Consider the following 115,343-nt stretch of genomic DNA (forward strand, 5'->3'; position numbering starts at 1 on the left):
CATTGAAACGCGCGCAGGCCGTCGAAGAAAATGCGGCATCGGTGGCCGCGCGTTTCCAGCCGCTGGTTGCCCGCCAGGCGGTCAGCGCACAGGAATATGAGGCTGCACTCGCCACGCTCCAGCAATCGCGCGCAAACGTGTCCGACGCCGCCGCTGCCGTCACGCTCGCCCAGTTGAGACTCGACCGCTGCACGGTCCGCACGCCGATTGCCGGCCGCGTCGGACGCGCGCTGGTCACCGAGGGCGCACTCGTTAGCGCAGGCGCGGCGACGCTGCTCACGCAGGTCAATCAACTGTCACCGGTCAACGCGGTATTCACGCAGTCGAACACGTCGCTGCTCGATTTCCGGCAGCAGATCGAGTCCGGCGCGCTGAAGATGCCGAACGCGAAACATATTGAGGTCCACCTGATACTCGCAAACGGCCAGGCGTATGGTGAGGCCGGCGTCCTCGACTTCACCGATCTTGTCGTCGATCCCTCCACGGGTGCGCAGACCGTACGCGCCCAGTTCGCGAATCCATCGCGCGTGCTGTTGCCCGGGCAATTCGTGCGCGGAGAAGTCGTCACAGGGACGATCCCGAACGGCATACTCGTGCCCGAACGGGCCGTGCAGATCGACCGCGGGACAGCCAGTGTCGCAATCGTCGCCGAAGACAACACCGTCGTTCGCCGCGACGTCCAGCTTGGCGAACAGGAAGGCGGCCTGTGGGTTGTGCGCGATGGTTTGAAGTCCGGTGAGCGCGTCATCGTCGACGGCTGGAGCCGCGTCCAGCCGGGGCAACGCGTCAACGCCCAGCCCGCGCCCGACGCCGGGCATTGACCAGCCGGCGTCCATGAACCGCTTCTTCGCCTACCGACCGGTCTTCGCGTGGGTCATTGCGTTGTTCATCCTGTTGTTCGGCATGATCGCGATCGCGCTGCTGCCGGTCGAGCAGTATCCGGACGTTGCGCCACCCTCGCTCACTATTTCGGCCAGTTTCAACGGCGCCGACGCCACGACGCTCGACAGGACCGTCACCTCGATCATCGAGAACGAGATGAACGGGATCGACAATTTCCTGTACATGTCCGCGATCAGCCGCGCGAACGGCACGGCCCAGATCACCGTGACGCTCAAGCCTGGAACGGATCTCGACGTCGCACGCTCACAGGTACAGGATCGCCTGAGCCGCATTGAACCGCGCCTTCCGCAGGAGGTTCGCCAACTGGGTGTCACCGTCACGAAGGCATCATCTGGATTCCTGATGATGATCGCTCTGCAGTCAAAGGACAGCGCGACAAGTGCCCTCGAAATGGGCAATTTCGCCTCAACGAACATCGTCAACGAACTGCGCCGCATCGATGGCGTCGGTGACGTCCAGTTGTTCGGCTCGTCGTACGCGATGCGGATCTGGCTCGATCAGCGCAAGCTCAGTGGCTTCGGACTATCGGCGAGCGAAGTGGTCGCCGCCGTGCAGGAGCAGAACAGTCAGACCGCCGGCGGCGGCCTCGGCGACCAGCCAATTGCGATCGGCTCTGAATTCAACGCGCAGATCATTACGCAAAGCCGTTTCTCGACACCCGAGCAGTTCCGCCAGATCATCGTGCACGCAAACCCGGACGGGTCCACCGTGCGCCTCGGCGATGTCGCCCGCGTAGAACTCGGCAATGAAAGCTACGGCTTCAGGCTGACGGTAAACGGTAAGGAATCCGCAGGACTTGCCGTTCAGCTCGCGAGCGGTGCAAACGCACTTGCAGTCGCGAACAACGTACGCAAGCGCATGACCGAGTTGCAGTCCATCTTCCCGCGCGGCGTGGTTTGGACCGTTCCGTTCGACACGACACCCTTCATCACCACGTCGGTTCAGGGCGTATTGCGCACGATGGTGGAGGCCCTACTGCTCGTAACCGTCGTGGTGTTCCTGTTCCTGCAGACCTGGCGCGCTACGCTGATTCCCACGCTCGTTGTCCCGGTCGCACTGATCGGCACCTGCGTCGGGCTTTTGCTGTTCGGCCTTTCCATCAATATCCTTTCGCTGTTCGGCATGGTCGTGGCGATCGGCATTCTGAACGACGACGCGATCGTGGTCGTCGAGAACGTCGAGCGCATCCGGCGCGAGGAAGGTCTCAGCGCGCGCCAGGCTACGGTCAAGGCGATCGGTCAAATCTCGGGCGCGGTCATCGCGAGCACGCTCGTGCTGGTCGCGGTGTTCATTCCGATGGCGTTCTTCCCCGGGTCGACCGGCGGCATCTACCGGCAGTTTTCAGTCACGCTGACCGTCTCCGTCTTTCTCTCGACGGTGCTCGCGCTCACACTCGGCGCCGCATTGTGCTCTACGCTGCTCGACGCCGAAGCGAGGCCCGGACCCGACGCCGCGCAGCCCGCCAGGCGCGGTCCTGCGAAAGTGCTCCACTGGATATTCGACTGGTTCAACCGGGGCATGGAAGCCGGAACCGAGAAGTACGTCCGCGGCGTCGCCGCGATGTTGCGCGCACCCGTGCGCTGGCTGCTTGTCTTCGCGGTGGCGTGCGTGGCCATCGGTTTCCTGTTCGTGCAGTTACCGGGCGGGTTCCTGCCCACCGAGGACCAGGGATACATCTTCGTTTCGTACACGGGCCCGCCCGGATCCACCGTGGCACGCACGCAGCAGGCCGTAGATCAGGCCGAGGCATTCTTGCGCCAACAACCGCAGGTGCGCAATATCGCATCGGTGACGGGATTCAGCTTCTTCGGCCAGGGGCAGTCGGCCGCGCTTTCGTTCGTGGATCTGAAGCCCTGGAACGAGCGGCCAGGTGAGGCGAATTCGGCGAGCGCACTCGTGCGGCGCGCCAATGGGGCCTTCTGGCAAATCCCGCAGGCGCTGATTTTCGCGCTCGATCCTCCGGCGATCCCGTCGCTCGGCAATGCCACCGGCTTCACGATGAAGATCCAGGACCGCAGCGGCACAGGCGGTGCAGCACTGCAGCAGGCCGCGCAGAAGATCATGGCGGAAGCGGCGCAAAGCAACGTGCTCACCGGCGTGCGCAGCGAGGGGCTGCCGCCGGCGCCGCAGTTGTACGTCGAGATCGACCGCGTGAAGGCGCGTGCGCTCGGCCTGCAGATCGGTCAGGTAAACCAGGCACTTTCGCTCGCATTCGGCGCGAACTATGTCAACGACTTCGTCTTCGAAGGCAACGTGCTGCGCGTGTTCGTTCAGGCCGACGCGACACAGCGCATGCGGGCCGAAGACGTAAGTGCGCTGAGATTGCGCAACAACCGCAACGAGATGGTGCCGTTCTCCGCCTTCACGACCGTGCGCTGGATTTCGGGCCCTCAGCAACTCGAGCGGTACAACGGCTTCCCGTCCGCCACCGTGTCGGGTCAGGCCGCGGCGGGCCGGTCGAGCGGCGCCGCCATTGCCGAAATGGAGCGCATCGCCAACCGCGTGCTGAGCGGCAGCCTGAGCCACGAATGGACCGGCACCGCGTTCGAGGAGCAACAGGCGGCCGGACAGATCGGCGCACTTCTCGGCCTGTCACTGGTCGTCGTTTTCCTGCTGCTCGCCGCGCTCTATGAAAGCTGGGCGATTCCCGTGGCGGTGCTGCTCATCATTCCGTTTGGGGTTGCTGGAGCGGTGCTGTTCACGATGGCACGCGGACTCTCCGCCGACGTCTACTTCAACATCGGCCTCGTGACGATCATCGGGCTCGCGGCAAAGAACGCGATCCTGATCGTCGAATTCGCGATCAAGGAAGAGGCTGCCGGCGCTGACCCGATCACCGCCGCGGTGAACGGCGCACAGCAACGCCTGCGCCCCATCCTGATGACGAGCGTGACCTTCGTGCTCGGCATGGCGCCGCTCGTCCTCGCGACGGGCGCGGGTGCCGCGAGCCGGCGCGCTGTGGGCACCGGGGTCATGGGCAGCATGCTCACGGCGACGATCTTCGGCATCTACTTCACGCCGCTGTTCTACGTGGCCGCACGCAAGTGGTTGAGCCGCAAGAAGCGCATCAGCGAAGAGGACGACCAGGAAAACCGCCCGTCGATGCAAGCGAAACCGCCGCAGCAAAGCGGAGGCCCCGACGATGCGTAATGCGCTCGCCTTCGGTGTCTGCTGCGCACTCTGCGCATGCAACCTCGCCCCGCCCTGGCGTCAGCCGGACCTGCCGGTGGCCAGCACGTTCGAAGGGCCCGACGTCATCCGGCCCGGCGGAGACCGGCTTGCCACCGAAATCGGTTGGCAGGATTTTTTTGGCGATCCGCAGCTCAAGTACCTGATCGCCGAGGCGCTCGAACGCAACCGCGACCTCGCCGCGTCCATCGCTCGCATCGAGCAGGCGCGTGCGCTCTACCGGATCCAGAACGCGCAGCGCCTGCCACAGGTCAACGCAGGCGCAAGCGCTACGCGAACCCGCACGCCGCTCGGCGCGGTCGATCCGGAGTTTGCCGACAGCAACACGTCGCTGCAATTTAACCAGTACAACGTTCAGGTCGCCGTCACGTCGTTCGAGCTGGATTTCTGGGGGCGCGTCGCCAATCTGGCGGAATCGGCACGACGCAGCTACCTGGCAAGCGTGGAAGCGCAGCACGCGTTCCGCCTGTCGTTGATCAGCAACGTCGCGGCCACTTACTACGCGATCCGCGCGGGCGAAGAAGGCATCGCGCTGGCCGAGCGTACCGTCACGAGCCGCGAATACGCGCTTGAAGTCGCAAAGCTTCGCCTTGATGCCGGCGTGACTTCATCGGTCGACTACGAGCAGGCGGCCATTCTCGTCACGCAGGCCGAAACGCAGCTCGCGGATCTGCGCCGGACCACCGGAGAGCAGCGCAACCGGCTGATGATTCTTGTCGGTGGCCCGCTCGAAGGACCGGTGCCTGAAGCGCGCCCGATCGACGATCCCGGCCAGTTCGGCGAACTCGATGCGGGATTGCCTTCGTCACTGCTCACGAACCGCCCCGACATTCAGCAAGCCGAACAACAACTGCGTGCCGCCGACGCCAACATCGGCGCCGCGCGCGCGGACTTTTTCCCGCGTATTGCGTTGACCGCCAATTACGGCTACGTGTCGTCCGAATTGAGCGACCTGTTCGTGCCGGCAAAACAGATGTGGTCGCTGGCTGGGGCGATCAGCCTGCCTATCTTCGACGCGGGACAACGTCGCGCGCATCTCGGCTTCGCACAGGCGCAACGTGACGAACTCGTCGCAACCTATCAGCGCACGGTGCAGACCGCGTTCGCCGAAGTATCCGATGCGCTGATCGGACGACAACGCTACAAGGAGCAGATCGCGGCGCAGGAAGTAGCGGTCGATGCGCAAAAGCGGCTTGCCGAGGCCGCCGAGCTTCGCTACCTGAACGGCATCTCGATCTACCTCGAGGTCGTGGATGCGCAACGCAACCTGTTCGCCGCCGAGCAGCAGTTGATCGTGCTTCGGTCGACTGCGCTGCAGAATGGCGTGTCGCTTTACGTCGCCTTGGGTGGTGGGCGGGACGCGACGACTGGCGATCGCGCAAAGCCAGCCGATTCACCGAATTGAGCCGCGCGTCTTATTGCAGCTCGTGCGCGGACAGTCACGCGTTCATTTTCATTGCGGGGTCAAGCGTGCAAGCACAACGGCCGAGGTTTTCTCCGGCTCTCAATCCCACATTGGATCCTGTTAGTTAAAGGAGATATTTACGAATCTTTCGAATGTGTCTTCGCGAACAGATTGACAGCCTGTAGAAAGCCGCGCGCCATTGAGTGGTCATCAAACGCCGCTAGATTCAGACGGCTTTGCTCCGCCGTTCCGCCAAATCAGGTTTTGTCAGATCCCCCTCCGGAGACGCAAATGAAAACAGAAAATCTTCGCCCGCTGGTCCGCAATCTGATATCTGCAGCAAGCATTTCCCTCGTCCCGGTCACGCTCATCGCCGCGAGTACGGCAGCACTGGCGCAGCCGTCCGATCGTGGCGACGACACCCATTTTCAACCCGGTCTGCTGGTTGTCAGCCGCAGCGTGTATGACAATCTCCCGAGCAATGTGCAGGTTGGCACTGTCCTGCCGCCCAACTGCGCTAACACGCAGGGCGGCTGCAGCGCATCAACGGGCGCGCCGTCCGATGGCCGCTACCCGTACGTCTGGAATAACGATGGTTACGATGCCAGCTTCGGCATCACGTCGCGAATCTTTCTCGACCAGACGACGCCAGGCGGTGCAGTAGTTGGAACGCTCGAAGTGCCGAACAGCTTGCAGCACGGCTTTGCACACGATCAACTGGTGACGAGCTTCAGTTCGAAATCGGAGCTTGCGCTGAATCTGTCCACCGATGGCCAATATTTGACGTTCATGGGCTATGTTGCGCCCGTCAATACGGTTGACGTCTCCAACTCCAACACGCCAGGCGTCACCGATCCAACCAATCCTGTCGGCCAGAACGTCTATCGCGCAATCGCCCGCGTCGATCGCAACGGACACTTCCGCTTCACGGAAACCAATGCATATAGCGGCAACAACGGCCGCGCTGCGATTCTCAACGACAGCAACGGCCAGGACATCATCTATACCGCGGGTAACGCGGGCAACGGGGCAAACCCGCAGCCGGATGGCGTCATTCTCGGTGCGGGCGCGCAAATCGTCGACGCCTCGAAACTGCATGAAGGCCAGCAAAATCCGGGCACGCCTGCACCGGTGGCGAGTTTCTCCGTCACGCAACTGGGCGCGAAAGCCGACAAGCTCGGCAAGGACGACAATTTCCGCGGCATGACCGTCTTCAACAACGTGCTGTACTTCACGAAGGGAAGCGGTAGCAACGGCGTCAATACCGTCTACTTCGTCGATACGACCGGCACGGCGTGTCCCAATGGTGTCGGTGTGCCGGCTGCGCACGCAACGTTGCCGACCACCCCGCTTGCGTACAACGCAGCGACGCTTCAGACCAGCGGCCTTCCGAACAACATGTGTATCCTGGCTGGCTTCCCGACTACGCCGAACAAGTCGGCGACCACGCTCTCGTACCCGTTCGGACTCTGGTTTGCCGACGCGAATACGTTGTACGTGGCCGATGAAGGCGACGGCTACACGGGCGGTGCCGATCTTTACACGCACGCCGCTGCGCAACCGCACGCCGGACTGCAGAAGTGGATCTACAACGCGGGGACGAAAACCTGGACGCTCGCCTATACGTTGCAGGCCAGCTTGGGCCTTGGCACGCAATACACGGTCAAGGACTATCCGTCGGGTGCCAATCCGGCAACGGGACTGCCATGGGCGCCCGCCACCGATGGCCTGCGCAACCTGACCGGTCGCGTCGACAACGACGGCACGGCGACGATCTGGGCGATCACGTCGACGGTCAGCGGCAACGGCGATGTCGGCGCAGACCCGAACAAGCTTGTTGCGATTCGCGATATTGTCAAGAACGCAACGGCTGCAGGTGCGTCGCAGGAAAAGTTCGTCACGCTGCGCACCGCGGGTTATGCGGAAGTGCTTAGAGGCGTTTCCTTCGCGCCGGGCACCGATCTCAACGGACGCTTCTGATCCGGCCGAGTGACTGAACGATCGCTTGCGCGAGAGCGCAAGCGATCGGCGTGCTCAAGCCACGCCACCCGCTTCAGTCGCCGCGGTCACCCGAGCCTCGCACATTCGCCAGCGAGCTTACCAGTGACCCGCACGCATACTGCCGCCCACGGCGCCCGCCGTGCCGCCGATGAGCGCGCCCGTCCACGCATTACCGCCTGCGATCGCCGCGATGCCCGCACCGCCGGCCGCGCCTAGTCCCGCGCCGCTCACCGTTCCCTGCTGCTGTGGTGTCATGTTCGTGCAGCCGATCACGGCAACCAGAGCGCCAATGCTAATGATCCATCCAAGTCGCTTCATGATCGTTTTCCTCACGGGTTCTTTTTCAGACCGGGCACGACCATCTGAAACCAGAGAGTCTCAATCACCGGATGCCGGACCATCGTGGGATTGGCTGCGTAATAGCTATCCAGCCCCTGACGCACGCTGTCGAGCGTTTGGCCCTGCATGCCCTTACCGAAACGCTGCGCGATATCCTCGCTGCCCGCCGTGGTGCCGGCATAGGCACGCTCGACGTCGAGCAGATTTGCAATGCCGACGAGATACGCTTTCTTCTCTGCATCGGACGACGCTATCCATTGCTCGCCTGTGACAATCGGAATGCCTTCCGCGCGCGCGACATTGCCCATCACCGCCAGCGACAAGAAAGTCATAGACAAGAGCATTCGCCATTGTGGTTTGATTGCCATCGCATACTCCGTGGAAAGTCGTGTTCTTCAACTGCGTGCCGCCGGCTGCTTCCGACGGTTTCGATTGAGCCATGTGGAAAAGTAGACTCTGCGACTCGTGGAATTTACCTCCCGGTTCGCCGGATCGGCGTAGCTCATCGGCCAGATGATTCGCGCCCGAATAACGCCCTCGATGACGAAAATCCTTGATGGATTGAGCGGAATGACTGAAGCGAATTCCATGTTCAAACAAAGATGCTGCGTTGGCTTCGCCGCCTTTGCCAACGCTTCGAGTCTACTGCGTTTTTTGTGATTTCCAAGCCCGTGTGTCCTCACGTACGGCATGCGAGCACGTTGAATCGGAAAACAATCAGGGCATGAACGGCATCGATGCAGTGCGCTTAAAAATGCGTCGTCATGTTTATAAATATCTGCAATTACCCTGCTTGTCTAAAGTGAACTCTCTCCACCAATATTCTGGTCTACATCCAACGGCCTCGAAAATATTTCACCCAGGATCTTCGGTCAGCTCGCGCCAATCCGGTTGAAATCGATCGTATGACGCTCACGATCGCTGCCGCGTCCAACGGACAGCCCGAAGCTCATTTTCGTTCGTCGATCCGCGACACTGGCGCAAGCGAAGCGGCCATATCCACCCAGCCGCCGCCCATCGCCTGATACACGCTGATCACCTGGTTATAGCGCGAGGCCTGCAGATTCGCGAGCGAAAGCTCAGCGGAGAACAGATCGTTTTCGGACACCAGCACTTCGAGATAGCCGATCAACCCATCTTCGAATTTGAGCCGCGACAGCCTCGCATATTCACGTAGCGCATTGACACGCTCCTGCTGAAGATCAGTCTGCTCGACAGTTTTCTGTGAGCTGATCAGCGCATTGTTGGTGTCGTTGAACGCTCCCAGAACGGTCTGCACATAGATCAGTTCTGCCTGGCGCTTTAGCGCCTCTGCCGACTGCACCTGGCCGCCAATTGCGCCTGATGTGAATATCGGCCCGGCTACACCGGCTGCGAGCGACCACGCCTGGGCCGGTCCAGAAAGGAAATCGCCGAAGGCAGTGCTGATGGAGCCCAGCGCGCCGGTCAGCGAAATGGTGGGATAGTAGAGCGCGCGCGTGGCGCCGACATTCGCATTGGCGGCGATCAGGTTCTGTTCGGCTTGCAAGATGTCGGGGCGCCGCTCCAGTAACGTCGAAGGTAGATCCGCCGGAACGAGGGGAAGCACCAGTTCGCTGACCGACTTGCCTCGCGGTATCGGCCCGGGATTACGCCCCAGCAGAACCGACATGCCATTTTCCACGATGGCAATCTGCTGGTCGATGACAGGTATCGTGGTTTGCGCCAGCTTGTACTGCGAGCGCACCTGCGAAAGCTCCGTTTCGGACACGAGGCCATCCCTTTCGCGCAACTCGAAAATGCGTAGCGTTTCGCGGAAATTATTCGCGGTGCCCTGCGCGATCTCGAGCTGCCTGTCGAGTCCGCGCAATGTTATGTAGCTCGTTGCCACGCCCGTCACCAGCGATAGCACGACGCCACGCTGCGCCTGAACGCTTGCATAGACCTGCGCCTGCGCGGCTTCGTTCAGGCGTCTAACCCGACCAAACAGATCGATTTGCCAGGAAGCGGACAACAGACCCTGATAGAGATCGAATACAGGATCGAGCGCGGGCGGCAGCGGTGGCATCCCGACCTGGCTCGTGCGATTGCGGCTCACGTTGGCGCCATAGTTGATCTGCGGCAGCGCCTGTGAACGCGAAGCGCGCAGCACGCCGAGGAACTGGTCGACGCGCGCTGCCGCGATGCGCACGTCGCGATTATCGTGTAGTGCCGTTTGAATCAGATTGGTCAACACTGGATCGTCGAACTGCTCCCACCATGCCGTATCGACGACCCCTTCTGCCTCGCGCAAATCGATTCGCCACGTTGCCGGCACCTGCACGTCGGGGCGATGGTAATCGGGTCCCACCGTCATGCAGCCGGCAAGGCAAACGGTCGCGGCGGCAAGTGTCGCAAGCGTCAGCGTTCTCATGACGTACTCCATGTTCTCCAATCCGCCATGCACGACAGCAAGCGCGATCGTTGCGTCGCGCACATCAGCCCGCCACCGTCAGCAGACCACCAAATAGCAGCACCGCCAGCAGCAAGGTCAGACACGACACGGACCATCGCCGCACAAGCGCATCGGTGATCCCAGTGACCCGCCCTGCCGCCCTGCAGACGCGTTGCAGTCCCTGCAAGAGGCCACCCACGTCGCCCGCTGCCACGGAGGGCAGCGACGTGCCCCATCGGTTCCAGCCGATGAAGAGCGCCACGCCCGCAATAACAGGCCAAAGCGCGGACCATAAAGCTGCGGGCGCCAGTGCGTCGGATAGCGTGCCAATCGGGATCTCCAGATACAGCACCCATGGTGCGATCAGCGAGGTCAGCACCATCGCCAGCCATGCACCTGTGAGCGGTGCCAGAGTGCGTACATCGGAATCGGCAATCGACATTGCGTTCAGGCGGCGCACGAAATGAAGCATCAGCAGTGTGGTCGCGGCTGAAGACGCCAAAGCCAACGCCCCGACCAGACCACTATCCAGCAAGTCCTTGGTCGCGTATTTCGCCAGTGCGCCGCCCGTGAGTGGCAGTCCACCCAGTGCGAGGGCGACGAGAGCCGTGGGCACCTGCACAAGTCGCAGCACGCGAGCGCCCGAAAGCGCGACCACGCCCACGGCCAGAAATAGCGTGCCCTTTACCAGCAGATGGTGTGCGGCGTAGTAAGCCGCCGCAACGACGGCGCCAGGATCGCCAGCGGCCAGCCCCATGCCGATCACCGCGATCAGGAAGCCCATCTGGCTGACGCTCGAGTACGCGAGGACGATCTTCGGCGTGGATTGGGTGATGCCGATCGCCACACCGTAAAACGCGCCGAACATGCCCAGCGCCGCCAGTGGGATGCCGATGTGCGGCCACGCGTCGTTGAACGGCAGCAAGCGCAGCAATGCAATGACGCTGGCTTTGATCACCGCGCCGCTCAGCACGGCAGCCGCGGGAGTCGGCGCTGCGCCATAGGCATACGGCATCCAGAAATGCATCGGCACGAGCCCGGCCTTCATGCCGAGGCCAACCAGCAGCAAAAGGAGCGTCGTATCGCGCGAGGGCGAATGCGGCAAAGCGGCAGCTGCATCGCGTATCAGGAGGCTGCCGCCTGGCGTGGCCTGTGCCAGCAGGATCAAGCCTGCGAGCAGGAACGCCTCGGCAAGCAACGCGACGCCGAGATAAAGCGCGCTCGCATAGCGTGCATCGGGGCCGCCGCCCTGCAGCACCAGGCCGCTCGCGCCGACGCTCAAGACGGCGAGCAGAAGATAAAACCCGATCAGATCCGCTGCCAGAAATACGCCCATGCAACCGGTCATGGCCATGAACCAGCAGATGACAAACCCATCGATATTCCGGCGGCCCCGCAGATAGTGAAAGGCGAAGATCCCGCCGAAGATCCATAACAGCGCCGCCGTGCCGAGCAACAACGCGCCCGGTAAATCGAGTGCGAAATACAAGGCGAAACGGCTCTGTCCCAGCACCAGCGGCTCGCCCCGGTGAGCGCCGATCGCCGTCGCCAACGCGGGCATCGGAGCGAACGCGAACCATGAAGGCAACCGTCGGCGAACACGCGCCGACGCGCAAGCCAGCAACATCAGCAACGGCAAGCCAACGGCTGTGGCCATCAGAACCTGGGTGGTATTCACGGCATCCCCGTCATCGGCATCGCCGTGCGGCCGATCTGCACCACGTTGACCGGCAGCAGCACCGCCAACCCTAACAGGAAGGAACACAGTGCGAGCGCCAGCACCGCCATCTGCTGATAACGGCGCACCTGCATTTTCGGCGACCAGCGGGGTGCCGCGGGCTCCATTGCGCGCACTACCACGATGAATACGTAAATGCTGGTGAGCAAGCCACCAAGCAACATCACCAGCGCCCACCACCATTGCCCCGTCGAAAACGCGCTCGACAGCAGCAGCCACTTCGCAAGAAAGCCCCCCGACGGCGGCAAGCCGATAAGCGTGGCGCCGGCCAGCGCGAAGGCCGTCACTGTCATCGGCAAGGCCTGCCCTGCGCCACGCAGGTCGGCCATGCGGTCATGACCCAGCGTGCCATAGATCAGCCCCGCAGCGAGAAACATGGCAGCCTTGGCGGTAGCGTGCGAGATGGCCTGCAACAAGCCGCCCGTGACCGCCTGGGTGCTGCCGTGCTGAGCCGCAGCGAGCGGAAACATCAGGAACAGATAGCCGATCTGGGCGACCGTCGAGTAAGCGATCAAAAGCTTCAGGCGCGCCTGGCGCAGCGCCACCACATTGCCGACTACGATCGCCATGGCACCGAGACCGGCAAGCAGTTGCGCGAAGGGGCTGCTCATGATGCCAGCGAATACATCGAACCAAAGCCGCACGACGACAAACCACGATCCTTTGATGACCAGCGCCGAAAGTAGCGCGCTCGCGGCGGCGGGCGCGCCAGCGTGCGCAGGCGGCAACCACAGGTGCAGCGGAAACAGTGCGGTTTTGGCGAGCATGCCGGCTGTCGTCAGCGCCACCGCAGCAAAGGCGACTGGCTGAGCATTAATGCGCATGGCCAGCAACGCGATGTCCAGGGTGCCATAAGCGCCATAGAGCAGAAATACGCCCAGCAAATAAAGCATCGAACCGATCAACGCGAAGAGCAGATAACGTAACGCTGCCTGCAATGTTTCGGCCCGTCCATCGAGAGACACGAGCGGAACACCCGCGAATGTCAGCAGTTCGAGCGCGACATAAAGCGTAAAGATGTCCCCGCTTACGAACACCAGATTGAGCGCCCCCCAGACCGCGAGCAGCAACAGCCAGAAAGAGAACGGACCGCGCGCTTCGGTCTTGCCGGCCGGCGTGCCGAAATTGCCGTTGGCGTAGATCGCCACCGCGCCGATCACCACGGCAACCACCAGCATCATGCAGACCGACAATCCGTCTGCGCGAAGCATGACACCCAGCGGCGGAGACCATCCACCGAGCCGATACTGCAATGCGTCGCCTGACACGACCAGCCTTCGCGCTATCGCCAGCACGACGCCAAAACCGCAGACGATCGTCACCCACGATGCGCGTTGCGCACGGCGACCACCGAAGGTCAACCCGAACAGCATGCCGGCAACGGGCAACAACACGGCGAGCACCAATAGCAGGCCGCCTGGTGTTGCCCGCTCAGTGAGCGCCAGCACGCTCACCTGGCCCCCACATCGGCGGCGTCTTGCCCGGACGTGGCATCGCCATCGCTGGACAGAGAGATCGAGCCGGTCTGCGCGAACCAGCGCAGTATGAGCGCGACCGCCAACGCGGAAGCGGCGAACGACACGACAATCGCCGTGATCAACAGCGCCTGCGGCACCGGATCGCCGGGCATGCCGGCAGCCGCCCCTCGCTGTGCGATAACGCCACAGACCAGGAAAACGCCGTTGCCCGTGAGGTTAAAGGCAAGCACCTTGCGCAAGGGCTGCGGGTTGACGATCAGGCCATACAGGCCAAGACCCACCAGAGCGGCGGCGGTCAAGGCGAACCACTGGGATACGTTCATGTGCGAACCTCCGGTCGTTGGGGCGGCCCGATCAGCAGGAGTACCAGGGTTACGGCGAGCGATGGCAGCAGCGCGGCTTCGATGACGATGATCCACGGTTTCGCCCAACCTTCCGGATACGCAAGAAATGCCCCCGCCATGACGGCACCGAGCAGGCCAATCGCGATGAAGACTGCCGGTCCGGCAATCAACACCACACGCAGCCGGCGACGACTGATGGCAGGCGCATCGCGCAAACCGGACATCATGACGAGCAGCCACATCGCCGCGATCACCGTGGCGCCCTGGAATTTGCCGCCGGGATGATCGGCGCCTACCCAGAAAATGTAGATGCCGATCACGACGCCAACGGGTGGCAAGACGCGCGCCAGATACACCAGAATGTCGTTCGGACCGACCACCTGCGCGGGTCGTGGCCTGCCGCCCCAGCAGTGGTCCGGCGTCAGCGACCAGACACCGACCACACCGAACAGCAGCGCGATCGCTTCGAGCAACGTATCGATCGCGCGAAACGACATCAGGACCGCGGTGATCGGGTTACCGACGCCAATCGATCCGATGTGCTGTGCCACTTCGGGCGCCAGCGTCGGAGCCGGTTCCGGCAAATGCAGAAGGCACGCGGCGATGACAACGGCGACAGCCGTGGCGGCGATGGCCGCCGCAACACGCATCGCGAGGCCTGGCGCTTCGGCGCGGGCCGCCGCTTCCGTCGGGTGCAAACGAGGCGCCGCGTCGATCAGCAACGCGCCGGTCAAGCCTGCACCGATGGCTGCTTCGGTCAACGCTACGTCGACTGCATGAAGCACCAGCCAGGCCAGCGTAAGCAGCAAGCCATAAGGAATGAACCCGGCTACCGCGGCGAAGGTGTCGCGCACGACAACGGTCCATGTCGCGAGCACGAGTAACAGGATGCCAATGCCCACCGAGATTGCGAAAGTCACGGACGTGTCTCCTGCCGGCGCGCGGCGCGCGCAATGAGCTGCGACACCTCGGACGACGTCAGCAGTACCAGCAGCCAGACCACGATCAGCTTGAGGGCGACCGTGACATGACCGGCCTGCGGCAACAGCCCTAACACCACCATTCCCAGCCCGAGATTATCGGCCTTGGTTAGCGCGTGCAGCCGGGTATAGGTATCAGGAAACCGCAACAACCCGACCGTGCCCGCCACCAGGAAGAAAATGCCCGCAAGCATGGCCACGATCGTGAAGACATCGGCGAAGGTTTTCATTTCCGGTCCTCGTTCTGCGTGACGCCTTCTGCCGGCCGGTCGGACTTGACGAAGGCAACTGACGCAAACGCCGCGAGCAGGGCCAACGTCAATGCGACGTCGACAACGGCGTCCACGCCACTCGCGGTGCCTACCAGCAGCAGGACCGCAATGCCGCCCGTACCGAACAGCTGGGCGGCCATCATGCGGTCGGCTCGCGTTGGACCGCGCAGTACGCTCAACAACCCCACGGCAACCATTAACAGCACCACGCCGGACACGGCTATCAGCACGTCAGCCATCTCGCTCCCCCTTGGTCAATGCGCCAGTCAGGCGCCGCTCTTCGTCCGCCATCTGTTCGGCAATGGGTTGCTCAACGTCCAGGCAGTGGTAAACGAGCCCATCCGCAGTGTCGTCAACGGGAAGGGAGCCCGGCAAGAGACTGGTGATGATGGCAAACACATTGCGCGCCATGCCCGGCGGAAAACCGGTTCGATAAACGACGGTGCCCGCCTGCAAAGGCAGGCGTGGGTGCAATGCACGTCGTGCCACGTCGATTCCCGCCAGCAGCGACTGCGCGAGGAAATGCGGCGCAAAGACCAGCAACGCGCCGAGGCGCAACTGCCCTTCGCGCGGCGGGAGAAGACGCAGGCTCATATGCGTCGCGACGAGGGTCGCGATCAGGCCACACGCGAGATCGGCTGGATTCACGCTTGGCATCAAGATGATCCAGAGCGTCAGAAAGCACAGCGCGCGGGACAGCACGATGCGCCATCGCGAACGCAAATCGAGCAGGAACGCCCGGAGCGATGTTGTCCACATGAGAGACGCACGCCTCCTCTATCGAATACCCGGCGACCGTAACCACTTCGGTCGTCGCCAGGGCAGCGCGCCGGCCACAGCGCTTACGTCGATCCGCCAGCCGCACCAGAAACCGGCAACGCCGGTCGATCACTCTTGCCGAACACCACCATGTACAGCGCCGGCAGAAACACCAGCGTCAACAGCGTCGCGACCAGCAGTCCACCCATGATCGCAAAGGCCATCGCACCCCAGAACACGGTCGGCGCGATTGGGATCAGTCCGAGCACGGTCGAGATCGACGTCAGCATCATCGGCCGAATGCGCGAAGTGCCTGAGGCAACAACGGCCTCAAGCACGCCCATGCCCTCACGGCGATTGGTGTCGATCTGCACGATCAGGATCAGCCCGTTCTTGGCGATCATGCCGATCAACGCGAGAATGCCCAGAATCGCGACGAAGCCAAGCGGCCGGTTCGAGACCAGCAGCGCCAGCACGACGCCGATCAGCCCCAATGGCAACACCGAAACCACCATGGCCAAGCGCTTGAAGCTCACCAGCAGCACCATCATGCTCGTCAGCATCAGCACGATCATTAGTGGCACGACGGCAAACACCGATGCCTGGGATGCCGAACTTTCCTCGTACAGACCACCGGTTTCTATCTTGTAGCCCTTGGGCAGCTTCGCCTTGAACCCGGCGATCTTCGGCGCGAGTTTCGCGACGACTTCGTCAGGAAGCACGCCATGTGTCACGTCCGCGCGCACAGTGAGTGTCGGTATGCGGTTGCGCCGCCATATCAGGGGTGACTCCTGGTCCTCGGTAAACGTCGCGAACTGGCTGAGCGGAACCATTCGGCCGCTCGGCGTCGGCACCTGCAACGTGCCCAGCGTCTGTACTGTGAGGGGACTCTCTTGCGCAGCCCGCGCTACGACATTGACCAGATAGATGTCGTCACGGATCTGCGTGATCGGCGTGCCGGTAATGATGGTGTTCATAACCGTCGCGAGCGCCGCAGTGCTGACGCCGAGCTGGCGCGCTTCATCCTGGTTGATGTGAATCCGGATCTGCCGGGCCGGCTCCATCCAGTCGAAGTTGACGTAGCGACTCCGCTCGTCGGAACCCACGATACCGGCGAGATCGAGCGCGATGCCACGCACTCGCGCGGGATCGGGACCCGACACGCGATACTGAAGCGGCCATCCCACTGGCGGCCCCAGTTCCAGCGGGGACACGCGAGCAATCACGCCGGGAAACCGTTCGCTCAGTATCTTCTCCAGCTTCAGTTGCAGCCGGTCGCGTGCGGCCACATCCTTGGCGACTACGATGATCTGCGCGAAAAACGGATTGGGCAGTTGGACATTCAGCGTGAGGATGAAGCGAATGGCGCCGCGACCCACATAACTGCTGAAGTGATCGACATCGGGATCGCCCTTCAAAATAGCTTCGATCTGCGCGACCTGCGCCTCGGTGGCATGGATCGATGCGTTCTGGCGCAACGTGAGGTCCACCGTCAATTCAGAGCGGTCGGACGCGGGAAAGAACTGCTGAGGCACGAACCGAAGCAGGAAGATCGATACAACGAACGCCGCCAGCGTGACGGCAATCGTCAGCCACCTCATCCGCAGCGCCGCGCGCAGGAACCGGTTATAGGCCCTGAGTACCTTGCCGGGCTTCGCCGGCTCCTTGCTTGCCTTGGGCGCCTTCAGGATGGCCTGACCGACGAGCGGCGAGAAAACCACCGCGCCAAACCACGACACGAGCAGCGCAATCGCGACCACGGCGAAGATCGAGAACGTGTACTCGCCCGCCGAACTCTTCGCGAAGCCAATCGGCACGAAGCTGGAAATCGTGACGAGCGTGCCGACGAGCATCGGCGCCGCCAGTGTCCGGTAAGCGAAAGTCGCAGCCTGGTCCTTGCTGTCGCCAGCCGCGAGGCGGTTGATCATGGCGTCGACCGTCGTCATGGCGTCGTCGACCAGCAGCGTCAACGCGATGATCAGCGCACCCAGCGACACCCGGTGCAGGTCGATGTGCACCAGGTCCATGATCGCAAATACGATAGCCAGCGTGAGCGGGATCGACAGCGCCACCACCATCCCCGGCCGTATGCCCAGACTCACGAAACTGCACACCAGGATAATCGCAATGGCCTGCCAGAGCGAGGCCATGAAGTCGTTGATTGCGACATCGACGGTATCGGCCTGATTGGCGACCAGGGACGGCTCGATGCCCACGGGCAGGTTCGCGGTAATGTCGGCCATTTCGGCCTTCAGGTTGCGGCCGAGCGCCAGGATGTCGCCCGAATCGCGCATGGCGATTGCAAGTCCGATCGCCGGCTTGCCGTTGACACGGAACATCGGTTGCGGCGGATCCGAGAAACCGCGCCTCACAGTCGCGATATCGCCAAGGCGAACGATGCGGCCCGCCAAAACAAGATTCACATTTTCGATGTCGCGTTCGGAATCGAAAGCACCGCTCACCCTGAAGAACGCCCGCTCCTGCCCGGTTTGCAGTACGCCGGCCGGCCTGATGACATTTTGCGCGGTCAATGCCCCGACGATGGTCGGGTAGTCCAGACGCAGCCCGGCCAGACGGCTGGTCGAGAATTCGATGTAAATCTGTTCGTCCTGCGCGCCGAGGACCTCGATCTTCGAAACGTCCGGCACCAGCAGCAAACGTGAGCGAATGGCTTCGACGTGATCGCGCAACTCGCGCATGCTGTAGCCGTCTGCCGTGAACGCGTAGATGATGCCGTAGGTGTTGCCGAAGTCGTCATTGAAGAACGGGCCAACGGTCCCCGCCGGCAGCGATTGCTGCATATCGCCAACGTTCTTGCGAACCTGATACCAGATGTCGGGGACTTCGCGAGGTGGCGTCGATTGCAGCAGATCGACGAAGATCGTTGTTTGGCCCGCCGTCGTGAAGCTGCGAATGCGGTCTACGTGGCGAGTCTCCTGCAACGTGCGCTCGAGCCGCTCGGTTAGCTGGGAAAGCGTGTCGTCGATCGTGGCTCCCGGCCATACCGCTGACACCACCATCGTGCGGATGGTGAAGACCGGATCTTCGGCACGCCCTAACCGGATAAACGACAGGGTCCCCGCGGCAAGTGCGCCGATCATCAGGAACACGACGAGTGGGCGCTTCGATAGCGCCCATTCCGATAGATTCGGGCCAATCACCTCGGTGCCTCGGTCCAGTTGATCTTCTGTCCTGGTCGCAATGCCTGCGCGCCGGCAGTCACGACCACGTCGCCTGGGGCCAACCCGCGCGATACCTGTACGCGGTCCTCGGCGTAGGCTTGAAGCTCCACGTCACGCACCGAAACCGTTCCGGTCTTCGTATCGACCACCCAGACCGACGATGTCTGGCCGGGCTGGATCAGGGCACTGGAGGGTATCTCGATGGCCGGCGGGCGCTGGAGTTTCATCTGGCCAACCACCGTACTGCCGAGGCGCATGGTGGCCGGTGGATTGAGCACCCGGACCCTGACCGCAAACGTCCCTGTAACGGGATCTGCGCGGGGCGATACTTCGCGAACCTTGCCGTTGGCGGTAATCGCCGGATTGCTGGCCAGCGCGACGACAATGTCGGGATTTGACGGCGCGATGTCCTTGATCGCCGCGGGCACATCGAAGACGGCGTCCACTGCCCCTTCGCGCGCGATCTGGACGATCATGCGGCCCGCCGCGACGACCTCGCCCGGCTCGGCACCTCGCGCCGTCACCACGCCAGCGACGTCCGACACCAGATCGGTATAGCTCAGCCTGTTCTGTGCAATTTTGACCAGCGACTGCGCCGAATCGACTTGCGACTGCGTGATCTTTGCCATCGCCTCGGACTGCTCGTAAGAAGCGCGCGACACGGCACGCTCCGCCAGCAAATTGCGCATGCGGTTGAACATGGTGTTCGCCTCGAGAGCCTGAGCCTGGGCAGCAGCCAGCTGGGCCCGGGCGGACTGCAGGTTGCTCTCTTCGTTCATCCGGTCGAGCCGTGCCAGCACCTGGCCCGCAGTGACCCGGTCCCCGACATCGACATTACGGGAGATCATTCTTCCGTCGATACGGAACGATTGATTGATCTCGGCCTGCGCCTGCAACCTTCCGGTCAAAGCGATGGTTGTCCCTGCAGCCTGCTTTTCTATCGTGACGACGCGTACCGGCCGGACTTCGGTCGCCGGTGCCTCCTCGCCTTTGCGGCAACCCGCCAGCACTGCGCCTGCCGCCAACGCACACAGCGTCACGATCAAAGAGAGAGAAAAAGCTCGCCCCGTTTCATGGTTGGCAAACACTGGAACTTTCCTCTGGATTCCTGACCAGCCTTCCTTTCTCCGAACCTGCGGCGAAAGCTTCCGAACACTACTACGCCCGCAGCACTAAAAGTCCACCGCATCACGAATGATCGGACATGTCATGCAATGGCCACCGCCGCGCCCGCGCCCAAGCTCTGCACCGTCAATGGTCACGACTTCGATTCCGGCCTTGCGCAACAGCGTATTCGTGTACGTGTTGCGGTCGTAGGCGAATACAACGCCTGGCGACGTGCAAACCAGATTCGCGCCGCTGTCCCACTGCGTGCGCTCGCGCTGATAGTCGTTGCCGCCCGCCTCGACAACGCGCATCTTTTTGACGCCAAGCGCCTCGCTCACCACATCGACGAAGGCCTTTTTCTCCGGATGGAGTTCCAGGCCCGCCGGATGATCGCTGGGCCGGTACGAGAACGTCCGCGTGCGCGCGAGGAAATCCGGTGCAATCAGCACGCAATCACGGTCGGCAAAGGTAAACACCGTATCGAGGTGCATGGCCGCGCGGATTTTCGGAATCGCAGCGACGATCACGCGTTCGGCCACACCCTGCTGGAACAGCGTCGCGGCAAGCTGGCTGATCGCCTGACGCGACGTACGCTCGCTCATGCCGATGAGCACCGTCTTGTTGCCGATCGGCATGACGTCGCCGCCCTCGAGCGTCGCGAGCCCGTGATCCTGCGTTGCGTCTCCCCACCAGACGTTCACCTTGCCGGCAAAGTCCGGATGAAACCGGTAGATCGCCTGGGCAAGGATCGTTTCCTCGTGCCGCGCGGGCCAGTAAAGCGCATTGAGCGTCACGCCGCCGTAGATCCAGCACGTGGTGTCGCGTGTATACAAGGTGTTCGGCAGCGGCGGCAGCAGATATTCGGTGGCCCCGGCCGCTTCGCGCACGACCTTGAGCGCGGCTCCGCCATGCTTTTCCGGGAAGTCGTAGATCGAGAGGCCGCCAAGCAATGTCTCGGCGAGCGCGCGATTGTCGAGGCCTTCCAGATAGCTTCGCAGTTCGTCGATGAAACCCAGTCCGACCTGGTTCGGGACAATCTGGTTATCGAGAATCCACTTCTTGCCGTCAGGGACCGCTACCGTTTCGGCGAGCAGGTTATGCATCTCGACCACGTCGACGCCACGATCGCGCATCTTCGCCACGAAGTCGAAATGGTCGCGCTTCGCGTTGTCGACCCATAACACGTCGTCGAAGAGCAACTCATCGCAATTGCTCGGCGTGAGACGCGAATGTGCCATGCCCGGCGCACAGACCATCACCTTCCGGAGTTTCCCGACTTCCGAATAAACGCCGTATGGATTTTCGGCCGCCGCCTGCTTTTCACCGCCCTTTTCCTTTTCCTTAGACTTTCCCTTTGCCATATCGAGCTCCGATCGTTTTGTCTAGATCGCCATGAGCCCCATTGCGAGAGCGATGACGCCCACGACGGCGGCTATGGTGGCCACGACGAAAATCACCCAGTCGCGCACGCTTTCGAAGACTTTCAGCTTGCGCTCGCGTCGGGCGATGAAGTACAGCACCGTGCCCGGTGCATACAGGATTGCCGAAAGCAGGATGAACTTCAGACCGCCGGCAATGATCATGAAAAGCGTGTAGATGACGGCAACCGACGCGAGCGCGAGATCCCGCTTGCGTTCTTCGGGCCGTACCTCGTAGCTCTCGCCGCGATTCGAGACCATCCACCCGTAGGCCGCGACGAGCAGATACGGGATCAGCGACATCGCGCTGGTGAGATTGAGCATCAGGGCGAATGCGTCATACGAGAAATACGTGCTCGCAACGAGCAACTGGACGACGATGTTGGTGATCCACAGCGCGTTGGCCGGAACGTTGTTGGCGTTTTCGCGCGCAAACACCGCGGGCATGTCTTCATTGCGCGCCGCAGCGAACATCACCTCCGCGCAGATGAGCGACCACGCCAGATAAGCGCCGAGCACCGATATGATCAGACCGATGCTCACGAAGACCGCGCCCCATGGACCGACCACGCTCTCCAGCACGCCCGCCATCGAGGGTTGGCGTATGTCCGCGACGTCCCCGCGCGGCAGCACGGCGAACGGCAGCATCGACACGAGCACCATCAGTGCCGTCACGCCGCCGAAGCCAAGAATCGTCGCGCGCCCTACGTCCGCGCGCTCCTTCGCGTAGCGCGAATACACGCTCGCGCCTTCTATGCCGATAAAGACAAACACGGTCACGAGCATCGTCGCGCGCACCTGCCCGATGATGCCCCCTTCCTCCGCCGCGGACTCGATATTCAGCCGAAAGGTACCGTACTCGAACACGAAAATCAGAATGACGATGAACACCACGATCGGGATGATCTTGGCGAACGTCACGATGGTGTTGATGAACGCCGCCTGCTTGACGCCGCGAAGAATGAGGAAATGAAACAGCCAGATGCCGACGGAAGCGACGGCGATGGCCGTCACCGTGTTGCCGTCTCCGAAGACCGGGAAAAATGCGCCCAGCGTGGACTTGATCAGCACCCAGTACGAGACGTTACCGATGCAACTGCCGATCCAGTATCCGAAGGCTGAAAGAAAGCCGGGGTAGTTGCCGAAGCCCTCCTTTGCGTAGACAAACACACCGGCGTCGAGCTCGGGCTTGCGTTCCGCCAATGACTGGAACACCCGTGCCAGCGTGTACATGCCAACCCCCGCCACGAGCCAGGCAATGGCCGCACCGATTGGCCCCGTTGCATGGGCGAAGGTCCGCGGTAGCGAAAATATCCCGGCGCCGACCATGCTTCCGACTACCATCGCTGTCAGTTGCAGGCGACTCATCTTCTGCTCGGTATCGGCCATCGGTTTCCTCGTTTTGTCTGAACTTCGCTTTGTCGAGAGACCAACCTCACCGGCGTCGGGCATCGCACGTCGTCATCCTGGCCGGAGACGCCAACGCTTCGGCGTGGCTGCGCGCTTCAGCTTCATCGCATCACGCTAGCCGGATTGTTCCCGTGCAGCTCCCGCACGCCGTCGCACGGAATGAACTGCTGATCCGCATACTGCGTTACTGAAATCGGTTGCCCCGAGGTCCGAATCCTCGCGTGGGGCGAGAAACTGCGCTACGCGCCTAAAAAGAGACTAGTCGATTTTGAAGAACATCGTCCGCGGATGGGGCCGCAACCGGCGACGTTGCGGCCATGGGTAAGGATGTATGCAAATATCACGCGCCCTGATCTTTCTTTCCGAGCGTCTCCAGATGTTTTCTCGCCTCGGCCTCGCTTTCGAAAATATGTGGCGACACGCCACGTTCCTGTAGCGCATCCCGCAGCTTCGCTCGCAGAAAAGCACTCGTCGTATAGCGCGTGACACTCGAGTAGTAGCGCGAGACAACGTCGCGCACCATATCGGTATACGCATCGAGCACATCGGGCAGCACGCCGAAGTTGTCGTAATCGACTAGCGCTGGCACCTTGCCTTGCACCCCCGCAAGCCTTTCTTCAATCGCCGCCCGAATCGCCGCAATATCGTCGACGTTACGTACCGTCAAGCCGGCGAAGTTCGCGAAGAAGATGTTCTGCACAGTGTCCAGCATGAAGCGCTCCTCAAGCGGCATCCGCAGCATGGTCTCGCGCAACCCCATCGGCGCGGGCGAGAAGATGGCCGCATCCATGGTCTTGACCTGTGCAGCGATAGCAGGCCGGAACGCCATTTTCGACAGCACATCGCGCTCGAGATCGACGCCTGGCGCAAGTTCGATCAACTCAAGCCCGTGATCCGTGAGACGAAACACACAGCGCTCGGTGATGTAGAGCGTCGTCTGTCCGCGCTGCAACGCCACCGCGCCGCTGTACGTGACGTGTTCGACCTGCTCGACGAACTTGCACACGGCCCCCTCGCGGCGAATCGCGATCTTTCCGTCCAGAACTTCCACGTCGAGTCCGCTCGCGTTGAACGTGCCGACGAAAACGACCTTCCGTGCGCTCTGACTGATGTTGATGAAACCGCCCGCGCCTGCCACGCGTGTCCCGAACTTGCTGACGTTGAGGTTGCCGTGGCGATCGGCCTGGGCTAGCCCGAGAAAGGCGACATCCAGCCCCCCGCCGTCGTAGAAGTCGAACTGGTACGGCTGGTCGATGACGGCTTGCGAGTTGATGGCTGCGCCGAAGTCCAGCCCGCTAGCCGGAATACCGCCGATTACACCGGGTTCGGCCGTCAGCGTCAGCAAACTGTCAATCCGTTCCTCCGCAGCGACGACCGCAACACCTTCGGGCATGCCGATGCCGAGATTGACGATGCTGTTCGCTTTCAATTCCATTGCTGCGCGGCGCGCGATTATCTTGCGCTCGTCTAGCGGCATCGTTTTCCGGGCGCCCGACGGTACCCGGATCTCGCCTGTGAACGCCGGGCTATATGACGTGCTGAAGGTTTGCCAGTGATTTTCCGGGCGCGCGTGCACGATGCAGTCGACCAGAATCCCGGGCACTTTCACCTGCCGTGGATGCAACGATCCGCGGTCCGTAATGCGCTCGACCTGTGCGATCACAATGCCGCCGCTGTTGCGCGCAGCCATTGCGATCGATAGTGACTCCAGCGTCAGCGCCTCGCGCTCCATGGTGAGGTTTCCGTCGAGGTCGGCCGTGGTCGCCCGGATGATCGCGACGTCGATCGGAAACGCTTTGTAGAAGAGGCTTTCCTCGCCACCGAGATGGCACAGCTCCACGAGGTCCTCGGTCGTCCGGGCGTTCATCTTGCCACCGCCGTTTCGCGGATCGACAAAGGTACCGAGTCCAATGCGGCTCAGGTGCCCGGGCCGCCCCCCGGCGATGTCACGGAACAGGCATGAAATCACGCCTTGCGGAAGGTTGTACGCCTCGACACGATTCTCAATCGCTAGCCGTCCGAGTTGCGGCACAAGCCCCCAGTGGCCGCCGATCACGCGGCGCAACATGCCGTCGTGTGCCAGGTGGTTCAGGCCTCGCTGCTTGCCATCCCCTTGCCCCGCCGCGTAAACGAGCGTCAGATCGAGCGGATCGTGCTGCGACAGGAACCGTTCCTCCAGCGCCAGCGCAACCTCTTCTGCAAATCCGATGCCGACGAATCCGGAGGTGGCAACCGTGTCACGGCTTCTGATCAGACGGACCGCATCGGCCGCCGTGACGACTTTCCCCACTTCGACTGGGACAGTTCGCAATGAGCTATATGCCATGTTGAATCCCTCCGGCGACGTTTGCGTGCTTTCCTCGCCAACCGAAAGACGGCGAGACGGACGCTCCGGCCTTGATCAGATCCGCAGACACGCCGAGCCAGATTACAGCTTTCGTGTTTCGCGTGCGTGGATGAAGCATGCTGCGGACAACGTTGTGAATCGCGTGCCGAACACCGCACCTTGATTCGCTCGCTATTCATATCCCCGAGGATTATTTTCCTGCCAGCGCCAGTGATCGACACACATGCGCTCAATGCCGTATTGTGCTGCCCAGCCAATGAGCGACTGCGCCGCGGCTGGATTGGCGTAGCACTCGCCGACATCGCCGGGGCGGCGGGCCACGATCTCATACGGGACAGGTCGTCCGGAAGCCTGCTCGAACGCCTTCACAACTTCCAGCACGCTGTAGCCACGCCCGGTACCCAGATTCACGGTAAAACCCGCGTCACGGGCAATCAGCGCGTCGAGCGCCTTCAGGTGTCCGCGCGCCAGATCGACCACGTGAATGTAATCGCGCACGCCCGTGCCGTCCGGCGTGGAGTAATCACCGCCGAACACGCGCAGTTGCTTCAGCTTGCCCACCGCGACTTGAGCGACGAAGGGCATTAGATTGTTCGGAATGCAAATCGGATCTTCGCCAATCAACCCGCTTTCGTGCGCGCCCACAGGATTGAAATAGCGCAGTACTGCGATGCGCCACGACGGATCGCCGATCACAACGTCGCGCAGAATTTGCTCGGAAATCAGTTTGGACTGGCCGTACGGGTTGGTGGCGGAGAGCGGGAAGCTCTCGTCGATGGGCGAGTGATCCGGCGTGCCGTACACCGTCGCCGACGAGCTGAACACGAACTGCCTGCATCCGAACTGCCGCATCACGTCCAGCACCGTGAGCAGGCCACCTAGGTTGTTGCGGTAGTACTGGATCGGCATGGCCACCGATTGGCCTACGGACTTGAGCGCCGCGAAGTGGATCACGCCCGCGATCTTGTGCGCCTCGAAAATGCGCGCGAGCGCCTGATCGTCGCGCACGTCGGCCTCGTAGAAGGCCAACTGTTTGCCGGTGATCCGCTGAACGCGTGCGAGCGATTCCTGGCGGCTGTTGGTGAGATTGTCGACAACGACCACGTCAACGCCTGCATTGAGAAGCACCACACACGTATGCGATCCAATGAAGCCCGCGCCGCCCGTGACAAGAATCGTGCCCCGGATGTTCGTCGCTGCGCTGCTGTCTTCCTGAGTCATCTCGAGTCCCTCCGAAAATTAAGCCGGTAAATCCCCGATTCGTTCTTCAAGAACCGCAAATCGCGCCATGCCGCAGGCACCAGATTACTGGAGCATGAACGTCTCGTACTCGAGCACTTCGAGTTTGCGGTCGAGCAGATAAAGGCTCGCCACCACCACCACCAGCAACGAAGCGGCGAAACCGTAGCCGTACCATGCGGGATTCTGCGCGAGCGTGAACGCGGTGAACGTAATGTTGAGCACCACGAACGCGCTGACGCAGCCTGTCACGATCACGCGCCTATCCAGATAGAAGAAGACGTTCAGCACGCCCATAAAGACGACCTGCAGGCTCGCGGCAATCACATCGACGTAAAGCAGCGGCAGATACAGCGTCGAAATGCGCAGCCACGACAGTAAGGCCGGTCCGGCGGCGAACAGCATCATCGCTGCGATCGTCTGCACCTTGATGATTTCCCACAGTCCGTTGCGCAGCGCCTCGACCATCGCGTTGCGCATCCGCTCGATATGCTGCAGCGATCCGCCCTCGCGCACCGCGTTGTAGAACGCGTCGTAATACTCGACGAAATCGGTTTCGATGCGCAGCAGAAACACCGCCATGCCCGGAATGATCGCGAGGTACGCGAGGAACACCGGAATGTCGTAAATGATCGATGCGCGCAGCGGCCCGATCACCTGCTGGCCGGTGCCGGGCGTGTACCAGAACATGAACTTGTCGACCCAGATGCCGAAGTTGTACAGGAAGCCGGTGATCATCAACAGCGGATACCGGTAGCGCTTGTCGAACACCTCGAACGAGATGAAATGATCGCTGCGGAAGTCGCGATAGATCAGCAGCAGAAGCCCCGCAAGCAGCACGGTCTGGCCGACCACGAAACCCGTCAACAGGCCGTTGAGTCCGTGATGGCTGAGCGCGATCGAGATGCCGGTAGTCAGCGAGTAACCCACCGCGAACGTCACGAGAATCGCCACGTACTGCTTCATGCCGGACAGGAAAATCGTCGCGATCCACACGTTCGACACCACCACAAAACCAGCCAGCATCAGCAACCGGTAGCCGGGCGTCTGTCCGGGAAAAAGCAGCCATACGGAGACACCGCCCAACAGCGTCGCCGCGACGGTTACGACCAGCGCAACCGCATGGAAATTCGGCAGCACGAGTTCGTCGCGCTTTTCAAATAGACGGTCTGACGTGAAGCGCGTGTACGCGAGTTGCAGCGGCCCGGTCAGCACGAGCGACAGCGCAATGAGCCAGGTCACCGACACCTGGAACTGCGTGATCAGTTCGTTGGGCAACACGAGCGGCAGGCTCAGTGCACCGATCATCAGGATGCCGACGATCGACAGAATCCACGGCCCCGCGCTGATCAGCCCCGCGTACGTATACGCCTGCATGAGGCCGAGCAGCGTGTCACGGCGAAGCATCTTGCGCAGTTCGAAACCGATTCCGGCCACGTCGTTCTCCTTACGCGCTTGTGCTGGCTGTTGCGGGCTGCGCTGGCGCGCGGTCGGGCATCGCGGTCAGCTTCGTGTACAGATTGCGGTACGAGCCGATCATCTGGTCCTGCGTGTAATAGCGCTCGACACGCTCGATTCCCGCACGCTGCGCCGCGTGCCAGTTCTGCTCGTCGAGCAGATCGAGCGCGGCCTGAGCAAGCGCACGCGGATCGGCAATCTGCACGACGCGGCCGGCGGCGCCGATCGCCGCGTCGTCGCCATCGAGGCCGTAGATCAACTGACGGCACGAGCCGACGTCGGTCGTCACCGAAGGCACGCCCGCCGCGAAGCCTTCCAGCACGACGAGCGGCAACGCTTCGGAAATCGAACTCAGCACCACCACGCCGCACTTCGGCAGTAATTCGTCGATCTTCTGGAACCCCAGAAATTTCACCTTGTCATGCAGACCGAGGCTCTCGACGAGCGCATGGCATTCGGACGCGTACTCCTGGTCTTCTTCCTCGGGGCCTGCGATCCACGCCTCCGCCTCAGGCATTGCGCGCACCACGGTCAGCATCGCGCGGATGAAGGTCTTGATGTCCTTGATCGGCACGACGCGGCCAATCAGGCACAGCGTCTTCGGCACACCCGGCGCGCGTTTCTCGCGCAGCGGCGTGAGTCGCCCGAGATTGACACCGTTAGGAATGCTAGACGTTTTTTCCTCCGGTGCACCATCGATCACCTGACGTAGCCGGTTGCCTTCGTAGAGCGCAGTGATGTCGTCTGCCGCCTCGTAGCACACGCGGCCAAGCGTCTCGAAGAAGCGCACCCACAACTCGCGGAAGTAACCGACTTGCGATACGTCGCGTTCGAAAATGGTCCGGTTGTCGCGAATCCACTGGCTCTGGAACAGGTCGATCTTGCGCTCCTTCGTGTAGATCCCGTGCTCCGAAACGAGCAACGGCCGACCGTGACGATAATGCGCAAGCGCGCCGAGAAAGCCCGCAAAACCGGTCGATACCGTGTGAAGCACGCGCGCCCTGGGCAGCCCTTCGGCGACTCGCGCGAGCTGCCACAACGGCTTGTGCATGATCCGCACGGTCCAGAAGTAATCGACGAACGACGGATCGGTGCAGAACTGCCGGAACTGCGCGCTCACGTAGCGCCACGCTTCCTTCGAATACAGGAACGCGTCTTCGGCCAGCGCGCCGCCGGGGCGCAGATCGTCCAGCATGCCCTTGAGCACCAGGCCTGCCTCGGCGCGCTGCGCGGGATCGCGCAGGTGATCGTGCAGCTGCGCCGCACGCGCGAAAGCGTCGGGGTCGCCATGCTGGGCCGCGATCGCAGGCGGCGGCGGAAACTCGTATAGATAGTGCGCTTCCAGATGCACGACGTTGTCGGGCAGCGCATAGGACATCTTCGGATAGTCCTCCGGCCGGCTGCCGAGAAAGCACAGCGCGAACGTGTATTCCGGAAACGCGCGGATCATCTGGTTAACCCAGCTCGAAACGCCGCCGCTAACGTAAGGAAACGTGCCTTCGAGCAATAGCAGGATGTCCGCCGATTCGGCCTGCGGGAATTTGGCTGGAGACGTCATGGCATCGTGGCTAAAGGGTCGGGGTTTCGTACGGCGCGTGCCAATAGTCGAGCACCGCCTGCAATGTGGGCAGCGAACCGTGCTGTTCGACTTCTGCGAGCAACTCGCGCACGCGCGCATAGTCGCGGCGCTGGTACGCGACCTCGGCGAGATACGGCAGCATCCGCTCGCGCGGAAAACCACAATCGATCGCACGCTGCAGCATGTCGGCGGCGGCATCGAGGTTGCGCTGGTCCAGCGCGAGCCGGCCGCGAAGGCGCCACAGCGACGCATCGGACGGATCGGCTTCCAGTGCGGTGCTCGCGTACGCGTCGGCCTGGTCGGCCGCATTGCGATACACATCGCCCTTCACGAGGTGCTCGTAGATCAGCTCGCTGTACAGCGCGGCAAGCGATTTGTTCGCGAGACGCAGCTCGTCTCCGGTCGCGGCCGGCTGCGACTTGCCATCGATCCGCGCGCGCTCGGCAAGGATGCGCTGCGTGAGCCCCTTTTCGCGGTTGTCGAGAATGCCGTATGCGAGCAGCCGGATGTCGTCGAGCGGATCGGCCAGCATGCTTTGCAGCAGCGGTGACACCGTGCGCGCGGGCATCGACTGCATCGCGATCAGCGCGGTCATCCGGAACGACGTGTCGAGGTCCGCGTTCTGCAGTTCCGCCTTCAGCCGCGCGCCGCGGCCGTACGACACTGTGCCCCTGATGTTCGCCGTAAACTCCGGCTCGAAGACTTGCTGAATCGGCAGATAACGCTCGCGGCGCGGCAGCTTCGTCCCCACGGCGATTGCGCAAAGCGTGCAGACCAGGCCGCCGAACGGCACCGCGAAGTTGAATACCCAAAGATAGCCGAACAGCGTGATGCGTGGCCTGCGGTAACGCGCCAGCATGAGGCGCGCGCTGCCCGCGGCGATCAGCAGCGCCGCGACGGCCTGCAGGCCAAGGCACACGAGCACCAGTTGCGTGTTCGTCTTCGCGGCGAGTGCGCCCGACTGCGTGACCAGTTGCCCGGCGAGCACGTTTGCAGACGTATCGGCGGCGCCGTGTGCTGCGACCACGACAGCGACGATCTGCACGGCGAGGCCCGCCGCGATAGCAAGACCCGCAAGCACTGCCGTCACGACACGCAGCACGCCGCGTTCGGTTTCGTCAGGCGCGGACATTGCACAACTCCAGCAGACGCCGCAGCGCGGCGACCGGTTGCTCGCCAGGAACGGCGATCGCGTGCTCGGCCACCTGCGCCGACTCGAAATCGATGCCAAAGCGCGCGCGCATGTTCTCTTCGATCCGCAGCAGATAGCCGTCGACCGCACCTTCACCGGAAAGCGGCATCAGCGTCAGCATCGCCAGATGCTGACCATCGCGAATCGCCCATTGGGAATCAAGCGCACGCCGCGTGCGCAGCACGTGCTCGAACAGCGCCTCGCTGCGCTCGCCGGTAGGAAAGACCAGCGCGACCAGCGACGACGGCATCCGCGTTTCGCGCACGAGATGCGCGAGCCTCACATAGTCGAGCGCGAACGCGTAAGGACAGCCCGGAAACGCTTGCAGGATCTCCTGAGTAACGGCCGCATGACGCACGCCGTCCGAATAGTGATGGCACAGCACCAGCAGGAACTGCAGGTTGTCGATCGTCAGCGCGAGAAACGGCATGCTGTGCACGACGACGACTCCGACCGGCGTCTTCTGCGTATCGACGAGCGGCACACACGCAACATACGCCGAACGCGCCGCCTGCTGCTGCTCGATCGAGCCGACGTGCACCAGCGTGCCCGTGCTGAGCGCCTCGCGGATCAGCGGATCGTCCGGATCGAGCGCGAACGGCGCGCCGATCGACGCCGCGGGCTGCGCCACCGGCGCATGACCGCGCCATCCGTACACGCTTGCGCGCTCTAGCTGGCAGGCCTGCGCGGCCGTGTCGAGAAACAACTGCGCGCCGCGCAGCGGCACATCCCCCTGGTCGGCAGGCGGGTCCTGCGCCAGCGCGACCTCGCGCAGTTTCAGCAGCGCGTCGCGCAGCGTCGCGGGCCGGCTCATCAGATCCTGTTCGAGCCGCTCGTGCGACAGCCGCAGCATGAACTGATTGCGCGTGAGGATGGAAAGCTGCTCGGCGAGATACTCGTTCGCCGCTCGCCCTTGACGCAGCCGCGTGATCCAGATGTCGCCGAATTGCCCGCACAGCATCGTCAGCACGAAGCCGCCGAAGAAGAAGCCGATCGGAAAGGCCCCTTGAGCCACCGCGGCCACGGAAATATGCAGCCGCCCGACGAGTTGCGTGGAGATGCCGCCCGGATACAGCGCGTACCACGACGCGAGCACGATCATGCCCGAGAACGCGCCGAAGATCGTGCCGTAACGCAGCGCGATCACGATCGGCACGATCCAGATCCACGGGCCGCCCGTGCCGATCAACAACGGATCATGCGGAGCAAACGCGGCGCATAGCGCGATCGACGCGAGAGTCGCGACGACCGTTTCCGCGAGCGCCACCGCAACGCGCCGCGCACCGCCGCGCGGCGGCGCAACAAAACGCGCCCAGCGCGGCCCAGCGCCCGCGCCTTGCGAAGGACGGCGCTTGCGTCCTGCGCGCGAAGGGGTCTTGTTCTGTGCCTGCGTGCTCATCGTCCACACCTGGCCGGTAATGCGCGTACCCGTGTACTGCGGCGCTCTGCGCTCATGGTCGCCACCTCACCGCGCAAGCGGCCCGAGCAGCTCGCGTTCGAGCTTCTGTCCGACGCCCGACACCGATTCGCGGCTCCATCCCGTCCGGCTGCCGCTGGTGCTCCAGACCACCTTGCCGCTGTCCACCTCGACGACATTGAATGTGAGCCCGACGGCCGGCTCGCCGTCCACGCCCACCTTGTAGCGCCATTCGTTGACCGCACCGGTCAGCACGTAATGCGCGTGCTGCTGCCGCGCCCAGTCTAGCCCTGACTGCTGCTGGTCCGGCTTCGCCGGATCGAACAGCGTTTCGTCATCGGCCGACGATGGATAACGCGTAACGTTCGTGTAGCCGTACGACACCATCAGGCTGTGCGCGATCGACGCGGCGCGCTGGCCGGCTTGCGGCGTTTCGGTGTTGTTCGCGAGCGGCAGCACTACCCAGTTGTCTTCTTTCGTGAAGGCCGCCTTGCCGCCGCGGTCCGTCACCGAGCAACCGCCGAGCACACCAGCGGCGATCAACAGCGCGCCGGCCACGGAGGCGGCGCGCATCCTCGTACGGCAACCGATCAGATCACTCATTTTTTCTCTCCGTGCTGGCAGTTTCTGGCAATTCATGGCAATTCGCCTTCGCTAGTAGAACCATTGATACCGGATACCCACTTCCTTGACCGAGGTGGCGTTGGTCGCCGACACGCCCTCGTACGAGCCGTAAATGACCGCCTGATCGCCGCCGAACACGCTGCCGGCGGCGCCGACCAGGACCTGCCCCGACCACCCCTGGCGCGAATCGTGCAGCGGTCCCGCCGAAAAGAATGGCCGCCAGCCCTTCGAGTAGTGGTACGGCTCCCGCAGGTCGTCGCCGAACGAAAACAACAGGCCGGCCTGGGTGAAGGTCTGCGGCATGAACGCCGCCGCATTGAAGGGGACGGTGGGCGGTATCAGCGGGCGCAGCGCGTCGCCCGGCGTGCCGTTCGCGTTGTACTGGCCGTGCGCGAACACGACGCGCACCGTGTAGTCGGGATAATCGACCTTGATCTTGTAGCCGCCCTCCAGCTCGACCAGATGACCGTCGCCGAGCGTCGACCGGTCCTGTCCGTGAAAGCGCGCGTACTCGTAGCGGCCGCCGGCAAACCAGTACGAGTTGTAGCGGTAATTAAAGCCTAGCGATGCGATGTCTTTCGTGCCGCCTACCTGCAATTGCGTCGTCTCGGTTGCGGCCTGGTTGTAGCCGAGCGCCCAGTTGAGCGTGAGGGACTGCGACCACGTGTACTCGCCTTCGACGCGCGCAGTCACGAAATCCTTGAACGCCTGGCGTCCCCCGAGCGTGATCCGCTCTTCGTCGTACTGACCCTGATGGCGATAGATCCCCTCGAACAGCCGGTCTGACTTCGGCACGTTCGGCATCTCGAGCGCATCGGCCCACTGGTCGCGCTGCATGTAGCGCAATTGCAGCGACTGCGAGGGCGTGAGACGCAGGCTGCCCGTCACCGATTCCTCGGTGAACCGCAGCGGGCCTTGATCCACGTAGCGCAACGCCGCACCGACCGCCTGCGCGCTGCGCATCACCTGGTCGCTCAACTGGCTTTGCATGACCTCGTCGTCGGGAAGACGCGTCAGCGAATCGAACGCGTTGCTTTGCGCGTAGGTGTAGCGGCCGGTCAGCGCTTCGGCATCGACCTTGTTTTGCCGCGGCACCTGGTCGGGCACAGAGTCGAGCAGGCGTTCGAGCGTATTCACGTCGCCCTCCTCGATTGCCAGTTGCGCCTCGGCATACACCGGCCGCGCGCTTTTCACTAGATACTGCCGCGTGAGCCATGCGCGCTCCATGTCGCTTTCACCCAGATCCTGCGCCCACGAAATCGCCGCCTCGCGCGCGATCGACGAATACAGCATGCGTTCACGACGCAACGCCTGTTGCTTCGCAGGCGGCAGCTTGCTGAATTCGCTCATATCGCCGAGTTCGGACGCGGCCTCGGTCGGGGAAGCCGTACCGGTGATGTGCTTGCGGTCCGCGCGCAGCAACTCGATCAGCAGCGCGCGCGAGTGATCGCCCGTCGAAAACAGCTGCGCGAGCGACACCATATGGCTCATGCGTTCTTCCGGGTCGGTCCCGGACGTGTCGTCGTCTGACGCCGTCGACAGCGGTGCGTCGCGATGCAGGGCCATCTCGATCCACACGCCACGGCGCACGCGCCACGCGTCGTCGGTGCGGCCGTTCAGTTCGAGCGCATCGGCCCACGTGAGCCGCCACAGCGGGTCCTTGATCGACGTCGGCGCCTGCTTGTGCAGGTAGTACAGCACATGTCGACCGTCACCCAGACGCTGGTACGCCGCCGCATACGCACCCCACAGCGACGGATTGCCGTCCGCCTCCGACGCATACCTGCGCAGCGCGCGGCGCAGTTCGACCGAGGTGCCGCGATCGTTGAGGTCCCAGATGTACGCGGCTGCCGCTTCGATATTGTCGGGTTCGAGCGCCACCGCGCGGCGCACGTCGCGGGCCGCCCCCGGCATGTCGCCCAACTGGCGACGGTACTCGGCGCGCGCGAGCAGGAACGCCGCCGATTTTTCAGCCGCCGCGCGCTGCTCTGGCGTCAGCGCATCAAGCATCGCCGCAATCCGCCCCCATGCGCGCGCACGCTGGTAGTAGTACATCGCCTGCTGCAGCATCCGCGGGTCGCCGCTTTGCCGGTAAGCCAGTTCCGCGATGCGTCCGGCGTCGATCGGCGAGTTGTCGAAGAAGCTGATCATCGCGTCGTAGTCCCCGGCGGCGAGATTGCCCGAATCGATCAGCGTCCGGTAAGCCGCCCTCGCAGCGTCGCGTTGCTGGACGATCATCGCGAGCTTCGCATTGAAGCGCCAGAATTCGCCGTCGTCTTTCGCCGCGCCGCGCTGCGCTTCCTGCATCGCTGCCAGCGCAGCTTCGAACTGGGTGCGTGTGTACAGAATCAGTGCGATTTTCCGGCCATACTCCGCCTTCGGGCCGTAGTCATGTTCGAGCGTGCGCCACGTGCCCAATGCGAGATCGTCGTCGCCCTTGCGCTCGGCGAGCACCGCATAGCGTACGAGCAGCGGCTCGCGCATCGTCCCTCGCGCGTGGGCCATCAGGAAGCGCAAGCCGCCGTCCGGGTCGGCGAGACGCTCATACGCGGCGACGACCTGATCCACGAGCTTCAGATCGGTCGGCGAAAGCTCCGATTGATGCAGCATCGCCGCGAGCGTCGCGGCGTCGTCGTTGAGGCCGGGTGCAAGGCGCGCAACCTGTTTCCACGCGTCTTCGTCGCCGCTCGACTGCGCGAGCGCGAGCCAGTTGCTCAGCGCAACACCCGGATCCTGATTCCACTCCGCGACTTGCGCGAGGCGCTTGCGCCAGAGGTTGGACTGCGGGTCCTTGTCGAGCGCGCGCTTCGCGACGCGCTCGGCGTTGGCCACATCGCCATTCGCGAGGAACACGCTGTAGGCGAGGTCTTCGTCGGCAGTATTGGGCGGCGCAGTTGGGGCAGCACCCGGCGCCGACGCCGCTACGACCCGCAACAGACGCCCCACGTACCCGGCCCTGAACGACGCAAGCATGACGCGCGGCGCTTCGATGTCGTCGTCCTCGCGACGACGGCGGCGCAACGATATTTTCAGAAGGCGCTTGACGTAAATCTCGGCCACGTCGGGACGGCCCGCCGCCATCGCGAGGCGCGTGAGATAGCGGAGCGTGTCGGGGTCGTCGGCGAGATCGCCGATATGGCGATTCGCGGCTTCGAGCGCCTGCGGCAGCAGGTTCCCCGACTGCAGCGCACGCAGGCCCGCAAGAAAGAGCGTCCGGCGCTCACCGAGCGTAGGCGCATCGGCTTGCGCGGAAAACCACGCGTCGGCCGCTTCCTGATACTGGCCATTCCCGAGCAGCACTTCGGCATCGGCCACGCGCCACGCTTTCGCATTCGCGGGATCGGCCGAAACAAGCTGTTCATAGAACTTCGCCGCGAGCGTCCCGTCGTTCAACGAGCGCGCCTGGCCGGCCAGCGTCGCCAGTTGCTCGTTGCTCCACTTGAAGCCCGCGGCGTTGCGCAATAGCGTGTCGAACGCGTCGATGCGCGCCGCGCGCTTCGGATCGTCCTGCGCCAGTTCATACACCTGGCGCTGCGCGATCGACAGCCGGATCGCGAGCGCCATCTGCGGCGCACCCGGCGCCTTCGAGCGCGCAAGCCTCTCTAACGTGCGCTGTGCGTCCGCGATGCGCGAGCCTTTCAGATACTGATTGGTCAGTTCGGCGAGTACGTCTGCGTTGTCGGGATCGGCGCGCAGCCATGCTTCGAGATACGCGATCGTGAGGCTGCCCGCATCGTTCCCGCCGAGCAGCCGCGCTTCGAGCTTTTCGCGCGGAAACGCGAGGACGAGCATCAGCGCGACCAGCGCGCCGAACACGGCGATCACGGTCGGCGAAAAGAGCCGTTGACGGTCAGGATCCGCAGGCGACGTCGACATGCAGACTATCCATGGCGGAAAGGGCATGCTGCGTCACGCGGCATGCCCCCACGTTGGCCAGCCAGAACCGCGGCGCGACGCGCGCACGCAGGTCGAACGAAAATCCGTTGCCGGTACGGGAGAAATGTTCGATGCGGCCGTTCGCTTGCGCAACATACGGGACGTGAGGCGCCGCGCTCGCATCCAGCACCGCGAAGCGTGCTTCGCTGCCCGCCAGATGCACATACGTGCCGCCAGGCCCCGGCAAATAGCCGACGACGCCACTGGCCGTCGTCATGTCGGGCACCTTGCCCACCGGCAGCCGCACCGTGCGCAGTTGCCCGCCGTTGCGGACCACCCAGAAGCGGCCATCGCGCGTCACGCTGGTGTCGAGCCAGTCGAGCACGTTATGCGAATAGTCGGAGACGAACACCGGCGTCACCGGCTGCGCGAGCACCGCGTGCAGCACCTCCCTGAGCGCCTTCATCGATGCATACTTAGTACCGCTGAACATGTGGTAGTACACATCGATCGGCTTGAAGCGGATCGGCTTGTCGGTCATCTCGAACGTTTCGAGCACGCGCCTGAAACCGTAGAACGGCCCTAGCCACAATTGCGTATAAAGCTCTTCGTTCTGGTTCGCCGCAAACACCTGGTAGTAGCGGCCCTTGCGCACGCCGATCGGCGCGATCGCGGTCCAGCTCGGATTGGACTTCGTGATCAGCGTGTCGCCGCCGTTCAGGTTCATCACGCCAGCTTCATATGCCGCTTTCAGCACCGGTTCGGGCACCTGGCAATCGCCGCTCCACAACACGACGCGCACCGGCTTGCCCGGCGGCGCGACCTGCGTGTCGATGAACTTGATCGAGCCGGCAATTTCGCGGTCGATGCTGAACTGGTAGCCGGGAATCGGGATCGACAGGCCATGATAGTTGGCCACCCCGCCGCCTTCTGTGGTGGCTTCCTTGCTGGGTGCATCGCCGAGCCCGGTCACCCACATCCATTGCAGCGGGTGCGTAAACGTGTGAGTGGCAACTTCGACGTTCGGCAATTCGAAGATCTTTCTGCCGATCGCGCGCAGATGCGGCGCAAACGCACGATAAGGTCCTTCGTCGCTGACTTCGCCTTCAATCAGCGATGCGGTGGTCGGGATGCCGATATCGCGCAGCATTCGGTACAGCGGGTCGCCCGCATACTCCGGCGACTGCGGCGTAGCCGTGCCCCCGCTGTCGCGGAACTCCACGCGCGACGCGAAACCGTCGCCGTCGATGTGCGTCATCAGGATGCGCCGGCCGTTTTCGGTGGTGGTGTCGGGCACAGGCACATCAGTCGGCAGCCGCAGCGCGGCGCGCAGAAACGCCATCGGCTGCACGACCCAGCGCGCCTGCTCCACCTCGGGAAGCTCGAACACCGCGAACGGGCGCATCACATAGCCGCCCCATGGCGTAAGCGCCGCCGCGTCGATCGTGAAGTTGCCCGAATGCAGACGCAACAGCGAGCGGCTGTCCGGCCCTACGCGCACGCCAACGTAGTTGCCCGGGTCCGGACGCGGTGCCATTTCGAAGCCCATCAGTTGCGGATCGGACGACTCGACCGCGAGCATGCCATTCGCCGGCTTGCCCGCCACCGCCTGCAGCCCCAGCTTCTGCGCAAACTGCCCGTCAATCTCCGTGCCGAACGACGTAAAGATCGCGACATGCATGCCCGAGTCGATCTGCCTCGCGAGCCACGCCCGATATTCGCCCACGCGCGGCACCTGGTCGTTCAGCCAGATGACGATGCCCGCGTAGCGATCGCGCAGGTCACCCTGCGGCAGCGGCTGGCGCACGTCCTGGTAATCGATCGTGTAGCCGAGATAATTGAGCGGCGTCGCCACATAGCGCACGCCGTCCGACGTGGTCAGATCGCTGCGCGGCTGCGGGTCCTGAACCACGAGAATGCGGCGCAATTGCGGCTCGATGGCGCTGATGCCCATGGTCTGCAACTGGCCGTCGGTCACGAACGGAACGATGCCGAGCGCGCGGATCCTCGCGGCCGTCTCGACCGCGCACGCACGATCCGCCGGCGCGCAGTAATCGATCGACACGACCGGCAGACCGTATTGCTCGCGGATTGTGCGCGCCTGACCGAGTAGCCAGTCACGATCGGCGTCTTTCACTTCGACGTAGCGGTTGCCGCCGGCATCCCAGCCGCGAAACAGCGACTCGAACGCCACCGCATACGCGATATCGTGCACCTGGGGCAGGATCTCGAAGCCGCGGTTGAAGATCAGCTTCGCGTCCGGATGGCGCGCCTTGATCGCACGGATGACGGCGACGAGCCCCGCCTCCTGCTGTGCGCGCTGGGCGTCGGTTTTGGCTGCGAGCTGAAACGAGTCGAGCGTGTCGAGAAAGAAGCCGCGATAGCCTTTGTCCCAGAGCGGGTCGATGACGTGCTCGACGAAGAACGCAGGCCAACCCGGCTGGCTCTGATCGACCACGCGCGACGCCCATGCCTCGTTCTGGCCGAGGAGCCAGGACTTCGGCAACGCCGTGTAGTACGAACGCGACGGCTGCACTTCGCCCACGCTCGCATAGGCAAACCACGTAGTGTGAGGCAGCGCATGCGCGCGCGGATCGAAGCCGCTCTCCGGTTCGATGACTGCGGCGTCGTAGGCGGAAAGCAGCTCGACGGGTGGATCGTTGCCGTAATAAAACGCGAACGACGGCTGCGGCTGAGACTGCGGCACCGGATCGGCGCCGGTCGCCGACGCCAAGGGCGCGAGGAGCGCAAGCAACACGAGCAGAACGACGAAGACGACACGCGGCATCACCCGCAGTACCGACGCGAAAAACCGTTGCGCATAACGCCCGGCCATCCTCGAGTCTCCTCGCGGGGCACGCGCGTTGCGCAAGCGGCTCGCTTCCGACTGCATAGCCAGCTGCATCGTCGGTTTCCTCGCTGTTCCGCCACTGGCGGCTCGGGCCGCATGCGCGCCGGCTCATGCGTGCCCTCTCGCGGGCGAGGCCGAGACAAAGGGCCGCCCGCATCGAACTCAGGAAATCTGCGTTACGACTGCTGCATCAGGCTGGAGGTGCGGCCAGCTTTGCGCTGCGGGCTCCAGGTGCCTGATTTGATTGCCAATTTTGAGACCGGCTTCGATCCTATCACGCATCGGAATTCGGCCCTGATAAGCCGTGCATTCGGCGTAACGTCGCGAGCGCGCCACGTCGATGCCGGGACGGGGATAGCCGGTATCTGTCTTTGCGCTAGCGATCGAGCGCCTGAGTGCACGACATCCAGCTGATGCCGTTAGTACAGGCCATCCACGCGATGCATATCCGATTCCTCGATCTGAAGCTGCCTGTTGTTTTTGATGCGCTGCCGCGTAAGCGGAGCCGCTGCGGCGGCCTGGTTCGTGTCGATTTGATGCCGGGTCCTTGATTCAGGTGAAACAGTTGTGATCGCCCCGCCGATTTGCGCCTCTACGCTGCTTTCCCCGGGGAGCGTACGCATTCAAGTGACGTTGCACGCTGCCTGATTCGACAGGATCAACTGCGCAGGACCAAACGCGCGACCCGCTTCCGGATTTTCACGTACGTGATTACGGTGCTTGTCGCGGTAGCGCATGCTTCAGAGCCTCCTTCCCCACAAGGCTTTCGTGCTACCGGCGTTGGTTAAGATTCATTTAAGAGACGCTACGTACTCTTCAATTGAAACGTTGAGAGGACAACGCCCCAGCGGCGTGCGACTTCTCCACTGCGATAGCACGCCCAGTCCGTCGAGCTATCCACACGCAGGACCACTCAGGGAATCTGCGGACAGAATGAGGTTGAGATGGTGTACGTGATTACCGACCTGAAGATGGTCGAAAGTTACGGCCGCATCACGGCTGTGAGTGGCAAGGATGCGCTGGAAGAGTTTGCGGCCAGCTGGGGCTTCCTCAACCTGATGGAGTTCGCCTCTGCCCTACCCACGCTCGCCGACGACTTGATCGCTGTTCAACTGCAATAAGGAGACCGACGTGTCCATGACTTTGGGACAGGCCCTGGTGCACGCGGAGCAACTGGAAGTCAATGGCGTGATTTCCACGACGGCGCAGGCGCTTATCCGGATGAAGCAGGAGTTCCGCAACTTAGTCGGCGTGGAAAAATACGAGCAGATTATCGAGGAAGCGGGCCTGGTTCATCCGGCCCCGCAGTAACCCGCTCCATTCATCCTGCACTTCTGATTTGACTGCTGCGATACGAGTGCCGACGACGTCATCGCGCAACGCCGGACACTGGTCGGGCGAAACAAGTGCCGCGCGGCGTGGCGAAGAGACTTTCGCGGCACCGCTGTCTGCGGTGCGTTGATGGGGGAACGGTTATAGGCCTGTCAACGTTCAAGCGTGAACGTGCGGAACAGGCCAGCCATCGCCGTGAATTCTGCGTCGCGTTTAGCTGGCTGCCCAATCGGGTTGAGGGTCACGAAGCGCGCACACTGGGCTTCAGATCCAATGCAGCCACCCCGCAAATAAGCCGAGCCCTGCCAGCACGAATGCACCGAGCGTACTGACCACGCCAATCTGCCGCTTGAGCGAGGGCATGTCGTGCACCCAGTAGGCCACCATAAAGAACGGCATATATCCGATCAACCAGATTAGCCACGGTGCGTTGAGGTTCCACCAACGCCACTCCCAGGTCAGCGCGCCGATACGATTAAGAACAACCTCCACAAGCACGCACAACACCGAATTCACACTGGCAAAAATCCAGCGATTGTTGATGCCGAAGATGCGCCACGCACGATCGCGCGGCAGTGTTCGCACCGCAAAGAGACCCATCAGCAGGAACATCAGACTGATCTCGATGTTGAGGCCGATCAGGATTACATAGGCCGAGCCCCCGGGCGTTCCCCACGCCGGCGCAAATCCGGAAAAGTGAAATAGCAGCGCATTCCAGATTTCATTGACCCAGTCCATTAGCCAGAAAGCGATACCGGCTAGCACAACGTTCCAACGCCGCTCTGCGACTTGTTCGCCATAGGCATAGAGCACAACCAGCAACAGGGTAATGACGTACCACTGAAAGTGACTGGGGTCGCGTACCAGCGCCTGGGCCTGAGCCGCGGATTGGGCAATGTTCATAGGTCTTTTTATTTTTGTCTATTTGCAGGAAGTCCAGTACCTGGACCGGTTGATTCTATTCCTTCAATAAGCCCATCGAACCCTCGTATTTCCTGATAGCCAGGCGCGACATTCTGGTGCGCGCCATGATCCTGCCGTAGTGACGGCGAAAGTGTTCGCGCGCAAACGGCCCAGATCAGCATCCGGCATTCAGCGCGGAAAATATGGCTGCGCGGTGTGACGTGTGAGAGATGGTGCTCAAAAAGGCCTTCTATAAATGCAAAAAACGCCAATCTCAGGGAGGAATGTAAGGGGCATGCGTGTCGATCGGATCAACGGCTGCAACTGATTATTTAGGTAGGGGTTCATTTCTCATACGTCGTGCCGTAAACGCCGACATGAGCGTCTTTACGCCAGCATGCCGCGCTGTCAAGCACCTCCGACGTTTTGTTAAGGCTCCTTCCCGATGAAACTGACTATCAAGCTACCTCTGGCCTTTGGCGCCGCACTTCTGCTGATGTTCATCGGCGCAATGTATGGGCTTTATTCGTTGAACCACTCGATTACGGAATACAACACGGTGGTTAGCGACAACGTCGCAAAAGAGCGGGCAGTGTCCAGCGTGCTGGTGACCTTCAAGCTACAGGTTCAGGAGTGGAAGGACATCCTGTTGCGCGGCAAGGACCCGGCGAAACTCGAACACGGATGGGCCGCTTTCGAGAAGCAGGAGCGCTCCGTCGACGACCAGACCCGCACGCTGCTAACGACGCTCGACCCAGGCAAAAGCCGCGCGTTGGTGGAGCAGTTCGCGGCTGCACATTCGACGATGGGCGTCGGCTATCGAAAGGGTTTTGAAGCCTTCAAGGCGGCGGCTTTCGATCCCACCGTCGGCGACACCGCTGTCGCTGGCGTCGATCGCGAACCAGCGCGCTTGCTGGCCCAGGCCGCGCAGGAAATCGCGGCGACAAGCGCGGCCGTATCGGCGAAAGCGGCTGCCGACGCGAGGCAGGCGTCGGTGATCAGCATCGTGCTGATGCTGGTCGCGTTTATTGCGGGGTCGGGTCGAGCGGTCATCTTCAGTCGCTCGATCACGCGGCCGCTCAATCAGGCGCTGGACGTCGCGCGCACCGTCGCGCACGGCAACCTGACGACTGAGTTTCACGTGGCGGGATCGGATGAGATCGGAGACCTGCTCGCCGCACTAAAGGAAATGCAGTCGAGTCTGTCGAGTGTGGTCAGCAATGTGCGGCGCAACGCGGAAGGGGTGGCGACAGCGAGTTCCGAAATCGCGGCGGGCAATCTGAGCCTGTCGGCACGGACCGAAGAGCAAGCGGCGTCGCTCGAAGAAACCGCAGCCAGCATGGAGGAACTGACCAGCACGGTCCGGCAGAACGCGGGCAACGCCCGCCACGCATCGACGCTCGCGGGCACCGCCTCCGAAACGGCCGCGCGCGGTGGCGATGTGATGCGACGCGTGATCGAAACGATGGCAGGTATTTCGGAAAGCTCGTCGAAGGTCGGCGAGATTATCGGCGTCATCGAAGGCATCGCGTTTCAGACCAACATCCTCGCGCTCAACGCCGCAGTCGAAGCCGCGCGTGCAGGCGAACAGGGGCGCGGCTTTGCCGTCGTCGCGAGCGAGGTGCGGACGCTCGCGCAGCGCAGCGCCGCCGCCGCGAAGGAAATCAAGGCGTTGATCGAGCAGTCGGCGAGCCGCGTCGATACCGGCAATGAGCTCGTGCGCGGCGCAGGCGGCATCATCGCGGATATCGTTCAGTCGGTGCAGAAGGTAACGGCGATCGTGGAGGAAATTACCTCAGCCTCCGACGAGCAGACCACCGGCATCGAACAGGTCAACATGGCGGTCAGTCAGATGGACGAAGTGACGCAGCAGAATGCGGCGCTCGTCGAGCAGGCGTCGGCGGCTGCGCAGTCGATGGCCGAGCAGGCGACGGCGCTGCGGGAAGCGGTCGCGGTGTTTCGCATCAACGACACCGCTGACAACGCGGCCATGACGCACAGCACGCGCAACCCAATGAGGCGCGCGGCAACGCCGTCCAACCGTGCGGCTACCATGTTGAGCTAAAGTCGCGGCACAGACAATGAGGCAGGCGACCCAGGTCGGCCTGCGCTTAAGTGCGAGCCTGCAGGCAGTGCGTGGCTGTGAGCCAAATAGCCGAAGACACGGGACGCGACTCCGATTTGAAGGAAACGTCCGTGGCTCTGTTCAATTTGGCGAAGGATGCCCGCATCCGCGTGGACCGGCTCTGCGCGCAGAAAATGACATCGCCCTACTTTCGGCGCGAACTTCCACGTGATCGACTTTCTCGTCGCGTATCTGCGGCGGTGACGATATGGTCGCGACCGTCATCAAGAATCTCATCAGCGAGCGCGGGGTCAACGTCTGCAATAGCCCGGGAAAGCAGCAACGTTCCGACCATCTGACTGAACAAAGTGATTGCCTTCCTGCGGCTGCCTTCGCTGATCCCCTCCGCCTCTTCGATGACCTTGGCGAATTGTTTGAGGTTCGCCGCGAGACCTTCCGCGTAAGAGCCGCGCGCCACGTCGCCGAGCCGTCGGGCGTCGCCCGCAAACCCCGACAGCGGACACCCCGCATCGATATTCGCGCGATGCTCGGGTGAGAGATACCACTCGATCCATTGCATGACTGGGTCGACGTTAGCTGACCTGGCGTGCTCGATTGTGGAGGCAAAAGTCTTCCCGCCCTCTTCTATCGCCTTTTCCATCACTGCGGCAACCAGCGCGTCTTTGGATTTGAAGTGGTTGTAGAACCCCCCCTGTGTAAATCCCGCCGCCTTCATCAGTTCCGCGAGCCCCACCGCATCCACACCGCGCTCGCGGAACAGCTTCTCGGCGGCTGCCACGATCGCGACCCGGTTTTCAGCCGCCTGTTGTCTGGAAACACCCACTACGCCCCCTTCGGCCAATAACGGCCCAATCAGCCCCATTGATAAATACAATGGTGATCACCATTGACATGGCCTTGGGCGGCGACCAGAATCCACCTCAATGACAATGTCACTCAACATTGTCTTAAGTATAACCCGACGTTTCCAGATGTCGAGGCGCAAGGGCTATCTGACGCGCCACGTCGTAACCCGAATCCTGAAAGAGGCTTGAACATGACGAAGACAACCCCTGAACAGAACAAGGCGCTGGTGCTCGAAGCGTTCGATACGCTGTTCAACAAGCGCGACTACGCCGCAGCCGAGCGCTTCTGGTCCGACCGCTACATTCAGCACAGCGCCCACATTGCACCAGGACGCGCTGGCCTGTTCGATCTCGTCCGCACGCTGCCCGACACGTTGCGCTACGAGAACCAGTTGATCCTCGCCGAAGGTGACTACGTCATTGCACATGGGCGCTTCTCGGGACACGGACGGCCTGCTGCGTGGATTGCAGCCGACGTCGTCCGCTTTGAAAACGGCAAGCTCGCCGAGCACTGGGACGTCCTTCAGGACGAAGCGAAAAAAGCGGAATCCGCGAGCGGCCTGCCGATGTTCGGCGACACCTTCCCTGCCTGACAGAGGTGGCCGCGCAAATTCGGACAGTCGGATAAGTGGTTTGGCCGGGGCCTGAGCCAGCGATAATGCTGGCAAAGGAACCGAGGAAATGACGAAGAGAACCCGACGGACGCACTCAGCGGCGTTCAAAGCGAAAGTGGCACTGGCAGCGGTCAAAGGTGAGCGCACGCTGGCCGAACTGGCACAGCAGTTTGATGTACATCCGAACCAGATCACGGAATGGAAGCGGCAGTTGCAGGAGCGTGCGGCAGACGTGTTTGGTGCGACAGGTGCACCGTCGAGCGATCCGCCGGTGGACGTGAAAACGCTGCACGCGAAGATCGGGCAGTTGACGCTGGAGAACGATTTTTTGTCAGGAGCGCTCGGCAAAGCCGGACTGCTGAGCGCAAAGCGATGATTGACTGTACGCATGCGCTGCCGGTTTCGCGACAGACGCGACTGGTTGGCATCGCGAGATCGAGCGCATATTACCGGGCGCAGCCGGTCAGCGAGGTCGATCAGTTGCTGATGCGGCGAATCGACGAACTGCACATGGAGTTCCCATTTGCAGGGGCGCGGATGCTGGCGCGCCTGTTGCGCCGGGAAGGCCATGAGGTGGGTCGCCGTCGCGTACGCACGCTGATGAAGCGCATGGGCGTCGAGGCGCTGTACTGCAAGCCGAACACGAGCCGCCGCAACGCGCAGCACAAGATCTGGCCGTACCTGCTGCGCGGCATGAAGATCGAGCGTGCCAATCAGGTGTTCGCCCTCGACACGACGTACATTCCGATGGCGCGCGGCTTCGTGTACCTGACGGCAGTGGTGGACTGGGCGAGCCGCAAGATTCTCGCGTACCGGGTCGCCATCACGCTGGAAGCCACGCACGCCGTCGAGGCGCTGGAAGAGGCGTTCGCCCGCTACGGACTGCCCGACATCGTGAACACCGATCAGGGTAGCCAGTTCACGGCGGGCGCGTTCACCGAGGCGGTGCTGAGCCGGGGCGTGCGGCTGTCGATGGACGGCAAAGGGGCCTGGCGCGACAACGTGTTCGTCGAACGGGTGTGGCGCAGCATCAAGTACGAAGAGGTCTACCTGAAAGCGTACGAGTCGGTCAGCCATGCCCGGCGCTCCATCGGCGAATACGTCGAGCTGTACAACCGGAAACGGCCCCATTCGAGCCTGGCGGATCAGACCCCGGATGAGGCATACTTCGCGACGCTGCCTGCGATCAAATCGGCAGCATGATTGCCTCGGACGTTCCACTTAAAAATCTCAGATGACTGTCCGAACGAGTGAGGCCACCTCTGACCACCGCAGTACAAGTACAGCAACTTCAACTGGAAAACGATCATGAAACTCACCGGAAACACGGTCTTTATCACGGGCGGCACTTCGGGCATTGGCCGCGCGCTCGCCGAGGCACTCCACAAGCGCGGCAACAAGGTCATCATTAGCGGCCGCCGCCGTAGCTTTCTCAACGAGGTCGTGGCGGCGAACCCCGGTATGGCGGCAATCGAGCTCGACATTGAAGACCCAGCCAGCATTGCCAGAGTAGCGGCCCAATTGATCGCGGACTATCCCGATCTGAACGTGCTGATCAACAACGCGGGAATCATGCTGCCTGACGACGCGGGCGGGCACATCGACGACGCGCAGATGGTCGCCCATTTAACGACTAACGTCATGGGGCCGATCCGCATGACGTCGGCGCTGATCGACCACCTCAAGACCCGGGACAATGCTGTCGTCGCCTATACCAGCTCGATCCTGGCCTTCGTTCCGCTGGCCCCGACGGCAGTGTATTCGTCGACCAAGGCGGCACTGCATTCGTACGTTCTGTCACAACGATTTGCGCTGCGCAACACGAAGGTTCGCGTACTGGAGATTGCACCGCCCTGGGTGCGCACGGACCTCATGAACAGCCGTGAGGCCGAACAGGCGATGCCGCTTGACGCGTTCATCGACGAAACGATCGCTGCTCTCGGAACGGACGCGAATGAGGTTCTGGTTGAGCGTGCAAAGCAGTTTCGCGAAAACCCCGGACCCCGTGAACACGCTTTCGTCAATGGCTTTAATGCACAGATGGCGGCAGTGTTCGGCGGATGAAGGATCGCCGGCCGAAATAGTGAGCGGGCCAGCACGTCGCTTCTGTACGGTGACTTCGTTACATGTCTGGACTGCTTCAGACGAAACACCTCATCCATTCGGACTCCGTATAAAAACGAACCGTTCGCCACAGGGAAAATGGATGAGGTCCCGTCTACCGGTCCGGTTACAGCTTGAAGATCGCCGTCTCGCGCGACGGAGCAGACCCGCTCCCCGAATACCGCGTAACGCCATTGTCGAAGTCGAACAGCATCGCCGGCTCCTTCTTCTCGCCGCTGGCACGTGAGCCGATCCGTTTGACGACCGGATGTAAAGGGTATCGGTTCATTGACAGGCATCGCAACGGTTGGCGTGACAGGGCCGCACAACAAGTTTCGCTCTGAACGATCCTCGCTGCCGAAAACTCGCGTTCAGCCAGCGCCATTCAGTGGCTTTTTTCGTTGACGGGTGCGATCAGTCCTGGCTTCGCCTACCGGCGCCCTGGCGCCATCGGTACGATTGCGAGCAGTCCCTTGGGCCCTGGTCACGCCGCCGCGCGCGCCACTGCCGCGTTGCCGCGCGAAGGAAAGGATGGTGTCGTAGAACTGTTGCGCGGCCGGTGACAAGACCAGCCCGCGCCGGCGGATCAGCCCGATGGTGCGCGTCACCGCCGGCTCCACCAGCGGCACGCTCGCCAGTACAGGATGCTCGCCCGGCGGCATGGCGAGGCTTGGCACCGCTGCGATGCCAACGCCCGCTTCCACCAGGCTCACGATACTCATCACGTGCCGCACCTCGCAGAACGAGCGAGGAAGATCAGGGGCGTCCGCCAGCGCCAGGTCCAGCAGAAAACGATTACCGCTGGCCTTGGCGACCGTCATGTAGTCATAGGCGCGCAGCTCGGCCCAGCTCACCTGCCGACGCCGCGCGAGCGGATGGTCGCGGCGGCAGGCCAGCACAAAGCGCTCCTTCAGGATGGGCTGGAAGGCAATGTTCTCCTCCTGGGCGCCGATGTAGTTCAGGCCGAAATCCACCTCAGCACGCGCCACGCTGGAGAGCACCTCGCTCGCGCCTTCGTCGGACAGGCGGATATGGATGCCCGGAAACCTTTCGTGGTAATCGCGCAGCACCTCGGGCATGAAGTGGCGAACCGCGGACGGCACGCACGCGATGCTCACCTCGCCGCTCATTCGCGTGGCCACCTCGGTGAGCCCCAGCAGCGACTCCTCGAAGTTGTTGAGCACGTCGCGCGCCTTGCGGGCGAAATCGCGTCCGAAGGCCGTCAGGTCCACGCGCCGGGTGGTACGTTCCAGCAGACGCACGCCCAGATTGCTTTCAAGCTTGGAGATGCGACGCGACAAGGCCGGCTGCGAGAGGTGGATATCCTCCGCAGCGGCACGGAAGTTGCCACGCTCGGCCACGGCGACAAAAGCGCGAAGATCGCTGATTTCCAGATTCATGCGTCCGGTGCATCAATAAGTGTGATATCTGCAATTCTAACGCAGCCGATTCCCGTGCATTATCACGGCCAGTAGAGCCTGAACATCCGTTTCCGGAAGAAAGGCCGCACGACAACAATCACAATCCACGGAGGAGAATCGCATGACCTCGTTCAACCGCCGCGCCGTCCTGAAGGCGGGTGCCCTTGCATCGCTTGCCGCCACGACGGCAGGCATCTCGCGTATCGCTATGGCCGCTACAGACACTGCAAGCCAACCCGCCAGCGGCGCATCCGCCGGCGCTTCGTCCTCCGGACAGGGCGTGACCCGCACCCTGGCGCGCTATATCGTCGGCGCACGCTATGAGGATCTCCCCGAGAACGTGCGCCGCGAAGGCACCCGCACGCTGCTCAACTGGATCGGCGTGGCCGTGGGCGGCTCGCATCACGAGACCGTCGATCGCGCGGTATCCGCCCTCACGCCTTTCTCGGGTCCGGCACAGGCTGGCCTGCTGGGCCGCCGCGAACGCTTCGACATCCTGAATGCGGCATTCATCAACGGCGTGTCGAGCCATATCTTCGACTTCGACGACACGCACCTGAAGACCATCATCCACCCCGCCGCTCCGGTGACCGCAGCGCTGCTGGCCTTGTCGGAATATCACCCGGTGTCGGGCACGGACTTCCTGAATGCCCTGGTGCTCGGCGTGGAAACCGAATGCCGTATCGGCAATGCGGTCTACCCGAATCACTATGACGTGGGCTGGCACATCACCGGAACGGCCGGTGTGTTCGGCGCGGCCGCTGCGACCGGCAAGGTGCTGGGGCTGAACGAACAGCAGATGGTGTGGGCGCTGGGCCTCGCGGCATCACAGCCCGTGGGGTTGCGCGAGTCGTTCGGCTCGATGAACAAGAGCTTCAACCCGGGCCGGGCAGCCAGCAACGGCCTTTTCGCTGCCATTCTCGCGAGCAAGGGCTACACCAGTTCGGACGCCATGATCGAAGCGAAGCGCGGTTGGGCGAACACCATCAGCACCAAGCAGGACTACAACGAAATCACCAGTGGTCTCGGCCAGCGCTATGAAGCCGCGCTGAACACCTACAAGCCGTTTGCCTGCGGCATCGTCATCCACCCGGCCATCGATGCAGCCATCCAGCTGCGCAATGAATATGGGCTGAAGGCTGACCAGATCGCGAGCATCGACCTCAAGGTGCATCCGCTGGTGATCGAACTGACCGGCAAGAAGACGCCGCGCATCGGCCTCGAAGGCAAGTTCAGCGTCTATCACTCGGTCGCCGTGGCCATCATCGAAGGCGCGGCCGGCGAGCGCCAGTACAGCGACCGTGCGGTGCAGGACCCGGCCGTCATCGCCCTGCGCGACCGCGTAAGCACCACCATCGATCCGAAGATCAAGCCCGAGCAGGTCGATATGACCATCACGATGAAGGATGGCCGCAAGTACCACAAGTTCATCGAGCACGCCATTGGCAGCCTTGAAGTGCCGATGAGCAACCAGCAGCTGGAGGCCAAGTTCCTCGATCTGGTGGCAGGCATTCTTCCCGACAGCCAGGCGCACGAGTTGATCAATGCGTGCTGGAACGTGGAAAAGCTGGCCAACGCCGCTCAGATCGCCAGGCTGGGTGTGGCACACGCCTGAGTGTGATCGGGACTTCCTGGGGTGCGTAGCGCTATGCCCCAGGGAGTCGTTTCGTCCTCGCGACCGTATGACCGTATCGCCAGAGAGGGTGACCCACGCCGTTCGTCTTCGGCGCGCTTGGGTGCGAACCCGTGACGTGGTCTCGTTATGACTGAATGGCCGGTACGAGCCAGAGCCGACACCTGAACCTTCGACCGACGACGGACGTGAACAGCGGTTCATGGACGTCTACTGCAGGATGGCGGTAGCGCGACACAGCGGTCACTCGATTCGCGACGACAGGCGTTGCTTCATCGACCCGCCAGGGTCGGCCGCCAGTCTGTACCTGCGCACGCAGCGGATCACGCCTTTGCACTCGCGAGTCGATAGATATCGGCTGGCTTCAGAACGGCTTGAGGCACGCCGCGGCGCACAGCATTGAGCATCGCTTCGCCAACGATCCTGGTGGTCAACACACTCTCTGGTGAGATCCATCGGAGCAATGAAAGCAGCGGCTTGAGTCCGACGTACATCCAGCGATACGCAGCAGTGCGTGACTGGATGCCGTCCTCCGGAATTATGGCGGACGGCCGGAAAATAGCCACCTGTCGAAATGGCAGGCGCTGCAAAGCGTTCTCGGTCTGTCCACGAACGCGAGCCCACATACTCCTGCCTTGCTCACTGCTGTCAGCACCGGCGCCGGATACATAAACCATCGTCATATCAGGGCTCACGCGGAGCAATTCCCTGGCTACATTCAGCGTGAGGTCGTATGTAATCGCCCGATACGCGGCCTCGGACATCCCGAACGATGAAACGCCCGCACAGAAAAAACATGCGTCGACGTCGGAGAATGTGCGGTCCCCAGCCTGAAAACGAGCAAGATCCGGCACGACGAAGACTTTGAGTCGCGGATCCTCGCGTTCCTCCAACGCGCGCCGGCCGACAACGATGATTTCCGTGACGTCCTTCGCCGCGAGACATGCAAGCAAGACACCCTGTCCGACCATGCCGGTCGCGCCGATCAGTACTACTCGCATGATTTCACTCCGACGGCCACACGGGTGACGCCGAGTCGAAGTCGGCCGCGAGGGTCACGCCTTTCCAGCGCTGCATCGTCTCGCGGCGGGCCTGCTCCTCGGCCTCAACGACTTGCCAGGCGTCCGAACCAAGCACCAGCCTCGCAGGCACCGCGTCACGCGAGGCGAGTGACACGATCGTGTTCGCAATGCGCTCGGGATCTCCCACCTCATGTCCCACGTACGAGTCCATGAGCGCCTTGAATCCGGCCATCGATGCCTGATAGTCCTGAGGAAGGGCATGTAGCGTCGTGCGAGCCTCGTTTCCCCATTCGGTGCGCATGCCGCCGGGTTCCAGCGTGCAGACGCGGTTGCCGAACGGCGCGACTTCCTTGCCCACGACATCACTGAATCCGCCGACGGCCCATTTGGCTGCCTGATAAGCGGAAAGTCCCGGGCTGCTGATGCGCCCGCCGACCGATGAAACCTGAAAGATGTAGCCGCCGCCCTGGGCACGCATCACGGGGATGGCCGCGCGTGTGAGATTCACCACGCCAAAGAGATTGGTTTCGACTTGCGCGCGGAAATCCTCGGCTGGCATGTACTCGAATGGCTGGATGTGCCCGTAGCCTGCGTTGTTGACCAGAATATCAAGGCGTCCGAATCTGTGTACCGCCTCGGCCACGGCCTGCTTTGCCTGCTGCTCGCTGGTGACGTCGAGTTCGAACGTCGCGAGGCGCTCACCGTGGCGCGCCTTCAGATCGGCGAGTCGCGAAGTGTCGCGCGCGGTCGCCAGCGCCTTTCCGCCGTCCTGCAAAGCGGCTTCGAGAATGGAGCGGCCCAAACCTCGGGACGCGCCGGTGATCAACCAGACTTTTGACATGATCGTTTCAACCTGCGTTGTGCGCCGGCATTGGCGCGGTGGGGATTGGCGGACTACTGTGCGTCGCCTGCGAATTCAGGTACTCGTAGAACCAGACTTTCAATGTTCACTGGGGATTGAATCCTGCCTTGCCTTCGAACATCACTGAACCGGCGAGATCCTTTTGAGCCTGCAGCGCGGCGAGACTCCGGGTGTAACTGGCTTCGAGCACCGCGTAGGCGTCCCCACCGAGAACGGTACGCAGCGGCGGTTCCGCCAACTGGCTGATGGCATAGATGGCGCTGGCCATTTTCACAGGATCGCCCGAAGCATATTCATCACCGACTGCCTTGATCTGTTGGCGCAACTTGCCGACTACGCCGTCCTTGTAGTCGTCGAGTTCCTCGGTCCAGCGGATATTGGCCACGAAGTCCGTCTTGATCGAGCCTGGCTCGATGACGATGGTCTTGATTCCGAACTCGGCCACTTCCTGGCTCACCGCTTCAGCAAAACCTTCAAGGCCGAACTTCGCCGCGTGATACATCGAGCCACTCGGAAAGGCTGCGCGTCCACCGACGCTCGTGACATGGATGAACGTGCCGTGTTTTCTCGCACGCATCGCGCCGAGGAAGGCGCGTGTGACGTGGATGGGCGCGAGCAGATTCAGCGCAATTTGCTGCTGGATGTCGGCTTCGCTCAACTCCTCCATCGCGCCGATGATTGCGCCGCCTGCATTGTTGACGACCACATCGACATCGAGATGGCGTGCCGCGACGGCCGTCACCTGCTCGGGACTGGTTACATCGACCGACTCCACTTCCAGGAGATCCGGACATGACTCCTGCAGCGATTGCAGTGCCGCGACGCGGCGCACCGCTGCAACCACGTGATGCCCTTCGGCCAGCACTTTCTCTGTGAGGGCAAGCCCCAGACCGCCGGACGCTCCTGTGATGAACCACTTCTGCTTCGACATGATGTGTTTTCCTCCAAATATTGAGTGAGTGCGCGCTCAATTTTTAAGTAAAAAATTACGGCGTGATTGCCCGCCATGCAGCGTGAAACCCCAGCTGGCGGTGACGTTCTGCATCGGCGGGTTGCTTGTCGATGTACTCGATCGTGGTATCGGCAATACGCTCGATAATGGAATAAAGAAACGCGATCGGTGCATTCAACAGTACGCCCTCCTGGACCGCGTCCTCCATCATGCGGGACACAGCCTGGAACGGCTCAGTGCCTCGTGCCCGGGTTCCATCCAGCAACTGTCCCGACGCTGCGAGTCTGGAAATGGCGAGCCGCCCAGCTGTATTGGTCAGCCCCCAACTCACATAGCGCTGGAAGATGTGTGCCATGCGAAGCCGGTAGTCCGCCTGGTAAGGATAGTCAGGCATCACCGTTTCAGCCAGTTCGTGCTTGAGGTGCAGGTACAACTCCTGGAAGAGCACGTCCTTGTTCTCGAAGTAGGTGAACAACGTCCCTTCGGCGACCCCTGCGCGCCGGGCAATGCTCGCCGTGGTGGCCAGCACACCCTGCTCTGCAACGGCGTGCGTTGCAGAAAGCAATAGGGCATTACGTTTTTCCGGGCTTAGGGGACGTGCCATCGCGCCTGAATCGATATAGAGTGAGTACGCGCTCAATTATAGGCGCTTAGCTGGACTATGGCAACTGCCCTAGTCTCCCGAGATAATCAGCCTATGTCTGGACTGGCGGGGACCCTTATCGCGTCGCCGGTCACTTCTTCTTGTCGAGCGGCGCAAGCATCGCTTGCATGTCGGGATCCTTCTGGACCTTCTTGTATTCTGCCGGGGTCAGTGCCTCGATCAATATCCGCCCGCTCACGTCCGCCTTGATGTATTCGACCGCCAGCAGGGCAATGACCGGATTGGTCGTCAAGGTCGCCTGATCAGGAGAGTGGTCACCAAATTCAGCCACTACGGCATCGGTGTCGTCCGCGACCACGACCGCAAGCCGGCGTCCCGATAGCCTGAGCCTCGCGCTGGCGCCGCACTTGGCCATGTCGTAGGTTCGCGGCCCGTTAAGGACGCGTTTTCCATAAATCGCAACGTGTGTATCCACACCGCGCGCTGCGGCGGCTTCGAGCAAGCTCCCCAGATCGTCGAGTTCCTCATCCCAGATGCCGGCAAAAATCTGCCGCTTCGCATTCAGGATGGTGCGTGCGAACGCGCCATTGATCGCATCCCTCCCCCCCAGCGACCACACCAACCCCGGCTCTTGCTGCGCCGGCAGCCGATCGAGCGCAGTCGCCGCCAGCTCGAGATCAGCATTGAATCGCGTGCGCAGTTCGTCCAGCAACGACCGGTGAGGCACGGCCGCGTAGCGGACAGGTTCGGACCGGTTGACGAGCACAACGCCGCGAGTTTCCAGGCGGTTCAACGTTTCATAGATTTTTGACGGCGGCATTCCTGCGCGCCGACCAACCTCGGCACCCGTCAGCGGGGCTTGTCCGACGAGGGCCGCGTACGCCTGCGCTTCGTATTGGGTAAATCCAAGACGGATCAACGACGTGATCAGTTCCGCGTCTTCGTTCATGTGTGCTCGCCCTTGTGTCCAACGCGATCCGTAATTGGATAGCTTGATTAACTACTTGAGTAGTATACAATCCACGACACTTACTACCCAAGTAGTAAGTGTCGCCAACCACCTTATCGAAAAGGACTTACACCATGCATCATCGAATCAGCACGGGCTCGCCGTGGGAACCGAAAGTTGGCTACTCGCGCGCAGTGGTGGCCGACAACACCATCTACATTTCGGGAACGGCTGGTAAAGGAGAAGACGTGTACGCACAAACGCGCGACGCGCTGGCGACGATCGAAAAAGTTCTCGTGGACAGCGGTTTCGCGTTGGCCGATGTTGTCCAGAGCCGGCTGGTGGTTGCGGACTTTGAAAACTGGGAAGCTGCCGCGCGCGCGCACGGCGAGATCTACGGCGATATTCGTCCAGCGTTTTCGCTGGTGCATTCGCTGCCCTTCGTCGATCCATCGATACTCGTGGAGGTCGAGGCGGTCGCAGTCAGGCCGGGAGCATGATCGTCGCCGACAACAGCGCGCGGCTGTCTGGTGCCGCGGTCGCCACGCTTGCTCTTGCATCCGGTGTGGCGATCGCCAACGGCTACGCGTTACAGCCTTCGTTGTCGGACATCGCGAGAGACTTCGGCGTTTCGGCGTCGCGAATGACGACACTTGCGTCGATGACGATGCTCGGTTATCTGGCCGGCCTTGCGCTGCTCGTTCCGCTGGTTGACCGGTTCAGTCCGCGCGGGCTCATTCCCGCGCAGATGGGTGCGCTCGCCCTGCTGCTCGTGTGCGCGTCCGTTGCGGCCGGACCGGTCGCACTCGATATAGGTTTCTTTCTCGTTGGCGCGGCGACGACAGTCGCGGCGCAATGCAGTGCTGTCGTCGGAAAATATGCGGATCCACAGACACGTGCGCGCGGTATGGGGACGGTATCTGCCGGCATTTCTGCGGGGATCCTGCTGAGTCGATTCGTTGGCGGTCTCGTGTCGCACTGGTGTGGATGGAGAGGCGCGCTGCTCGTACTGGCCGGATTTGTTGCTCTCGCGGCCATCGCGGTGCGTGCGTTTTTACCAGGCGGCGGTGCCGGGATACATCGAGGCTATTCGACAACCGTCGGTGCCATCCCTTCATTGTTGCGCGAGTACGTCCAGTTAAGGCGCCGCACCTGCACCGGCATGCTCTGGTTTTTCGCGTTCAACCTGGTGTGGGTCGGCCTCGCCATCCGTCTCGCTCAACCGCCGTACGGCATGAATGCCGCGGCAATTGGCTCATATAGCCTCGCCGGTGTGCTCGGTCTTGCTGTGACGCGCATCGCGGGACGACTCACCGATCGATACGGCGGCCGTGCTGTCATCTGCTGCGGGCTGGCTGTGTCGGCAATTTCAGCCCTGGTACTCGGCGTTTCGCTCGGTCGCCCGATCTGGTTAGTGGTTGCGCTCGCAACCTTTGATGCGGGCTGCTTTGCCGCTCAGGTCGCGAATCAGGCGAGTGTCGTCGCGATTCAGCCAGCTCGCGCCGGTGCGTTGAACGCGGCATACCTGACGCTCTATTACGCGGCCGGAGCTTGTGGCGCCGTGGTGGCCGGGATACTCGTCGAAGTTGCGGAATGGGGCGTGATGATGGTCGTGGCCGCCATCGCGATTACTGCGGCAGCATTGGTCAGCATGACGTCAGCGATGATCAACGTGTCAGTTGATTCAACGCGAACCGGTTGAGCGCGCATGTCCCTGACGACGCTACCGTACGCTGGGTAAACCGGTCGGCGAAAGAGAACAACCAGCGACCGGTTTTCTACAAAAGCCGTCAGGTGATGACGTCCGAAAGTGGTCGACCTCTGCCCGATATGGTCGTCTGGATGCGATGTTCAGGCGTTGATCCAGGCTCGCGCCTGTTCCAGCTCGCTAACGTGGAACGCCTTGATTTCAGCCTTTGTGAAGAACCGCGCCAGATGCATCGAGGCGTGAATCCAGGCCGCGTCGGCCACCACGGCGGCGCGCGTGACCTTGCGGGCGACGGAGACGCCGAGCGTCAGATCCGTCCACAGCGCCTTCGGCTCGATACCGGTGAAATGCTCAATGCGTTCGAGGACACGGGTCTTTCCGTTCAGTTCAAGATCACCACGCATGCGCTCAATGGCTTCGCGCAGTTCGAGGTCGGTGATTTTGCCTTCGACGGATATTTCGATGACCGACGAATCAGGGGTGGTGTGATACAGGATCATGGTGGGAATCCTAACCAGGGAGACGTTACACGCTCAGGCGTGGATGAGTCTGGCGTTCGGTGACTTCTCATGGTACCCCTTTCGAGGCGCCCGGTTAGCTTACAAGCACTGCGTTCCGTTCTGGTGCCTGGCGGCGCTCGTGTGCCGCGAACGCCTCCTTCATACGAGGCTACGGACGTTTGGTTCCGCACGCCGAGCGTCGCGTCATGGCCGATGACGGTCGGACGCTTGTGCCCCTGCTCGACACGAAGCTGTCATCGAGGGCGCACTGCGGCTACGACTGCTCTCGAGATTCAGCAGACATTCTGCTACGCATAGTCGTCTGCTGCTTGTCGACCGTTTCGGTCATCCAGGCTAAGCGCGGCCGCGATGGCCGGCCACTGTTCGGGACAACGGTGCAGCTTGCGCAGGCAACTTCATGCTCCAATGAGGAAGTCTGACTTGACGTTCACCAATCAGCGCGGCCAATACCATCGCTCGCTGCGCACGGACCGACGGACAACGCGATCAATCAAGGTTTCTCTAGTGCATCCCGGGACTTCAGCGTGCCTAAAGCGAACAACTGCAACTGCGATTGTGTCCGCAGAACATAGAGGTCGCAGGCGCATGCGGTGTCGATGGCATAACCTCGCTCACCCGCCGCTTCCGTAAGGCCGGGTGATCACTTCGAGGTAGTGGCCATCAGGATCGTGAAAATAGACACCGCGCCCGCCATCGTTGTGGTTAATCTCGCCCGGCCGGCTACCCCTCGGATCGGCCCAGAATTCCAGTCCGCGATCCTTGATGCGGGTGAAGACAGCGTCGAAATCAGCTTCGCTGATCAGGAAGGCGTAGTGCTGCGGCTGGATCTGGCCCTCAGTTTTGGCGAAGTCGAGCGAGACACCGTTGTCCAGTTCGACGACGTCGAAGTGGCCGAAGCGTTTCGGCGCTGCCCGGCCCAGCATGTCGGCCAGAAATTTGGCTGAGGCGCTCTGGTTCGAGCACCAGACAATGGTGTGATTGAGCTGGGCGACCATATCGTGAGCTCCGGCGAATTGGGAATTGAGTGATTTGAGTGTGGTGACGGTCCGTTGAATACGCCTTGCCCGCCTTGATCGGAGTGGAACAGCAGCCCTTGTGGTCGGCCACGCTGCACATGGGCCATGTCCAATGCCTGCACGACCAGATCCGCATTCGGACGTGTCGAGAACGCCCAGCCAACAACTCGCCGCGTGAACAGGTCGAGCACCACCGCCAGATAATGCCAACGGCCTCGCGCCCAGACGTACGTGTATCACCGGAGCAGACCTGATAAGACCACTACACCAGGATCCTGGCTGCTTCTGGTTATCAACGAGAGAGGTCTGAGAATGAACACAATCACCCTCGCGCAGGCGGCCACCATGCTCGTTGTCCACCCCGAAACGTTGTGTCTGAAGGTGGATCCAGAGAACCAGGCACCGCTCGACGCTGCACCTCGAACGATGTAGTTAGCCAGGTGCTACCTGTAATGCGTCGTAGAGCTCGGACATGGGCAGATCACCAACCTCACTGTGCACGTACGCCGTGAAAGCTCGGCCATATAGCGCGCGGCCTTCTGCGGTGTCCATCGTCAGGTTGAAGCCGTGCATCACGAGGTCGGCCACTTCGTCAGCCTCAATCAAAACGTGCTCAGCTTTTTTCAGGTCCATGTTCATTCTCCGGCAACAGCATAAACGACAATTTTAGGCGATCCGCGTGATTATTGAAGAGAACGGTAACCGCTCTCTCCTGGACGGAGACCTGGATTGGCCGGAGCAACGATGATCGGAGCAGCACTACGCATAGCAGATCGCACGAGAGAACACAGGGGCATCACATGGAATTCGCAAAAGGAAAACGGGTGAGCGCCACCGAGGCCGCGCAAATTCCCGGCGTGCCTCGATAAGCGATCAGCCGCATCGACCGGGCCGGCGAGATCATTCAGCGCTATAAGCTCGTTCACAAAATCCACGTCTACGAATTGGTTTTTCAATCGTGCACACCCTCGATGACACATTCGAACGTCCCTGTGTCATCGATGCTCCTTTGCGACATCCAGCCGGTTGCGCACGATCGTGACGGAGCACGGCACATATGCGATCACTTGCCTCGCGACGGAACCGATCAGCCAACGATCGAAGGCAGTATGTCCTCGATGTCCTACTACTACGTGGTCGATATTATGTCGCTCGGCATACAGCACCAGTTCCTTGGCCGGCTGCCCGACAACCATTTCATATTGGACAGCTACTCCGGCTAACCCGAGTTCTCCCTTGAGCTCGGTGATGAGGTCCTGGCAGTGGCGTTTTTCGATCTCAATCAGTTCAGGCCGCTCATGGGCCAGTTTTCCCCAGTCGGGCGGACGAGCAACCGTGAGAATGTGCAGCCGTGCCCCCTCCTTTTCAGCAAGATTTTTCGCGAAGCGGACTGCCTCCTGTGCGGAAACCGAGCCATCGTAACCCGCGAGAATGTCGTGCATGATTACCTCCAAACACCCATCCGGATCTCTTGCGACCATTCCGAAACACCCTGCAATGTTCGCATCCGAAGCCGAGTGCGCGTGAACTACAGGTGCGGCCAACATCAGGAAACACTACGGTAGAAGCGGTCGATCATCGCGCCCCGCACCAAACTTCATCCAGGTCGGTCCGCCGTCCTTGGCGTCGCTCTCGAATCCATGGCACCGCAGCAATGAAGACTGCCAACGAATGCGACCTCCAGACCGCCCCATTGGCATAAATAACCCGTCTCACGCGTGAAGATGCTATCGGTGGTGTGACACCGCCGCGTTGAAGTCTTCGTTAACTGACGGTCGTAAACAAGCATAGCCCAGTCGATTCCGGCTGTCTTCCCGGCCTGGGGGCATCCATCCCTTTGCTCAGGATCGCAACGACGTCCGCGCAGCATTTTCCGCCGCGGATGAGCGCCTAAAGTGGCCGTGTGTTCCATCCTCCCGTCGGCGGAAGATGCGGATCCGAAAGCCGAGGTGCCCGCCAGGCGCAAAGTCTGCGGAAGCGAAGTTCCTGGTCGCAGCTTTCTCAGGGAAGTAAATAAAACACTCCTGCCTGATGGTGACTCCTACGAACACGATCCGACACGCGACGTTGAGAAGCAGCATAAACCCGGCGGTTTTCGTCGCATCGTGCCCGATCCGTCGATCTGCGCTACAGGGCCGCGATGAACTCGTTCCACGGCTTGGCCTGCAGTGTTTCGGTGGCAGCGTGTCCGTAGCCGCGGATGATTAAAGCCGCCAACTCGACCTGCTTCAGATCGTTCGACTCGACAATATCCAGGACATCGAAGCGCCCGAGGGTCAGATAGCTGTCCTTCCAGGTGACGGCAGGGCATTCGGTCCTGATCTTTTCGGCCACTGTGGCGGCGAGTTGCTTCAGTTCGCCTGGATCCGTGAATGCGTCAGGAGCGAGACGGCTCAGGATGACGTACGTAGCCATGGCATACCTCCGGGCGAAGAATTGCCCCGCTATTGGGCACGGCAGTCGCACGGAAGCAGGCAGCCGCGCGTCAAGCAGAAGCGTTGCGGTGCGTCCTGACGCGCCGATGTGTAAATACCCCCGGCCGATTGGACTGGGGCTCTCAGCCAGGTCAATGCAGTTGTCGCTTCAGGTTGGAAAGTTCTGAATGCATTGAACTGACGGTGTCCACGATTCCGGCGGCGAGGCCGCTGGCGTTTTGGCAAGCGCGCTCCGTACGATCACCGATCCGTTCGAGATCGTCAACGCACTGCCGAATGCGATCCTCGTCCTTGGACGACATGATCTTCTTTGCCGATTTGCACTCCTTTTCGAGCTCATTCATCCAGTTCATCAAGTGCTTCGGAATCGTCGCGTCGGCGTGCATGGCACGTGATACCTCGCTGACGGTTTGCTGAAGATGAGTAAAGCGCTTTTGGAGATCGCTCGTTTGCAACATGATGTCCCCCTTCTTGAACATCAGTTCCCTATGTATTCAGGCAGCAGATGACGGTGTGTCGCCCGTGCCGTCGCCATCCGCCTGCTTCAGTCGACGGCCAGCGACGTTGCATTGCGTCAAGGCAGCCCCCTTGCACGCGAAAGACGCATCTCCAGTGTAGGTCACAATCGCTCGCCTGCACCGGTCCGCACCGGGCCCGACGAAATCAGTGCCACAGCCGACGAGCAGCGCCCCGGCATCACCCTGGCGCTTGCTACGTGAAGAGCCAGCAGGTGTGACACAGGCTCGACGAAACGAGTGCTGCGATTTGCGACTGCGAGTAAAGTGCCGCTGCGCAGTCAGAGCATGAAGGATGCGGCCACGTAAGCGGAAAATGCAGCTGCAGACTGTACCGTGTCGCGTCCAAAAATCACCGCTAGCCACGGGGCACTGATTTAATCGTGGAATACGTCGCCGGCATTTACAAAGCAGTCCTTTGCATTTAGACGGGCTGAAAGCGTCGCAACCCCGTTGCGGGGATTGGTCACACTTGCCGAAATGCTCGGTGAAGCCGCTGGTATTGGCGGGATAGCGCAAACCAGCAAGCGTCCGTAGTGCCTGGCAGGCTAACAATTGCGCACCGATCACCGCCCGGTCAGCATTTGAAGGATTTTCTGCACGATGCACTCGTGCCGCTCGAGCGCCTCATCGAGCGTGCTTGTGCCAAAGCTCTCGTTGTCATCTCGCGCTTTCATTCCGGTGATGCGCGTCACGAAAAGCGCTGGTTCTCCAGCCCTCGCGTCGGCCACCCCGCGAAAGCGCGTCGTGACCGTCACGCCAGACTCGTCGAGCAGCGTGCGGCGAAAGACCAATTCGTTCTCCGCCATCCAGCGCGACCACTCGTTGCGGTTGAACACCTCGACAGGCGTGTTCTTCGCATCGAGTACGTAGAAGCGTTCACCCCGGGGCGGGATAGAGCGGGATTTCATTGTTGTGAAGGCGCGAGCAGGAAGTCGATCGCCTCCCGCCACCAGCTATTGTCGACGTGGCTAGTCCAGTCGTTATGCTCCGCCGTCTCCACGATCGTCAGTTGCTTCGGACTGTTCAGCGCGTTATAAAGCGCCTCGCCGAAGCGCGCGGGGACGATGCTGTCGCGTTCAGCAACCACGACGAGTACCGGGCGGCCGAACGCTGCCAGGTGGGTCACGCTGTCGTATCGGTCATGCACCAGCCATTTCACGGGCACCCACGGGTAGTGGAAAGCGGCGACGTGCTCGAGCCTGTCCCACGGCGTAATGAGCAGCAAACCGGCAATCTTTCTGCGTTCGCGCGCGCCGGCCGCGGCGACCACGCCGGCCCCGAGCGATTCCCCGATGAGCAGCACAGGAGCGCCGTAGAGACGATACGCAAGCGCGATGGTCTCTTGCGCGTCGGCGACCAGACTTTGTTCATCTGGCGCGCCCCCGCGAGGCCCATAGCCCGGATATTCGGCGAGAATCACGCGCAGTTGCAGCCGGTTGAGTGCCGCGGCGTAGAAGGAACGGTGTCCTGCGTGCCCGGCATTGCCATGAAAGACAATGGCTGTGCCGCGCACGCTTCCGGTCGGTTCGGCGATAAGCCCCAGGAACGCGTCCATAGTCGGCCAGGCCGCAAGTCGATCGGAAACGACGTCCTCGATTGCAGCCTTCTCAGGAAAGTAGATAAAACGTTCCTGCAACATGGCAACGCCCGTCAGAAGGATCGACTCGCGAAGGCGCATCGCAGTCGCATTCCCGCGAATATCCCCGGAACTTTCATCGCCTCGAACCCGATTCATCAAGTTCTCGCCAGAGCAACACGCCTGGACCATTGCTGTACCGACGCCTGGCAGAACAGTTCCCAGTATGAAGCCCGCAAGATGCGAAATCGAGGCCGGAGTGGCAACGCCGGCTGCCTGGCCCCACATTTGCGCAATGCGGGCAACAGCAGCCTTGGTGCTTCTTCGCTGTAGAACTTCGTCCTTGCACAACGGGGATACTGGCAGAGAAAGCGCCGCGCCCGGCAATCCGCCAGCGTGCGCCAGTCACGGTCCGAGTGACGGCGCGCGGCTTTGTCCTTTCATCATTGGACCGGAATCAGCCAGATTGAGGCGATTGGACGGATAGCGCCTATCGCGTGCGGTGAACACCCGACTCACCGTACGAGCCCGTTTGACCTCGTCACAGTGCAATTAGATTGAAGTCGCTGGGACAAAAAATGGTGTTGGTCGTCGCGTTACGTTACCTGCCTTGCCGGTACGCCGTTCCTGAAGTAGATTTTTCTAGTGAGGTTCGAGGCGGGAGGGACGGCCATGGAACTGAGCGTGGAACGTGTCGATGTTTGGGCAGCTACCATCGACGACAAACCGGGTGGCCTTGCGAAGGTATTAAGCGTCTTGCGGGATGCTGGTGTCGACTTGCAGTTCGTCGTGGCACGTCGCACGCCGGAGGCATTGGGTAAAGGGGTCGTGTTTGTCGCTCCGCTTCAGGGAGACAGTGCAATCCGTGCCGCCACCCAAGTGGGGTTCAGCGTCACGCCGAGCCTTCACTCCATCCGTGTAATGGGTCTGGACCAACTGGGCATCATCGCACTATTGACCCAGATGCTGGCGGATGGGGGGATCAACCTCCGCGGCGTCTCGGCCGCTGTACTTGGCACGCAGTTCATTGCGTATCTTGCGGTCGACTCGTTGGGCGATGCCGAAAAGGCAATTGACATTCTACAAAGGGGATGAAGCGCTCATACCGGATTGCGAACCTGCCTTGCTCTTTCCGGCGAGGCAGGCGGGCCACTCTGTCTGACACGACTACCGTAGACGCTATCAAATTCATTGCGACAAGTTAGACGGTCGCTCAAACGGCCGTGTGCTAACGCAGCAGATCGCTGGAGCTGGCCGGGATCAGTCCGACATTGCCAAGCTTCGACATCCGAATATCAGACCGCCGGTTAAAGAGTCGCGAGCACCTCGGCAGCCGCGGTAGTGTCGCGAAAATGATGCTTCCACAGGGAAATACCTGGCTGCGCTGATCGGTCCAGGCTCGAACCCACCGCGCGGTCGGTCACAAGCGTCGGACTCAGCCCTGCGTCAAACAAAGCAAAGCCCGCAGCCAGTACACAAGTCTCCGTCTGTGCGCCGCTGACAAGCACGCGTTCGGGCTTTTGCTGACGGGGATATTGAATGGTCTCGGCAGAAGGAGCGTAGCTGTACTTCACAAAGACTCGGTCAACGGTCACCAGGCACTCATCTGTCGCTGCGGGCGTCCACCCGAGCTGCCTGAGAAACGGAGTACGGGACTCGTCGCGGCCAGTTCGCCAGCGGCAATCGGTCCGAGAAACCCGCACGCTCGCGTTCTCCGGGTGTCGGCACACGAGCCCGTTATCGTCTTGTTCTGGCCACCAGATCACGATGCCGCGTGTTTCGTTCGCCGTGTCACCCCTTGGCTTTGCCCTCTCGATGGGCGACCCGGAATATCCCAGTTTCGAACGGGACGGGTTTCTGGGCTAGCGTCTTTCGCGGTCGCCCCGCGCCCAGATACCGGCACCGGGATCGGCGTGGAGGCGGCGCCAGCCCTGTCGATCGCGCAACTGGCACAACGTCCGCTGGTGACGCCCAGCCGCCCGACTGCGCTGCGGATGCTGCTCGAACGACATATGGTCGATGCAAGCTGCCGGCCCCTCATCGCCATGGAGGTCGTTGGTGTGTCGTCAATCCTCGAACTGGTCTCCGAAGGGATCGGCCTCGCGGTGCTGCCGGAGCACGTGGTGCGCAGCGCGCCGCAGCCCGGGCGCTATATGCTGCATCGCATCGGCGCGGGGCCGACGGAGCAGGGCTGGCTGGTGCCTTCGGCAAGGCGCGCGACGACGCCGACGCAACAGGTGCTGATGGATCTGTTGCGCACGCAGATGGCCCTGCTGCGTGCTTCGACTCGAATCAGAGCGTGAAGTACGCGCCACCGGCGTCCCGACGACGTTCGTTGGGCAAAAGCGGGTTATCACCGCCTGCAATCAGACTGGCGGAGATGCAATCTCCAGGTAGCAGTGAAAAAGCCCGACATGGACCTCGGCGTCATCGCAGCAGTCCGGCCAGAGATCAGCACTTCTGAAGCGCACGTCGAACGTACGTTGCGCCGCCGGTTCCAGGCCGTGAGCCGCTGCGTCCGCAAAGGGATACGCCGGCGAGATATCCACGATCTGGCCGCGTTTGCCTCGAACATACGCGGGAACTCGGGTATGACCGCCGACGAACTCATTCTTTACCGTAACCCAATCACCGATCCTCAGTTCCGGGAGGTCCGCGGGCGCTATTCTGCCGGGCCTCGCGGGCGAGGCGAGCGGCACCATCTCGCCACTGAGCGCGTTGAGTTCCGCGTGGCTGATCACCCCCTTCTCGACGCACAGCGTTGCCGCCGCGGTGAAAGTCCGCTCGAAATACGATGCACATATATAGTGCCGCGGAGCCATACGCTCAATCGCATGACGAAACTCATCCATGTTGTACACGTGCTGACCGATGAGCCGAGCGCTGATAGCCGCCGCGCGGACCTCCCACTCATCATGGAATGGCTCTCGCCTGCCGCTCATCACCACCAGGCCAAATCCTTGTCGCCCGCCCATGTCGTGAAGGCCATCCATATCGATCCCCTCTATCCATGCAACGTGTCCTGGTCCTGAACGGCGAGGAAAGGCGGTTCGAGCCGCTGCACACCGATCAAGGACTCTTTGGTAACGAGACGCACCAGCCGTTCCTCGCTCCAGCCCGCGGTATAGGGCGGCTGCAACGGCAATATCATGTAACGCGTATCGGTTGTCGTGTCCCAGACGCGAATGTGTATTTCATCGGGCAGGACCAATCCCATCTCCGCCAGTACGGTCCGCGCTTCCCGCACAATCCGGGCACGATATTCGAAGTCCTTGTACCAGCCAGGCGCCATGCCGATGATCGTGAAAGCGGTGCAGGAGCACAATGTGCAGCAGATGACATTGTGAATCGACGGCGTGTTTTCCTTGACCGCGAGCTTGCGGTGATGCTCAGGCATCGTGAAGCCCATCGACGCCGCTGCGGCCTTGCCATCACTCAGCAAAAAGCGCTTGAACCCGGAGTCGCACCACGCCCTCGCGCACAGCCTTGCTCCGTTAACTGGCAGCCACTCTTCGCTCGTCCGATGCGCGTAAGTGGGGATGCTGTCCTCCGCCAGTGCGCCTTTTTCCTTTAGCAGTGCTTCGAGGGCAGCAACACGCGTTTCCATCGATGAGCTATTCATTGAGTCCCTCACATGTCAGTTCCGCAATGACGAAGAACCGATCTGCGCTCTGTATTCGTTCGAGCACGTCGGCCTTATCGTGAGTGTGTGCTTATGTGATGGCCGCCATCTGCGCGGGGTCGAATTCAAGCCAGAGCACCTCGCCAACGTCATAACGGTCCGATGGCGGCGCGTTCACATGAAGGCTCGTTGAGCCCTCCACTGGCGCTGCCGAATAGTCCCAGTACTCGCCGAGGTAGGCACGCTGAACAATTCTGACCGCAACACGCGGACCTCCCCCGCTGGATTGCCAGGCGTCCCTCGAGAGCCGCATGCTTTGCGGCCGCACGGAGAAGGTGACAGCGCCGGCCAGCGCCGTGCCGCCCGGCAGTGCCTGACGCGCAACGCTGAAGCGCTCGAACAGGATCTCATCGCCACGACATGCCCCTTCGAGAAAGTTGGTTCGCCCGACAAAACTTGCAACGAAGCGCGTTTTTGGACGGGTGTATAGCGTGTGGGGATCGTCCACCTGTTCCAGCCGCCCCTGATTCATCACGGCGATACGGTCCGACGTCACCATCGCCTCTGATTGATCGTGGGTCACGTAGATCGTGGTAATGCGGAATTCGTCATGGAGTCTGCGGATCTCAAAGCGCATTTCCTCGCGCAGATGGGCGTCGAGATTCGAAAGTGGCTCGTCGAGCAGCAGCACGGAAGGCCGGATGATGATGGCGCGCGCGAGCGCGACGCGTTGCTGCTGCCCACCGCTGAGTTCAGCGGGATAGCGGTGCGCCAGGTGGCTCAGATGAACGACATCGAGCATCTCGCCGACCCGCTTGCGCACATCGTCGCGAGCCAGGCGGCGCAGGTTGAGCCCGAATGCCACATTCTCCTCGACGGTCATATTCGGCCACACAGCGTAGCTCTGGAAGATCATGGACATCTGCCGCCGTTCCGGAGGAACGACGCCGGTTTCAGAGGACAACACACTACCGTCCATTTCGATGGTTCCAGCGTCTGGCGCCATGAAGCCGGCGATCATCCGCAACGTCGTCGTCTTGCCGCAGCCCGAAGGACCGAGAAGGGCTACGAACTCGCCCTCATCGAGCATCAGATTGAGATGTTCGACAGCCGGCGCTCCACCGAAGCGCTTCGCTATACCGCGCAGGATCAGCTTACTCACTCAATGGCTCCGCAGCATGAAATCGCGCCCGATGATGCGCCATCCGAGCGCGGCAATCCCGATCGACACCGCCAGAAGGATGACGCCCAGCGCCGACAGCACTTCGAAATTACCTTCCTCGGAGAGGTCGAACAACATCACCGACATCACCCTCGTGTCAGGCCCGACCAGAAAGATGGCCACCGACAACTCGCGGGCGGCCGGTATAAATACGAGAATCCATGCGCCCGCAAGACTGCGCTTGAGCAACGGTGCTACCACTTTGCGCACAGCCGTGAGGCGGCTGCCGCCAAGAATGCGAACGGCCTCTTCCATCTCGGGGTTGATGCTATGCATGCCCGCGGCGCTCGACGTATACGCGATCGGAAGAAAGCGGGTGGTGAACGCGAGAATCAGGATCGTTGCCGTGCCGTAAAGCGCAAGCGGAGGCGCCGCATACGCCGCATAGAACCCAATCGCAAGAACTACGCCGGGAATCACGAACGGCGTCATGCACAGGTACCCCAACGCACTGCTCCAGTGAAACAGTTTGCGGCTTTCCATGTAGGCAGTCATCAGCGCAAGCGCCATCGCAGCAAACGCGGTTGCGCCTGCATAGAGCAGTGTGTTGACGATCGCGTGCTGTGCCTGTGTCTGCTCGTAAAGCAGATAGCGAAAATTCGCGAGGGTGAGGTTGTCGAGTGAGAGGCCGCGTCCCCACGCCCTGGTGAACGCCGCCTGCAACAGGGTGACGGCCGGCAGGATCAGCGACACTCCACCGACGAAAACGGCATAGGCAAGCAGCACCCAACGCCATCGTCCGAGCCGGATTGGCCGTCGCTCGCCGCCTTTGCCGGTTACCGCCATGAATCCCTTGCGGCGGACGAGCCGTCGTTGCAGCCAGCACATCAGCATGGTGACAAGCAGCAACGGGATGCAATAAGCCGCTGCCTCTTCGACCCGCACGGGGTACTCGAAGAACTGCCACAACTGGGTCGAGACGACGTGGAAGCGTGCGGGGAGCGCGATCATCGCGGGTGCCCCGAAAAGCGCAATGGCCTCGAGGAAACTGACGATGATTCCACCAAGGATGGCAGGGAGCACCAGCGGCAAGGTCACACGAAACGCGGTTCGCCATATTCCAGCACCGAGAATGTTCGCGGCATCCTCCATTTCAGATGACACCAGGTCGAGCGCTGAACTCGTGAACACGAACACATAGGGATACGATGCTGCCGCCACCACGACGATGAGACCAGTCATGGAATAAATATTGAAAACACCGTGCGGGGTTCCCGTCACCGTCATCCACGTCCGGTTCAACCATCCCGAGTTCGGGCCTGCGAGCAGAATCCAGCTGATCGCACTGAGATAGGGCGGCGTGACAAAGGCGCCGAGCACCATCAGCCGCACAAAGGACCTGGCGGGCATGTCGGTGCGCGAATTCGCCCAGGCGAGCGGCACGCCGAGCACGGCCGACAACAGGGCAACGCCGACGCCGAGCTCCAGCGAATTCAACAGGGCACGCAAGTTGCGCATGCTTCCATAGGCGAGCCGATAGTTGGCAAACGAAAGCCGCCCGGTCTGCGGGTCTTGCAAGCTCGCGCTCACGAGCTGGAGCAACGGGTACGCGACCAGAAATACGAGCACCGCTCCCACGGCAAGCCAGAGCAGCATGCCGGGCTCGATGCGGCGCAACCTGTCTGCCCGCGCAAGAGCCGTCGATCGATCAATCCGCGTTTCGACCGGTTTGCGCATCGTTTGTCAGCCCATCGTGGAAGCGAGGCTTACACACCGAACGTGTTGCGCCACTGCTCGATCACCTCGGGAATGCCTTTGACGATCTCGTCGCTGTCCGGGCGTATGACCTTGAGTTCATTGGCAGACTTGATGTCCGGTGCAGCAGCGACTTCCGGACGTATCGACTCGAAGAAATGATCGACCCAGATTTTCGATGCATCGACGCTCAGCAGATACTCCATGAACAGCTTCGCCGCGTTCGGGTGTTTCGAACCCTTCATGATGCCGGACGGCGCGAGGATCAGCACGGTGCCATCGGTGGGGTAAATCATCGCGAGGGGATTGCCCTTCTGCCTGCTTTCGGCCGCGGTCGCCATCAGCGCGGTCCCTGCGATCAGACGTTCACCAACATTGATCATCGTGATGGCATCGTTGATCGAGCGACCGATCTGCGGATTGTTCTTTGCCAGGCTGTCGAAGAACTGCCAGCCGTAAAGCTTGCGCATCATCACGGCCCATGTGCCGACGTAGCCGCTGAACCCAGGGTGGCCGAGTGCGATACCGTCCTTCCATTTCGGCGCGGTGAGGTCGGTCCAGTTTTTCGGCGCGTCGGCGAGCTTGAGCCGGGAGGGGTTGTGCACCATGCCGATCAGCCCCGCCGAGGTGACGAAGTAGTACCCGTCGGGATCGTAGTGCTGGTAGAGCCCGAGCACCTTGTCCGCGTTCTCCGGGGTGTATTGCGCAAGTGCCCTATGGTCTTTCAGATAAACGTAGTGCCCGATATCGGTGGAACTCAGCACATCGACCTGTACGGCGCCAGCCTTGAGCTCCTCCGATACGCGCTGGAAGGCCACCTGCGCAGTGGTGCGAACGACATTCGCGCGGATTCCCGGCCATGCCGATTCGAAGCCATGGCCCACGGCTTGCGCGGTCGTGTCGTCTGAATGCGAGGTGTACCAGGTGAACTCCCCTTCCTTCTTCGCAGCGTCATAGAGATCCCTCGCGTGCGAGGTTGTGCTCGCAGTGGCGGAGAACGCAACATCCCTGCAAACGGAAAGCGCAATGGCGGCAGCGCCGGTAAAAAGGATCTGGCGGCGGCCCATGCCCGTTTTCATGGTGGTTACCTCCTGAGCCGGCTGTGGCCGCCCGGCGGCGGCGCGATCCGATCGAGGGACGCGACAAGGCTGGCCAGGTGAACGTCACCCGACCAGATCGGACCATGACAGCCGGTTTTCGCTCCAGGGACGAGTTGCGTGTGTCCTGGATGCGAGGCAAAGACAAATGGAGTATAGGTCAGTCAGAAATGGGGGCCGGCCGTATGTGGAGCCGTGAAATCGATTTTGCGGGCGCGCTTCGCGTTAATTAACGCTTCGATATTTCTTCCCTGGCTAATGATTATTATCCTGGGGTTCGGACAGGGCCGATGACGGCTGGGAGGTGGCGTGCCAGGCAACGATCGGGTGCGACGGATCCGGTTTGAGTCACCATTCAAAAGATGCGGGGAGCGAACCGACACGACGCCCCGGTCCGGTACACTTCGCGTCGAATAACACCCGCCAAACATGACTGGAGCTACCCGATGACACTGGATCACACCGCAACGACAATCGGTAGTAGAACCCTGTCGAACCAGACACTCAGTCGTGCCGATATTCACCGACTAATCGGCGAGTCGGACGAACCATTGCACTTCCAGGATTGCGATCTGGAAGGTGCAGACCTCGCACGGCTGGAATTGCGCGGTGCGACGTTTGAGCGATGCGTGATCGTCGAGACATCGTTTTTTGGCGCATCGCTCGCCCAGACCCGTTGGATTCGATGCCGTGCGCGCGAGGCCGATTTTGGGTCAGCGGACCTCGTCGACGCCACATTCCAGTCGAGTGATCTCAACAATACGAGTTGGAGGCGCGCGAAACTGGGATCGGCCCGCTTCAAAGAATGCAAGCTGACGGGAGCCAATATCGAGGACTGCGCGACACTCGGCCTCGAATTCGTGGAGACGCTGCTGGTCGGTGCACATTTACGGCGGTTGTCCTTCCGCAAAGCGACGCTCAAGAATCTCGATTTCTCAGATGCCGACCTCGCCGGCGCAGATTTTCGCGACGCTATATTCGAGGGCGGCAGTCTCAGAAACGCACAACTAACGGATGCCCGATTTGACGGCGCAGATCTGCGCGGAGTGGATCTGAGTGGCGTGCGCCTCGTCGACGCCGGACTGTTTCGAGGCGCAACGATCTCATCCCAGCAGGCAGCAGCCCTGGTGACCGAACTGGGCCTACGGGTGGTATGACGTTGGCCGCTGCGCAGCACTCGAAGGGGCGTTGGTTTGATACGCCACAATGGCCTGAACCTTGCCGGTCGAATGGCAAGGTTGGACGCGGATCGTGGCAAATTTGACTGGAGAGCTGAAGGCGGTCATCGATCGCATTCGCGCTCGGAAGACCACACGGAAGATCGCCAGAGCGACGCTCGTAGTTAACAAGAAAGGCGAGCGCATGACAGTGGGATGCCCTGCCGAATTGCGGAGCGGTCTGGAGACCGGATTTCGCGACGAAATTTAGTTCGAGGTCGTCTTGTGCAGGGGCGCCACAAACGCCTCGGCTTGCATGGCATTGGCGGGAACGAGATTCAGGAATTCGTCTTGATGCGAGTCCACGGTCGTCGTCGTTGCGTTGCAAGCATGGCGCCCAGAGTATCGGACCGTTGCCGACCAAAATGAGACATCTGACCCGGACTTCACGAATGACCGCTCAAGTACCCACACTTGCCCCCGATTGCCGCTATACGAACGCCACCAACGCCGCGCCTCCTGGCGCGCATGCACCTGTTGTAACAACGCTTCAATTTGCACATGCCTTGATCGGCGATCCAGATTTTGCGAGGCCAAGCCATATTGTCATAAGGCTCAAAAGTGTCACGGCGAAGGCGAGCATCACGGCGACATGCAGTCCCGCGGCGAGATCGCCGGACTCGGGGTGCACGAGCGAACCGAACACGCCCACGCCCACGACGCCGCCGATCTGTCGCGCGGTATTCAGCACGCCCGAAGCAATGCCGATGGACGTCGATTCGACATGCGCGAGCACAGCGGTATTGATCGACGGCACCGCGAGCGCGACGCCGGTGCCGACGGCCAGCAAGGGCAACGCGATGGCGAGCGCGTTACTGTCCGCTCGGACAAACGCCAGCGAGACATAACCGAGCGCCGCCAGCGACTGGCCTACGACCATCGGCAAGCGATGACCGAAGCGCGCGGTGAGGCGGCCCGATACGACGTTTGCGACGGTCACGACGGCGGTCATCGGCAGGAATGCGATGCCGGTTTCGAGCGGCGTGTCGTGACGCGCATTCTGGAAGAACAGGCTCATCGCGAACATCAATCCGTAATAGCCAAAGTTAAGCGTGAGGCCCGTGATCGAACTTACGTTCAGCACGGCGTTGCGAAATAGCGCGAGCGGCAACAGCGGCTGCGCGTGACGCGCCTCGACGGCGATGAACAACGCTCCCGCCGCCAGCGCAGCCGCAAGGCTCGTCATGACCGTCGCGCTCGTCCAGCCGAGCCGGCCGCTTTCGATGACGGCATACGTCAACGCGGCCAGCGTGACGATTGCGAGCAGTTGTCCAGCCAGATCGATGCGGCGCGCAGCGTGACGCACGGTGTGAGGCGCATGAGCGAGCGTGAGCCAGATGCCGGCGACGCCAATCGGCACGTTGATCAGGAAGATCGACCGCCAGCCGAAATTATCGACCAACACGCCGCCGACCAGCGGGCCCGCGCCGAGCGCAAGTGCTGCGGTGCCGGCCCAGATGCTGACTGCGTTGGCGCGCGCAGGCGGATCCGGAAATGCCGCGCCGAGCAGCGCCAGCGATGAGGGCACGCACAGAGCCGCGCCCACGCCTTGCAGTATGCGTGAAGCGATGAGCACCGCCGCGTTACCCGAGAGCCCGCAGCCGATTGACGCGCAGGTGAACACCGCGAAGCCGCCGATGAAAATGCGACGCGCGCCGAAGCGGTCAGCGAGCGCGCCTGCCGTGAGCAGCAGGCAGGCGAACGCCAGCGTATACGCGTTGACGACCCATTCGAGCGTCGTTGCGTCGATCGCGAGGCCCGCACGCATGCGGTCGAGTGCGACATTTACGACCGTTACATCGAGACAGATGATGACAAAACCGAGGCTCGTCGCCAGTAAGGCGAGCCGCGGCGTACTGGTGTGTCGTATGTGCATGATGTCCGTGCGGGAAATGACGCGAGCGAGCCGAATCGACCTGCGCAGGTCGTTGCGAAGCCCGAACTGTATTCCATAAGCGGCACTTGATAAATGAAGCGCAATTAGACACAGAACCCAGTAGTATTGAGGAATGGATCTTCTCAAAGCGATGACGGTGTTCGTACGCGTGGTGGAAACCGGTAACCTGACGTCGGCGGCGGTGGCGTGCGACCTGTCGCCGACGATGGTCGGCAATCACCTTCAGGCGTTGGAGGCGCGACTCGGCACGCGGCTCATCCATCGCACCACGCGCAAGCAGCAGGTTAGCGCGTTCGGTCAGACGTACTACGAACGCTGCGTCGAGATACTCGGCCTGATCGACGATTCGGAACGGCTCGCGCACGATCACCTCGCGACGCCGCGCGGCCGGTTGCGCGTGACGGCGCCTGTCATGTTCACCAACGAGTGCCTGATTCCGGCCATCGCGGAATACTGCGAAAGCTACCCCGAGGTGAAACTCGATATCGTCGCGACCGACGCAATCTCGGATCTCGTCAACGACGGCTTTGAGGCCGCGATTCGCATAGGCCCGCTGGGCAATCCGGATCTGGTCGCGCGGCCGCTCAAGCCGTATCGGCTCGTGCTATGCGCTTCGCCCAATTACCTGAAAGCGCACGGCACGCCCGCGACGCCCGACGCGTTGAGCACGCACCAGTGCCTGACTTACGCGTTTCCGCCGCGCTCCGAATGGTACGCGGCGCAGCCCGAGTGGGTGCTGCATGGCGCAGAAGGGCGCGTGGTCGTGCGTGTGGATGGGCGCCTGAAAATCGACAACTCCGAAGCGTTGCGTCGCGCCGTAGTGCGGGGCCTGGGCGTCGCGATGCTGCCGGAGATTCTGGTGAACGACGATCTGCGCGCGAAGCAGCTCGTGGAAGTGCTGCCGGACTATGCCGCGCCCGAGCGGCAACTAAATCTGCTTTATCTGCGCGAGCGGCACACGTCGCCAAAACTGCGCAGCTTCATCGACTTTGTGGTCAAACGCTTCGGCGGAAACGACGACGCATCGTAGTAATTGAACGGAAAACAGCACCAAGCGGCCATTCTTATGACGCAATTGAATGGCTCTTTGTGGCCGCGTGCCGACTCGCGCAATTCGCATGAGTCGAAGCCTTTGTGTAATACCACGACCGGCCGGGTGCGACCCGAAGTGGCCCTCCAATACGTCGCCAAGACGGTCTGTTTTCGGACGCCAGGCAGACAGACAGGCTCGCGAAACAAACGAAGCATTCGCTTATCTCGACGATGCGATAATCCGGCGCAGATTGAGTACTGCTTCGTGCCCAACAGCCGTATCGCTTTAGTGCCTGTCAGTCGTCTGGAAGAAAAATGGATAAATTCGACGCAATGCGCGTGTTTGTGCGCGTGGTGGAATCGGGAACCTTTACGAAAGCCTCCGAAACCCTCAACCTCCAGAAGGCGACCGTCACGCGGCTGGTAAAGATGCTGGAAGACGATCTAGCTACGAAACTGCTCAATCGCACGACCCGGCGCGTCACCGTGACGCCCGATGGCTCGGCCTATTACGATCGGGCCGTGCGCCTGCTGGCTGACCTCGAGGAGCTGGAAAACTCCATGACCGGCGCCAGGTCCAATCCAAAAGGCCGACTGCGCATCAATCTTCCGCGTCCGCTGGCCCAGTCGGTGGTCGTGCCTGCCCTGTCCGATTTTCTCGCGAGATACCCGGAGATCGACCTGGAGATCGGTGCCAGCGACACACCCGTCGACCTGTTCGCGGACAACGTGGATTGCGCAATCCGCATCGGAACCGTAACAGATCAATCGCTGGTGGCGAGACGGATTGCTCTCAGCCATTTCGAACTCTGCGCATCGCCGGATTACTGGAAAAAGCACGGCAAGCCACAGCACCCGAGCGAGATCGATCTTCACCACACGGTGATCCACATGATCTCGGCGAGAACGGCCAGACCATTCCCGATCATAGCCAGTCGCGGCAGCGAAACCGTCGATATTCAGGGCAGGAAAGCCCTCCTCTGCAACGATGTGTCGACCTGCACCGACCTTGCCAGAAACGGACTGGGCATCATCAGTGGCGGAACGTTCATGACCGCACCGCTGATTGCCTCGGGCGAACTGGAGAGCTGCCTCGCGCTTTGGCAGCTTCCGCCTATGCCGGTATCGATCGTCTATCCGCCGAATCGGCATATCAGCAACAAAGTGCGTGTTTTCGCGGACTGGGTCATCGAGCTATTCGCGCGGCATCCGTCGCAGAAGTCGTCGTAATTCTGGTTCGATTCAGGGGGGTATTCGACAACAATCTTTTGATAAAGCAGGAGTTTCTCAGACGGGTCCAGGTTTTTTAGACTGCTTTCGACGACGGGGCAACGCTCCGGTGTCCACATTCCACCCAGTTTTATGCGGAAGCAGATCATGAAAACGACAGACACAACGCCGGATCTACAATCGACGCGGCCGGCAAATTCGCAAGGCCGTTTCCCTCCCGCGCTGACCCGTGGCACGAACGCCGGGCTGGCCGCCGGCGTTATCGTGCTGGTCCCGGTTTTAATCCTGCAACTGGCGCGAGGCATCGGCGTCATTCCGGAAATGCAGCTGGCGGCCAGCAGCCTGATTGGCATGGCCGCCTACGGAGGCACCACCGGCCTTATTCTGGGTACCGCGCTTCACTTCTTTGTATCGATCGTTCCGGCAATCGCCTACGCTCTGGTTGCGTCGCGCCTGCCGGTCGTGAACCGCCTGGCGTGGCTGGGCGGCCCGCTACTCGGCATCATCGTATTTTTGTTCATGGGCTTCGTCGTGTTGCCGCACAGCGCGTTCATCACTCCTCGATCGGTATCGCCGATGCCCTTCCTGGCCGCCCTGCTCATCCATATGTTCGGCCTCGGTCTGCCGATCGCACTGATCGTACGGCGCGGATGATTGCCGCCTGAATCGGGAAACGTCAAGCCTCCCATTTTGTATCAAATAAGTAGTAATCCAGAATTTATTCAGCGTCAGTTTCGAGAAAAAAGGAAAAACAAAATGATCGCCATTACTGGGGCCAATGGAAATCTTGGCCGACTGGTTGTCAAAGGTCTTCTGCAATCCATCCCTGCCAGCCAGATCGTCGCGGCAGTCCGGAGCCCTGAAAAGGCCGATGACTTGCGCGCCCTCGGCGCACAGATACGCGAGGCAGACTACGATCGTCCCGATACGCTGGTCGAAGCGTTCAAGGGTGTGGAGAAGCTGTTGCTTATCTCGGCGGTGCAGCCAGGGGAAAGATTCCGGCAACATCGGGCTGTGATTGACGCTGCCAGGCAAGCGGGCGTCAAGCTGATTGCCTATACCAGCCTGCTACGCGCCGACACGTCCAATCTGATTCTTGCCGACGAGCACAACCGGACCGAAGCGTATTTGAAGTCCAGTGGCGTGAACTTCGTGGTGTTACGCAATGGCTGGTACCTCGAGAACCACACCAGCGGACTTGCCGCGGCGCTCGCCAATTCGGCAATCACCGGCAGCGCAGGGCAAGGCCGATTTGCCTCTGCATCTCGCGCCGATTATGCAGATGCGGCGGTGACGGTCCTCACTCAACCCGGTCATATCAACCAGACTTATGAACTGGCGGGAGATGAGGCCTATTCGCTGGCGGAACTGGCCGAGGAAGTATCGAAGCAGGCGGGCCGAACGATCGTGTATAACCACCTGTCCGCCGCCGATTATGAGGCCGCGCTGCTGGGCTTCGGTCTGCCGAAGATGATTGCCGATGTCGTCGTCGACGCCGACCTGAAGGCGTCGGCAGGAGAACTGGATAGCGCCTCTCGCGATCTTTCCAGGCTTCTCGGACGGAGCACGACGACGCTGGTCCAGGCGGTAAAGGCGGCATTGCGGGGCTGATCTGGTACGGACGCGCGGCTGGAAAGCGAAGTACCCCGACAAGCGAATTGACTCCACGAAGTTGGACGCCGATCCAACTATTGGGATTCCGTTCAAATGCGGGGTATTTTGTTTGATGCTCGTGGCGGGAATGCCGACCCGAAAGAGAAATTTCCCGCCATGTCGGAACTCGTCGAAGTCGCCGCAGCGACCTCAATCATCAGTGAGGGATGACTACTCGAACGACAGGTGCGCATATTCAGCATCGGATGCTGCGCTTCCATGCGGCGGGACTGACTCCCACGAATGATTTGAACACGCGGGTGAAATGGCTTTGGTCCGCAAATCCGCAACTGGCTGCGACTTCGGCGACGGACATCTCGGTGCGCCTGAGAAGTGCTTTTGAACGTTCGACGCGATGGCGCAACATCCAGCGGTGCGGCGGGTCCCCGGTGCTTGCCTTAAATGCACGAATAAAATGGCTGACTGACAGTCCGCTTTCGGAGGCAAGCGTTTTCAGCGATACATCGGCGTCAATCTGCGACGCCATGGCGTCCCTGGCGCGCCGGAGTTGCCATGGGGCAAGCATCCCCGGCCGCTCTTTTGGGATGCGCATACCGCCCAACCGTTGCGCGAAATAGGTGTACGCACCAAGCATGACGTGTTCGGCATACATCGAACTCACTTCGTATGGTCGCTCCAGCGCAGGGAGAAGTGAATTTCCAAGGTGCCATATCGTCTCGTCCAGCACCCCGCCTGGCTGGCAGTAGAGATGATCGATACGCGCCACGCCAGATTCATCGGCTATCTCGTTCAGCGCGGTTTGTGGGACCGTGAACATCAGGTTGTCGAACGGGCTGATCAAGTTCGCACACGGCAGTTCAAGGTGGTTAACCACGCTGGTTGTTCGCGCCAGATAGGCGCCGCGGTGGATACACCTGCCATCAAGGAAAAGCTCTCTTTGCGTCTGCTCGCGCAATTGAAGCATCACCGAAAAGACGGCATCGCATTGGGGCGGCGTCACAAGTCCGTGCCCTGGCGTATCCCGGCGCAAGCGCGACACCAGCAGGCGTGACGTTTTCGGGCCCCTGGTGGTCAGTTGCGACACCGAGTCGGCCTTGAATAGCTCGACGAAGTTCCGGCTGTAGCTGAGATCCGACTGCATGCCTAGCTCCTCATTTAGAAGCGCCAATCTGGTCTGACGAATCCTGTAGCCGGGCGAACAAATCGCAATCATCTGGAACTCGATAAATCAGCGATTTGCGGCATTGAAATTGTCGAGTTCCAGATGCTGGCACACGGAACGCGACGGGAAAGGGCTAAACCGCACATTTTGGCCAAAAAACGCGCATATCAATCAAGACGCCCGTGCTTTGCCGATGCTCTCATGCAATCACCCGACAAACGGACGATCGCGATGAAACAGGCATTAGTGCTTCTTGTCGCCTTGATGGGACTCAGCAAGGCGGCATTGGCGGACCAGACGACCTTTCCGGGTGGATTTCGCACTGAGGAGATCGTGTCGAACGGTACGACCATTCACGTTCGTGTGGGCGGCAGTGGCCCGGCTGTTGTGTTGTTGCACGGCTACGCCGACACGGGTGACATGTGGGCGCCGCTGGCCGCGGAATTGATGCGTGATCACACCGTAATCGCCCCGGATTTACGTGGTATGGGATTGTCCGCGGTCGCTACGGAGGGCTTCACCAAGAAGAACGAAGCCGAAGATGTGGCGGGTGTGATGGACGCACTCAAGGTGCAACAAGCGGTGGTTGTCGGTCACGACATCGGCAATATGGTTGCTTTTGCATTCGCTGAAGCGCACCCAGACCGTACTAGCCGCCTCATCATGATGGATGCACCGGTTCCCGGTGTCGGCCCTTGGGACGACATCCTCAAGAGCCCGCTGCTCTGGCATTTCCGCTTTGGTGGCCCCGATATGGAGCGGCTGGTTGCGGGACGTGAGCGTATTTACCTCGACCGGTTCTGGAATGACTTCGCCGCCGATCCGGCGCATTTTCCCGAAGCGTCGCGGCGCCATTATGCGTCTCTCTATGCCCAGCCAGGTCGCATGCACGCGGGTTTTCTGCAATTCGCCGCATTTGACCAGGACGTGACGGACAACCGGCTATCAGTCTCACGTGGACGTCTGCAAATGCCGGTACTGGCCATAGGCGGCGGCCACTCGCTGGGCGCGACCATGGCTTACATCATGCGCTTCGCCGCCGACGACGTGGATCAGGTGGTGATAGCCGATTCCGGGCACTGGCTCATGGAAGAACAGCCCGAGCAAACCGTCGCCGCCATTCGCACCTTCATAGATCGACCATCGCTGCAGTGCCAGTGACTGCCGACAATTTTCCTTGACGCCAACAGGAGAGCACGATGAGTTCTTTTGCCAGGCCACGCGAGCCCGTAGACGACCATCTGATCACGCCGCAAAACGCTGCGGTCCTGATCATCGATTTTCAGCCCGTTCAGGTGTCTTCCATTGCCTCCAGGCCCAAGCGCGAACTCGTCGCCAATATTGTCGCGCTGGCCCGGATCGCGAAGCTGTACGAGCTGCCGGTGGTGCTGACGTCGGTGAATGTGAAAACCGGCCGGAACCAACCCACGATTCATCAGATCACCGACGTGCTGACGGATATCGAACCGTTCGATCGCACCTCTATCAATGCGTGGGAAGACGAGGATTTCAACCGGGCGGTCAAGGCCACGCAACGCAAGAAGCTCATCATGGCCGCCCTCTGGACGGAGGTATGTCTGGTGCATCCCGCGCTCGACGCAATCCGCGAAGGCTTTGAGGTCTATCCTGTTGTTGATTGTGTTGGAGGAACTTCGCTTGAGGCGCATCAGGCGGGCCTGCAAAGACTGATTCAGGCGGGCGGCAAGCCGACGTCGTGGGTCCAGCTCATCTGCGAATTGCAGCGCGACTGGAATCGTGAGAAAACGGTTCCTGGCTTCGCCGATATCCTCTTCGCAGTCGAAGGCCACTGACATGATCCGGGCGAAAGAAGACACAAGCTGCGGCGGCGCAGTGGCGTTGTTTGTCCGTAGCTGACCGATACGGCTTCACTGACCAACGGCGGCGCCTTAATTACGCGTACATGAAGCCGTTGTTTGCATACCGTTGTTCAAGACTGGATCTCGTCATCGCTGCTTCGTCCACGGAAAAGGAAACCACGCATGGACCTGAATCTGAAAGGCAAACTCGCGCTGGTCAGCGGAAGCACGGCAGGCATCGGCCGGGCTATCGCCAGCACATTGACGCAGGAGGGAGCTCGTGTTGTCGTCAACGGCCGCGCGCAGGCATCTGTGGATGACGTCGTAATGCAGCTGAAAGCAGATACCGGCGGCGATGTCTATGGATTTGCGGGCGATTTGAGTACGGCCGCCGCAGCCGAAGAGGTCGCGCGACGCTATCCGGGTGTCGAAATTCTGGTGAATAACCTCGGCATATTTGAGCCCAAGCCGTTTGAGGAGATCCCCGACGCGGACTGGCAGCGTTTCTTCGACGTCAACGTGCTGAGTGGAGTACGCCTTGCTCGCCTGTACCTCCCCGCGATGCGGCAGGCCAACTGGGGGCGCATTATTTTCATTTCGAGCGAAAGCGGGGTGCAGATTCCGGCCGAAATGATCCACTATGGGATGACGAAAACCGCGCAGCTCGCGGTCTCGCGCGGACTAGCCGAAGCCGTAGCCGGCACGGGTATTACAGTTAATAGCGTCCTGCCGGGGCCGACGAAATCGCGAGGAGTTAGCGACTTCGTAGAGATCCTCGCAAAGGCCGATGGCAAAACGTTTGAAGCGTTCGAAAAGGAATTTTTCGAGAAAGTACGTCCCACATCGCTCATCAAGCGATTTGGTTCGCCGCAGGAGATTGCGTCCCTCGTGGCTTATATCGCCAGTCCGCTTTCGTCTGTCACGACGGGAGCTGCATTGCGAGCCGATGGGGGCGTTATAAAGAGCGCCTTCTAGACCCCGACAGGCATTGGGGCCGTGCCGAAGCCTGGTGTTTTTCGGGGACTTTCGTTGAATCGCCTGGCCACAGCGTTAAGCCTGGCTTGGGAATAGACGGAGAGATTTTCGCTCTGCCGTAACGGGACCTCAATGCGCAGGATTGACGGGACATTGCCGGCACAATATCCCGGCTTCCGATGTGTAGATACGGCGGATTGGTGGGCGCTTCCGTGATATCGCCTGGTTGCCGAAACTGTGGCTGATAGATTGATTATCGCAGGCGCGCCCGGCTGACTGATTAGCTCAATGCCCGATCTGTTTGCTGACCTGGTTTTCCTGCTGATTGAGCGTGCGCTGTTCCTGCCTGGTAATGTGGCCGCCGTTCTGGCTTGCCATCAGGCGCTCTTCCTGGCGGACCTCGTGATCGTCCCGATGCAGCGTCATCGCCTCAGTGTGCGTCATGTCACCTTCGCGCACTTGCTGGTGAATGCGGTGGTTCTGATTGGCGAGTCGATGGTTGACTTCGGCGCGACGCGGATGGGCCGCGTCCCAGTGCGTCTCCGCGGAAGCCACGCCAGCAAACGAGAAGGCCAAGGCGGCGACGGCGGCGAAACGAAAGACGGTCTTCATTTTTCTCTCCTGTCGGGGTAAGGGCGGCTTCATGCCGCTTGCGTCTTTTAACGCGGGGACGACGAGCGCAGACGACAAGAGACGTGTGAGATTCGCAAGGAATTATTTCAGGAGGAGAGAGGCAGACCGTTTCTCAATGGCCGAACCCGGAAATCCGACAGCGGTCAAGCGGACGCTGACACCCTTGCAGTGTCGAACTTCCGTGGCCGACCCAATGCAGCCGCTCGCACATCTGCGCGTGGATGTCCGCTCACTGCTGTACACCGGTCGCTCGCCGAAAAGCGGCGACGAACGACCGCAAAGACCCACCGCCCCACTGAGAGACCGACGCCGTTGCGCCGGTCCCCTTCGTTGCAACGCAGTCCATAAAGACCTGCACGGCATGGTTGGCCATGCTTGATGCCGGGCCGGCATGCCTACTGGACGATTCTTTTCGCTTCGTCGCGCCAGTAGTGTTGCTGTTTCCACCCAAGCAGGCGCTTGAGCTTCTCGTTGCTGAGCAGGGTCTCGAACTCGCCTAGTTGTTTTTTGAGCGACACGCCGGGGTAGTAGCGTCGCAGCAGTTCCGCGGTGGGTACATCGGACGACACGTCGTCTGACGCGACGTTCATGACCTGAAAACCGAGGCCGTCCTTTTCGATGGCGAGCCGGCACGCGTTCGCGAGATCGCGGCCGTCGATATAGCTCCACGCAATCCTCTTGCGCAGTGCTGGATCCTTGAGCCACGCCGGAAACTTCGCGTAATCGTTGGGTTCGAGCACGTTGCCAATACGAAAGCAGTAAATGTCTGAGCCGGTGCGCGCGTGGAACGCCTTCGCCGTCACTTCGTTGATAACCTTTGACGTTGCATAGCTGTCCATTGGGTTCACCGGGTATTCCTCGTCGAGCGGGAAGTACTCTGGACTGCGATCCCGGTGCGCGAACACCATACCGTATGTGGTTTCGCTCGATGCCACGATCACCTTGCGGATGCCAAGCTTCGACGCTGCGTCGAGAATGTTGTACGTGCCCATCACATTGATCCGGTAGACCTCGTTGTCGGGCGTTATCATGATGCGAGGGATCGCCGCAAAATGCACTATCGCGTCGATCGGCTTTGGCTCGAGGTCGTCGACGAATTCTCCCGGCGCCGTGCTCGATGCCAGCGCATTGAATACCTGGCCCGCATCGGTGATGTCCGTGATCAACGTGCGCGCCGTGCGCGCTGCCATGGGTACGCGATCCAGATTCATCACCTCGTAACCGTGCGCGACCAGGTTCTGGACGACCCATTTCCCGGCCAGGCCACTGCCGCCGGTCACAATCACTCGCTTCGTCATGTGCTCCTCCTTTCCTGTTTTTTCCCAAGTGTCCTGACGCTTTTCAGCGCGTGTAGCGCGGCCTCATTCCATCGTGGGATCATTGCGCTCCGTGTCCTTGATTCGGCAGTAGTCGCCGTTGACGCAGAATTGACTTCGATTTTCCTGCTATTACATTGTAGAACGAGCGACCACGGCCTCTCGTTCAACCATGCGCTTCGAACTCCAGGATTGCCGTTTGATTGGCTGCGGCGGTGGCAGCACCGGCATTGAAAATGCTTGATCAGGTGCTCAGATGAAATCGCTAGCGTCGAGCCCTCGAATCGCCTTTCGGCAAACCCGCCGCAACGATGCGATCCGTTACTTCGAACTGGATGCAATTGGTGCGTTCGGGCCAGCATTGCATTGCTGACGATTTATGCGGCTTTGGTGAGCGTCTCAATATGGCCCGCTACAGCCCGATGGCGGCAGCGCGACACCGCGGACATTTGATTCGCATTGGCGCCCGATCCGCCAGCCGTGGAATCACTGCGCGCCTGAGATACAGTCCGCCGCAAACGCAGCGGTGACACCAGATGGGATAAGGCTGAGAGGATCTGTCCGGAATTTCGCGCAGAGAGAATCTGAGGGCCGCTCCGTAAATTCTGCGGCCCTTTCCGCAAAAGCGATCGAGGGTAAAACCCGACAAACCCTTACTGGGTTTGGTGGGCCGGGTGGGAGTCGAACCCACGGTGTCCTTTCGGAGGCGGATTATGAGTCCGCTGCCTGCAACCAGCACGGCGTCCGGCCCACGATGCTCACAACGCTACAGTGAGAGCACCAACAAAAAAGCCCGGTCTGCAAAAAGGCCGGGCCTTACTCGACGACAGGCCGACATACTACACGAAAGAGGCCCGGTCTGACCATGGCATACGCACAACGTGCGTATGCCATGGCGCACATCAATTGCCTTCGAGGAACGATTTCAGCTTGTCCGAGCGGCTCGGGTGACGCAGCTTGCGCAGCGCCTTCGCCTCGATCTGTCGGATCCGTTCACGCGTCACGTCGAACTGCTTGCCCACTTCTTCGAGCGTGTGATCGGTGCTCATCTCGATACCGAAACGCATGCGCAGCACCTTCGCCTCGCGCGGCGTGAGCGAATCGAGCACGTCCTTCACGACATCGCGCATCGAGGCATGCAGCGCGGCATCAGCAGGCGCAACCGTGTTGGTGTCCTCGATGAAATCGCCCAGATGCGAATCGTCATCGTCGCCGATCGGCGTTTCCATGGAGATCGGTTCCTTCGCGATCTTCATGATCTTGCGGATCTTGTCCTCGGGCATCTCCATCTTCTCGGCGAGCGTTGCCGGATCCGGCTCGAGACCGGTTTCCTGCAGGATCTGCCGCGAGATGCGGTTCATCTTGTTGATCGTCTCGATCATGTGAACCGGAATGCGGATCGTGCGCGCCTGGTCCGCGATCGAGCGCGTGATGGCCTGACGGATCCACCACGTCGCATACGTCGAGAACTTGTAGCCGCGACGATATTCGAACTTGTCCACCGCCTTCATCAGGCCGATGTTGCCTTCCTGGATCAAGTCGAGGAACTGCAGGCCACGGTTCGTGTACTTCTTCGCAATCGAGATCACGAGACGCAGGTTGGCCTCGGTCATCTCACGCTTCGCCTGGCGCGCCTTCAGTTCGCCGGCCGCCATCTGCCGGTTGGTTTCCTTCAGGTCCTTCAGCGGCAGCACGACGCGCGCCTGCAGGTCGAGCAGGCGCTGCTGCTGTTCGCGAATGGCCGGAATATTGCGCGAGAGGATCCCACTGTAGGCGTGACTTTCGCCGACGATCCTGTCCGTCCAGTCGAGGTCCGTTTCGTTGCCCGGGAATCGCGCGATGAACTCCGAGCGCGGCATGCCGCACTTGTCCACGACCGTGTGCAGGATCTGGCGTTCGACCTGGCGCACTTCGTCCACTTGCGCACGCAACGTGTCGCACAGACGTTCGACGGTGCGAGCCGTGAAGCGGATCGACATCAGTTCGTTCTGGATCGTTTCCTGCGCCTTGAGGTAGGACTTCGACTTGTAGCCTTCCTTCTCGAACGCGCGGCGCATCTTGTCGAACCATTCACTGATGAGCGCGAATTTTTCGAGCGACGAGCGCTTGAGCGCTTCGAGCTGGGCCGCGTTGGCCGTCGCCTGTGCGGCGCCCTCGTCTTCTTCCTCTTCCTCTTCTTCCTCTTCCGCCTCTTCGTCCTCGTTCTCGATTTCTTCCGCTTCCTGCGCTGAGAAACCGTCCGTGTCCTCGGCGTTCGGATCGATCAGGCCGTCGACGAGTTCGTCGACGCGGATCTCGTCGTTCGCCACACGCTCGGCCATCGCGAGGATGTCAGCGATCGTGGTCGGGCACGCGGAGATCGCCATGACCATGTGCTTCAGCCCGTCCTCAATGCGCTTTGCGATTTCGATTTCGCCTTCGCGCGTGAGCAGTTCGACCGTACCCATTTCGCGCATGTACATGCGGACAGGGTCTGTCGTACGGCCGAATTCCGAATCGACGGTCGAAAGAGCGACTTCAGCTTCCTCTTCTACTTCGTCGTCCGAAGAGGCATTCGGTGCGTTGTCGTTGAGCAGCAGCGTTTCTGCATCGGGCGCCTGCTCGTAGACGGCCACGCCCATGTCGTTGAACGTGCTGATGATGCCTTCGATCGCCTCGGTCTCGGTGAAGTTGTCCGGGAGGTGATCGTTGATTTCCGCGTACGTGAGGAAGCCGCGCTCCTTGCCAAGCTTGATGAGCGCTCGCAGTTTCGCGCGCCGCTCCTCGAGTTCCTCGACGGTGCCAGGCTGCGAGGACGCGAACGCGTCTTTCAGCAGCGCCTTTTCCTTCGCTCGCCGATCGCGCGCACGGGCCTTTTCGACCTTGCCCGTGACGGGCGTGCTTTCTTCGCTCTGGGTCGCGTCGTCATCGACGGATACTTCGTTCAGCTTTTTCGTCATGGAGTTCGCCGTAGCTGCCATAGTCTCGACTCGCGGCTGCTGGACGGCAGCCTCTTGCACCGTGGATACTCGCGCCTCGTGCTCTGCCGCATCGTCTGCGACAGCAGGCACTTGCTTTGCACTACTCGAACCGGACCGCTTTGCGGCCGGCTGGGTTGCAGCTTTCGCGGCGCGTGGTGGCACCACGCGCGTTGCCGATGCGGCCATGGTTTTCTGCCGGGCAACAGGCTCGGCGCTGGTCGCCGACGTCTTTCTGGCGGAACGGGCGGCACCGGCCGGGGTGGCCGAGGATGCCTGGACGGACTCTGCGACCGTGCTGATCGGCTCAGTCGTTACTTTGCCTGTCGCCTTTTTTTCGACCGCTTTCTCGCCTCTTTCGCCTTTCTCGCCCGTAGTCTTTGCCATTGCCATTCCGTCCTTGCTGGGAACTGGGTATCCGCCCGGAAAAAAACAAAAACAAACTGCTGAAAACCTTTTATTATAGCACGCGGGTCACCTGGCCTCCCAGGCGGCCCTCCCTTACAAGCCGAGCTGACGTTTCATGTCAGCACGCGTCTGACTCAGTTTCGTGTATTCCGCCAGTTCTTCCGGCGTATGCCGCGATTGCCGCGAAAGCACGTCGAGCCGGTCGCAGCAGGCGTCGTACCGCATCCTGAGGATCGCTGCCGTCAGTTCCTCACTCAAGAGCCGTTCCTGCTCGCGCCGTTCTTCAGCCACCGCGCTGTCATCCGGATTCTTCATCAGCAAATCCCGGACGTTTTCATCATAGTCCAGAATTTCACGAAAAATCTCTTCAAAAGTCGGGGCGTTAGCCCCGTTTCTCAAGAGGTCCGAAAGCAGTTGAAACTCCGCCGCGTCGCCCAGCGCCCGGGCATGCGTCGTCACTTCCTCGAACAGTTCGCCGTGCCGCGTGAGCGTGATCAGCGCCTGCTCGGCCTCGTCTTCGAGCTGCGCCACGATCCGCGGATGCATCACGAGGTTGCGCAGCGCCTTGCGCTCGATCCCGGTCACGAGGTGCCGATCCTTGCGCGCGGGCGCTGAACGCGCCGCCCGGGCGATTCGCGCGTCCACCTCGCACAGCGCCGCCACTTCCTCGAACGGCACGTCGAGCCGGTCCGCGAACATGTGCATGATCTGTGCACGCAAAGCGTTCGCCGGCAGCGCCTGCAACAGCGGCTTGGCGTCGAAAAGCGCGCGCGCGCGGCCCTCCGGCTGGTCCAGCTCTTTGCCCGTCAGCACTTCATTCAACATGAACTGCGACAGCGGCATCGCGCGATCGACCTGTTCCTTGAACGCCTCGGTGCCGAATTCGCGGACATAGCTGTCCGGATCGTGCTCCGTCGGCAGGAAGAGGAACCGGATGGTCCGGTTGTCCGCCGCATGGGGCAGGCACGCGTCGAGCGCGCGCCGCGCGGCGCGGCGGCCCGCCGAGTCGCCGTCGAAGCTGAAGATCACCGTGTCGGTTTGACGCAGAAGCTTCTGCACGTGGATCGGCGTGCACGCGGTTCCGAGCGTCGCGACGGCGTTCTGGAATCCCAGCTGCGCGAGCGCCACGACGTCCATGTAGCCCTCGACCACCAGCACGTATTGCTGCTCGCGGATCGCCAGACGCGCCTCGAACAGCCCATACAGTTCGCTGCCCTTGTTAAATAGTGGCGTTTCCGGGGAATTCAAATACTTGGGCTCGCCGCCGTCGAGCACGCGCCCGCCGAATCCGATCACCTGGCCCTTGACGTTACGGATCGGGAACATGATCCGGTCGCGGAACCGGTCGTAGCGGCGCGCCTGTCCCTGGGCGTCCTGTTTTTCGCTGACGATCACGAGCCCGGCTTCGACCAGCGCGTCGTCCCGGTAACTGGGAAACGCAGATTCCAGGTTCTGCCATCCGTCGGGCGCATAGCCGAGACCAAAACGTGCCGCGATTTCGCCAGTGAGGCCGCGTTTTTTCAGATACTGGATCGCATTGGGCGCGCTGCGCAACTGCCTGCGGTAGTAGTCGCACGCCGTCAGCATGAGGTCGGACAGCGCCGTTGTGACGGCCTTCGACGGCCCCGGCGCGTAGCCCGAGCCGCCCGCGCCGCCGCCGCGCATTGGCGACGGTTCCTGCGGCACCGTCAGCCCGACCGATTGCGCGAGTTCGTTGACGGCCTCGGGGAACGTAAGCCCGGCGTGCTCCATCAGGAAGCCGATGGCGGTGCCGTGCGCACCGCAACCGAAGCAGTGATAGAACTGCTTCGTTGGACTAACCGTAAACGAAGGGCTTTTTTCGTTGTGGAATGGGCAGAGGCCCATGAAATTCGCGCCGCCTTTTTTGAGCTGCACGTAGCGCCCCACCACGTCGACGATATCGACGCGGTTCAGCAAATCCTGCAAAAACGAATGCGGAATCATCGGGACGGATGCACTCCGGCTGCGTGAGCGGCAAAGGCCCGCGGCCCGTTGCCGGGGGACCGGCACGGGCAGAAACGCCCAGCCGCGCCGTGTGCGAGCCGCATGCCGTTACTTCGAAAGCGCCGCCTTGACCAGCCCCGACACGGCCGTCATGTCGGCGCGGCCTGCCAGCTTCGGCTTCAGCACACCCATGACCTTGCCCATGTCCTGCGGGCCAGCGGCACCGACCTGAGCCACCGCAGCGGCGACTTCGGCCGCAATCTCGGCTTCCGAAAGCTGCTCGGGCATGTAGTCGGCGAGCACCTTCAGTTCGGCGTTTTCCTTGTCGACGAGGTCCGTGCGACCCGCCGCCTCGAACTGGCTGATCGAATCCTTGCGCTGCTTGATCATCTTGTCGATGACTGCCGTGATGCCTGCGTCGTCGAGCGTCACACGATCGTCGACTTCACGTTGCTTGATCGCGGCGAGCAGCAGACGAATCGTGGCGAGGCGCTCGGCTTCGCGCGCACGCATCGCGGCTTTCATGTCGTCGTTGATCCGGTCCTTGAGGCTCATCATTCACCTGAAATACGTTGGGGTTTCAAATACCTGGAAAAAACCCAGGCGATGGGGCCGCATACCTTGCTCAGCGCGCATACATCATATCAAATACAAAAACCCGCCTGGAAACGCTTCCAGGCGGGTCGGCGCATATTCTCGACGGTTGCGACCACACCAGAGGGGCGGCCACGACAGCTTCACACGGACTACCTGGCCGGCGGTAGTACTACCGGCTGCACAAGGTGCTGCGGTTGAGCCCGCGGGGTTATCCCGAGGGCAAAGCCCGAATGCGAGCCGTGGCGACGCCGGAATCAGTACATCTTCTTCGGCAGCATCTGGCCGCGCAGGCGCTTGAAGTGGCGCTTGACCGCTGCAGCCTTCTTGCGTTTGCGTTCTGCCGTAGGTTTTTCGTAAAACTCGCGCGCACGAAGCTCGGTCAGAAGACCGTTTTTCTCGATCGTGCGCTTGAAGCGGCGCATGGCTACTTCAAACGGTTCGTTTTCTTTTACACGGATGGTCGTCATTTTCCAATAACGGATCTGGGGTAAAGAGAAACGAGTATAGCAGACGGATTTCACAAAGACGGCGGGACGTCAAGCCCTGCTTTAGAGTGCGCTCACGAACGCCGATGCAGCCTCTCCAGCCGCCACTCCCGAGGCCCAGGCCCACTGGAAATTGTAGCCGCCGAGCCAACCAGTGACGTCCACGGCCTCGCCGATAAAGTACAGCCCCGGAACGCGCTGGCTCATCATCGTGGCCGACGACAACTCGCGGGTATCGACGCCACCGCGCGTCACCTCGGCCTTCTTGTAGCCTTCGGTGCCGGTGGGCGTGAGCGTCCATTGCGACAGCCCCTCGGCGACGCGGCGCAGCGTCTTGTCCGGCAAATCCGCAAGGCGTGCTTCGTGCGGCACCTGATGAGCCTCAAGCCAGACGTGTGCGAGTCGCGCTGGCACCCACTCGGCGAGCAGGTTGCCGATCTGGCGCCTGCTGGCGCTCTTGCCCTCTATCAATGCGGCCGCGGCGTCGCGCTCAGGCAGCAGGTTGACGCGGATCGGCTGCCCCGGCTGCCAGTAGCTCGAAATCTGGAGCACGCCCGGACCGGACAGCCCGCGATGCGTGAAGAGCAGGTCTTCGTCGAATGCGCCGCCCGTCTTGCGCTCGCCGGTCGCGACGTTGACCTCGAGTGATACACCCGAGAGCGTCGCGTAAGGCGCCCAGTCCTGCTGGGCGAACGTGAGCGGGACGAGGGCCGGACGCGTGTCGACGAGCTTGTGGCCGAACTGCTTCGCGACGCGGTACGCAAAATCGGTCGCGCCGATCGCCGGAATCGACAAGCCGCCCGTCGCGATCACCAGCGAGCGCGCGGCGATCGTGCCCTGCGGCGTGCCGAGGGTGAAGCCTGCGCCGTCCGCGTGGCTCACCGTTTCGACCGGCAGCGGCCGGCGCCAGGCCACGCGCCCCGCGTCGCATTCTGCGCGCAGGACGTCGATGATCGCCTCGCTCGACTGGTCGCAGAAAAGCTGGCCCTTGTGTTTTTCGTGCCAGGTCACGCGGTGCTGGCGCAGGAGCGCGAGGAAATCGCGCGGCGTGTAGCGCGCAAGCGCCGAGCGGCAGAAATGCGGATTGTTCGAAAGATAGTTGGCCGGGCTGGCGTGCAGATTCGTGAAGTTGCAACGCCCGCCGCCCGAAATGCGGATCTTTTCCGCGAGGCGCGGCGCGTGATCGATCAGCGCCACACGGCGCCCCTGCTGCCCGGCGACTGCCGCGCACATCATGCCGGCTGCCCCTGCGCCGATCACGGCGATGTCGAATGATTCCATGGCGCGCATTCTACCTGTCCAGGGCGGTCTGTCGCGGCGCTTGGGGCCGCTTGCGGCTGCTCGTGGCCGCTTGCGCCTGGCCACGGGCCGGTCAGCCGGCGGTCGACCGCACTGCTATACTTTCAAGATTCCCCACGACTTTGAATTTGCAACGGTTATTGGCCGGACCAGCGCGTCCAACCGGCACCGTTGCACGCTCCACCATGCTTGTTCTCGGCATCGAAAGCTCCTGCGACGAAACCGGCCTCGCGCTCTATGACACCGAGCGTGGCCTGCTCGCCCACGCGTTGCACTCCCAGATCGCCATGCATCGCGAGTACGGCGGCGTCGTGCCCGAACTCGCCTCGCGCGACCATATCCGCCGTGCGCTGCCGCTGCTCGAAGAAGTGCTCGAGAAGAGCGGCGCCGCACGTGGTGACATCGACGCCATCGCCTACACACAAGGACCGGGGCTCGCGGGCGCACTGCTCGTCGGGGCGAGCATTGCGAACGCACTCGCGATGGCCTGGAACCTGCCGACCGTCGGCATTCACCACCTCGAGGGGCATCTGCTCTCGCCGCTGCTCGTCGATGCACCGCCGCCATTTCCGTTCGTCGCGCTGCTCGTATCGGGCGGCCACACGCAACTGATGCGCGTGACCGACGTAGGCGAATACGAGACGCTCGGGGAAACGCTCGACGATGCTGCCGGCGAAGCCTTCGACAAGACAGCCAAGCTGCTCGGACTCGGGTATCCGGGCGGGCCGGAAGTGTCGCGGCTCGCGGAGTTCGGCACGCCGGACGCCGTTGAACTGCCGCGGCCCATGCTTCACTCGGGCGATCTCGACTTCAGCTTCAGCGGACTCAAAACTGCCGTGCTTACGCAGGTGAAGCGGATCGGCACGAACATCTGCGAACAGGGCAAGGCGGATATCGCACGCGGCTTCGTCGATGCGGCCGTCGAGGTACTGGCGGCGAAGTCCATCGCCGCGCTCAAACGCACAAAGCTCAAGCGGCTAGTCGTTGCGGGCGGTGTGGGCGCGAACCGCCAATTGCGCGAAGCGCTTTCGGCCGCTGCGCAAAAGCGCGGCTTCGAAGTGCATTACCCGGACCTCTCGCTGTGCACCGACAACGGCGCGATGATCGCGCTCGCGGGTGCGATGCGGCTCGAACGCTGGCCGGAGCAGGCGACGCGCGACTACGCGTTTACCGTCAAGCCGCGCTGGGATTTGTCGTCGCTCGCGCGCTGAGCGTCGAAGCGATTACGATCGCCCCCTGACTGGCACGGCGGGAACACGCCGTGCCGCACTGCCGCTCCCGGCGATGTCACGCGATTATTCCGGCATTCCGCTCCACGTTCGGAACACGGCGATCTTTTCAAGCGCGCTCGACCGTGTCACGCATGATCGACTGCTTGCCCGGCTCGTGGCTCACGGGCTTCAAACACACAAGGCGTTCCAGGAGTCGGCGCCAGAGTGACCTTAGCAATACGCTACGGAATCCGAATCAATTTGCACAGACGAAACTGACTTCGTCGCGTCGCGCTTCCCTCAATCACCGGGAATCGCGAGTTTGCCCGCGCGGCGAAAGCCGCACAGGGCAAACCGGTTGAAACATCTGCAATGTCTGCGCGGTTATCCCGCGGCGCTCACCCGCGTGCGCGCTTGTCGTGCTCGATCACGGCATACGCGCTGTGATTATGGATCGACTCGAAGTTCTCGGCTTCCAGCACATAGGCGGCAATTCGCGGATCCGCGTTCAGGCGTACTGCCACATCGCGCACGAGGTCCTCGACGAACTTCGGATTCTCGTACGCGCGCTCGGTCACGTACTTCTCGTCCGGACGCTTGAGCAGGCCCCACAGTTCACACGACGCCTCTTCCTCGGCGATACGGATCAGATCTTCCACCGGCAGATCGCCCGCGAGTTCTGCATTGATCGTCACATGCGAGCGCTGGTTGTGCGCCCCGTACTCCGAAATCTTCTTCGAGCACGGGCAAAGGCTGGTCACCGGCACGAGCACCTTCAGGTACACGCGCGTCGCGCCGTTGCGCGTATCGCCCGTGAGCGTCACTTCGTAGTCGAGCAGGCTCGCCACACCCGACACCGGCGCCACCTTCTTCACGAAGTACGGGAAAGAGACCTCGATGCGACCGGCCTGCGATTCCAGCTTCGCGAGCATCTCTGCGAGCAGCGCGCGGAACGTTGCGGGCTCCAGCGGCGTCTTGTTCTCTTCGAGCAAGGCGACGAAGCGCGACATGTGCGTGCCCTTCTGGTCCGCGCTCAGATGCACGTCGAGGTTCCATGTGCCGACCGTAGGCTGCACGTCGCCGTTACCGGTCGTAACGAGAAGCGGATGGCGCACAGCCTTCACGCCCACGCGCTGAATCGGAATCTGACGCACATCGACGGAGCTTTGCACGTCCGGCATCAGGAAAGCCGGGTTCATCTGGTTCATGTTCTTATCCTTCGGGGTGCGCACAACACGGCGCACAATGACAAGCGCCGGCATAAGCCGGCGCTTGACGGCAGGTCGGGGTCGATAACCCAACCGCCGTTACATACTTAAACTGGGTAGTCGCAGCCGCCGGCGTCGGGCATGAGCCCCGCCGGCGTGGCACGAGTCGCTTACGCGACGCGCATCACAGACTTGCCGGATGCGTTCGCCGCGTGATCGAGGAAGCGCTCGCGAATCGACTTCGCAATCCCTGCCGCGTCGAGCCCCGCGCTTGCCAGCAGCTTCGCCGGATCGCCGTGGTCGATGAAGCGGTCGGGGAGCCCCAATTGTAGTACGGGCTTGACAACCCCACTTTCAAGCAGGGCTTCCACGCAGGCCGAGCCCGCGCCGCCCATGATGCAGCCTTCCTCGACGGTCACGAGGTAATCGTGCGTCTCAGCGAGCTTGAGCACGAGTTCCGTATCGAGCGGCTTCACGAAACGCATGTTCGCGACGGTGGCGTCGAGTTCGCCCGCTGCAGCGAGCGACGGCGGCACCATCGTGCCGAACGCGAGGATCGCGATGCGCTTGCCCGCAGGCGCGTTGCTCTCGCGACGGATTTCGCCCTTGCCCACCGGCAGCGCGGCCATCTGCTTGACGGTCGCGACGCCGGTGCCCGCACCGCGCGGATAGCGCACGGCCGTCGGGCAGTCCTGCTGAAGCGCCGTATAGAGCATCTGGCGGCATTCGTTTTCGTCGGACGCGGCCATGATCATCATGTTCGGGATGCAGCGCATGAACGCGAGATCATAAGCGCCCGCGTGCGTCGCGCCGTCCGCGCCAACAAGGCCCGCGCGGTCGATTGCGAACACCACCGGCAAGTTCTGCAACGCAACGTCGTGAATCAGCTGGTCGTAGGCACGCTGCAGGAAGGTCGAATAGATCGCGACGACGGGCTTGAGGCCCTCGGCCGCGAGACCACCGGCGAACGTCACCGCGTGCTGCTCGGCGATACCGACGTCGAAGTAACGATCCGGGAAGCGTTTTTCGAACTCGACGAGACCCGAGCCTTCACGCATCGCCGGCGTAATGCCGACCACGCGTGCGTCCAGTTCAGCGGCGTCGCACAGCCATTCGCCGAAGACCTGCGTGTAGGTCTTCTTCGCGGGCGTCGTCGACGGCTTGATGCCTTCAGCCGGGTTGAACTTGCCGGGGCCGTGGTACAGGACCGGATCGGCTTCGGCGAGCTTGTAGCCCTGACCTTTCTTCGTCACGACGTGCAGGAATTGCGGGCCGCGCAGTTCCTTGATGTTCTGCAGCGTCGGGATCAGCGAATCGAGATCGTGACCGTCGATCGGCCCGATGTAGTTGAAGCCGAACTCCTCGAACAGCGTGGCCGGCACGATCATGCCCTTCGCGTGCTCTTCGAGCTTGCGTGCAAGGTCGAGCACCGGCGGCGCATGGCGCAGCACGCGCTCCACGCCCGCACGCGCGGCGGCGTAGAAGCGGCCCGACATCAGGCGCGCGAGGTGGCGATTCAGCGCGCCGACCGGCGGCGAGATCGACATATCGTTGTCGTTGAGAATGACGAGCAACGGCACATCATCTTCGACGCCCGCGTTGTTCAGCGCCTCGAAGGCCATGCCGGCCGTCATCGCCCCGTCGCCGATCACGGCGATGCCCATAGCGTTTTCGCCCTTGAGCTTGCTGGCGATCGCCATGCCGAGCGCCGCCGAAATCGACGTGCTCGAGTGCGCGGTGCCGAACGTGTCGTACTCCGACTCGTCGCGGCGCGGGAAACCCGAGATGCCGCCGAGCTGACGCAACGAGTGCATCTGGTCGCGGCGGCCGGTCAGGATCTTGTGCGGATAGGTCTGATGACCGACGTCCCAGACGATGCGATCGCGCGGCGTGTCGAACACGTAGTGCAGCGCGATCGTCAGTTCGACCGTACCGAGGTTGGACGACAGGTGGCCGCCCGTTTGCGAGACGCTGTCGAGAACAAAGGCGCGCAGTTCGTCCGCGAGCGGTTGCAACTGTCGGCGATCGAGGCGGCGCAAATCCGCCGGGTCGTCAATGGTTTTCAGCAAGTCGTACATCATCGTTCCATTGTAGGAAAACGGGCGCTCCCGCACTTCTGGCGCGCATTACTCCCCTTTCATGCGCGCGGGCGGGTTGACGCAATCAAGCACAGTCAACTGAGCCGGTTGACAACCAGATCAGCGAGTTCTGCGAGGCGCTGTGCGCGCGCGCCGAACGGTTCGAGCGCGGCATGGGCGTCGCTGCGCAATTGCTGTGCGAGGGCACGCGATGCATCCAGACCGATGATCGACACATAGGTCGGCTTGCCGTCCTTCGCGTCCTTGCCAGCGGTCTTGCCGAGCGTCGCCGAGTCGGCGGTGACGTCGAGGATGTCGTCCACCACCTGGAAGGCGAGACCCACGGCCCGCGCGTACACGTCGAGCGCGCGCAGCGTGTCGGCGGACGGTGCGTCACCGGCCACCGCACCCATGCGGACCGACGCGCGCAAAAGCGCACCGGTCTTCAGCTGGTGCATCGTTTCGAGTTCTTCGCGTGTGAGCGCACGGCCCACGCTCGCGAGGTCGATGGCCTGGCCACCCGCCATGCCAATCGAGCCGCTCGCCAGCGCGAGTTCGCGCACGAGCGCGGCCTGACGCGGTGCGTCCAGCACATCCGACGTCAGCGTAATGAAAGCTTGCGACTGCAGCGCGTCGCCAACCAGCAGCGCCGTCGGCTCGTCGTACTTCACATGGACCGTCGGCTTCCCGCGCCGCAGATCGTCGTCGTCCATGCACGGCATGTCGTCGTGCACGAGCGAATAGACGTGGATCATCTCCAGTGCGCAGGCTGCCGCGTCGAGCGCCTCGGGCGTCGCACCGGTCAGCTCGCCCGCGGCGTGGCACAGGAGCGGCCGCACGCGCTTGCCGCCGCCGAGCACCGCATAACGCATGGCGTCATGCAGCCCCGCGGGCAGCACCGTGGCTGCCGGCAAATAGTGTTCGAGCGCGGTTTCGACCCGGTCCAGCACCAGCCGGGTCCATTGTTCAAATGTCATAGATCGTCGTCACCGCCCGAAGCGGAGCTTGTCGTATTGAGGGGCACAGGCCGAAGCGTTTCGCCATCGAGCACGCGCACCTGTTGTTCAACCTTTTCCAGCTGTTGCTGGCAGAACCTCACCAGCACGGCACCGCGCCGGTAGGCGGCCAGAGATTCCTCGAGGCTCAGGCTCCCGCCTTCCATGCGCGCCACGAGTGCGTCGAGCTCCGCCAGTGCGGCCTCATAGCTCTCGGGCTGCGCCAGACCGTCAGCGCCACCCTTGCCGCCGCCCTTGCCACCATCGGCATCACTGGGGCTTTCGGCCGCCGGGGCACCGTCTTTCGATGCGGATTTCGCCATGAGTCGTCGCAATATTGAAACAAGGCGGACATTCTACGGCAAAAGCGACCGGTCCGACCCGCTCGCCGGCTCGCCTCCCCTTGGCGTCACGCAAGAATCACACGATGCGATCCTGAACGAAATTGAGACCAACGGCGCAGTCACCGTGCAGTTAAAGCGTATCGCCGATGCAATTTTGACAAAAATCAGTGACTTAACTACCCGCGGGGGAACTAAGCGGGTACAATCTCCGGTTCCCCAAAATCGAATCTTCGATGGTTGGGTTGTTCACTGCTTTCACGTCTTCATCGGGAGTGGGAATGTCCAATCTGAGCAATGCATTGCAGCTGCAGTCCATTCACAGCCAGCTGCCAGTCACCGCTTATTTTGACGATGCGCTTCTTACGCGCGAAATCGAAACACTCTTCCAGAAAGGTCCCCGTTATATCGGGCACGAGTTGATGGTGCCAGAGGCGGGGAATTATTTTGCCCTGCCCAGCGAAAATGAGGGTCGCGTTCTGGTGCGCAACAGGCACAACGAGGTCGAGCTGCTCTCGAACGTTTGCCGCCACCGCCAGGCCATCATGCTCAACGGCCGCGGCACCGCCGACAATATCGTCTGTCCGCTCCATCGCTGGACGTATGACCTCAAGGGCGAACTGCTCGGCGCGCCTCACTTCGCGGACAAGCCCTGCCTGAACCTGACCAGCACGCCGTTGCAGAAATGGAACGGCCTGCTTTTCGAAACCGGCGGCCGCGACGTCGCGCGCGACCTTGCACGCCTCGGCCCAGCCCAGCATCTCAACTTTTCGGACTATATGTTCGATCACGTCGAGATCCACGAGTGCAACTACAACTGGAAGACCTTCATCGAGGTCTATCTCGAGGACTACCACGTCGTGCCGTTCCACCCGGGACTCGGCAACTTCGTGTCGTGCGACGACCTGAAGTGGCAGTTCGGCGAGTGGTATAGCGTGCAGACCGTGGGCGTGCACAACCGCCTCGGCAAGCCGGGCAGCCCGATTTACCGCAAGTGGCACGACGAGGTCCTGCGCTATCGCAACGGCGTGCCGCCGGAATTCGGCGCGATCTGGATGGTGTACTACCCGAATCTCATGATCGAGTGGTATCCGCACGTGCTCGTCGTGTCGTGGCTCGTTCCGCAAGGCACGCAGAAGACGACGAACATCGTCGAGTTCTACTACCCCGAGGAAATCACGCTGTTCGAGCGCGAGTTCGTCGAGGCCGAGCGCGCCGCCTATATGGAAACGGCCATCGAAGACGACGAGATCGCCGAGCGCATGGACGCCGGCCGCCGCGCGTTGTTCGATCGTGGCGTGTCGGAGGTCGGCCCCTATCAGAGCCCGATGGAAGACGGCATGCAGCACTTCCACGAGTTCCTGCGCCGCGAGCTGAATCTCACCGATTGAGCGCGTCGGCTTCGGCCGCAAGGGACACACAGGCATCAAGGAAAGACGGGCTTCGGCCCGTTTTTTTGTTTAGACTGAAGACATCGGACCGGCTCTACGCAACGCTGCCGGTCGCACCTGATCAGGAGCCGTCGCCATGCCCCACTCCCACTACACCACGCTGATCTCTGCCGCAAATCTCCACGAACGCCTCGCAGCCGCACCCGGCAGTGTCCTCGTGTTTGATTGCCGCTTCGACCTCGCCGACCCCGCTGCGGGCGAATCCGCTTTCGCGGCCGGCCACATTCCCGGCGCGCAGTATTTGCACCTCGATCGCGACCTCTCCGGTGCGAAGACCGGCAAGAACGGCCGCCATCCGCTGCCCGAACGTGCGGCGCTCGTGAACACGCTCGCAGCCCGCGGCCTGAACGCAGGTCAGCAGGTCGTCGCTTACGACGCGCAAGGCGGCTCGTATGCGGCGCGTCTGTGGTGGCTGCTGCGCTGGCTCGGTCACGATTCGGTGGCCGTACTCGACGGCGGTCTGCAAGCGTGGGAGGCGGCTGGCTTCGCATTGTCGAAGGACGCCGCGCCGCAAACCACGAAGGGCAACTTCACGGCGGGCGCGCCACTTCAGGTGACGATCGATGCGCAGGCCGTTGTACGCAATCTCTCGACACACGAACTCGTGGTCATCGACGCCCGCGCAGCCGACCGCTATCGCGGCGAGAACGAGACGATCGATCCAGTCGGCGGCCATATCCCGGGCGCGCGCAACCGCTTCTTCAAGGACAACCTCACCGCCGATGGCCGCTTCAAACCGGCGCATACGCTGCGTGAAGATTTTGCTGCGGTGCTCGGTGGAAAGACACCCGAGCATGCCGTGCTGCAATGCGGCTCAGGCGTGACGGCATGCCACAACATGCTCGCGATGGAGATCGCGGGGCTGCACGGTGCGGCGCTCTACGCCGGTTCGTGGAGCGAATGGTCCGCTGACCCGTCGCGCCCGATTGCGACGGGTCCGAATCCCTGAGCGGCTTCCGGTCCCCGGCCGCGGCGCCGCCTCACGCGACGCCGTGTCCGCTGAACCACGCGAGCGTGCGGCGCCAGCCATCCTCGGCGTCGGCCTTGCGATAGCTCGGGCGATAGTCCGCGAAGAAGGCATGCCCCGCGTCGTCGTACACGACGAATTCCGAACCGCGTCCGCCCTGCGGCCCTTGTGCGATTGCCTGCTTCATCTGCTCGAGCGTGTCCTGCGGAATGCTCAGGTCCTCGCGGCCATAGAGGCCAAGCACCGGCACCTGTAGCTCGCCCGCGAGATCAAGCGGGGTCTTCGGCATGGTCTGCGTGTGCTGCCCCGCCACGCGCCCGTACCACGACACCGCCGCCCTCATGCGCGGATTGTGCTCGGCGTAAAGCCATGCGATGCGACCGCCCCAGCAGAATCCGTTGATGCCCAGACGCTTTGGGTCACCGCCGTGTTGCGCGGCCCACGCGACGGTCGCATCGAGATCGGACATCGCCTGCGCGTCCGGCACCTTGCTCAAGATGTTCTGGTCGATCTGCTGAATCGTCGGGTAGGCCAATGCATCGCCTTCGCGCACGAAGAGATCAGGCGCGATCGCGAGATAGCCGAGCTTCGCGAAGCGTCGGCACACGTCGGCGATATGCTCATGCACGCCAAAGGCCTCATGCACCACCACGATCACAGGCAGATGCGTCTTGCCGCGCGGCTGCGCGCGATACGCGGGTATCAGCGTGCCGTTCGATTCGAAGCCGACTTCGCCCGCGTCGAGTCCTTCGGCGTCGGTATGGATGGTCTGCGCGGAAACCGGCAGCACTGCCGCGGCGAATCCGCTGCCGAGCGCGGCCTTCAGGAAGGTACGGCGGTCGAACGGTACGTGTGGGACAAGGGAATCGATTTCGGGTTTCAGCATGAAAATTTCCTCGTTGATCGGTGACGCCGGGCATTGACGCCAGTGCGCAAAAACCGGGCCGTCAAACCAGGCGACAACGCCCGCGCCTCACAACTAGCGCGGGCGCAACGGTCAATGCAGCTTCACGCGCGGCAGCGTGGTGCGGCGCAGCCAGTGAGCAAAGGTGTCGAGCACCATGCGCGCGTAACCGTGCAACGCGGCGATGTGCAAACGGTACAGCGACATGTACATGAAGCGCGCGAAGAGTCCCTCGATCAGCATGCTCCCGCCGATCACGCCGCCCATCAGATTACCGACCGCGCTGAAGTGACCGAGCGACACAAGCGAACCGAAGTCGCGATACGTGAACTCCGGCAGCGGCTGTCCATCGAGCAGGTTGCCGAACGAACGGAACAGGAACGTGGCCTGTTGATGCGCGGACTGTGCGCGCGGCGGCACGTTGCGTTCGTTGCCGGGCCACGGGCAGGCCGCGCAGTCGCCAAACGCGAAGATGCTGTCATCGGTTTCGGTCTGCAGCGTGGGGCGAACGATCAGCTGGCCGATTTTGTTGACCGCGAGGCCGTCGAGTTGCGCGAGCACCGATGGCGCGGTGATGCCCGCCGCCCAGACCGTGAGGTCCGCGCGCACGGACTTGCCGCTTGCCATACGCACGACGCCTGGCGCCACCTCCGTCACGCGCTCGGCGATGTACAACTGCACGCCGATTTTCTGCAGCAGTTCCGCCGTCGCTGACGACACACGCTCGCTCAGTGCGGGCAGGATGCGCGGCCCCGCTTCGATCAGCACGATGCCGATATCGTGACGCGGATCGAGCTGGTGCAGCCCATACGCGGACAGCACCTCTGCCGTGTTCCGCAGTTCGGCCGACAACTCCACACCCGTTGCACCTGCGCCGATGATCGCGACTTGCACGCGCGGTTCGCCGCTCGTCGCGACGCCCGCAGGCGCGGACTCCGGCGCCTGATGTTCTGCGCGCACGCACGCCGCGATGAGCCGCTTACGAAAGCGTTCGGCCTGTTCGACGGTATCGAGCGCGATCGAGTTCTCAGCTGCTCCCGGCACGCCAAAAAAGTGCGTCGTGCTGCCGATTGCCACCACGAGCGTGTCGTATTCGAGTTCGCGCGGCGGCAGCAGTTCGCCGCCGTCGTCGTCCTTCACCGCGCCGAGCCGGATGCGTTTGGCCGCCCGGTCGAGTCCGACCAGCTCGCCTTGCTGAAAGGCGAAGCCATGCCAGCGCGCCTGCGCCGCATACGGAAGTTCCTGGGTGAACGGATCCAGGCTGCCCGCCGCGACTTCGTGCAGCAGCGGCTTCCAGATATGCGTGGGATACCGGTCGACCAGCGTCACGCTCGCGCGCGGCTCGCTACCCTTGCGCGCCTTGCCGTAACGGTCGCCGAGGCGTGTCGCCAGTTCCAGCCCGCCTGCTCCTCCTCCCACAACGATAAAGCGATGCATAGACTCTCCGTGCGTGTCGAAAATCGTTGGATCCGCCGGCGATCATGGGCGCCGGCCATCCGGTGTTTGTCGGCTTACGGAGCGCACGGCGGAAGGCGCCGCAGCACGCATGAACGGCATGCGCGCCGCGCGCTTCTACGCCACTGCGTGCGCGGGTATTGCGTGTTCGTTACGGCAGTGTGCCCGCGCGCTGCAGCGCGCTCGGGCATCCGGGGATCGTCAGTGCGCTTCTTCCCAGTTCGCGCCGACGCCCACTTCGGCGACGAGCGGCACCTTGAGCGAGGCAACCGAGCACATCAGTTCGGGCAGACGTTTGCGCACTTCGCCCAGTTCGTCGTCGGGCACTTCGAGCACCAGTTCGTCGTGCACCTGCATGACCATTTTCGTGCGCATGCCCGCCTCGTCGAGCCACTTCTCGACGGCAATCATCGACAGCTTGATGAGATCCGCCGCCGTGCCCTGCATCGGCGCGTTGATTGCCGCGCGTTCGGCGGCCTGGCGGCGCGGACCGTTACCGCCGTTGATCTCGGGCAGCCACAGGCGGCGGCCGAACACGGTCTCGACGTAGCCGCGCGATTTCGCGTCCATGCGCGTCTCGTCCATGTAGCGTGCGACGCCCGGATAGCGCGCGAAATAGCGGTCGATATAAAGCTTCGCCGCGTCGCGCGTAATGCCGAGATTCGATGCGAGCCCGAACGCGCTCATGCCGTAAATCAGGCCGAAATTGATGACCTTCGCGATGCGGCGCTGGTCGGCGCCCACTTCGATCGGCGTCACGCCGAACACTTCGGCGGCCGTGGCGCGATGAATGTCGTCGCCGCGCGCGAAGGCGGCGAGCAGCGATTCGTCGCCCGAGATGTGAGCCATGATGCGCAGCTCGATCTGCGAATAGTCGGCGGATACGATCTTGTGACCCGGCGGCGCGATGAACGCCTCGCGGATGCGCCGCCCTTCGCCCGTGCGCACCGGAATGTTCTGCAGATTCGGATCGTTCGACGCAAGCCGCCCCGTCACCGCCACGGCCTGCGCGTAGTTCGTGTGAACGCGGCCCGTTTGCGCGTTGACCATGCGCGGCAGCTTGTCGGTATAGGTGGACTTGAGCTTGGAAAGCCCGCGATGCTCGAGCAGCAGCTTCGGCAACGGATAGTCTTCGGCGAGCTTCTGCAGCACTTCTTCGTCGGTGGACGGAGCGCCACTCGGCGTTTTCTTCACGACCGGCAATTGCAGCTTCTCGAAGAAGATCTGGCCGATCTGTTTGGGCGAGCCGAGGTTGAACTCGCCGCCCGCTAGCACATAGGCTTCCTGTTCGAGTTCGACGAGTCGCACAGCGATTTCAGCGCTCTGCCTGTCGAGCCGCTGAGTGTCGATCAGCACGCCATTGCGCTCCATCTTGCGCAACACGCGCGACGTCGGCATCTCGATCTCGCGGTACACGTAGTCGAGTCCCTTCTCCGCCGCGACCTGCGGATAGAGCGCGAGATGCAATTGCAACGTGACGTCGGCGTCTTCGGCGGCGTATTCTGCGGCTTTGTCGAGCGGCACCTGGTCGAAGCCGATCTGCTGCGCGCCCTTGCCCGCTACTTCCTCGTACTTGATCGTCTTGATGCCGAGATGGCGCAGCGCAAGGCTGTCCATGTCGTGGCTGCGATGCGATTCGAGCACGTACGATTCGAGCATCGTGTCGTGCTCGACACCGTCGAGAACGATGCCGTAATTTGCGAGCACCTGTTCGTCGTACTTCATGTGCTGGCCGACTTTTTTATGCTGCGCGCTTTCGAGCCACGGCTTAAGACGTGCGAGCACTTCACCCTGCGGTAATTGCTCCGGCGCGTCCGGTCCACGATGCGAGAGCGGGAGATACGCAGCGTGCCCCGGCTCCGTCGCGAACGACATACCAACGAGCTTCGCGACCATCGGATCGAGCGATGTGGTTTCGGTGTCGAACGCCGTGATGTCCGCAGCTTCGATTTTCTTCAGCCACGCGTCGAACTGATCCCACGTCTGGATCGTTTCGTAGTGGCGTGGCACGTCGAGCAACAGCGCAGGCTGCACTTCGGCCTCTTGCGGCTTTACGTTGCCGCCCGTCGCCGCAGGCACGGTGTCGTTCGCGCCGGTCTCGCTCACTTCTCGCAACCACGTCTTGAACCCGTGTTGCGCGAAGATGTCGCGCAGTTCCTCGCGGGCTTCGGGGCGTGTGGCAAGCGAGCCTTCGATCGACTCGATGTGTTGCGAAAGATCGCACGCGGTTTCCACCGTGACGAGCTGCTTCGCCATCGGCAGAAAGTCCAGCGCATCGCGCAGATAACCGCCCACGGCGCCCTTGATTTCGTCTGCATGTTCGACGATGCCGTCGAGCGTGCCATATTCCGTGAGCCACTTGACCGCTGTTTTCGGGCCGCACTTGTTCACGCCCGGCACGTTGTCGACGGTGTCGCCAATCAGCGAGAGATAATCGACGATCCGCTCCGGCGGCACGCCGAACTTTCCGATCACCCCTTCACGATCGAGCGTTTCATTCGTCATCGTGTTGATGAGCGTGACGTGGTCGGTCACGAGCTGCGCGAGGTCCTTGTCGCCGGTGGAGACGATCACCTTCATGCCGTACTGTTCCGCCTGGCGCGCGAGCGTGCCGATCACATCGTCCGCCTCGACGCGTTCGATCATCAGCAACGGCCAGCCGAGCGCGCGCACCGCCGTATGGATGGGCTCGATTTGTGCTGCAAGCGGTTCGGGCATGGACGGCCGGTTCGCTTTGTAGTCGGGATACCAGTCGTCGCGGAACGTCTTGCCCTTCGCGTCGAAGACGCACGCGCTATACTCTGCTGTAACTTCCTTGCGCATACGGCGCAGCATGTTGATGATCCCGTATAGCGCACCCGTCGGCTCTCCGCCAGGACCGCGCAGATCCGGCATTGCATGGTAGGCCCGATAGAGATAGCTCGAACCATCGACCAGCAGCAGGGTCTTTCCTTCCAGTTCAGTTTTTGGCCTGGTTTCCAGGCGAAGATCATCAGGCATTATGGACAAGAGAAAAGTGATTCCGAGTCTGCGTTCGCTCGCAGATCAAGAGCGCGCTACAGCCAAGAAGGCGCGCGCGTCGTGGCAGATGTTCACGATTATGGCAGAGTTTATCGAGGCAACCGAGTACCTGTCCGAGATCCGTCCGGCGGTCAGCATTTACGGTTCTGCGCGCCTGAAACCGGAGTCGGAGTACTACCAGCTCGCCACGCAGATCGCCCGCAAGGTGTCGGACGCAGGCTTCGCCGTGATCTCCGGCGGCGGCCCCGGCATCATGGAAGCGGCCAACAAGGGGGCGCACGCAGGCAAGTCGCCTTCTGTGGGCCTGAACATCGAGTTGCCGCACGAGCAGTCGGGCAACCAGTGGCAGGACATCTCGCTGCGGTTTCGCCATTTCTTCACGCGCAAGGTCACGTTCGTCAAGAATTCCGACGCTGTGATCGTGATGCCCGGAGGCTTCGGCACGCTCGACGAACTCGCTGAAGTGCTTACGCTGATCCAGACGAAGAAGTCGCGCGAGGTGCCGATCATTCTGGTGGGCTCCCAGTTCTGGAAGGGGCTGCTCGACTGGTTCCGCTCGGCGCTCGTGCCGATGGGCCTGATCAATCCGGAAGACATGGATCTCGTACAGGTGATCGACGACCCGGATCAGGTGCTCGAAGCTGTCCTCAAGTTCTACGAGGACAGCGGCGAAGAGGTCGAAAAGGAACGGTCCGCGCGGCTCGAATCCGACGACGACCGGATGTTCTACCTCTGAGGTTCTGCCTCAGACCATCCGGAGCACCGCGGCTGGCGCGCGCCCGCGCAGGGCGCTGCGCCGGGTCGCGTGCCTCATGAATCCCGGTCGCGAGACGCTGCCGTAAAAATCGCTTCGTGGCGGCGCCGTTCGGCGCTAACCTCGGGGCCTTCCCTCACCGATCGCCCCGGCATGACCCAGTCTTCCTCCACGGCGCCAACCGCCGCCCTGCACGCGCCCACCGTGCGCGAGTTGTTCCTCGGCTTTCTCGGCCTCGGCTTCACATCGTTCGGCGGCGCACTGCCGCTCGCGCGACGCGCTATCGTCGAACAGCGCCGCTGGCTCTCCGCCGCCGAGTTCACCGATCTGCTCGGCCTGTGCCAGTTCCTGCCGGGCGGCAATGTCATCAATCTTTCCGTTGCGATCGGCATGCGCTTCCACGGCTGGCGCGGCGCACTCGCCGGATTGCTCGGGTTGATCGCGGGACCGTCGCTCGTGGTGATCGCGCTCGGGGTAGCGTACGAGCGCACGCAAAACGATCCGCACGTGCAGCACCTGTTCGTCGGCCTCGCCGCCGCCGCCGCGGGGCTGCTCATCGCGATGGCCGTCAAGATCGTCCTGCCGTTGCGCCACGACCCGGCCGCTGCGTTCATCGCGCTCATCGGATTCATCGCCATTGCGATTGTGCGCACGCCGCTCTTGCCCACCATGCTCGTGCTCACACCGATAGGGATAGCGTTGGCGATTCGTGCTGCCCGCCGCGCAGGAGGCACTCAATGAGCGCCACACTCGCAGCACTCGCCGCGATCTTCAGCCAGCTTTCGCTGCTCGCCTTCGGCGGCGGCAACACGATCCTGCCCGAAATGCAACGCCAGGTCGTGGACGTGCATCACTGGATGCCCGCCCGTGAATTCAGCGCGCTGTTCGCACTCGCCCAGGCCGCACCCGGTCCGAACATGATGATCGTGACGCTGGTCGGTTGGCACGTGGCCGGCTGGGCGGGCATGCTCGTGACGTCGGTGGCGAAGTTTGGACCGTCGTCACTCGTGACTGCGGCTGTGCTGCATGCGTGGGACCGTTTCAAGGACCGGCCGTGGCGGCGCGTCGCGCAGCGCGGACTCGTGCCGGTTACTGCGGGCCTCGTCGCAGCGAGTGCTGTGTTGATCGCGAAGGCTTCCGATCCCGTCTGGATCGCATGGGCAATTACCGGTGTTTGCGCGGTGCTGGCTTTTCGCACGAGGATTCATCCGCTGTGGTTGCTTGCTGCGGGGAGCCTGATCGGATTGACGGGGTTCGGGCAATGAGGGTTTTAATTGCGAGTGGCGGGGATGATTCGGATTGCAGATCGTGTGATGCGGTAAGCGAAGGACAGATGCTGGCGCTCGCAAAAAAACACTGAACGCTGATGTCCTGCACGCGCACTATCAGTCCCGAGTCACAGCAGGGTGCGCCATACCGAGCTGCTGACCGGTTTGCATCGTTCTGACATATAATTGTTTCCGAACATTAACAATACTTTCAGCTCGACGCGCTTCCGTTGGCTGATGTTTTGGAAAAGCCGCTCTGCGGTACGGCGTTAAAAACCAAAGTTCCCAAAACAGCCGCGCACTGCCGTGTAAAACTCCGAATGCATTCTCAATCGCACATTTCATGGCGCGCCGACATCGACGGCCTGCGCGCAATAGCAGTCCTTGCAGTCGTTTTGTTTCACATAAACGCGCACATAGTCCCCGGCGGTTTCACCGGCGTGGACATCTTCTTTGCGATCTCAGGTTTTCTCATCACCAAGATCATTGTGGACGAGATGACGCAGGACCGATTCTCGTTTGCGACATTCTACTTGCGCCGTGTCCGGCGGATACTTCCGGCTTTCTGGGTGGTGTTGTGTGCAACCGTCGTAGTCGGCTACGTCGTCCTGCAACCCGGAGACATGCTTCAGATGCTCCGCTCAGCCCGGGCAGCGGCCATGTTTATCGCGAACATCTTCTTTGGAAAGCGGCAGGGATACTTTGCGCCGTCGGCCGACGAACAGCCGCTCCTTCACGTTTGGTCGCTCTCCGTAGAAGAGCAGTTCTACTTCGTCTGGCCGGCATTGCTCCTGGCAACGTTTGCTTTGACGTCCCGGATCGCGGCTCACCATCGACGCATGTCCGCACTCGTCGTTACCGTACTCCTGCTCATCGTGAGCTTCTCTGTAAGCGAGCATCTTCTGCATACCGGAAGCAGGGAAGCCTATTACTCGCTTCTATCGCGAGCGGGAGAACTGCTGATCGGCGCACTGGCGGCAATCGTGCCATTCGTCGACCGCCCTCGCACCAATCAATGGCTGGCCGCACTCGGCGTAGCAGGCATAGCAATTGGCCTGTTCGGCTTCGGCGGCGATACGCCGTTTCCGGGTTGGCGAGCACTACTTCCGACGGCGAGCTGCGCGCTGGTCCTCTATTCCGGGCAGAGCCATAACGGGCCTTCCGGGTTAGCCGCGCGAATCCTTTGCACACGCTGGCTGGGCTACGTTGGCTTGCTGTCGTACTCCCTCTACCTCTGGCACTGGCCCATTCTTGCATACATGCACTACACGTATGGGCAGGTGGCGTTGCCGGCGACGTGGGCCGTACTTGCCGCTGCACTCTCGCTCGCGCTGGCGGCACTGACTTATCACCTGGTCGAAGTGCCCGCCAAACGACTCAACGCGGGATTCTGGAAGGCCTTTTCTGGCTGCTACGTTGCCCCGCTTGTGTTGCTCCTTGCCGTGAGCGTACCGACCAGCAAAGTACTCAGTGCAATTCAGGTTGATCCCGCGACGGCTTCATTCGGCAGAAATATCTGCCATGACACACTGGCTGGGCAGTGCTCGCGGGGCGCGTCTGGCGTCGCTCCGCGCTACCTGTTGGTGGGTGATTCGCATGCCGCGATGCTTAACGCCTTTATTGATGTCGTGGGTAAGCGCGAGGGATGGTCTGCAGATGTGCTCTCAGTTAGGTCGTGCTCACCTGTATTTGGCTTCGATACGCGGCTAAGCGAGTTACCCATGCGATGCGACGACCTTAAGGCGTACCTGAAAAACAACTACAAGAAATACGATGCCGTCCTGTTCGCTTCATATTGGGCGCTTCAGTTGAACATGACCAATCGGCCGTTTGGCCCAAACTATTTGGAAGAACTGAACGAAACTCTTCGAGTAATAGCACGTGACCGTCCGATCTACGTTTTCTCGGACATCCAACGGCTCCCCATTCCCGCAGCGCGCCTCATCAGATTTCGGCGACTTGGACTAGACATCAAGCGTCCGGAGCCGCTGGAGACACAGGAGGCGAACAAGAAGATCAGGCAACTCGTGGAATCGCTTCCCAACGTTCACTGGATAGATTTATCGGCGGAAGCTCAGGCGTTTTCTCCGGACGGTTTTTATATGGGGCGAACAGCCTACGCCGACGACAATCACCTGAATGCCTATGGTTCCGGCGAATTAGCAAATTTGATGATTGAACGCGGTCAGCATCTACTCACATCGGCACCGCCACCAAACAAAGCCTCACTGCTTTCGTCGAACTAGATTTGGGTGCAGGCACTTTCTGCCGCGATTGACGCGGCGATCCTCTTGCACCCTGCCTGCACGACACGGACGTTGTGGTCCGCGAAGCTGCCGCCCGCGGGCGACTTATCCGCAGCGGCGTGTCGCGCGCTGAAGTGCCGAAAGCCCCCGCAAGGACGAGTCACGATCGTCCTGCCGTTGCGCCACGACCCGGCCGCTGCCTTCGTCGCACTCATCGGATTCGTCGCCATTGCAATTCTGCGCACGCCGCTCCTGCCCACCATGCTCGTGCTCACGCCGATAGGGATAGCATTGGCGATTCGTGCTGCCCGCCGCGCAGGAGGCACGCAATAAGCGCAACGCTCGCAGCACTCGCCGCGATCTTCAGCCAGCTTTCGCTGCTCGGCTTCGGCGGCGGCAACACGATCCTGCCCGAGATGCAACGACAGGTCGTGGACGTGCATCACTGGATGCCCGCCCGTGAATTCAGCGCGCTGTTCGCACTCGCCCAGGCCGCGCCCGGTCCGAACATGATGATCGTGACGCTGATCGACTGGCACGTGGCCGGCTGGGCAGGCATGCTCGTGACGTCGGTGGCGAAGTTCGGCCCGTCGTCGCTCGTGACGGCGGCTGTGCTGCATGCGTGGGACCGCTTCAAGGACCGGCCGTGGCGGCGCGTCGCGCAGCGCGGACTCGTGCCGGTTACTGCGGGCCTCGTCGCAGCGAGTGCTGTGTTGATCGCGAAGGCTTCCGATCCCGTCTGGATCGCACGGGGAATCACTGGTGTTTGCGCGACGCAGGCCTTTCGCACGAGGATTCATCCGCTGTGGCTGCTTGCTGCGGGGAGCCTGATCGGATTGACGGGGTTCGGGCAATGAGGGTTTTCGATTTCCGGCGACGGAAATAATTCGGATTGCAAATTGTACGATCTGGCGACCGGAGCCAATCGTGCTCCGACTGCTGGGGGATATTCGCCGATCTCGCGCGACGGTTTCCCGTGCAGGTCAGATTCGCTGAATGACCACCCGCACCGCCGTGGCATAGTCGTCAACATCTCTGTGATGTTTTCGCCGCCATTGCCGTCAACTCGAAGCGAAGTTGCGTCTCACGGACGAACCAATACCGCGCCAGCAAGCCACCATCGACCGGATCGTTGAACGCGCCCCGGGTGAACATATAGCGCCGTATTCATCCGTTCAGTGAAATGATCCTCGACATTCAGGATCGGAAGAGACGCTCAGCCAAGTGCAGCTAGCGGCGTCGCGGACCACCATGAATGCTGAAGCCGGCCTCACCCCCGCATGTGGATCGTCTATTGGCGACGCGCCCGAACTATCTCATTAATTTGACAAAACCTATCCAATATCTTAATTTCCAACGTTTTGAATATTTAAGTGGTCCGAGTTTCGGTCGACAACCTGTCCACATGCGCGATGGGTTCGAACACGCTACGGCCACAAGAACCTACAAGAATAATTTCCCGCATGCCCTATGCGGACTACCGCCACAGGCCGCTTCCCAACCTGGCCGTAGCGGGCTTTGCACCCCATGAAGAACACACCTAACTTGCCAGTCGGCACGCTGCGAGCTCTGCTCTATCGCCCCGACATTGACGGCTTGCGCGGCCTGGCCGTCCTCGGCACAGTCCTGTTCCACGCCTTCCCAACTCTCCTGCCGGGTGGATTCCTCGGCGTGGACGTGTTCTTTGTCATCTCGGGCTTCCTGATCACGCGTATCCTGCTTGCCGATCTGCAACAGGGCCGGCACAGCATCGCCCACTTCTACGCCCGGCGCATCCGGCGGATTTTCCCGGCGCTGGGCCTCGTGATGATCGCCACATTCGGCATAGGCTGGTTCTGCCTCTTCAATGACGAGTTCAAGAATCTTGGCACGCATTTGCTGACGGGCGCGGGCTTCGTGTCGAACGTGGCCCTGTGGAGCGAGACCGGCTATTTCGACAAGGCGGCCGAGATGAAGCCGCTCTTGCACCTTTGGTCGCTCGGCATCGAGGAGCAGTTCTATATCGTCTGGCCACCGCTGCTGGCCCTGGCCTTCCGCCGGGGGCACATCTGGCGGTGGCTCACCATTTGCCTTGCGGCATCGTTCGCACTGAATCTCTGGCTGGTTCAGTCACAACCGTCCGCTGCATTCTATCTGCCGGGCGGACGCGCCTGGGAACTGCTGGCTGGTGCGGCCGTGGCAGTCTGGACGCTGTCCCGCGCCGGGGCGCCCGCAACGCCGCGAGCCAGCAACCTGACGCTAGCCGTCACCGGACTGGCGCTATGCGGCGGTGCCTATCTGTGGCTGAACGCTTCCCTTGTGTTTCCCGGAATCTGGGCGGTTGCGCCAGTGCTTGGCGCTTGTCTGCTGATTCTTGCCGGTGACGACATAGCAGCACCGTCGCGCCGCTGGCTCGCTCACCCGGCCGCGGTCTGGCTCGGGAAGATCAGCTATCCGCTCTATCTCTGGCATTGGCCGCTGCTGTCCTTTGCGAACATCGAGGTCGGTGGCGTCCCGTCACCAACCACGCGTGCGAGCCTCGTGGCCATCAGCGTGCTGTTGTCCTGGGGCACGGTCGCATTGATTGAGAAGCCAATCCGGCAAGGCCCTGATCACTGGCTCAAGGTTGCGGTCCCTTGCGTGCTGATGCTCGCTATTGGCAGCACCGGCTGGGCACTTCGTCACAAGGACATCGCCGAGGCACGCACGCTCCTCAGTCAATGGAACCTCAGCAGCGCAAGTCACGGTGCCGGTCATGAACTCGTCACTGAAAGCTGCGGTGTTGAGCCAGCCAGCCAAAAGGTGTTCAGCTTCTGTTATTCTGACCGGCGCACTACACCGCAATACGCGCTATGGGGTGACAGTAAAGCGGAAGCGCTCTACTGGGGCCTCGTGCGTGAGTCCGCACCCGGTCAAAGCTGGATGCTGCTCTCCCGCCCCAGCTGTGCCCCGTTGAGTCACGTCTCCCGCAAGACTCCATATCTTTCCGACAACCCGGAAGCCTGCAATTCAGAAGCACGGGTGGCCCTCGACACACTGGTGAGAAATCCCTCGATCCATACCGTGGTCATCGCCACAGCAGGCCGTATCCTGATTGGACCGACCTATGAATTGGATGGCCACGCCTCGATAGACGGCTCACTGGCAATGCAAGGACTTGATGCGACTATCACGGCACTGCATCAAGCCAGAAAACGCGTTGTCATGCTCATCGATAACCCCACGTTGCAGGACCCAGCCCAATGCATGGACCGGAGCGCGCTCGCGCCCTCCTTGCTGCGTCGTGCGTTCAATATCACCCCGCGCAGCCCCAATGATCGCTGTGCAATCAGCTATCAAACGCACATTAGAGAGACACGGCAATACCGGGCCCTGGTCGATCAGCTTCAGCAGCGGCACCCCGAGTTACTTGTCTACGACCCTGCTGACGTCCTTTGCGACAAGCAACGTGATGTTTGCCCGATGACAGTCGGCGGCAAATTTCTGTACAGCTACAGCGACCATATCTCTGATGCTGCAAATGGTTCCATTGCGAAGGAAATAAACAGGCTGTTGAGCACGCCGAGGTAACCTGCATGATCGCCTGCGCCTAAGCGAAGCCTATGACAGAATCAAGGCACAATACACTTTCGACATCGGATTCCAATTACGCGACCTGATTTCAGACTGCTTCAGTGAATGTCCTCGGCCCGGACCTGAGCAACTGGCGCACGCGCAAGCGTGTATTTCTCGACGAAATGGAGCACGCCGTGCCGTGGCGCGAATTTCTGGATCGGCGCATGTTCGCGTTTTGCGTTTTGCGGTTTGGACGTCGATAACTCAGTATCAGCATTCGGGGGCAGACTGGAAAGTACCAGATTGCATCTCTTGTTAAGGAAGATTGGTCTAGTTTTTTATGAAATTAAAATCTTTTGTTAATAAAATTTTATCCGTACCGGATCCCTGGATCTTCCAGCAGCCGATTGCCCAACACAATCGTGCGTGGTTTAAGATCATGAAGTCGCAGATTCATAAGATTTTCACTATGACTCGTGCTCGTCAGATGAGGATCTACCATGAACTTGATGAGATACCACGGTTCGCGTCCGGATCGAGGGTGTTATTGGTTTATGATGGCATAGTCCATATTGGCGACGCCCTAATGGATTTGGCGGGACGTGCGCTTTTGGAGGGTCATTCGGTAAAGATGGACGTGGTGCTTGATCCGGCTCTCCTTCCGGTGTTTGAATCTGATCCATGGTTTAGTCGAATTTATACGGATATTAGTCAAGTTCAAGCGGAAGATTACGCGTTCGTAATTTTGAATACGCTAAACCGACGCGTAATAAAAAAGAAGGCTCACTCTTCTCTGCGAGATCTACCTTTCACTAGCCTTGTTGGCTGGTTCATAGATCGGCGCTTCTACAATAAAATACAGTTCAGCTATTACTCGTGGTCGCGGATACTTGGTCTTAGTCGCAGCAACGCAGAATTACAAGCGGAAGCGCGTGTGGTGATGGGTTCGCCGATAGCGAGAGCAGGGTTATCTCAGATTGTGATTGCGATCGGGGGCAAGGAAGCGGATCGGACATATCTGCGATGGTCAGAGGTATTGCGCCTTGTGGATCAAGACAAAAAGTTATCGCAGTATCAATATGCATTGATTGGATCGCGGAATGGTTTATCCGAGGCGCAGTCTTTACTTAGTCATAAATTCGAGAACATTAATCTGATTTCATATGTGAATACGCTTACACTTCACCAGACGCGTGAGGTGGTTGGTAATTCGATACTATTCATGGGGGCGGATGGGGGCTTGATGCACGTAACGCACACGACGAGCACGCCCACATTGGCATTGTTTAGCGGAGAAGTCGACCCAAGGGCGCGATACATTGATAATCAGCACTTTAACTGCAAGTTCATAAGAAGTGCGGGAGATGTTTCCGAAATAGATCCAACGACCGTTGCTCGCGAATTGGCTTTGGCTTTGGATGCGAAAAAAGTCTAATACCTTGTTTGATTTTTTGTATTTTTCGCCGTTATAAGAGAAACCTCTTCTGATTCGCGTCAGAAGGGGCTTAAGGATGGTGTTCAAAACTCATGCGTCTGCGGGTACGCCTGAGCGACGTTTCCAGCGACTATAGCCCCGCAGGCACCTTTGAGAGCAGCGCGTGCGCCGATGTCGGGACTCACGTGGGCGGCTCGAAGCCATAGACGGCGGCCCACTACACGACGTCGCGGGAGATTGGACGTGTCACTCCCGTGCCGAAGCGGCACGCAAGTCAGACAGTCCGGTTTTACTTAGGCACTACGGGCGATCCGAAATGACTGAATCGCCCGCCAGCAAAAGCATTCATGTTTCCTACTGAAACGCCACCTCCGCAAAGCTTCTCAGCTTACGACTGTGCAGCTTATGCAACCCGTTTGTGCGCAGAATCTCCATCGCCTTCACGCCGATCTGCAAATGCTGGTCCACCTGCGCGCGATAAAACGAATCAGCCATACCGGGCAGTTTCAGCTCGCCGTGCAACGGCTTATCGGAGACGCAAAGCAGCGTCCCATACGGCACCCGGAAGCGAAAACCATTCGCCGCGATCGTCGCGCTTTCCATATCGAGTGCAATAGCACGGCTCTGCGAGAGACGCTGCACCGGCTCACGGTGATCGCGCAACTCCCAGTTGCGGTTATCGACGCTCGCCACCGTGCCCGTGCGCATCACGCGCTTGAGTTCCGGGCCGTCGAGCTGCGTGACCTGCGCGACCGCGCGCTCCAGTGCCACCTGCACTTCCGCGAGCGCGGGAATCGGCACCCATAGCGGCAGATCCGCATCGAGCACATGATCCTCGCGCACGTAGCCGTGCGCGAGCACATAGTCGCCCAGACGCTGCGTGTTGCGCAGCCCCGCGCAATGGCCAAGCATGATCCACGCGTGCGGACGCAGCACCGCGATGTGATCGGTGATCGTCTTCGCGTTCGACGGCCCCACGCCGATGTTGACCATCGTGATGCCGCTGCCGTCCGCGCGCTTGAGGTGATACGCGGGCATCTGCGGCAGACGCGCGGGCGGCGTGCCTTCGTCGTCCTGTTTGCCGAGATTCGCGTTGTACGTCACGACGTCGCCGGGCTCCACGAACGAGGTGTATTCGCTGCGATAGGTGCGCAAGTCGGCGTCCTCGGTGCGCGCCATCATCGCGCGGCCGAGCTTCACGAATTCGTCGATGTAGAACTGGTAGTTCGTGTAGAGCACGTAGTTCTGGAAGTGCGTGGGCGATGTCGCCGTGTAGTGCTTGAGCCGGTGCAGCGAAAAATCCACGCGCGGCGCGGTGAAGAGCGCAAGCGGATGCGGTTCGCCCGGTCCCGGCACATACGTGCCGTTCACAATGCGGTCGTCGAGCAGCGCGAGGTCCGGCGTGTCGAACACGTCGCGCATCGCCACGAGGCGCTCGCGATCGAGTTCGCCTTCGAGGTGGATGCCCTCCGCAAAGGCGAAGTGAATCGGAATGGGCTGATCCGACACGCCCACGTCGATCGACACGTGATGGTTCTTCGCAAGGAGCCGCAACTGCTCGCGGTAGTAGTCGCTAAAGAGGTCCGGCCGCGTGACCGTCGTTTCGAACACGCC

Annotated in this window: 97 protein-coding genes, 1 tRNA gene and 2 pseudogenes (2 of these 100 running past the window's edge); 35 read left to right on the forward strand and 65 right to left on the reverse strand. The window is 61.7% G+C overall.

Annotation, left to right across the window (positions count from 1 at the left end; all coding sequences use genetic code 11):
* The 4 genes from L0U80_RS22815 to L0U80_RS22830 all read left to right on the forward strand — a co-directional run.
* Nucleotides 1-821, forward strand: partial view of an efflux RND transporter periplasmic adaptor subunit gene (locus tag L0U80_RS22815; protein WP_233870468.1) — the 3' portion only. It extends 340 nt beyond the left edge of the window; the window shows 821 of its 1,161 coding nt (coding positions 341-1,161); its start codon lies beyond the left edge, outside the window; the stop codon is at nucleotides 819-821.
* Between the two features lie 13 nt (nucleotides 822-834).
* Nucleotides 835-4,053 carry a multidrug efflux RND transporter permease subunit gene (locus L0U80_RS22820; protein WP_233870471.1) on the forward strand — a complete coding sequence of 1,073 codons (3,219 nt, stop codon included), beginning with the start codon at nucleotides 835-837 and terminating at the stop codon, nucleotides 4,051-4,053.
* Complete coding sequence (locus L0U80_RS22825; RefSeq protein ID WP_233870475.1) at nucleotides 4,046-5,497, forward strand: efflux transporter outer membrane subunit; 1,452 nt, start codon at nucleotides 4,046-4,048, stop codon at nucleotides 5,495-5,497. The genes L0U80_RS22820 and L0U80_RS22825 overlap by 8 nt, the downstream gene beginning before the upstream one ends.
* A 291-nt stretch (nucleotides 5,498-5,788) precedes the next feature.
* On the forward strand, nucleotides 5,789-7,477 hold the full coding sequence (locus L0U80_RS22830) for a hypothetical protein (protein WP_233870478.1): 1,689 nt from the start codon (nucleotides 5,789-5,791) through the stop codon (nucleotides 7,475-7,477).
* Between the two features lie 117 nt (nucleotides 7,478-7,594).
* Here the strand turns inward: L0U80_RS22830 and L0U80_RS22835 are convergent, their stop codons facing one another.
* The 23 genes from L0U80_RS22835 to L0U80_RS22945 form a co-directional block, all read right to left on the reverse strand.
* Entirely contained in the window at nucleotides 7,595-7,816 is a 222-nt protein-coding gene (locus tag L0U80_RS22835) for a YMGG-like glycine zipper-containing protein (RefSeq protein ID WP_233870482.1), read from the reverse strand.
* Between the two features lie 11 nt (nucleotides 7,817-7,827).
* Nucleotides 7,828-8,205 (reverse strand): hypothetical protein, encoded by a 378-nt coding sequence (locus L0U80_RS22840; protein ID WP_233870485.1) that lies wholly within the window; start codon nucleotides 8,203-8,205, stop codon nucleotides 7,828-7,830.
* Between the two features lie 581 nt (nucleotides 8,206-8,786).
* The gene (locus tag L0U80_RS22845; RefSeq protein WP_233870488.1) at nucleotides 8,787-10,229 is read right to left on the reverse strand and encodes an efflux transporter outer membrane subunit; all 1,443 of its coding nucleotides are present in this window, start codon (nucleotides 10,227-10,229) and stop codon (nucleotides 8,787-8,789) included.
* A 64-nt stretch (nucleotides 10,230-10,293) separates the two neighbouring features.
* Nucleotides 10,294-11,928 carry a proton-conducting transporter transmembrane domain-containing protein gene (locus L0U80_RS22850; RefSeq protein ID WP_233870491.1) on the reverse strand — a complete coding sequence of 545 codons (1,635 nt, stop codon included), beginning with the start codon at nucleotides 11,926-11,928 and terminating at the stop codon, nucleotides 10,294-10,296.
* Nucleotides 11,925-13,436, reverse strand: coding sequence for a complex I subunit 5 family protein (locus L0U80_RS22855; RefSeq protein WP_233870494.1), 1,512 nt, complete (start codon nucleotides 13,434-13,436; stop codon nucleotides 11,925-11,927). Before L0U80_RS22855 ends, L0U80_RS22850 begins: the two co-directional genes overlap by 4 nt.
* A gap of 2 nt (nucleotides 13,437-13,438) precedes the next feature.
* Entirely contained in the window at nucleotides 13,439-13,789 is a 351-nt protein-coding gene (locus L0U80_RS22860; protein WP_233870497.1) for a sodium:proton antiporter, read from the reverse strand.
* The gene (locus tag L0U80_RS22865; RefSeq protein ID WP_233870499.1) at nucleotides 13,786-14,730 is read right to left on the reverse strand and encodes a hydrogenase subunit MbhD domain-containing protein; all 945 of its coding nucleotides are present in this window, start codon (nucleotides 14,728-14,730) and stop codon (nucleotides 13,786-13,788) included. Before L0U80_RS22865 ends, L0U80_RS22860 begins: the two co-directional genes overlap by 4 nt.
* Nucleotides 14,727-15,020, reverse strand: coding sequence for a monovalent cation/H(+) antiporter subunit G (gene mnhG / locus L0U80_RS22870; RefSeq protein WP_124151699.1), 294 nt, complete (start codon nucleotides 15,018-15,020; stop codon nucleotides 14,727-14,729). Before mnhG ends, L0U80_RS22865 begins: the two co-directional genes overlap by 4 nt.
* Complete coding sequence (locus L0U80_RS22875) at nucleotides 15,017-15,301, reverse strand: MrpF/PhaF family protein (RefSeq protein WP_233870501.1); 285 nt, start codon at nucleotides 15,299-15,301, stop codon at nucleotides 15,017-15,019. The genes mnhG and L0U80_RS22875 overlap by 4 nt, the downstream gene beginning before the upstream one ends.
* Nucleotides 15,294-15,764, reverse strand: coding sequence for a Na+/H+ antiporter subunit E (locus tag L0U80_RS22880; RefSeq protein WP_233870503.1), 471 nt, complete (start codon nucleotides 15,762-15,764; stop codon nucleotides 15,294-15,296). The genes L0U80_RS22875 and L0U80_RS22880 overlap by 8 nt, the downstream gene beginning before the upstream one ends.
* A gap of 140 nt (nucleotides 15,765-15,904) precedes the next feature.
* Nucleotides 15,905-18,982 carry an efflux RND transporter permease subunit gene (locus L0U80_RS22885; RefSeq protein ID WP_233870505.1) on the reverse strand — a complete coding sequence of 1,026 codons (3,078 nt, stop codon included), beginning with the start codon at nucleotides 18,980-18,982 and terminating at the stop codon, nucleotides 15,905-15,907.
* Complete coding sequence (locus tag L0U80_RS22890; RefSeq protein WP_233870507.1) at nucleotides 18,979-20,091, reverse strand: efflux RND transporter periplasmic adaptor subunit; 1,113 nt, start codon at nucleotides 20,089-20,091, stop codon at nucleotides 18,979-18,981. Before L0U80_RS22890 ends, L0U80_RS22885 begins: the two co-directional genes overlap by 4 nt.
* An 84-nt stretch (nucleotides 20,092-20,175) precedes the next feature.
* A complete protein-coding gene (locus L0U80_RS22895) occupies nucleotides 20,176-21,366 on the reverse strand; it encodes an arginine deiminase (RefSeq protein WP_233871531.1) in 1,191 nt (396 codons plus the stop codon).
* A gap of 126 nt (nucleotides 21,367-21,492) precedes the next feature.
* A complete protein-coding gene (locus L0U80_RS22900; protein WP_233870510.1) occupies nucleotides 21,493-22,917 on the reverse strand; it encodes a basic amino acid/polyamine antiporter in 1,425 nt (474 codons plus the stop codon).
* Nucleotides 22,918-23,278: 361 nt separating this feature from the next.
* Nucleotides 23,279-25,264 carry an acyl CoA:acetate/3-ketoacid CoA transferase gene (locus L0U80_RS22905; RefSeq protein WP_233870513.1) on the reverse strand — a complete coding sequence of 662 codons (1,986 nt, stop codon included), beginning with the start codon at nucleotides 25,262-25,264 and terminating at the stop codon, nucleotides 23,279-23,281.
* Nucleotides 25,265-25,456: 192 nt separating this feature from the next.
* Nucleotides 25,457-26,506 carry a UDP-glucose 4-epimerase GalE gene (gene galE, locus L0U80_RS22910; protein ID WP_233870516.1) on the reverse strand — a complete coding sequence of 350 codons (1,050 nt, stop codon included), beginning with the start codon at nucleotides 26,504-26,506 and terminating at the stop codon, nucleotides 25,457-25,459.
* 84 nt (nucleotides 26,507-26,590) lie between these two features.
* On the reverse strand, nucleotides 26,591-27,961 hold the full coding sequence (pelG, locus tag L0U80_RS22915) for an exopolysaccharide Pel transporter PelG (RefSeq protein WP_233870519.1): 1,371 nt from the start codon (nucleotides 27,959-27,961) through the stop codon (nucleotides 26,591-26,593).
* Nucleotides 27,962-27,971: 10 nt separating this feature from the next.
* Nucleotides 27,972-29,540 carry a GT4 family glycosyltransferase PelF gene (pelF, locus tag L0U80_RS22920; protein ID WP_233870522.1) on the reverse strand — a complete coding sequence of 523 codons (1,569 nt, stop codon included), beginning with the start codon at nucleotides 29,538-29,540 and terminating at the stop codon, nucleotides 27,972-27,974.
* Between the two features lie 10 nt (nucleotides 29,541-29,550).
* Entirely contained in the window at nucleotides 29,551-30,693 is a 1,143-nt protein-coding gene (locus L0U80_RS22925) for a tetratricopeptide repeat protein (RefSeq protein WP_233870525.1), read from the reverse strand.
* Complete coding sequence (locus L0U80_RS22930) at nucleotides 30,680-32,152, reverse strand: PelD GGDEF domain-containing protein (protein ID WP_233870527.1); 1,473 nt, start codon at nucleotides 32,150-32,152, stop codon at nucleotides 30,680-30,682. The genes L0U80_RS22925 and L0U80_RS22930 overlap by 14 nt, the downstream gene beginning before the upstream one ends.
* Nucleotides 32,153-32,218: 66 nt before the next feature.
* On the reverse strand, nucleotides 32,219-32,773 hold the full coding sequence (locus tag L0U80_RS22935) for a penicillin-binding protein activator LpoB (RefSeq protein WP_233870529.1): 555 nt from the start codon (nucleotides 32,771-32,773) through the stop codon (nucleotides 32,219-32,221).
* A 51-nt stretch (nucleotides 32,774-32,824) separates the two neighbouring features.
* On the reverse strand, nucleotides 32,825-36,670 hold the full coding sequence (locus L0U80_RS22940) for a tetratricopeptide repeat protein (protein WP_233870532.1): 3,846 nt from the start codon (nucleotides 36,668-36,670) through the stop codon (nucleotides 32,825-32,827).
* Nucleotides 36,645-39,506 carry a bifunctional glycoside hydrolase/polysaccharide deacetylase family protein gene (locus L0U80_RS22945; RefSeq protein WP_373322258.1) on the reverse strand — a complete coding sequence of 954 codons (2,862 nt, stop codon included), beginning with the start codon at nucleotides 39,504-39,506 and terminating at the stop codon, nucleotides 36,645-36,647. The genes L0U80_RS22940 and L0U80_RS22945 overlap by 26 nt, the downstream gene beginning before the upstream one ends.
* 410 nt (nucleotides 39,507-39,916) lie before the next feature.
* On the opposite strand from L0U80_RS22945, the gene L0U80_RS22950 reads away from it, so the two are divergent.
* The 3 genes from L0U80_RS22950 (at nucleotide 39,917) to L0U80_RS22960 (ending at nucleotide 40,832) form a co-directional block, all read left to right on the forward strand.
* Nucleotides 39,917-40,072 (forward strand): hypothetical protein, encoded by a 156-nt coding sequence (locus L0U80_RS22950; RefSeq protein ID WP_233870535.1) that lies wholly within the window; start codon nucleotides 39,917-39,919, stop codon nucleotides 40,070-40,072.
* A 393-nt stretch (nucleotides 40,073-40,465) separates the two neighbouring features.
* Complete coding sequence (locus tag L0U80_RS22955) at nucleotides 40,466-40,642, forward strand: hypothetical protein (RefSeq protein WP_233870538.1); 177 nt, start codon at nucleotides 40,466-40,468, stop codon at nucleotides 40,640-40,642.
* Nucleotides 40,643-40,652: 10 nt separating this feature from the next.
* Complete coding sequence (locus L0U80_RS22960; RefSeq protein WP_233871590.1) at nucleotides 40,653-40,832, forward strand: hypothetical protein; 180 nt, start codon at nucleotides 40,653-40,655, stop codon at nucleotides 40,830-40,832.
* Between the two features lie 285 nt (nucleotides 40,833-41,117).
* On the opposite strand, the gene L0U80_RS22965 is transcribed toward L0U80_RS22960, so the two are convergent.
* Entirely contained in the window at nucleotides 41,118-41,756 is a 639-nt protein-coding gene (locus L0U80_RS22965; RefSeq protein WP_233870541.1) for an AF_1327 family membrane protein, read from the reverse strand.
* A gap of 445 nt (nucleotides 41,757-42,201) precedes the next feature.
* Between L0U80_RS22965 and L0U80_RS22970 the strand changes: the two genes are divergently transcribed.
* Entirely contained in the window at nucleotides 42,202-43,821 is a 1,620-nt protein-coding gene (locus L0U80_RS22970; protein WP_233870544.1) for a methyl-accepting chemotaxis protein, read from the forward strand.
* Nucleotides 43,822-44,026: 205 nt separating this feature from the next.
* On the opposite strand, the gene L0U80_RS22975 is transcribed toward L0U80_RS22970, so the two are convergent.
* Nucleotides 44,027-44,665, reverse strand: coding sequence for a TetR/AcrR family transcriptional regulator (locus L0U80_RS22975; protein ID WP_233871535.1), 639 nt, complete (start codon nucleotides 44,663-44,665; stop codon nucleotides 44,027-44,029).
* A gap of 213 nt (nucleotides 44,666-44,878) precedes the next feature.
* Between L0U80_RS22975 and L0U80_RS22980 the strand changes: the two genes are divergently transcribed.
* From L0U80_RS22980 to L0U80_RS22990, 3 genes are all read left to right on the forward strand, one after another.
* Entirely contained in the window at nucleotides 44,879-45,280 is a 402-nt protein-coding gene (locus L0U80_RS22980) for a nuclear transport factor 2 family protein (protein ID WP_233870547.1), read from the forward strand.
* Nucleotides 45,281-45,368: 88 nt separating this feature from the next.
* Nucleotides 45,369-46,504, forward strand: a protein-coding gene (locus L0U80_RS22985; RefSeq protein ID WP_373322092.1) for an IS3 family transposase whose coding sequence is annotated in 2 segments (ribosomal slippage) — nucleotides 45,369-45,624 and nucleotides 45,624-46,504 — 1,137 coding nt in all. Because the reading frame shifts where the segments join, the coding sequence is not laid out codon by codon here.
* A gap of 105 nt (nucleotides 46,505-46,609) precedes the next feature.
* A complete protein-coding gene (locus tag L0U80_RS22990) occupies nucleotides 46,610-47,365 on the forward strand; it encodes an SDR family oxidoreductase (RefSeq protein WP_233870550.1) in 756 nt (251 codons plus the stop codon).
* 166 nt (nucleotides 47,366-47,531) lie between these two features.
* Here the strand turns inward: L0U80_RS22990 and L0U80_RS22995 are convergent, their stop codons facing one another.
* Nucleotides 47,532-47,693, reverse strand: a complete 162-nt coding sequence (locus L0U80_RS22995; protein WP_233870553.1) for a hypothetical protein — start codon at nucleotides 47,691-47,693, stop codon at nucleotides 47,532-47,534.
* An 82-nt stretch (nucleotides 47,694-47,775) separates the two neighbouring features.
* The gene (locus L0U80_RS23000) at nucleotides 47,776-48,804 is read right to left on the reverse strand and encodes a LysR family transcriptional regulator (protein WP_233870556.1); all 1,029 of its coding nucleotides are present in this window, start codon (nucleotides 48,802-48,804) and stop codon (nucleotides 47,776-47,778) included.
* Nucleotides 48,805-48,946: 142 nt separating this feature from the next.
* Between L0U80_RS23000 and L0U80_RS23005 the strand changes: the two genes are divergently transcribed.
* Entirely contained in the window at nucleotides 48,947-50,440 is a 1,494-nt protein-coding gene (locus L0U80_RS23005; RefSeq protein ID WP_233870559.1) for an MmgE/PrpD family protein, read from the forward strand.
* 341 nt (nucleotides 50,441-50,781) lie between these two features.
* Here the strand turns inward: L0U80_RS23005 and L0U80_RS23010 are convergent, their stop codons facing one another.
* The 5 genes from L0U80_RS23010 to L0U80_RS23030 form a co-directional block, all read right to left on the reverse strand.
* Entirely contained in the window at nucleotides 50,782-51,459 is a 678-nt protein-coding gene (locus L0U80_RS23010; RefSeq protein WP_233870562.1) for an NAD-dependent epimerase/dehydratase family protein, read from the reverse strand.
* A gap of 4 nt (nucleotides 51,460-51,463) precedes the next feature.
* Nucleotides 51,464-52,321: an SDR family NAD(P)-dependent oxidoreductase gene (locus L0U80_RS23015; protein ID WP_233870565.1), complete on the reverse strand. Its 858-nt coding sequence runs from the start codon at nucleotides 52,319-52,321 to the stop codon at nucleotides 51,464-51,466.
* Nucleotides 52,322-52,427: 106 nt separating this feature from the next.
* The gene (locus tag L0U80_RS23020; protein ID WP_233870568.1) at nucleotides 52,428-53,273 is read right to left on the reverse strand and encodes an SDR family NAD(P)-dependent oxidoreductase; all 846 of its coding nucleotides are present in this window, start codon (nucleotides 53,271-53,273) and stop codon (nucleotides 52,428-52,430) included.
* Between the two features lie 55 nt (nucleotides 53,274-53,328).
* Nucleotides 53,329-53,898 carry a TetR/AcrR family transcriptional regulator gene (locus tag L0U80_RS23025; RefSeq protein ID WP_233870571.1) on the reverse strand — a complete coding sequence of 190 codons (570 nt, stop codon included), beginning with the start codon at nucleotides 53,896-53,898 and terminating at the stop codon, nucleotides 53,329-53,331.
* A gap of 130 nt (nucleotides 53,899-54,028) precedes the next feature.
* Nucleotides 54,029-54,847, reverse strand: a complete 819-nt coding sequence (locus L0U80_RS23030) for a TrmB family transcriptional regulator (protein ID WP_233870574.1) — start codon at nucleotides 54,845-54,847, stop codon at nucleotides 54,029-54,031.
* Nucleotides 54,848-54,981: 134 nt separating this feature from the next.
* Between L0U80_RS23030 and L0U80_RS23035 the strand changes: the two genes are divergently transcribed.
* Both L0U80_RS23035 and L0U80_RS23040 read left to right on the forward strand, forming a co-directional pair.
* Nucleotides 54,982-55,347, forward strand: a complete 366-nt coding sequence (locus L0U80_RS23035; protein WP_233871537.1) for a RidA family protein — start codon at nucleotides 54,982-54,984, stop codon at nucleotides 55,345-55,347.
* Nucleotides 55,344-56,549: an MFS transporter gene (locus L0U80_RS23040; protein WP_233870590.1), complete on the forward strand. Its 1,206-nt coding sequence runs from the start codon at nucleotides 55,344-55,346 to the stop codon at nucleotides 56,547-56,549. Before L0U80_RS23035 ends, L0U80_RS23040 begins: the two co-directional genes overlap by 4 nt.
* Nucleotides 56,550-56,698: 149 nt before the next feature.
* Here the strand turns inward: L0U80_RS23040 and L0U80_RS23045 are convergent, their stop codons facing one another.
* From L0U80_RS23045 to L0U80_RS23085, 9 genes and pseudogenes are all read right to left on the reverse strand, one after another.
* Complete coding sequence (locus L0U80_RS23045) at nucleotides 56,699-57,055, reverse strand: SpoIIAA family protein (protein WP_233870593.1); 357 nt, start codon at nucleotides 57,053-57,055, stop codon at nucleotides 56,699-56,701.
* A 632-nt stretch (nucleotides 57,056-57,687) separates the two neighbouring features.
* Nucleotides 57,688-58,071, reverse strand: coding sequence for a VOC family protein (locus L0U80_RS23050; protein ID WP_233870597.1), 384 nt, complete (start codon nucleotides 58,069-58,071; stop codon nucleotides 57,688-57,690).
* A 65-nt stretch (nucleotides 58,072-58,136) separates the two neighbouring features.
* Nucleotides 58,137-58,325, reverse strand: a pseudogene (locus tag L0U80_RS23055) (DDE-type integrase/transposase/recombinase); the annotation flags it as partial.
* A 199-nt stretch (nucleotides 58,326-58,524) separates the two neighbouring features.
* Nucleotides 58,525-58,725, reverse strand: coding sequence for a hypothetical protein (locus L0U80_RS23060; RefSeq protein WP_233870600.1), 201 nt, complete (start codon nucleotides 58,723-58,725; stop codon nucleotides 58,525-58,527).
* A gap of 362 nt (nucleotides 58,726-59,087) precedes the next feature.
* Nucleotides 59,088-59,534, reverse strand: coding sequence for a universal stress protein (locus L0U80_RS23065; protein WP_233870603.1), 447 nt, complete (start codon nucleotides 59,532-59,534; stop codon nucleotides 59,088-59,090).
* A 685-nt stretch (nucleotides 59,535-60,219) separates the two neighbouring features.
* A complete protein-coding gene (locus L0U80_RS23070; protein WP_233870607.1) occupies nucleotides 60,220-60,507 on the reverse strand; it encodes a GYD domain-containing protein in 288 nt (95 codons plus the stop codon).
* Nucleotides 60,508-60,658: 151 nt separating this feature from the next.
* Nucleotides 60,659-60,985 (reverse strand): hypothetical protein, encoded by a 327-nt coding sequence (locus L0U80_RS23075; RefSeq protein WP_233871539.1) that lies wholly within the window; start codon nucleotides 60,983-60,985, stop codon nucleotides 60,659-60,661.
* Between the two features lie 623 nt (nucleotides 60,986-61,608).
* Nucleotides 61,609-61,953 (reverse strand): hypothetical protein, encoded by a 345-nt coding sequence (locus tag L0U80_RS23080; RefSeq protein ID WP_233870610.1) that lies wholly within the window; start codon nucleotides 61,951-61,953, stop codon nucleotides 61,609-61,611.
* Nucleotides 61,950-62,723 carry an alpha/beta hydrolase gene (locus L0U80_RS23085; protein WP_233871541.1) on the reverse strand — a complete coding sequence of 258 codons (774 nt, stop codon included), beginning with the start codon at nucleotides 62,721-62,723 and terminating at the stop codon, nucleotides 61,950-61,952. Before L0U80_RS23085 ends, L0U80_RS23080 begins: the two co-directional genes overlap by 4 nt.
* Before the next feature lie 570 nt (nucleotides 62,724-63,293).
* Between L0U80_RS23085 and L0U80_RS23090 the strand changes: the two genes are divergently transcribed.
* Entirely contained in the window at nucleotides 63,294-63,716 is a 423-nt protein-coding gene (locus L0U80_RS23090) for an ACT domain-containing protein (protein ID WP_233870613.1), read from the forward strand.
* A gap of 212 nt (nucleotides 63,717-63,928) precedes the next feature.
* Here L0U80_RS23090 and L0U80_RS31845 read toward each other — a convergent pair whose 3' ends face one another.
* Nucleotides 63,929-64,387 (reverse strand): isochorismatase family protein, encoded by a 459-nt coding sequence (locus L0U80_RS31845; protein WP_373322260.1) that lies wholly within the window; start codon nucleotides 64,385-64,387, stop codon nucleotides 63,929-63,931.
* Between the two features lie 147 nt (nucleotides 64,388-64,534).
* Between L0U80_RS31845 and L0U80_RS23100 the strand changes: the two genes are divergently transcribed.
* Entirely contained in the window at nucleotides 64,535-64,924 is a 390-nt protein-coding gene (locus tag L0U80_RS23100; protein ID WP_233870616.1) for a LysR substrate-binding domain-containing protein, read from the forward strand.
* Between the two features lie 63 nt (nucleotides 64,925-64,987).
* Here the strand turns inward: L0U80_RS23100 and nthB are convergent, their stop codons facing one another.
* The 5 genes from nthB to L0U80_RS23125 all read right to left on the reverse strand — a co-directional run bounded on the left by nthB (nucleotide 64,988) and on the right by L0U80_RS23125 (nucleotide 70,239).
* Complete coding sequence (nthB, locus tag L0U80_RS23105; RefSeq protein ID WP_233870619.1) at nucleotides 64,988-65,614, reverse strand: nitrile hydratase subunit beta; 627 nt, start codon at nucleotides 65,612-65,614, stop codon at nucleotides 64,988-64,990.
* An 11-nt stretch (nucleotides 65,615-65,625) separates the two neighbouring features.
* On the reverse strand, nucleotides 65,626-66,243 hold the full coding sequence (locus tag L0U80_RS23110) for a nitrile hydratase subunit alpha (protein ID WP_233870622.1): 618 nt from the start codon (nucleotides 66,241-66,243) through the stop codon (nucleotides 65,626-65,628).
* A gap of 91 nt (nucleotides 66,244-66,334) precedes the next feature.
* Nucleotides 66,335-67,405 (reverse strand): ABC transporter ATP-binding protein, encoded by a 1,071-nt coding sequence (locus tag L0U80_RS23115; RefSeq protein WP_308444882.1) that lies wholly within the window; start codon nucleotides 67,403-67,405, stop codon nucleotides 66,335-66,337.
* On the reverse strand, nucleotides 67,406-69,061 hold the full coding sequence (locus tag L0U80_RS23120; RefSeq protein ID WP_233870628.1) for an ABC transporter permease: 1,656 nt from the start codon (nucleotides 69,059-69,061) through the stop codon (nucleotides 67,406-67,408).
* Nucleotides 69,062-69,171: 110 nt separating this feature from the next.
* Nucleotides 69,172-70,239 (reverse strand): ABC transporter substrate-binding protein, encoded by a 1,068-nt coding sequence (locus tag L0U80_RS23125; RefSeq protein ID WP_233870631.1) that lies wholly within the window; start codon nucleotides 70,237-70,239, stop codon nucleotides 69,172-69,174.
* Nucleotides 70,240-70,703: 464 nt separating this feature from the next.
* Between L0U80_RS23125 and L0U80_RS23130 the strand changes: the two genes are divergently transcribed.
* Nucleotides 70,704-71,414 (forward strand): pentapeptide repeat-containing protein, encoded by a 711-nt coding sequence (locus L0U80_RS23130; protein WP_233870634.1) that lies wholly within the window; start codon nucleotides 70,704-70,706, stop codon nucleotides 71,412-71,414.
* Nucleotides 71,415-71,964: 550 nt separating this feature from the next.
* Here L0U80_RS23130 and L0U80_RS23135 read toward each other — a convergent pair.
* On the reverse strand, nucleotides 71,965-73,350 hold the full coding sequence (locus tag L0U80_RS23135) for an MFS transporter (RefSeq protein ID WP_233870637.1): 1,386 nt from the start codon (nucleotides 73,348-73,350) through the stop codon (nucleotides 71,965-71,967).
* A 133-nt stretch (nucleotides 73,351-73,483) separates the two neighbouring features.
* On the opposite strand from L0U80_RS23135, the gene L0U80_RS23140 reads away from it, so the two are divergent.
* The 4 genes from L0U80_RS23140 to L0U80_RS23155 all read left to right on the forward strand — a co-directional run bounded on the left by L0U80_RS23140 (nucleotide 73,484) and on the right by L0U80_RS23155 (nucleotide 77,244).
* Nucleotides 73,484-74,401: a LysR family transcriptional regulator gene (locus L0U80_RS23140; protein WP_233870641.1), complete on the forward strand. Its 918-nt coding sequence runs from the start codon at nucleotides 73,484-73,486 to the stop codon at nucleotides 74,399-74,401.
* Between the two features lie 317 nt (nucleotides 74,402-74,718).
* A complete protein-coding gene (locus L0U80_RS23145; protein ID WP_233870644.1) occupies nucleotides 74,719-75,633 on the forward strand; it encodes a LysR family transcriptional regulator in 915 nt (304 codons plus the stop codon).
* A 147-nt stretch (nucleotides 75,634-75,780) separates the two neighbouring features.
* On the forward strand, nucleotides 75,781-76,287 hold the full coding sequence (locus tag L0U80_RS23150) for a hypothetical protein (RefSeq protein ID WP_233870647.1): 507 nt from the start codon (nucleotides 75,781-75,783) through the stop codon (nucleotides 76,285-76,287).
* A gap of 102 nt (nucleotides 76,288-76,389) precedes the next feature.
* On the forward strand, nucleotides 76,390-77,244 hold the full coding sequence (locus tag L0U80_RS23155) for an SDR family oxidoreductase (protein WP_233870650.1): 855 nt from the start codon (nucleotides 76,390-76,392) through the stop codon (nucleotides 77,242-77,244).
* Between the two features lie 238 nt (nucleotides 77,245-77,482).
* On the opposite strand, the gene L0U80_RS23160 is transcribed toward L0U80_RS23155, so the two are convergent.
* Nucleotides 77,483-78,388, reverse strand: a complete 906-nt coding sequence (locus tag L0U80_RS23160) for an AraC family transcriptional regulator (RefSeq protein ID WP_233870652.1) — start codon at nucleotides 78,386-78,388, stop codon at nucleotides 77,483-77,485.
* Nucleotides 78,389-78,640: 252 nt separating this feature from the next.
* Between L0U80_RS23160 and L0U80_RS23165 the strand changes: the two genes are divergently transcribed.
* The 3 genes from L0U80_RS23165 to L0U80_RS23175 all read left to right on the forward strand — a co-directional run bounded on the left by L0U80_RS23165 (nucleotide 78,641) and on the right by L0U80_RS23175 (nucleotide 81,201).
* Nucleotides 78,641-79,570, forward strand: a complete 930-nt coding sequence (locus L0U80_RS23165; protein WP_373322276.1) for an alpha/beta fold hydrolase — start codon at nucleotides 78,641-78,643, stop codon at nucleotides 79,568-79,570.
* A 38-nt stretch (nucleotides 79,571-79,608) separates the two neighbouring features.
* Nucleotides 79,609-80,220: a hydrolase gene (locus L0U80_RS23170; RefSeq protein WP_233870658.1), complete on the forward strand. Its 612-nt coding sequence runs from the start codon at nucleotides 79,609-79,611 to the stop codon at nucleotides 80,218-80,220.
* A 189-nt stretch (nucleotides 80,221-80,409) separates the two neighbouring features.
* Nucleotides 80,410-81,201 carry an SDR family NAD(P)-dependent oxidoreductase gene (locus L0U80_RS23175; RefSeq protein WP_233870661.1) on the forward strand — a complete coding sequence of 264 codons (792 nt, stop codon included), beginning with the start codon at nucleotides 80,410-80,412 and terminating at the stop codon, nucleotides 81,199-81,201.
* A 285-nt stretch (nucleotides 81,202-81,486) separates the two neighbouring features.
* Here the strand turns inward: L0U80_RS23175 and L0U80_RS23180 are convergent, their stop codons facing one another.
* The 8 genes from L0U80_RS23180 to L0U80_RS23215 all read right to left on the reverse strand — a co-directional run bounded on the left by L0U80_RS23180 (nucleotide 81,487) and on the right by L0U80_RS23215 (nucleotide 90,843).
* The gene (locus L0U80_RS23180) at nucleotides 81,487-81,813 is read right to left on the reverse strand and encodes a hypothetical protein (RefSeq protein WP_233870664.1); all 327 of its coding nucleotides are present in this window, start codon (nucleotides 81,811-81,813) and stop codon (nucleotides 81,487-81,489) included.
* A gap of 416 nt (nucleotides 81,814-82,229) precedes the next feature.
* Nucleotides 82,230-83,132 (reverse strand): NAD-dependent epimerase/dehydratase family protein, encoded by a 903-nt coding sequence (locus tag L0U80_RS23185; RefSeq protein WP_233870666.1) that lies wholly within the window; start codon nucleotides 83,130-83,132, stop codon nucleotides 82,230-82,232.
* 681 nt (nucleotides 83,133-83,813) lie between these two features.
* Nucleotides 83,814-83,901 (reverse strand) — tRNA-Ile (locus L0U80_RS23190).
* Nucleotides 83,902-84,052: 151 nt separating this feature from the next.
* Nucleotides 84,053-86,494 (reverse strand): RNA polymerase sigma factor RpoD, encoded by a 2,442-nt coding sequence (gene rpoD, locus L0U80_RS23195; RefSeq protein WP_233870669.1) that lies wholly within the window; start codon nucleotides 86,492-86,494, stop codon nucleotides 84,053-84,055.
* Nucleotides 86,495-86,608: 114 nt separating this feature from the next.
* Nucleotides 86,609-88,480, reverse strand: a complete 1,872-nt coding sequence (gene dnaG / locus L0U80_RS23200) for a DNA primase (RefSeq protein ID WP_233870672.1) — start codon at nucleotides 88,478-88,480, stop codon at nucleotides 86,609-86,611.
* A 108-nt stretch (nucleotides 88,481-88,588) separates the two neighbouring features.
* Nucleotides 88,589-89,035 (reverse strand): GatB/YqeY domain-containing protein, encoded by a 447-nt coding sequence (locus L0U80_RS23205; protein WP_233871545.1) that lies wholly within the window; start codon nucleotides 89,033-89,035, stop codon nucleotides 88,589-88,591.
* A 296-nt stretch (nucleotides 89,036-89,331) separates the two neighbouring features.
* Nucleotides 89,332-89,544, reverse strand: coding sequence for a 30S ribosomal protein S21 (gene rpsU / locus L0U80_RS23210; RefSeq protein WP_233870676.1), 213 nt, complete (start codon nucleotides 89,542-89,544; stop codon nucleotides 89,332-89,334).
* Nucleotides 89,545-89,625: 81 nt separating this feature from the next.
* Nucleotides 89,626-90,843 (reverse strand): BaiN/RdsA family NAD(P)/FAD-dependent oxidoreductase, encoded by a 1,218-nt coding sequence (locus tag L0U80_RS23215; RefSeq protein ID WP_233870679.1) that lies wholly within the window; start codon nucleotides 90,841-90,843, stop codon nucleotides 89,626-89,628.
* Nucleotides 90,844-91,046: 203 nt separating this feature from the next.
* On the opposite strand from L0U80_RS23215, the gene tsaD reads away from it, so the two are divergent.
* Entirely contained in the window at nucleotides 91,047-92,072 is a 1,026-nt protein-coding gene (gene tsaD, locus L0U80_RS23220) for a tRNA (adenosine(37)-N6)-threonylcarbamoyltransferase complex transferase subunit TsaD (RefSeq protein WP_233870682.1), read from the forward strand.
* A 398-nt stretch (nucleotides 92,073-92,470) separates the two neighbouring features.
* Here the strand turns inward: tsaD and folE2 are convergent, their stop codons facing one another.
* From folE2 to L0U80_RS23240, 4 genes are all read right to left on the reverse strand, one after another.
* Nucleotides 92,471-93,280, reverse strand: coding sequence for a GTP cyclohydrolase FolE2 (gene folE2 / locus L0U80_RS23225; protein WP_233870685.1), 810 nt, complete (start codon nucleotides 93,278-93,280; stop codon nucleotides 92,471-92,473).
* Between the two features lie 170 nt (nucleotides 93,281-93,450).
* Nucleotides 93,451-95,358, reverse strand: a complete 1,908-nt coding sequence (gene dxs / locus L0U80_RS23230) for a 1-deoxy-D-xylulose-5-phosphate synthase (protein WP_233871548.1) — start codon at nucleotides 95,356-95,358, stop codon at nucleotides 93,451-93,453.
* 95 nt (nucleotides 95,359-95,453) lie between these two features.
* On the reverse strand, nucleotides 95,454-96,335 hold the full coding sequence (locus tag L0U80_RS23235; RefSeq protein WP_233870688.1) for a polyprenyl synthetase family protein: 882 nt from the start codon (nucleotides 96,333-96,335) through the stop codon (nucleotides 95,454-95,456).
* Nucleotides 96,332-96,676 (reverse strand): exodeoxyribonuclease VII small subunit, encoded by a 345-nt coding sequence (locus L0U80_RS23240; RefSeq protein ID WP_233870727.1) that lies wholly within the window; start codon nucleotides 96,674-96,676, stop codon nucleotides 96,332-96,334. Before L0U80_RS23240 ends, L0U80_RS23235 begins: the two co-directional genes overlap by 4 nt.
* A gap of 299 nt (nucleotides 96,677-96,975) precedes the next feature.
* Here L0U80_RS23240 and L0U80_RS23245 point away from each other — a divergent pair, with 299 nt between their 5' ends.
* Both L0U80_RS23245 and L0U80_RS23250 read left to right on the forward strand, forming a co-directional pair.
* Nucleotides 96,976-98,085: an aromatic ring-hydroxylating oxygenase subunit alpha gene (locus tag L0U80_RS23245; protein WP_233870730.1), complete on the forward strand. Its 1,110-nt coding sequence runs from the start codon at nucleotides 96,976-96,978 to the stop codon at nucleotides 98,083-98,085.
* A 136-nt stretch (nucleotides 98,086-98,221) separates the two neighbouring features.
* Nucleotides 98,222-99,094, forward strand: a complete 873-nt coding sequence (locus L0U80_RS23250; protein ID WP_233870733.1) for a sulfurtransferase — start codon at nucleotides 98,222-98,224, stop codon at nucleotides 99,092-99,094.
* Nucleotides 99,095-99,125: 31 nt separating this feature from the next.
* Here L0U80_RS23250 and L0U80_RS23255 read toward each other — a convergent pair whose 3' ends face one another.
* The 3 genes from L0U80_RS23255 to polA all read right to left on the reverse strand — a co-directional run bounded on the left by L0U80_RS23255 (nucleotide 99,126) and on the right by polA (nucleotide 104,471).
* Nucleotides 99,126-99,998 (reverse strand): dienelactone hydrolase family protein, encoded by an 873-nt coding sequence (locus L0U80_RS23255; protein WP_233870736.1) that lies wholly within the window; start codon nucleotides 99,996-99,998, stop codon nucleotides 99,126-99,128.
* A gap of 111 nt (nucleotides 99,999-100,109) precedes the next feature.
* Nucleotides 100,110-101,453: an NAD(P)/FAD-dependent oxidoreductase gene (locus tag L0U80_RS23260; protein WP_233870740.1), complete on the reverse strand. Its 1,344-nt coding sequence runs from the start codon at nucleotides 101,451-101,453 to the stop codon at nucleotides 100,110-100,112.
* A 219-nt stretch (nucleotides 101,454-101,672) separates the two neighbouring features.
* The gene (gene polA / locus L0U80_RS23265; RefSeq protein WP_233870743.1) at nucleotides 101,673-104,471 is read right to left on the reverse strand and encodes a DNA polymerase I; all 2,799 of its coding nucleotides are present in this window, start codon (nucleotides 104,469-104,471) and stop codon (nucleotides 101,673-101,675) included.
* Nucleotide 104,472: 1 nt separating this feature from the next.
* On the opposite strand from polA, the gene L0U80_RS23270 reads away from it, so the two are divergent.
* From L0U80_RS23270 to L0U80_RS23305, 8 genes and pseudogenes are all read left to right on the forward strand, one after another.
* Nucleotides 104,473-105,228: an LOG family protein gene (locus L0U80_RS23270; protein WP_233870745.1), complete on the forward strand. Its 756-nt coding sequence runs from the start codon at nucleotides 104,473-104,475 to the stop codon at nucleotides 105,226-105,228.
* Between the two features lie 171 nt (nucleotides 105,229-105,399).
* Nucleotides 105,400-105,987, forward strand: a complete 588-nt coding sequence (locus L0U80_RS23275) for a chromate transporter (RefSeq protein ID WP_233870748.1) — start codon at nucleotides 105,400-105,402, stop codon at nucleotides 105,985-105,987.
* Entirely contained in the window at nucleotides 105,984-106,511 is a 528-nt protein-coding gene (locus L0U80_RS23280) for a chromate transporter (RefSeq protein ID WP_233870750.1), read from the forward strand. Before L0U80_RS23275 ends, L0U80_RS23280 begins: the two co-directional genes overlap by 4 nt.
* 233 nt (nucleotides 106,512-106,744) lie before the next feature.
* On the forward strand, nucleotides 106,745-108,760 hold the full coding sequence (locus L0U80_RS23285; protein WP_233870753.1) for an acyltransferase family protein: 2,016 nt from the start codon (nucleotides 106,745-106,747) through the stop codon (nucleotides 108,758-108,760).
* 159 nt (nucleotides 108,761-108,919) lie between these two features.
* Nucleotides 108,920-109,093, forward strand: a pseudogene (locus L0U80_RS23290) (chromate transporter); the annotation flags it as partial.
* The gene (locus tag L0U80_RS23295) at nucleotides 109,090-109,617 is read left to right on the forward strand and encodes a chromate transporter (protein ID WP_233871551.1); all 528 of its coding nucleotides are present in this window, start codon (nucleotides 109,090-109,092) and stop codon (nucleotides 109,615-109,617) included. The pseudogene L0U80_RS23290 and the gene L0U80_RS23295, both read left to right, overlap by 4 nt.
* A 670-nt stretch (nucleotides 109,618-110,287) precedes the next feature.
* Nucleotides 110,288-112,309, forward strand: a complete 2,022-nt coding sequence (locus L0U80_RS23300) for an acyltransferase family protein (protein ID WP_233870755.1) — start codon at nucleotides 110,288-110,290, stop codon at nucleotides 112,307-112,309.
* 325 nt (nucleotides 112,310-112,634) lie between these two features.
* Complete coding sequence (locus tag L0U80_RS23305) at nucleotides 112,635-113,729, forward strand: glycosyltransferase family 9 protein (protein ID WP_233870758.1); 1,095 nt, start codon at nucleotides 112,635-112,637, stop codon at nucleotides 113,727-113,729.
* A gap of 354 nt (nucleotides 113,730-114,083) precedes the next feature.
* Here the strand turns inward: L0U80_RS23305 and L0U80_RS23310 are convergent, their stop codons facing one another.
* Nucleotides 114,084-115,343: the 3' portion of an AMP nucleosidase gene (locus L0U80_RS23310; RefSeq protein ID WP_373322277.1), read on the reverse strand. It continues 237 nt past the right edge of the window; only the last 1,260 of its 1,497 coding nucleotides appear in the window; its start codon lies beyond the right edge, outside the window; it ends in the stop codon at nucleotides 114,084-114,086.

Source organism: Paraburkholderia adhaesiva (assembly GCF_021390575.1).
In the GTDB taxonomy this organism is placed as follows: Bacteria; Pseudomonadota; Gammaproteobacteria; order Burkholderiales; family Burkholderiaceae; genus Paraburkholderia; species Paraburkholderia adhaesiva.

Bases quoted from the DNA above. Each gene is read 5' to 3' on its own strand.
- L0U80_RS23075 (WP_233871539.1), bottom strand. From the start codon at position 60,985: ATGTTGCAAACGAGCGATCTCCAAAAGCGCTTTACTCATCTTCAGCAA.
- L0U80_RS23185 (WP_233870666.1), bottom strand. From the start codon at position 83,132: ATGACGAAGCGAGTGATTGTGACCGGCGGCAGTGGCCTGGCCGGGAAA.
- L0U80_RS22900 (WP_233870510.1), bottom strand. From the start codon at position 22,917: ATGGCCGATACCGAGCAGAAGATGAGTCGCCTGCAACTGACAGCGATG.
- L0U80_RS23165 (WP_373322276.1), top strand. From the start codon at position 78,641: ATGAAACAGGCATTAGTGCTTCTTGTCGCCTTGATGGGACTCAGCAAG.
- L0U80_RS23125 (WP_233870631.1), bottom strand. From the start codon at position 70,239: ATGAAAACGGGCATGGGCCGCCGCCAGATCCTTTTTACCGGCGCTGCC.
- L0U80_RS22825 (WP_233870475.1), top strand. From the start codon at position 4,046: ATGCGTAATGCGCTCGCCTTCGGTGTCTGCTGCGCACTCTGCGCATGC.
- L0U80_RS23080 (WP_233870610.1), bottom strand. From the start codon at position 61,953: ATGAAATCCCGCTCTATCCCGCCCCGGGGTGAACGCTTCTACGTACTC.
- L0U80_RS23160 (WP_233870652.1), bottom strand. From the start codon at position 78,388: ATGCAGTCGGATCTCAGCTACAGCCGGAACTTCGTCGAGCTATTCAAG.
- rpsU (WP_233870676.1), bottom strand. From the start codon at position 89,544: ATGACGACCATCCGTGTAAAAGAAAACGAACCGTTTGAAGTAGCCATG.
- L0U80_RS22930 (WP_233870527.1), bottom strand. From the start codon at position 32,152: ATGAGCACGCAGGCACAGAACAAGACCCCTTCGCGCGCAGGACGCAAG.
- nthB (WP_233870619.1), bottom strand. From the start codon at position 65,614: ATGGATGGCCTTCACGACATGGGCGGGCGACAAGGATTTGGCCTGGTG.
- dnaG (WP_233870672.1), bottom strand. From the start codon at position 88,480: ATGATTCCGCATTCGTTTTTGCAGGATTTGCTGAACCGCGTCGATATC.
- L0U80_RS23270 (WP_233870745.1), top strand. From the start codon at position 104,473: ATGGACAAGAGAAAAGTGATTCCGAGTCTGCGTTCGCTCGCAGATCAA.
- L0U80_RS22965 (WP_233870541.1), bottom strand. From the start codon at position 41,756: ATGAACATTGCCCAATCCGCGGCTCAGGCCCAGGCGCTGGTACGCGAC.
- L0U80_RS23255 (WP_233870736.1), bottom strand. From the start codon at position 99,998: ATGCTGAAACCCGAAATCGATTCCCTTGTCCCACACGTACCGTTCGAC.
- L0U80_RS23145 (WP_233870644.1), top strand. From the start codon at position 74,719: ATGGATAAATTCGACGCAATGCGCGTGTTTGTGCGCGTGGTGGAATCG.
- mnhG (WP_124151699.1), bottom strand. From the start codon at position 15,020: ATGAAAACCTTCGCCGATGTCTTCACGATCGTGGCCATGCTTGCGGGC.
- L0U80_RS23175 (WP_233870661.1), top strand. From the start codon at position 80,410: ATGGACCTGAATCTGAAAGGCAAACTCGCGCTGGTCAGCGGAAGCACG.
- L0U80_RS23085 (WP_233871541.1), bottom strand. From the start codon at position 62,723: ATGCGCCTTCGCGAGTCGATCCTTCTGACGGGCGTTGCCATGTTGCAG.
- L0U80_RS23110 (WP_233870622.1), bottom strand. From the start codon at position 66,243: ATGAATAGCTCATCGATGGAAACGCGTGTTGCTGCCCTCGAAGCACTG.
- L0U80_RS23025 (WP_233870571.1), bottom strand. From the start codon at position 53,898: ATGGCACGTCCCCTAAGCCCGGAAAAACGTAATGCCCTATTGCTTTCT.
- pelF (WP_233870522.1), bottom strand. From the start codon at position 29,540: ATGACGTCTCCAGCCAAATTCCCGCAGGCCGAATCGGCGGACATCCTG.
- L0U80_RS23235 (WP_233870688.1), bottom strand. From the start codon at position 96,335: ATGACATTTGAACAATGGACCCGGCTGGTGCTGGACCGGGTCGAAACC.
- L0U80_RS22925 (WP_233870525.1), bottom strand. From the start codon at position 30,693: ATGTCCGCGCCTGACGAAACCGAACGCGGCGTGCTGCGTGTCGTGACG.
- L0U80_RS23050 (WP_233870597.1), bottom strand. From the start codon at position 58,071: ATGGTCGCCCAGCTCAATCACACCATTGTCTGGTGCTCGAACCAGAGC.
- L0U80_RS23215 (WP_233870679.1), bottom strand. From the start codon at position 90,843: ATGGAATCATTCGACATCGCCGTGATCGGCGCAGGGGCAGCCGGCATG.
- L0U80_RS22895 (WP_233871531.1), bottom strand. From the start codon at position 21,366: ATGGTCTGTGCGCCGGGCATGGCACATTCGCGTCTCACGCCGAGCAAT.
- L0U80_RS23020 (WP_233870568.1), bottom strand. From the start codon at position 53,273: ATGTCGAAGCAGAAGTGGTTCATCACAGGAGCGTCCGGCGGTCTGGGG.
- L0U80_RS22945 (WP_373322258.1), bottom strand. From the start codon at position 39,506: ATGGCCGGGCGTTATGCGCAACGGTTTTTCGCGTCGGTACTGCGGGTG.
- L0U80_RS23170 (WP_233870658.1), top strand. From the start codon at position 79,609: ATGAGTTCTTTTGCCAGGCCACGCGAGCCCGTAGACGACCATCTGATC.
- L0U80_RS23275 (WP_233870748.1), top strand. From the start codon at position 105,400: ATGACCCAGTCTTCCTCCACGGCGCCAACCGCCGCCCTGCACGCGCCC.
- galE (WP_233870516.1), bottom strand. From the start codon at position 26,506: ATGACTCAGGAAGACAGCAGCGCAGCGACGAACATCCGGGGCACGATT.
- L0U80_RS23245 (WP_233870730.1), top strand. From the start codon at position 96,976: ATGTCCAATCTGAGCAATGCATTGCAGCTGCAGTCCATTCACAGCCAG.
- L0U80_RS23040 (WP_233870590.1), top strand. From the start codon at position 55,344: ATGATCGTCGCCGACAACAGCGCGCGGCTGTCTGGTGCCGCGGTCGCC.
- L0U80_RS23135 (WP_233870637.1), bottom strand. From the start codon at position 73,350: ATGCACATACGACACACCAGTACGCCGCGGCTCGCCTTACTGGCGACG.
- dxs (WP_233871548.1), bottom strand. From the start codon at position 95,358: ATGTACGACTTGCTGAAAACCATTGACGACCCGGCGGATTTGCGCCGC.
- L0U80_RS23280 (WP_233870750.1), top strand. From the start codon at position 105,984: ATGAGCGCCACACTCGCAGCACTCGCCGCGATCTTCAGCCAGCTTTCG.
- L0U80_RS22835 (WP_233870482.1), bottom strand. From the start codon at position 7,816: ATGAAGCGACTTGGATGGATCATTAGCATTGGCGCTCTGGTTGCCGTG.
- L0U80_RS23300 (WP_233870755.1), top strand. From the start codon at position 110,288: ATGAAGAACACACCTAACTTGCCAGTCGGCACGCTGCGAGCTCTGCTC.
- L0U80_RS23060 (WP_233870600.1), bottom strand. From the start codon at position 58,725: ATGGACCTGAAAAAAGCTGAGCACGTTTTGATTGAGGCTGACGAAGTG.
- L0U80_RS23305 (WP_233870758.1), top strand. From the start codon at position 112,635: ATGAAATTAAAATCTTTTGTTAATAAAATTTTATCCGTACCGGATCCC.
- L0U80_RS22845 (WP_233870488.1), bottom strand. From the start codon at position 10,229: ATGAGAACGCTGACGCTTGCGACACTTGCCGCCGCGACCGTTTGCCTT.
- L0U80_RS23005 (WP_233870559.1), top strand. From the start codon at position 48,947: ATGACCTCGTTCAACCGCCGCGCCGTCCTGAAGGCGGGTGCCCTTGCA.
- L0U80_RS22935 (WP_233870529.1), bottom strand. From the start codon at position 32,773: ATGAGTGATCTGATCGGTTGCCGTACGAGGATGCGCGCCGCCTCCGTG.
- L0U80_RS23000 (WP_233870556.1), bottom strand. From the start codon at position 48,804: ATGAATCTGGAAATCAGCGATCTTCGCGCTTTTGTCGCCGTGGCCGAG.
- folE2 (WP_233870685.1), bottom strand. From the start codon at position 93,280: ATGAACCAGATGAACCCGGCTTTCCTGATGCCGGACGTGCAAAGCTCC.
- L0U80_RS23140 (WP_233870641.1), top strand. From the start codon at position 73,484: ATGGATCTTCTCAAAGCGATGACGGTGTTCGTACGCGTGGTGGAAACC.
- L0U80_RS23240 (WP_233870727.1), bottom strand. From the start codon at position 96,676: ATGGCGAAATCCGCATCGAAAGACGGTGCCCCGGCGGCCGAAAGCCCC.
- L0U80_RS23015 (WP_233870565.1), bottom strand. From the start codon at position 52,321: ATGTCAAAAGTCTGGTTGATCACCGGCGCGTCCCGAGGTTTGGGCCGC.
- L0U80_RS23090 (WP_233870613.1), top strand. From the start codon at position 63,294: ATGGAACTGAGCGTGGAACGTGTCGATGTTTGGGCAGCTACCATCGAC.
- L0U80_RS22970 (WP_233870544.1), top strand. From the start codon at position 42,202: ATGAAACTGACTATCAAGCTACCTCTGGCCTTTGGCGCCGCACTTCTG.
- rpoD (WP_233870669.1), bottom strand. From the start codon at position 86,494: ATGGCAAAGACTACGGGCGAGAAAGGCGAAAGAGGCGAGAAAGCGGTC.
- L0U80_RS23030 (WP_233870574.1), bottom strand. From the start codon at position 54,847: ATGAACGAAGACGCGGAACTGATCACGTCGTTGATCCGTCTTGGATTT.
- L0U80_RS23035 (WP_233871537.1), top strand. From the start codon at position 54,982: ATGCATCATCGAATCAGCACGGGCTCGCCGTGGGAACCGAAAGTTGGC.
- L0U80_RS22820 (WP_233870471.1), top strand. From the start codon at position 835: ATGAACCGCTTCTTCGCCTACCGACCGGTCTTCGCGTGGGTCATTGCG.
- L0U80_RS23180 (WP_233870664.1), bottom strand. From the start codon at position 81,813: ATGAAGACCGTCTTTCGTTTCGCCGCCGTCGCCGCCTTGGCCTTCTCG.
- L0U80_RS23155 (WP_233870650.1), top strand. From the start codon at position 76,390: ATGATCGCCATTACTGGGGCCAATGGAAATCTTGGCCGACTGGTTGTC.
- L0U80_RS22830 (WP_233870478.1), top strand. From the start codon at position 5,789: ATGAAAACAGAAAATCTTCGCCCGCTGGTCCGCAATCTGATATCTGCA.
- L0U80_RS23120 (WP_233870628.1), bottom strand. From the start codon at position 69,061: ATGCTGCTCTGGCTTGCCGTGGGAGCGGTGCTCGTATTTCTGGTCGCG.
- L0U80_RS23150 (WP_233870647.1), top strand. From the start codon at position 75,781: ATGAAAACGACAGACACAACGCCGGATCTACAATCGACGCGGCCGGCA.
- L0U80_RS23250 (WP_233870733.1), top strand. From the start codon at position 98,222: ATGCCCCACTCCCACTACACCACGCTGATCTCTGCCGCAAATCTCCAC.
- L0U80_RS23205 (WP_233871545.1), bottom strand. From the start codon at position 89,035: ATGAGCCTCAAGGACCGGATCAACGACGACATGAAAGCCGCGATGCGT.
- L0U80_RS22955 (WP_233870538.1), top strand. From the start codon at position 40,466: ATGGTGTACGTGATTACCGACCTGAAGATGGTCGAAAGTTACGGCCGC.
- L0U80_RS23130 (WP_233870634.1), top strand. From the start codon at position 70,704: ATGACACTGGATCACACCGCAACGACAATCGGTAGTAGAACCCTGTCG.
- L0U80_RS22905 (WP_233870513.1), bottom strand. From the start codon at position 25,264: ATGGCATATAGCTCATTGCGAACTGTCCCAGTCGAAGTGGGGAAAGTC.
- L0U80_RS23045 (WP_233870593.1), bottom strand. From the start codon at position 57,055: ATGATCCTGTATCACACCACCCCTGATTCGTCGGTCATCGAAATATCC.
- L0U80_RS22980 (WP_233870547.1), top strand. From the start codon at position 44,879: ATGACGAAGACAACCCCTGAACAGAACAAGGCGCTGGTGCTCGAAGCG.
- L0U80_RS22840 (WP_233870485.1), bottom strand. From the start codon at position 8,205: ATGGCAATCAAACCACAATGGCGAATGCTCTTGTCTATGACTTTCTTG.
- L0U80_RS23010 (WP_233870562.1), bottom strand. From the start codon at position 51,459: ATGCGAGTAGTACTGATCGGCGCGACCGGCATGGTCGGACAGGGTGTC.
- L0U80_RS22990 (WP_233870550.1), top strand. From the start codon at position 46,610: ATGAAACTCACCGGAAACACGGTCTTTATCACGGGCGGCACTTCGGGC.
- L0U80_RS22940 (WP_233870532.1), bottom strand. From the start codon at position 36,670: ATGTCGACGTCGCCTGCGGATCCTGACCGTCAACGGCTCTTTTCGCCG.
- L0U80_RS23260 (WP_233870740.1), bottom strand. From the start codon at position 101,453: ATGCATCGCTTTATCGTTGTGGGAGGAGGAGCAGGCGGGCTGGAACTG.
- polA (WP_233870743.1), bottom strand. From the start codon at position 104,471: ATGCCTGATGATCTTCGCCTGGAAACCAGGCCAAAAACTGAACTGGAA.
- L0U80_RS22875 (WP_233870501.1), bottom strand. From the start codon at position 15,301: ATGGCTGACGTGCTGATAGCCGTGTCCGGCGTGGTGCTGTTAATGGTT.
- L0U80_RS22995 (WP_233870553.1), bottom strand. From the start codon at position 47,693: ATGAACCGATACCCTTTACATCCGGTCGTCAAACGGATCGGCTCACGT.
- L0U80_RS23065 (WP_233870603.1), bottom strand. From the start codon at position 59,534: ATGCACGACATTCTCGCGGGTTACGATGGCTCGGTTTCCGCACAGGAG.
- L0U80_RS23070 (WP_233870607.1), bottom strand. From the start codon at position 60,507: ATGGCTACGTACGTCATCCTGAGCCGTCTCGCTCCTGACGCATTCACG.
- L0U80_RS22860 (WP_233870497.1), bottom strand. From the start codon at position 13,789: ATGAACGTATCCCAGTGGTTCGCCTTGACCGCCGCCGCTCTGGTGGGT.
- tsaD (WP_233870682.1), top strand. From the start codon at position 91,047: ATGCTTGTTCTCGGCATCGAAAGCTCCTGCGACGAAACCGGCCTCGCG.